Origin of the sequence: uncultured Aliiroseovarius sp., assembly GCF_947497285.1 — a bacterium.
Classification (GTDB): domain Bacteria; phylum Pseudomonadota; class Alphaproteobacteria; order Rhodobacterales; family Rhodobacteraceae; genus Aliiroseovarius.
In genome coordinates this window covers 1-112936 of record NZ_CANMFT010000001.1, presented here as the reverse complement: position 1 = coordinate 112936, position 112936 = coordinate 1, and the positions used below count along the sequence as shown (strand labels likewise).

Genomic DNA, 112936 nt, shown 5'->3' with positions numbered 1-112936 from the left:
GCGCAATGGTATTGCGCCGGAGCTCTTTATTCGGTCCTGAGCAGACCTTGGGCTAAGCGTCCATCTCTGCGACGCAGCTTTCCCAGACTGGTCAATCATCCATCGTGCAGCATTTCCATTGCCAGAATGACGGCAGTGCGGACCAATGGGTCATTCATTCCCATGATCCAGTTGCCAAGGCAAACTGCCTATCTAAGATGCGCTTATGATTGATCTCCTGCTTAGCGCGCTTCCCATTCTGACGTTCACATCAAGCTCCATTCTTTTGGCGCTTGTCACATATCAACTCATCAATCCGAATTTCAGATTTTGGCCGCCTCCTGAAGGCCAACCAAGGAAAAAGACAGTGTTTATGATCCTGTTTCGGATCGTGGTCTACGGATTGATCATTTTCTCGATACTCTATGTTTGGCGCATCGGGTTGCCTGTTTCTGCGCCAGCAAAGGTTCTGGCCATCCTGTTGTTTGCTTGCGGCTTCGCCATTGCATTTGGCGCAACAATAGCGCTTGGTTGGGCTAACGCATTTGGGTCGAAAGAAGGACTGCGCACCGACGGGATATTTCGTTACTCACGTAATCCAATTTACATCGCTACTTGGTTCGGCCTTGCGGGGTGGGCTTTGCTCATCCCTGTTCCATTTGCAATCGCAACGTTGGTCACTTGGGCACTGATCTATTTGGTTGCCATATTCATAGAGGAACGTTGGCTTGCGCAGGAATACGGGGAACAATTCCGCGAATATTGCCAAGCGGTTCGGCGATTCTTCTGACCAAAAAGCAAACACTGCTTCAACCTTTTCAGTTTCACGGCAACATCTGGTTGCTATCCTTCTGCGAATGGCCGTTGACGATGACTGTGAGAACACCCGTCAGGTGGCGTCCGTTTGTTCATCGCGCAGCATCGCCATCTAACGAACGGCGGCGAAGCTCCGAAAGCCGCATGGTCGGAAACACGCCGCTGCCCACCCAGAGGGCTATGGGAGTGAACTCAGGAGAACGTCGTCAAGAGGCGTGACCTGAAAATCGGGCAGCAACTGTTTCAGCCGCTCGTCTGAAAGGGCGTGATCGGTGTTCCAGAGATATTTCATTTCTCTCAACTCCCGGGCAAGCTCCCATACAGGAGATGTCAGCGTCATCAGCCTCCAAGGAAATGGAACAAATTTCAGGTCGCGTTTCGCAAGACGCTCAAGCTCAGCTTTGATCTCCAGCGCTGTGAGCGTATGCCCCTCAAACGGAATATCCTCGAATGCTGCTAATTCGTGTCGCATTTCGGCCAATTCGACCGCAGCGCGCGCCCAATCCGGCACAAAGCACATCGCCTGCCTTATTTCAGCCGGTCCGGGCAAAGTGATCCTGTTGGTTCCGATCCTTCGCAGGTACATCTCTGACATAACGCAGCCCCGCCGATCAGGGTCGATTGAACTGCCCGCGCGCAGCACGATGGTTTGTATATCACTGCTGGCATAGGTGCGCTCCATCAGCAGCCGGATTTGACCCTTGCGACTGACAGGTTTGGGTAGGGTCGTTTCTGACCAGATGCCGCCCTGATCTCCGAAGTGATAGACATTTCCGGGCAGGATCACCGTCGCACCACTGACCTTCGCTGCATGGATCACGTCCCGCGTGATCCGAGGCAAGGTATTTTTCCAGTCGTGGTAGTTTTGTGGGTTCAGCGCGTTGACGATCACATCGCAACCCTTTGCAACTTCCGACATGGTGTCTGAGGCGCGTCGATATCGTTTGACGACCCAGCCCGCGTTTTCAAAGGCTGAAGCGCTGTGTCTGCCAAACCGTCCAGAGGCGCCCAGTATCAACACTGTTCCTGTCATTCCATTGCTCCATTCGAATGTTTGGCAACAGATAAGGCGAATGGATATGAATTGGGATTGCGGAAATACTAATATTGGGTATTCAATATTGAATGTTACTGAATTCAGATAGATTGGACTGGACCTATATTCGCGCCTTCCTCGCTGTGGCCGAAACTGGATCCTTGACCGCAGCTGCCAAGAAAATCGGGCAGAGCCAGCCGACGCTCGGCCGGCATGTCAAAGCCGCCGAAGCTGCGTTGGGCACCCATTTGTTTGTCCGGGTCGCGAGCGGCCTACAGCTGACCGAGGCTGGCCTTCTGTTGTTGGAACCCGCCCGAGACATGGAACGGGCTTATGCGCGGATGGCAACTCTGGCCGCAGGCCATGACGAGCGCCTGTCCGGCACTGTCCGGATCACCGCCAGCGTGGTCATCTCCCACTATCTGCTCCCGCCAATCATTGCAGAGATACGCAGCAGCGAACCTGACATCGAAATCGAACTGGTCCCCTCCGATACGACCGAGAACCTCGTCTTTCGCGAGGCAGACATCGCAATCCGCATGTTCCGCCCTGAGCAGCTTGACACTGTGACCCGAAAACTCGAGGAACAGCCGCTGGCGCTCTACGCCGCCCATGATCTCCTGCTTCAAAGGGGGCAACCAAAAAATCTCAAGGATCTTGCCGCCTTTCCGTTTGTCGGTTTTGACCGATCGGAAATGATCCTGCGCCAGATGCGCAAACTGGGCTTCCAGATCGACAAACACTATTTCGGTGTTCGCTGTGACCAGCAGGCTGTCTTCTGGGAGTTGGTGCGCGCCGGATGCGGCGTTGGTGCGATGCAAACCTGCATCGCGGACGCAGACCCGAAGGTTCGAAAGCTAAGTTTCCAGCCTGATCTGCCAAGTCTGCCCATGTGGCTCGCTGCGCATGAAACTTTACACAAGTCCCCGCGGGTCAAACGAGTGTGGAAATTGCTGATAGACCATCTTGCGCCGGGTTAACTATGGCGGACGCAAATCTTCTATCAATGTCCTGCAACCACTCAAGCGCTGCTCATCCCGAAAAGCATCGCACCAAGGGCAACGAAGTGGATCAGCATGATCGCCCTGTCATTCCACAGCACACCGACTGCAAACCAGCCCAGAACGCCCACAAGAAACAAATATAGGTTCCAAGGTGTCCAGCCGAAGGCCGTCGCCGTATAGCCCATGATCTGGACAATCGACGCTGCCCACTTCACCGTAAAAGCGGTGCGCCCTGTCGTGGGCGCGGCCATTGCGACATCAGACGGCACGGGTCAGCCCACCGTCGATCCGCAGGTTCTGGCCTGTCATGTAAGCACCCTGCTCGGATGCCAGCCAAGAGATCAGCGACGACACCTCGTCCGCTTTGCCATACCGCCCCATGGGAATACGCGCGCGGCGATCCTCGGTTTCAGGCAGGCTGTCGATAAACCCCGGCAGGACATTGTTCGCACGGATATTGTCGGGCGCGTACTTGTCCGCGTATAGCTTGGTGAATGCGGCAAGGCCGGCGCGGAACACGCCCGAGGTCGGGAACAGCGGATCGGGCTCGAAGGCAGCAAAGGTCGAGATGTTGATGATTGCTCCGCCACCCTGCGCCTGCATGACTGGCGTCACCAGTCGCACAGGCCGAACGACGTTCAGCAGATAGACTTCCATGCCCAGGTGCCAATCATCATCCGAGATGTCCAGCACCGGGCCTTTCGGGCCGTGCCCAGCCGAGTTGACCAAAACATCGACCCGACCCCACCGGTCAGTCGCGCCTTCTACCAGTGCGGCAATATCGTCGTTCGAGCGGTTTGACCCGGTGACCCCAAAACCACCCAACTCCTTGCCGAGCGCCTCACCCTTACCGGACGAAGACAAGATCCCGACACGAAAGCCGTCTGCGGCCAGTTTGCGTGCAGCATCAGCGCCCATGCCGCTGCCACCAGCTGTGATAAGTGCGACCTTTTCTACTGACATGGTATTCTCCAACATTGATTCAACCAATTTTTTAAAGGAAGTTGACGAATATTGCGCGTAAGAATTGATGTTGCCTGACAGTAGGAATACTATTGTCAGATGACCCAGGTTCCGTCCCTCAACGGATTGCGCGCATTCGAAGTGGCAGGCCGTCATCTGAACTTCCGTGCTGCGGCCGAAGAATTGGGCGTGACGCAAGGCGCCGTCGCGCAGCAAGTGCGGCAACTCGAAGCTCAGCTGGGAATACCCCTGTTCGAACGGCTGTCCAAAGGGTTGGCATTCACATCATCCGGCCGCAGCTACCATGGGCGTATCGCCACAGCGTTCGAGGAATTGCGTGCGGCCACCGCGACCTTGCGCCCCGAACCGGGTAGGGTTTTGGTAAGTGTCACGCCGACCTTCGCGGCAAAATGGTTGATCCCGAACCTACCAGATTTTTCGGCGACCCATCCACAGATCGACCTGCAGATCCTTGCCACTGAAAAGATCTCGAACTTTCACGGCGACGGGATCGATGTGGCCATCCGACAAGGGAAACCGCCATTCGGCGCGGCGCTGGATGTTGTCCGCCTGTTTCGGCAGGAGATCATCGCAGTTGCAGCCCCTTCACTGGTCGCGCAGCACCGCTTGCCGCTCACCCCGGAAGCCCTGTCACAACTGCCCAAATTGCACGACGCCCACAATCTCTGGCCCGTTTTTCTTAAGAATCTGAAAATCGAGGATCATGGAGGCCACGGACTGCGCCTGAACCAGACCGCTCTCACCATAGACGCCGCGCTTTCAGGCCAGGGCGTAGCCCTTGTCAGCAGTTTTCTCGTAAAGCGTGACATTGCGGCAAATCATCTTGTGCAGGTCATTTCTGAAACGCTTACGGGCGATCAACACTTTTACATGTTGACCATGCGCGGGCCGAAACGCAGTTCATCGTCTCAAGCTGTCGTGGAATGGTTTGCCGCGAAGGCAGAATACCCATAACTGCCTTTGTTGCTCACCTGCAGCGAAGGTCTGCGTCCCGCCCTTTCTCTAACAACCCACTGGACTTCCAGGCATTTGAGAGCGGTGCTTTCGTCACGAAACATCGCCCGGGATCGCCGGGCTTCACTCAATACGGGACGAAGGACTGGCCTTCGCAAATGAGTCGAGGGCGATGATGACGGAAACCGCACAGAAAACCAAAGCCGCGAAAGCAAAAGCCGTAAAGGCGAGGCCAGTGCGACGGGAACAACTGACCAAACTGCTGAACCGCAAGACCAGCGCTTTGATTCCACGAATGGAGAAGGCATTCGGTTGGCAGCCGCATACGGCCCGGGCCACGCTTCTTTGGGGTTCAGTGATGCGACGGATCCGCTGTGCCATCTATACCCGCAAGAGGTCGGAAGACGGGCTGGAGCAGGACTTCAACTCGCTGGATGCACAGCGGGAAGCCTGTAAGGCTTAGATCGCCAGCCAGAAACACGAGGGCTGGGAACTGCTGCCCGAACACTATGACGATGGCGGCATATCGGGCGGACATCTGGAGCGCCCGGCGCTTCAACGACTGATGCAGGCTGTAGACGAGAAACGCGTCGATCAGATTGTGGTCTACAAGATCGACAGGTTGAAGCGTCCTCTGACCGACTTCGCCAAGCTGGTTGACCAGTTGGATGCGGCTGAAACCTCTTTCATATCTGTCACACAAAGCTCTAGCACCGCAACCAGCATGGGGCGCCTGACATTGAACATGCCGCTCAGCTTTGCCCAGTTCGAACGTGAGGTCACGGCGGTACGAATCCGGGACAAGAAACAGGCCTATGAGGGACAACATTCAGCCGTCATCGGCCCGGCAGTGTGGGACAAGGTTCAGGACATGCTGCAGAGCGGGGCAGCGGTTGCTCGCGGTTCCAGACAAAAAAGCGACCAGATCACCTCTGGCGGGCAAGCTCCTTGATGAAACCGGCGATCGTCTGACACCTAGTCACAGCCGCAAGAACGGTAAACGACTTCGCTACTATATCTCCCGCAGGCTGGTCAAAGATCGCAGCCGGAAGCATCCGGATGCGTGGCGGCTGCCCGCACAACAGATAGAGGGCTAGCTGGCTGAACTGGTAGGGCAGCTTCTGACCAGACCCGGCGTAGCGGTGTCAATGACCGAAGGGTTGATTGCCGCCGAACTCGCAGATGTCTCGAAAAGACTTCAGGAAAAGGGCAATGCAACGGAACAAATGAATGTTATGGAATTGACGATCGACGCTCCATTCCAGATGCGCCGGCGAGGCGTGGAATTGAAACTCCATCTCGGCGAGGCACCGGCAGAGATCGACAGAACGCTGGTGCAGAACATCATGGAGGGGCGCAGCTGGCTGGCAATGGTCATCGCAGGAAAAGCCTTCTCTGAGATCACCGAAAATGAAGGGGTATCGAAGCGCCGCGTTCAGGAGGTGACCAACCTGGCAATGCTTGTGCCCGATGTTCTTGACGGCATCGCCGCGGGCGGACAGCCCGATGACCTCACCACGGACTACCTGATCAAGACCCGGTTCTCGGCTGTCTGGACTGAACAGCGCACGCAGTTCGCATCGCTCTAAAACAAAACACCCTGAAATCTGCAAACTCATACCGCCGGAATCGCAAACAGAGATTACGGCGTGTAATCGGCCCGGTTCGTGCTCTTATCTGCGTCTCTGCTGAAATCCCAGTCTGCCAGGCGCCCGAACACACGCGACATTCGCGCGGTAACTGTTCAGCGTCTGAAAACAGGGAAGTTAGTGGCTGGGGTGGTAGGATTCGAACCTACGGTACACTGTACCAAAAACAGTTGCCTTACCACTTGGCTACACCCCAGCAGTGCGCGCTTTCCTAGCCAAAGCCAAACCAAGGCGCAACCCCAAAATGGGGGAATGCGAGTGAATTTCCAGTTGGCCTCGTGACCTTCCACAACGGGGCCTTCGGCCTAATCTGGTTACAAGGTTTGGTCATACGCACCGACCGAAGGTTCTTGTTGCAGCAAGGCGTTGAACCCGTCGAAGATATGGCGCAAATCCTCGGCGCTTTGCATGCTTTCGCAAACGACAACAAGGTTGGGCGTGTTGGACGATGCTCGGATCAAACCCCAAGAGCCATCCTCAAGCTTTACCCGCGCCCCATTCACTGTCAGCATCCCGGCGATCCGTCGTCCAGCGATCTTCTCGCCGGCTTGCTGCATCTGTTCAAGCCGATCCCTCATTCGCGCGACAACCGCGTATTTCTGGTCGTCCGGGCAGGCCGGAGACAAGGTCGCAGAGGTCCAGCACGGTTCCAGTTCGTCTACGAGATCAGATAGCGATTTGAGCGGATGACGGTCCATCAGGCGGCAGATTTCGACCGCGACACGCAAGCCGCAATCATATCCCCGCCCAATCGGCGGGCCAATGAAGTAGTGGCCTGACTTCTCAAACCCAGCCAACGCGCCAGTGTCGCGAAGCCTCCGTTTCATATGGCTGTGTCCGGTCTTCCAGTATTCGACGCATGCGCCGTGCTCGGCCAGCACCGGGTCGGTTGCGAAAAGGCCTGTGGATTTTACATCTGCCAGAAAGTGTGACCCTGGATGCGCGCGCGCCATGTCACGGGCCAAGATCAGACCCATCTTGTCAGCAAACACCTCGTTTCCCTGCGCATCGACAACACCGCAGCGGTCGCCGTCTCCATCAAAGCCAAGGGCAAAGTCGGCACCAGATGCGCGGACGGCCTGCGCCATGTCATGCAGCATCTCAAGCGCTTCGGGGTTTGGATTGTAGTTAGGGAAACTATGGTCCAGTTGGCAGTGCCGTTCGACAACTTCTGCGCCCAGGCGACGCAAGAGGTCGGGGGCAAAGGCACCAGCCGTGCCATTGCCCGTCGCGCAGACGATCTTGAGAGGGCGCGACAGACCCGGCCCGTTTGTCAGGTCGGCCAAATATGCCTCTTTGATACCGTCCACGCGGTCGATCCTGCCACCGCCCTGAACCGTCCAATCGCCGGTTGTCGCTATCTCACGAAGCTCTTCCATGTCCTCCGGCCCATGCGTGCACGGGTGATCAAAACCCATTTTCACGCCCGTCCAGCCATTCGGGTTGTGGCTGGCTGTGACCATGGCGACGGCCGGAATATCGAGATGGGCCTGCGCGAAATACGCCATCGGCGACAGGCTAAGTCCTATGTCGCGCACATGCGCCCCGGCCATCTGCAAGCCTTCGGCCAATGCGTCCTTTACCGACGGGGAATAGCTGCGAAAGTCATGCCCCAAGATGATCTGTGGCCCAATGCGGCGGCGCATCAGCTGCGTGCCCAAAGCAAGCCCGACACTGCGCATTCCGGACAGATCGATGTCTTCAGGAAAGCGCCAGCGCGCGTCGTATTCTCGAAACCCGCTGGGCGAAAGTCGCATGGTCATCGCTGTAGCGGCCGGGTTTTTGCCAAGGCATCGAAAGCGGCGAGGTCATCGACCAGTTGCGCCATCTGCTCAAGCGGAATCATATTCGGGCCATCTGATGGGGCATTGTCGGGATCGGGGTGCGTTTCGATGAACACGCCTGCGATCCCCGTCGAAACCGCTGCGCGCGCCAACACCGGGGCGAATTGCCTTTGCCCACCAGAGGTGCTGCCCTGCCCCCCCGGCATCTGCACCGCATGGGTCGCATCCATCACGACAGGGTGCCCAAGCGCCGCCATCTGCGGCAACGCCCGCATATCCGTCACTAGCGTGTTGTAACCAAACGCGCTTCCCCTCTCGGTCAATATCACCTGATCATTGCCGGACCCGGTCACTTTGCCCACGGCATGCGCCATGTCCCAAGGGGCAAGGAACTGGCCTTTCTTGATGTTGACGGCACGCCCCGTTCGCGCTGCCGCAACCAAAAGGTCGGTTTGGCGACACAAGAAGGCCGGGATTTGCAGGATATCTGCGACTTCGGCCACGGCCGCGCAATGTTCGGGCTGATGCACATCCGTCAGAACGGGCGCGCCTATTTGTGCGCGGACCTCGGCCAACATCCTGAGCCCTGCATCAAGACCCGGACCACGGGGCGCATCAAGCGATGTCCGGTTTGCCTTGTCAAACGACGCTTTGAAGACATAGCCCACACCGGCACGCGCGCAGATCGAGGCCATCTTGTCCGCAATCCGCAGGGCATGATCGCTGCCCTCCAGCTGACACGGGCCTGCGATGATGGTCAACGGCAGATCATTGCCAATCTCAACCGATCCGACAACCACCCGCCCCATATCAGGACGAGACCTGTTCACGCAGGATCGACACCGTAATCGACACCATCAGATAGATGCCCGAAAAGATCAGAAACGCCAGCATGGTATTCTCAAAGGCGCGCGGATACGTGGGTTCATCCGGCGCGACAGGCCGTACGCCAAGCTCTAGATACCGGGTCTGCTTGTTGGCCTCGATCCGTGCTGTTTCCAGCTGTTGAAGGGCCTGCTGCATCAAAAGCGTGCGCGTTTCCAAATTGGTCTGGGCAATGCGCAACTGGCCACTGATTGACGCCAATGATCCGTTTTCGCCACCCGCTTCGGTCAACTTGGCCCGCAACTGGCCGATCAATGTTTCCAGCCGTTCGATATCGCCGCGGACCCCGTCAACACGGGCCTTGTTGGGGCGACTGTTGTCCAGAAGTTGCCGCAAGGCCAAGCGCTTTTCCTGAACCTGAACCTCAAAGGCATTGATTTGGCTCATCAGCGACGACGCATCCGATGCTGCGTCAAAAACGCCCATCTTTTCTTGCAGGCGCAAAACCTCTGCCTGCGCGGCGAACATTTCAAGCTCGGCTTCTTCGTAGCTTTCGCGCGAGCCCTTCATCTGGTCTTCGCGCAAGCGTTGCGTCAGATTGTCCACGCGTTCTTCGGCATAGGCGATCAAACGCTCTGAAAACTGCGCACTGGCCGCTGGCGTTGGCGCCACAATTTCCATTTTGACGATGCCCTCGGTCGGATCGAAGCCGATCTTCACGTTCTTTTTGTAAAGTTTATACGCCGCCTCGTTCGAGGCATTGTCTTCAAGCCGCTGAACCGCGTCGATCTCGGGGTCCGAGAACACGGCCTTGTAGCCGACATCCTGATCCAAACGCAGCATCGCATCGCGCGAGGTCAGGTAGCTTTGAACCGTGGTGCTGTCTTGGGACGTCGCCAGACCTGATCCGGCAAACAAGCTGCCAAGCCCACCGCCACCCGCGCCATCGGCTTTTTGAATGACGAACTCGGTCTTCGTCGCATACATCGGGGTGGCGACATTGTAATAATAGTAACCCGCGATGATCGTGGGCAGAAAAACGAAAAAAGCCAGCCGGACCACAAGCATCCGCAACTTGCGGCGGCGGCGGCGCGCAATGTCTTTCTGAATTTCCAAGACCGACCGCGCACGATCTGCTTCATCATAGACATGATTGGCCGGTAGCTGCGGCGGCACGACGGTCTGGGGAAGGTGAACAGACTGATCCGCATCTCCGGACCCATCGGCGGCCGGTCCGACCAAATCCAACATGTTGGCCCGCTGGAACGGGTCGATTCCGGCACGCCGCAATTGATAAACGGCGTCAAAATCCGAGGTGGTCGCCAACCCGTGCTTTTGGGCGACCCGACGCGCCATGCGCAACTGGCGACCGGTCAGACCCTCCTTGCGGATTGCTTCGACCGCTTGTTCGGGGGTCAGGTCGTCCTCCGCCAGGGTGCCCGCGCCTTGCGTGCCCTTGAAGCCTTCTTTCGGGAACCCATCTTCGTGTGGCGCTTGGGCGGCAGCCTCCAACGGATTGAGCGGTCGCGCGGCTGGCCCTGCCCCGCCCACCTTGGGGGAAGCGCGTGTGCCAGCAGGATCGCCGGACGCATTAGCGATGCTCGCCTGGTCGGGTCCGGTGCGACCCTCGTCTGCCACCGCATCTGGTTGCATCGCATCACCCGTCGCGGGGCGCTCCGTCGCAGCTTGACCGGTCCGGCCGATGCGATACTTCTTAGCCTTGGGTTTGGTAGTCATAAAGCTGTTTCGCTTCTTCCAAAGTGTCAAACATTTTGAACTGACCGTCGCGCAGAACGGCGGCAGAGTGACAGAATTTTTCCAGAGTCTGCGCCTGGTGGGATACGACGATGACAGTAGCGCCCTTTAGCCGTTCCTGAAGCACATCACCGGCCTTGCGGTTGAATTCGACATCCGTGGTCTGCGGCATGCCTTCGTCGATAAGGTAGATATCGAAGTCCAGCGCCAGCAGCAAAGAAAAGGTAAAACGCGACCGCATGCCGCTGCTATAGGTGGCGACCGGGAAATCATAGTATTCCTCAAGCCCGCAGAGCCAGCGGGTAAAAGCCTCGATATAGTCCGGGTCAAGGCCATAAAGCTTGGCGATATACCGCGCGTTTTCTTTCGCGGACAGGCGACCGCTTACACCGCCCATAAACCCCAAAGGGAAAGAAATGCGACAGCTGCGCACAATCTCGCCCTCGTCTGGTTTTTCAAGCCCCGCCATCATGTTGATCAGCGTCGTCTTGCCCGTCCCATTGGGCGCCAGGATGCCCAGCGAATTGCCCAATTCAACGCGAAACGACGCATTGTCCAGAATGACTTTGCGCTGTTTCCCCGTCCAAAAGGACTTGCTGACATTTTTGAACTCGAGCATTCGACGCTCCGGCACTGCTTTCGCCTCTCCGCTCTTATCAGAGCTTCGTTAACGTAGGCCTATAACGTCCCACTTGGGCAGCATTATGTCGGAATTTCACCGAAAATGACAACGTATAACAGTGGCTGACGAACCCTTACGCGCGATTGGCAGGCAATCAGCGACAGGCGCATGGAACTGACACCAGCGCCTTCGGGGCCACATGGAAATCAGCCGTTTTGCTTTTCAACCTTCAGCAACTTACCCGCAGAAACGGACAGGAACACCGCCGCGAAACTGAACAAGGCACCCATCTTGGCCGCATCGAGAACGGGTCCGGGCACAAAGGCCGCCGAGGCTACGAACAGCGAGACGGTAAAGCCGATGGCGGCGACAAAGCCGATGACCACCAAGTCACGCGTGCGCATCCCAGCAGGCAATCCCAGCCCCATGGGATAGGCCGCAAGCCACCCCATTAAAAAGATACCCAGCGGTTTACCGATGATCAGGCCGGCAAAGACAAGCCACGTCGCCTCAGAGATGGCACTGAACTCCACCCCGGCATTCAGAAGGCCGAAGAAGAACAGCACGACATTGACGGGGATCGCCAGGGTATGCTCCATCTGGTTGAGCGTGTCGGTCAGATATTTCTCGGCCTCGGCAAACAAGCCGAAGGCGCGGTCGGCATGAGGGATCGCGGGAATGATCGGCAACAGGCCCAAGGCCGGGTGAATACCGGCTTGTGCAAATCCGAACCAGCTCAGACAGCCCGCGATCGCATATGGCATCCAGCCAAGTTTCTTGCGCACCCATGTTGAACGAGACCGCAATTGGTCACCGCGATCCAGATATCGCGGTAGCCAATTGAACAGCAAAAAGGCCGATGCAGCAGCGACGATCGAGAGCAAAAGCCAGACCGGCGCCAATTCGCCCGAAGGGTAGAAAATCGCAATAATGATCAAACCCACCGCGTCATCCGCAATCGCCAACAGCAAAAGAAAGCGCACTGCAGGGTGGCCTGCCCCAAACACTATTCGGCCCACCAGATAGCTGAACGCAATATCGGTCGCTGTCGGAATGGCCCATCCACGCGACACCGCATCAAAGGTGGTCGATCCGAGGAAATAGGCGATACCCAGATAGACCACGATTGGCCCCAGCATGCCACCAGCCGTCGCCACCAACGGCGTTGCCGCCTTCTTGCCACGCAACGATCCGTTTTCAAGGATCACGGCTTCCCATACCTCTTTGCCCGCAATCGCAAAGAACAACGCCATCAGCATGTCGTTGATAAGATAGTGAAACGTCAAAACCCGTTCGAAATCACCGTATTCAAAGTGATGGGCGGCGTCGCCCAGCGCGCGTTCCCAATGGCCGACATCCACACCGATCCAGCCGTTGAACAACAAGGGATACTCTACGATTAGGTGGTAGGAGTCCGGGTTGGTATTGGCCCAGACCAAGGCAATCACCGCACCGCTGATCAGAAGGATCGAGTAGGCCGTGATGAAATTCCACACGCGATACATGAAATGTCCCGTCTATTTGCCATTGCTGCAAACGGGTCGCGTCCTTGCCCGTAACGACAAGGACGCGGCCAACTGGTTCTTTGAGTGTTGGAGATACTGCAGCCGGGCGCAAACAACAATGGCTAGGCACGAACCTGCGACAGAGCAGGCCTCAGGCGATAGCGCCCCAACTTAGCCCGGCGACAATCGCTCCGATAACGGCCAATCCAAGATAGGCCGCAAACACGCGGGGTTTGACCAAGGCCCAAACCGCGACCGCTGCAGGAATACAGCTGACCCCGCCCGCGATCACAAAGGACATCGCTGCACCGTTCGACATGCCCTGTTCAAGCAAGGCTGCCACCATCGGCACGGCGGCATAGCCGTTCAGATACGCAGGCGCACCGACAATGGCGGCCAACAAGATCGGTCCGATACCGCTGCCGCCCAGAACCTGAGCGACCATATCAGCCGGGATAAACCGCAGCATCAAGGCTTCGATCATATAGGCCAGTAGCAGCCATTTGCCCAAGAACATAAGGTTCTCGAACGCGGTGTCGCGGAATGTCGTGCGACGATCTGCCTGTTGCCAGAACCGCCAATTCACCTCGCCAGCATAAACGTCGGCGGCGGAACCCGCACCACAGCCTGACGATGCGCAGCAGGCCTTGGCCGGCGTATTTTTCAAAGGGTCAGAAAACAGAACTGTTTTTGCCGTCGCTTTTACCGTGAACCCGCCGAACAGGCCAATGGACACCGCGGCAATCGTTTTGGCGACGGCAAAGCCTGTGCCCAATGTGCCCGCGGTGATCGCAAACATGGCAGGGTCCATCAGGGGCGAAGACAACCAGAACGCCATCACAGCCGACAAGGGTGCTCCGACGGCCAGTAAGGCTGCAATGAACGGGATCACCTCGCACGAACAGAACGGCGACAATCCACCCGCGAGCGCCGCCAAAACGATCATCCGCACTTCGCGCCCCGCAAAAGCACGCGCCAAAAGGTTCTCGGCGCCAGTTGATTTCAGATATGCCACGGCAAGGATCGCGAACAAAATGAAGGGTGCCGTGTGCATCAGAGCGGTCAGCGCGAACGTGATCATTGGCCAAACCTCGGCCGGTTCAAAGACCGCAAGCACCAGCGGGATCAGCACAATAGCCACCCAGGCTTTGTCGATCTTCCAACCTTTGGCGGGTGTGGGCGAATGTGTCGTGTCAGCCATGATCGTGGCCCTTTCCTTCCGGGCAATCAGCGCAGCATTCTGACAGAAGATAGTCTGACAGTGCGCGCATGACCTCGTATTCGGCAGCCGCGCAAATGATGCTACGGCCTTGCTTTTCCTGCGTCACCAAACCGGCAGCCGCGAGGATTTTCATATGGTGGGTCAAGGTCGATCCCGTGACGCCACAGCGTTCGCCCAGCGCGCCGATGGACAGCCCTTCTGGCCCGGCACGGACCAATGTGCGCAACACTGACAGGCGGTGTTCAGATCCAAGCGCTGCGAACTGCGAGGCCGCGATATCGACATTGATTGATTCAAGAGATTCGTGTTTCATATTTCTAGTAATATCGAAGAGTTCACGCCACACAAGATATATTTCTACATTCACCGAAATATTGCCCGCTCGATGTCTCCCCCCTAAACTCACTCCATGAAGGAGCTGCAACGCGACATCGCGGCCTGCCGTTTATGCGCGGACAGGTTTGCCAAGACCGAAACCGCCCATACGCCGCGCCCCGTGGTCTGGTTCCAGTCTGACGCACGCATACGCATCATAGGGCAGGCGCCGGGGTTGCGCGTGCATCGGTCCGGCAAGCCTTTCGATGACCCGTCAGGAGATCGGTTGCGTGACTGGATGGGCGTGGAACGATCGATCTTTTATGATCAGACCCATATCGCAATCACCCCCATGGCGTTCTGCTTTCCGGGCTACAACGCCGCCGGGTCGGACCTGCCACCCCCAAAGATTTGCGCCACGACATGGGCGGATCGCGTGGATCGCGCCCTTGCGCAGACACCGCTGACCCTGATCATCGGCGGGCACGCACAGGCCCGCCACCTTGACCGCAAGCAAAGCGTCACAGATGCGGTGAAGGCGTGGCGCGATCATGCGCCGCGCCTGTTTCCCTTGCCTCATCCGTCTTGGCGCAATACGGGATGGTTGAAGAAAAACCCGTGGTTCGAGACCGACCTGCTGCCCACCTTGCGCGCGCGCATCGCCGAGGAACTGGGCCAAGGACCCGCGCCAAAGAACGAACGGCCACAAACAGACAAAGGCACATGATGACCGACACAACACGCCTTGATGACGCGCATGCCGCCATGCAGGACGACCTGACAAGCGACGCTGCCCGACTTCGGTTCTATGAACGGCTCGCTGACGGTGAATTGTTCCTGCTGCTGACCAAAGAGCCCACGGGCGACGATATCGAACCAGATCTGTTCGACCTTGACGACGCCAAATATGTGCTGGTGTTTGACCGCGAGGATCGGCTGGCGGACTTCGTGGGCAGCCCTGCCCCGTATGCCGCTTTGCCCGGACGGGTAATCGCCGGGATGCTGGCCGGACAAGGGATCGGACTTGGCGTGAACCTTGGGGTCGCGCCGTCGTCGATCCTGATCCCGGCCGAGGCTATGGAATGGCTGTCTGACACGCTGAAGACAGGGCCGGAACAGATCGAAGCGCGCATCGCAGAGCTTCATCCCCCTTCTGTTCCCGAAGCGTTGATCACGGCGCTGGATGCGAAGCTGGCGACGGCGGGCGGGCTGGCAAGCCATGCCTGCCTGGCCTGCGTGACCTATTCAGACGGGCGCAAAGGGCACCTTCTGGGCTTCATTGATCCGGTCGAGGGCGCACAAAACGCCCTGGCAGGCGCCGCAAACGAGGCGCTCACGTTCTCGGGTCTTGATGCAGGGCAAATGGATGTGGGGTTCTTCGAAGGAAACGCGCAGGTGGCCGGCAAGCTGGCCGCGATCGGGCTGCGCTTTGACCTGCCCGCGCCTGAGCAACCTCAACGTCTCGCACCCGTTGCGCCTGGCTCTGATCCGCAAAAGCCACCGATCTTGCGATAGGGTCTTTGACAGACCGATCCGCAGCCACCACGGCCCTGTCAAGGCGGGTGCGCCAGACAACGGCCGCACGAGGTCCAACCCCGTGCGCGCCGGGACAGCGGATCAGCTTTTCTTTTTCTTCTCAAGCGCATCCAGTCGAGCTTTCAGCGCCTCATTTTCCTCGCGCGCCTTCTGGGCCATGGCGCGCACGGCGTCAAATTCCTCGCGGGTGACGAAATCGCGGTCCGCCAACCAGCGGTCCATCCAGCTTTTCATCGCGGTTTCAGCTTCGTCCTTAGCCCCCTGAGCCACACCCATGGCGTTGGTCATCAGTTGCGACATATCATCCAAAATCTTGTTGCGCGTCTGCATCGGCATCTCCTCGCTTGCTGGACCCTATATGCGCATTTGAACCCGCAGAGACAAGGTTGACTTGTCCCACCGGACAAGGTCAGGAATGCCCCATGTTTTTGGCGATCCCCTTTCCCGCCATCTCGCCCGAGATCTTCTCGGTCGAGATTGGCAGCTTCACCTTTGCATTGCGCTGGTATGCGCTCGGATATCTTGTCGGCATCGCGGTGGGGTGGTGGGTGATCGCCCGCGCCATTTCCAACGCGGCGTTGTGGCGCGATGAGCCCCCCATGACGCGCGCGCAGTTGGAAGATCTTGCGACCTGGGCGATCATCGGCATCATCGTGGGTGGCCGACTGGGGTATGTGCTGTTCTATGAACCCGCTTATTTCATCGCCAACCCGCTGGATATTCCGAAGGTCTGGATGGGAGGCATGGCCTTTCACGGCGGTTTCTTGGGCATCGTGACCATCACTTGGCTGTTTGCCCGCAAACACCAGATTGCCCTGGCGCAACTGGCTGACCTGCTTGCCATCGCAGCCCCGATCGGTATCGGGCTGGTGCGGCTGACAAATTTCATCAACGCCGAGCTTTGGGGGCGCCCTTCGACGGCACCATGGGCCGTGATCTTCCCCGGTGAGGCCGCGCAGGATTGCCCCCAATGGGATTTCGCACTGGGCGCCTGCGCGCGTCATCCCAGCCAGCTTTACGAGGCCGCACTGGAAGGTTTACTGCTGGCCGCTATCCTGCTCGTGCTTGCCTTCGGGCGCGGCTGGCTGAAGCGCCCCGGTATGCTGACAGGGCTGTTTTTTCTTGGCTACGGGTTGGCGCGGTTCACGGTCGAGTTCTTCCGGCAGGCGGATGCGCAATTTATCACACCCGACAACCCGTGGGGCCACGTCATCAGGTTCGGTGACTGGGGGCTGACCATGGGCCAGACCTTGACGCTGCCGATGATCGCCGTCGGCTTAGTGACCTTGATCTGGGCCGCGCGGCGCGCGCCGAAGGCCTCCACCGGATGACCCCGCTCGCCCAGATATTGGCCCGCCGGATTGCGGCGACCGGCCCGATGTCCGTGGCCGATTATATGGCCGAATGCCTCATGCATCCTGACCACGGCTATTACGCCACCCGCGACCCGCTGGGCGTGGCCGGCGACTTCACCACCGCCCCCGAGATCAGCCAGATGTTCGGCGAGATGCTGGGCCTGGCGCTGGCGCAAGCCTGGATGGATCAAGGCGCACCAGCATCCTTCACGCTGGCAGAGCTTGGCCCCGGTCGCGGCACGCTGATGGCAGATATCCTGCGCGCAACGACCGCCGTGCCCGGGTTTCACACGGCGGCAAACCTGCATTTGGTCGAAACATCACCCGTGCTGCGCAGCCTCCAAAGCAAAGCCCTTGCGCCACGCAAGCTGGTGCACCACGACACCGTCGCGACGCTGCCTGATGCGCCCTTGTTCCTTGTGGCGAACGAGTTTTTTGATGCCTTGCCAATCCGACAATATCAGCGCGATGGCGCGGGCTGGCGCGAACGCCAGATTGGATATCAAGACGACAAGCTGACGATGGGGTTGACCGACCCCATGCCCGTCGATGAGCTGACCTTCAGGTTAGAGGACACCCGCGACGGCGACACCGTCGAACTCTGTCCTGCAGCCACCGGCATCATGGCTTTGCTTGCAGAGCGGATCGACACCCATGGCGGCGCGGCATTGATCGTGGATTATGGTGACTGGCGTTCTGTCGGTGACACGTTGCAGGCAATGGCGTCGCATGAATACGTGGATCCTTTGGCCACCCCCGGTGAGGCTGATCTGACAGCGCATGTGGATTTCGAGGCCTTGGTCCGGGCGGCCGACCCGCTGGTGCCGCACCTGTTGACCCCGCAAGGCCTTTTTCTGGAGCGTCTGGGTATCACCCCGCGTGCTCAAGCCCTTGCCGATCGCCTCAGCGGCGATACGCTGGCGACTCATATCGCTGCGCACAGGCGCTTGACGCATCCCGATGAAATGGGGACGCTCTTCAAAGTGCTGGGCCTGACTCGCGCCGACGCGCCCGATCTGCCCGGTCTGACCCGCAACCTTTCTCACTCCGGCCTCGCATGACCCTTGAAATCATCACCTCTGACGCCCTTGCCCCGCTGATGCATGGCTTTTTCACCCGCAAAGGTGGCGCATCCTCCGGGGTATATGCCGGGTTGAACTGTGGTTCCGGCAGTCAGGACCAGACTGAACTGGTGGCGATCAACCGCGCGCGCGTTGCCGACGCCATGAAGGTGGAACAAACCCATCTTTGCGGTGTCCATCAGGTGCACTCACCCGATGTTTTAACTGTGGATGGACCGATCGAGGGCGACAAACCAATTGCTGACGCAATTGTCACCGCCACGCCGGGGGTCGCGCTGACCATCCTGACCGCAGATTGCCAACCCGTGCTGTTTGCTGACCCCGAAGCCGGCGTCATTGGCGCGGCACATGCAGGTTGGAAAGGTGCACTTGGTGGCGTCCTGGAAGCAACAATCGACGCGATGGAGGCGCTTGGCGCGCAACGCGCGGCAATCACGGCAATCATCGGCCCAACAATCAGCCAACGCGCCTATGAAGTCGGTCCGGAGTTTCTTGAGGACTTCATGGGCCAGAACCCGGATTACAGTCGCTTCTTTGCGCAAGGCAAGGAAGACCGTGCCATGTTCGACCTTCCCGGCTTTGGACTTCACTGTTTGCGCGCGGCAGGTGTTCGGCACGCGGAGTGGGTACGTTACTGCACGTATTCCGACCCGGAGCGATTCTATTCCTATCGCCGAAGCTGTCATGGCAACGAACCTGATTATGGCCGCCTCATTTCAGCGATCCGGCTCTGACCCCAATACCTCGCCACATTCGCGCCGCATTGTGGCGCAGAGGACACCCGCCTCAAGCGCGAAAAAGACTATGAATGACTGGGGAATTCGCCCAAACCACACCCTGAATGTCGGAAACCTGAAGTTTCTTACCAGTGCCAAACCCATGCCCCAATCGCGATCTAGTTTATACCCAGACGAACAAGAATTGGTCTTCAGGACCGCAATCGGACGAGGTTGGCATGTCTATCAAACGCCGCTGGATGAAATGGATCATTGACGCTGAAACAGATGTTTCGGCCCTGCCCCATACCCGCGCAATGCGCCAATCCCGCACCATGCACGTCGCATAATAGTAGAGTTTTATACGGTTCAAGGTAAGTTCCGGGCTTTTCCCTTCCCCCCTTTCCAGCCCTGTAGCCTGCCATGAACCAACGAAAAAGCCGCCTTCGGGCGGCTTTTTTTGTGTCTTGCAAACGGTTTGAAAGGTCGGGTGTTAGGGTGTTTCACCCATTCGGGCTTCCAGCACGTCAAATGGCACGCCCGGTTCGTCTTTTGCACCACGGATAACCAGTGACGTTTTAACAGAGGCTACATTCTCGGCCGCAGTCAATTGTTCGGTCAGGAAGGATTGGAAGGTGGACAGGTCCGGCGCGACGCATTTCAGAATGAAATCCACTTCGCCATTCAGCATGTGACATTCACGAACCAGCGACCAGTTTCGGCACTGCCCCTCAAAGGCGGTCAGGTCGGCCTCGGCTTGGCTGACCAGCCCCACCATGGCAAAGACCTGCACCTCGAACCCAAGCGCGCGCGCGTTGACATCGGCATGATAGCCACGGATCAGGCCTTGCTCTTCCAACGTGCGCACACGTCGCAGGCAGGGCGGGGCGGAAATTCCAACCCGTTTGGCCAATTCCACGTTGGTCATTCGGCCATCTGCCTGAAGCTCGGCAAGAATCATGCGGTCAATCGGGTCAAGTTTGCTTGCGGACATGGATGAACCTTCCAAGGCGTATGATCTGTGACCCCCAATGAGCGAGGAGGCCGATAGCTTTTCAGTGGTTTTCCGATTGGAAATTGCGCAGAGGTTACCCTGAGGCCACCAAATGCGCAACAATATTTCGCGCAGACGCAACATCATTTCAACGTGACCAGACCCCGGACGCCAACACCGCATTGCGAACGTGGCTTGGATGGGCTTTCCACCGGCGTCGGGCGGGCTTATATGCGGTGTGAACCAGTATACTCAAGGAAGTTTCCATGTCCGAGCCACGTCGCACCAAAGTCCTGATCATCGGCTCCGGCCCTGCCGGATACACAGCCGCCGTCTATGCCAGCCGCGCCATGTTGGAGCCCATCCTTGTGCAAGGTATGGAGCCCGGCGGGCAGCTGACCACCACGACCGAGGTCGAAAACTGGCCCGGTGAGACCGAAATCCAAGGCCCCGACCTGATGGTCAAGATGGAGGCCCACGCCAAAGCGGTCGGTACCGAAATCATCGGCGACCTGATCACCGACCTTGACCTGTCCGAACGCCCCTTCACCGCAACCGGTGACAGCGGCACGATCTACAAGGCCGACGCAGTCATCTTGGCCACCGGCGCGCGCGCCAAATGGCTTGGGCTGGACAGCGAAGAGAAATTCAAGGGCTTCGGCGTTTCGGCCTGCGCCACCTGCGACGGATTTTTCTATCGCGGGCAGGAAATCGTCGTCATCGGCGGCGGCAACACCGCGGTCGAAGAGGCCCTGTTTCTGACCAACTTTGCATCGAAAGTGACACTGGTCCATCGCCGCGACGAACTGCGCGCCGAGAAGATCTTGATCAACCGGCTGATGAAGAACGAAAAGATCGTGCCGCTGTGGGATCACACACTCGAAGAGGTCATCGGCGATGAAAATCCGCTGGGTGTCACCGGCGTGCGCGTCAAGCACGTGGCCACGGGTGAGATCACCGAAATTCCGGCCAAAGGCGTCTTTATCGCAATCGGACACGCGCCCGCGAACGAACTGGTGAAAGACGCACTGGAAACGCATATGGGCGGCTACGTTGTAACCAAACCGGACTCGACCGCGACGTCGATCCCCGGGGTGTTTGCGGCAGGTGACCTGACCGACCACAAATATCGACAGGCCGTGACCTCGGCGGGTATGGGCTGCATGGCGGCGCTTGAAGCCGAACATTTCCTCGCCGAACAGGAATGATATCTTACACCGGCAGTGTCTATCGCCTGATCTTCACTGATCAGGATGCGACATCGCCGGTGCAATCCCCCGAAGGGCGTTTTCACCATTCTGGCCAAATGGCCATCTATACATCGCTTTCAGCTGAAGGGTGCGGCGTCGCGATCAAGCGCTATCTGACTCCTGATGACGCGCCGCGCCACATCGTGCCGCTTGAGGTCACACTTGAACGTGTTGTGGACATTCGTGGGCAGTCAGCAGCCTCGGCGGTTTGGCAAGACAGTCGGGCTGCGGGTCATCCCGCGCCGACGTGGGCATTTTCGGATCAAGCCCGCGCAGATGGCGCGCAAGCCTTGATGTATTCCTCGCGGTCCCGCCCGGACTTGACTCATCTGACCCTGTTTACAACCGCCCCGGATGCGGTGCGCTTGGCCGGGCAGTCGATCCCGTTTCCCTAGCCACCCCGCCGCGTTGCTCTTGAGCCACGGTCGGCAATTTCACGTGCATTCGCATGTTTCTGCTTTGCGTTTGCCGTAAACCATGCAAAGCGTTCACGCGTGAACACTCTTTGAGTCGCGGGCTATGACGTCGCACCTGACAAAAACCACTTCTGCCGAGGAAGACCAGATCTTCCGACTTCTGCGCCAGCTTGATCTGGCGCCGGATGCGTCGCAGCGCGTGACCGCGGCAGCGATTGGGATTTCGCTGGGGCGACTGAATGCGCTGTTGCGCAACTGCGCCGAACGCGGGCTGATCAAGGTCAGCGAGCGAGCAGGCCCCGACAAGCGTCCGCGCTTTGCTTATACCATCACCTCTCAGGGTGCTGCCGAAAAGGTGCGCCTGAGAGATACGTTTCTTGCCCGAAAATTTGCTGAATACGATGCGCTGCATGCCGAACTGACCGGCACTTCCAGCGGTCTTTCTCCTCTAAAACACAGGACACATCCAATGCAGAACAATCTCTCACCCATCCCCGAGCTTTATGTCTCGTATGAAAGTGCGCAGAAACTGAAAGTCGAAGCCGGTGATCTGATCAGCCACGATCTGACCCCGCGCCAGACCTGCGATCTGGAGCTTTTGATGAATGGCGGCTTCAACCCGCTGAAAGGGTTCCTGACGGAAGACGATTACAATGGCGTCGTCGAGAACATGCGGCTTGCGGATGGCACGCTGTGGCCAATGCCGATCACGCTGGACGTCTCTGAAGATTTTGCCCAGTCGATCGAGTTGGGACAGGACATCGCCCTGCGCGATCAGGAAGGCGTTATTCTGGCGACGATGACCGTCACCGACCGGTGGGAGCCGAACAAATCCCGCGAGGCCGAGAAGGTGTTTGGCTCAGACGACGAAACGCACCCGGCGGTGAACTATTTGCATAACGTCGCTGGCAAGATCTATCTGGGTGGCCCGATTGTCGGCATTCAGCAGCCCATCCACTACGATTTCCGTGGCCGCCGTGACACGCCGAACGAACTGCGCGCCTATTTCCGCAAGCTGGGCTGGCGTCGCATCGTGGCGTTCCAGACCCGCAACCCCCTGCACCGTGCGCATCAGGAACTGACCTTCCGCGCCGCGAAGGAAGCACAGGCCAACCTGCTAATTCATCCCGTCGTTGGCATGACCAAGCCGGGCGACATCGACCACTTCACCCGCGTGCGCTGCTACGAGGCGGTGCTGGATCAATATCCCGGCGCAACCACGACGATGAGCCTTCTAAACCTTGCGATGCGCATGGCTGGCCCCCGCGAGGCGGTCTGGCACGGACTAATCCGTAAGAACCACGGCTGCACCCATTTCATCGTCGGCCGTGACCACGCTGGCCCTGGCAAGAACGCCGCTGGTGACGATTTCTATGGCCCCTATGACGCCCAGGACCTGTTCCGCGAGCATCAGGAAGAGATGGGCATTGAAATGGTCGACTTCAAACACATGGTTTATGTTCAGGACCGTGCCCAATACGAACCTGCGGATGAAATCATGGATAAGGACGACGTGACGATCCTGAACATCTCGGGCACCGAGTTGCGCCGCCGCCTGTCGGAAGGTCTGGAAATCCCGGAATGGTTCAGCTTTCCCACAGTCGTGGAAGAGCTGCGCAAGACCAAACCGCCACGCGCCGAGCAAGGCTTCACCGTGTTCTTCACCGGCTTCTCAGGCTCGGGCAAATCCACCATCGCCAACGCGCTGATGGTCAAGCTGATGGAAATGGGTGGCCGCCCCGTGACGCTGCTGGATGGCGACATTGTGCGTAAGAACCTGTCGAGCGAGCTGGGCTTCTCGAAAGAGCACCGTGACCTGAACATCCGCCGCATCGGCTATGTTGCGTCTGAAATCACCAAGAACGGCGGCATCGCCATCTGTGCGCCGATCGCGCCCTATGCCACCACGCGCCGTGCCGTGCGCGAAGAAATCGAGCAATATGGCGCCTTTGTCGAGGTGCATGTTGCCACGTCGATCGAAGAATGCGAACGGCGTGACCGCAAGGGGCTTTATAAGCTGGCCCGCGAAGGTAAGATCAAGGAATTCACAGGCATTTCAGACCCCTATGACGTGCCGAAGAACCCTGAACTCAGCGTCGAAACCGAAAACGTGGACGTGGACAACTGCGCCCATCAGGTTCTTCTGAAGCTGGAAAACATGGGCCTGATCAGAGGCTAACATGTTCGGATGCTAAACGAATGGGCCGAGGCAATGCCTCGGCCTTTTTCTTGCGGGGCCAGAGCCCTCAAAAACTGTTAGACAGACACCAGACCAGTTATGCGCACATTGGTCCACCAAGGCTGGATCGCAGTGATACCTGACCACGTCTGGGTCAGGCCGCTGCGGGCGCGGTCCTAGTGGATTGACACCGGCGACAGGTCGTTTTCGCGGGCCAACATGTAAGCAAGCTCGCGGTTCATGACCAAGGCAAGCTGCTCTCCATCCTCGCGGTGGACAGCGTAAAGCGAGTCGGCCCCATCCGCCTGGGCGCGCACTTCTGCGCGGATATCTTCAGGAAGATCATCAATCGCCACGCGCTTCACATAGACAATATTGCTGATCTGATCATGGTTGAACGGAAACTTGGTGTTCATCGGTTCACCCCTTCTTGATTTGGATCGTCTGAACCAGACGCTCCGGTTCGGCCCGCGACAAATCTATGTGCAGCAAGCCATTTTCCGTATTTGCGCCAACTACATCGACCCCGTCGGCCAAAACGAAACTTTTCATGAATTGTCGCGCCGCGATGCCGCGGTGAAGGAACACCCGATCATCTTTCACGTCGCTTTGGGCGCCGCGTATGACCAGCTTGGCGTTTTCAACCGTGATCGACAAATCATCGTCGGCAAACCCCGCCACCGCAAGTGTGATGCGGTAGGCACGGTCGCTGACTTGTTCAATATTGAAGGGGGGATAGCCATCCTTGCCAGACTTTGCAGCCTGTTCAACCATACGCTCAAGTTGTTCAAACCCAAGCAGGAAAGGATGCGTTCCCAAGTTCATTTTTGTCATCGACACGTCCTTGAATAAGCGACACGTTTGTTTGGCCCCAGTATGGCAGCCGTGCCAAAAATATGGGGACTTCGCTGTTGGCTTGCAAGGGGTGGCTTTTGCTTGGCCTTGCGCGGATCATGACGCTAGACTGGCCCGGCAACAAAAAGAACGACTCGCAAAAATGAGCAATGCCAAAGAGATGAAGACCGAAGATGTGCTCCGAGTGGAGCTAGAGGTCTTCCGCGCCGAACACCGCGATCTGGACGACGCCATCCACGCGCTTGAAGAAAGCGGGCGAGCGGATCAGTTGCGTCTACGGCGTTTGAAAAAGCAAAAACTGGCGCTGAAAGACAAGATTGCCCGGATCGAGGACAAACTGACCCCCGATATCATTGCCTGATTGCATCACGGCCCCAGCCCCTTATAAAGCGGGCTTCCAAAACGCGAGCGACGCGAGGTCACCATGACAGATGTGAAAGTTGGGATCATCATGGGCAGCCAGTCCGACTGGCCCACCATGAAAGAGGCTGCAACGGTTCTGGACGAACTGGGAATTTCCTACGAAACCAAGATCGTTTCAGCGCACCGCACCCCGGACCGCTTGTGGGATTATGGCAAAACCGCCGCGACGCGCGGACTGCACGTGATCATCGCAGGGGCGGGTGGGGCAGCCCATCTACCCGGTATGATGGCTTCGAAAACCCGTGTCCCGGTGGTTGGCGTTCCGGTCCAGACGCGTGCGTTGTCCGGTGTGGATAGCCTGTATTCCATCGTTCAGATGCCAAAAGGCTATCCCGTCGCGACCATGGCCATCGGTGCTGCGGGCGCGGCCAATGCGGGTCTGATGGCGGCCGGTATCCTTGCCGTGTCAGATCCAGATCTTGCGCTGCGGCTTGACGCTTGGCGCGACGCGCTCTCTGCTTCGATCCCAGAAGAGCCGTCTGATGTCTGAGCCGCTCAAACCCGGCGCCACCATCGGCATACTTGGTGGCGGTCAACTGGGCCGAATGCTGTCTGTCGCGGCCTCTCGGCTGGGATTCAAAACCCACATTTACGAACCCGGTGCACACCCGCCCGCAGGCCAGGTTGCGGATGCGGTGACGACCGCCGGGTATGATGATGTCGCCGCGCTGAAGGCCTTTGCCGCCGTTGTCGATGTCATCACATTCGAGTTCGAGAACATCCCGACCGACGCGCTGGATGTGCTGGAGCGGTCCCGCCCGATCCGCCCCGGCCGCGAGGCGCTTCGTGTCAGTCAGGACCGTTTGACGGAAAAGGATTTCCTGTCCGGTCTTGGCTTAACGGTCGCGCCTTATGCCAACGTGGAAAGCGCGGGTGACATGACCGCGGCCATTGCGGCGATTGGCACGCCTTCGATCCTGAAAACCCGGCGCTTTGGCTACGATGGTAAGGGCCAGGCCCGGATCAGTCAGCCAAGTGATGCGGACGCCGCATTTGCAGACATGCAAGGCGCGCCTTCGGTGCTTGAAGGGTTCGTAACGTTCAGCCACGAGGTCAGCGTCATCGCAGCACGTGGTGTCAGCGGCGATGTCGCCTGCTTCGACCCCGGCGAGAACGTGCACAAGAACGGCATTCTCGACACGACCACGGTCCCTGCCCGCTTGACCGCCGCCCAGCGCATGGATGCTGTGCTTTTGGCGGCAAAGATCCTCAATGCACTCGACTATGTTGGTGTCATGGGAGTTGAACTTTTCGTAACTAAAAGCGGGTTGATCGTGAATGAGATCGCCCCGCGCGTGCACAATTCAGGCCATTGGACCCAACAAGGCTGCGTTGTGGACCAGTTCGAACAACACATTCGTGCGGTGGCCGGTTGGCCGCTGGGGGACGGCACGCGCTATGCGGATGTGGTGATGGAGAACCTGATTGGTGACGACATCGCCCGCATTCCCGACATCGCGAATGAACGCAACGCATCGATCCACCTATATGGCAAGGCTGAGATGAAACCGGGGCGCAAGATGGGGCATGTCAACCGGGTCACCACGACCGGGGGCTAAGGCAGCTAGACCCTGCGGCGAAACGGACGCATGAACGCGCCCAGTATCAGCGACACCAACAGCCAGCCACCGACAAAGCCGATCCCGGCGCACAGCAACCCGTCTGCCGTCACCGGTATGGCGGGCCGGAAGTCGTCCCAAGTCCGTTTGACCAGATCCGTTTCGCGGAAATGCCAGACCTTGGCCAGTCGCGCCAACGGTTCGGTGCCTTTCAACGCTGTATAAGCAGCATCCAAACGGTCAAATCGCTTGAAGTTCACTTGCATCTGGTCGCGCAGATTGTTCTGGAAATCCGACCCGCCCATTTTCTCAAGCGCCTCGTCGCGCGTGTAGCCGGCCGCCTTGGCGGTCAGGTCGAACCCTGCCGTGACCACTTTCAACTCGGTGCGCGCGCCGGCAAGGCGCTGCATGTATTGCTGCGAAAATTCAGGGAATTGACTGAACGCCACCGCCCCTGAAAGCCCGCCGATCATTGCCAATGCTCGGATCATTTGTGCCACCTGCTCGGTTTTTTCATTGCCGACAGAGTTCCAAACAGGGCGGGCCGGGTCAAGGGGCGCAAATTGGCCAACCCGAAATGAAAACGGCGCGCCCGCCAAGGCACGCCGCATCTTTCTGGTTTACGCTGGCTTAGAGCCCACGGACGTGGTGCGGCTTGAAAATCTCGATCACCTTGGCGATGGCGGCGTCGGGCGTCAGTTCTTCGCTTTCGCCGGTGCGGCGGCTGGTCAGTTCGACCACACCGTTTTTCAACCCGCGCGGCCCAACAGTGATGCGCCATGGCAGCCCGATCAGGTCCATCGTCGCAAATTTGCCGCCCGCCCGTTCGTTTCGGTCGTCGTATAGCGGCTCCAGCCCTGCATTGGTGAGCTGCTCGTACAGCGCCTCGCAGGCCGCGTCGGCCTCGTCGTCGCCCTGCTTCAGGTTGACGATCCCACAGTGGAACGGCGTCACGCCTTCGGGCCAGATGATGCCCTTGTCGTCATGGCTGGCTTCAATGATCGCGCCCAGCAGGCGGCTGACGCCGATCCCGTGCGAGCCCATATGGACGGGCACTTGTTTTTGGTCCTTGTCGACGACCGTCGCGCCCAGCTTGTCCGAATAGGTGGTGCCGAAATAGAAAATCTGACCGACTTCAATTCCGCGCGCCACACGACGACGGTCTTCGGGCACCTTGTCAAATTCTGCCGCATCATGGGTTTCATCCGTGCGGGCATAGCGCGAGGTGAATTCGTCCATCACGCCCTGACACTGCGCGACGTTATCAAAGTCGATATCGCGGTCGCCAAAGGTCAGGTCGGTGACTTCGCTGTCATAGAACACTTCGCTTTCGCCGGTTTCGGCCAGCACAAGGAATTCGTGGGTATAGTCGCCACCGATCGGGCCTGAGTCCGCGCGCATCGGAATGGCTTGCAGCCCCATCCGTTCATAAGTGCGCAGATAGCTGACCAGATGACGATTGTAAGCGTGCAGCGCGTCCTCTTTCGTCAGGTCGAAATTATAGCCGTCCTTCATATAGAATTCGCGGCCTCGCATCACGCCAAAGCGCGGGCGGATTTCGTCGCGGAACTTCCACTGGATTTGATACAGTGTCAGCGGCAGGTCTTTGTAAGAATTCACGTGAGCGCGGAAGATATCGGTGATCATCTCTTCCGCGGTGGGCGAAAACAGCATGTCGCGACCGTGACGGTCCTGCATCCGCAGCATTTCCTCGCCATAGCCGTCATACCGACCGCTTTCACGCCACAAATCAGCCGATTGGATGGTCGGCATTTGCATCGGAATATGACCCGCGCGCATCTGTTCCTCGTGCACGATGTTTTCGATCTTGCGCAGCACTTTGAAGCCCAGCGGTAGCCAGGAATAAATGCCGGCGGATTGCTGCTTGATCATCCCCGCACGCAGCATATAGCGGTGCGAGACGATCTGCGCCTCGGATGGGGTTTCTTTCAGCACGGGCAGGAAATAGCGGGACAGGCGCATGTGGACCTCTGATCAATCGCGAAAACGTCCCATGCGGTCTAAGACATCACGACTGCAGGGGCAATCATACTTTGGCGGCAGGCCCAGCTTTCCGGCGTGAAGGCGGCGCACAGGTTCTGGCAGAACGGCGCCGCGTCATCCACGCTGCGCGTAGAACATTCAACGACGCGCGGGGTGGTCGATCTTCTCAAAACTCAAGCCTAGCTTGTCCGAAAAGGCGTCAGACCAACCTGACGCTCGCCGCAATCCAGATGTTATCAGATGGACCCACCAAGGCTGACGGTAATCTTGGTCTCATTGTGCGGCTGAATTTCTCCGTCACGATAGACAACACCAGCCCCAGCCTCGCCGGAGAAAGAGATGCCGGGTTTGCGCGGTTCATAATCATGTCCCGTGCATCCGGCCAAAGCCGCGGTAAGAAGACCGGTTGCGATGACGATCCGCATGGGCATTTCCCTGATTAACCGAGCCTGAAGCCCGCTTGACGCGTCATGATCGCCCGTCATGTCACTGCGCGCAAGTGCGAAACAGCGCCCGAGCGCTGTGGCGCCCATGCTTCGGAGGCCTTGTAATACAGCCAAAGCTGCGCGACATAGAAGGAAGTCAAACAAGGAAACCCCATGTCGCTACCCGTCCAGACTCAAGCAAAATACTGGTCGATTGCCATTGCCGTATTGGCGTTGGCGCTTTGGTATCTGGGCGATGTGATCCTGCCCTTCGTGCTTGGCGGTGCAATCGCCTATTTCCTTGACCCTGTCGCGGATCGCCTTGAAAGCGCAGGGCTTTCACGAACAGCCGCAACCGTCATCATAACGTTCATCGCTGTGATGGTGTTCGTAATCAGCTTCCTTTTGGTTATCCCGACCCTGATTGAACAAAGCCTGGCCCTTGCCAATGCAGCGCCGGATTTGTTCAGCAAACTCTATACCTTCCTGACGGACCGGTTTCCTTCGCTGCTGGACGCGCAGTCAACGCTGCGCCAGTCGCTGGAGGCCTTGGGCCAGAAGATCCAAGATCGCGGCGGCGAACTGGTCGGAACAGTGCTGAGTTCCGCCATGGGCGTGATCAACATCGTCATCCTTTTGGTGGTAACGCCGGTTGTTGCCTTCTACTTGCTGTTGGATTGGGATCGGATGGTCGCCAAAGTCGACAACATGCTGCCCCGCGATCACGCACCGGCCGTGCGCCAGATTGCCAGCGAAATTGACCGCACTCTTGCCAGCTTCATACGTGGGCAAGGCTCTGTTTGCATCGTCTTGGGCACTTATTACGCTGTGGCGCTGATGCTGGTGGGGCTTCAATTTGGCCTGGTCGTCGGCTTCATCGCTGGCCTGATCACTTTCATTCCCTATGTCGGCGCGCTGGTCGGCGGCACGCTCGCCATCGGGCTGGGTCTATTCCAGTTCTGGGGGGATTGGTGGAGCCTTGGCGCCGTTGCCGCGATCTTCATGCTTGGCCAGTTTCTAGAGGGCAACATTCTTACGCCCAAGCTGGTCGGAAGTTCGGTCGGTCTGCACCCGGTTTGGCTGCTTTTCGCACTGTCCGCTTTTGGGTCTCTTTTCGGCTTCGTCGGAATGCTGATCGCCGTTCCAGTCGCAGCAGCGATCGGCGTAATCGCCCGGTTCTTCATCGCGCGCTATCAGGCCGGTCTGCTGTATCAGGGCCTTAGCGGACGCATCGAGGCTGACCACGGCGACGCGGACTGATGAGCCGACAGCTGACTTTTGACCTGCCCGCCCATCCTGCGCAGGGCTTGGACGACTTCCTTGTCACACCGTCCAATTCAACCGCGATGGCCGCGATCGAGCATTGGCAGAACTGGCCGAACAACAAGCTCGTTCTGGTGGGGGCGTCGGGCACGGGCAAAACCCATCTGGCGCATGTCTGGGCGGCACTGTCCGGGGCCGTGATCCTGAACGCCGATGCTTTGGACGAAACCGACATCTCATCATTGGCCGGGTGCCATGTCGTCGTTGACAATGTGCAAACGATTGCTGGGCGGTCATCCGCAGAGGATGCAATGTTTCACCTGCACAACCTTGTGCTGGCAGAAGGCGGGGCCTTGCTGCTGACCGCCGACACCGCGCCTTCTCGTTGGGGGCTTGTCTTGCCCGACCTGAAAAGCCGGATGGAAGCCACGACCTTGGCGCAGCTGCAAGATCCAGATGACATGCTTCTTTCGGCGGTGCTGGTAAAGCTGTTTGACGACCGCCAGATCACAGTCCCTGCCAACCTCATCGACTATCTGCTGCCGCGCATAGACCGGTCACTGGCCGCAGCGGCATCGCTTGTCGATCGGCTGGACCGCGCGGCGCTTGCAGAGGCACGCCCCCTGACCCGCCGCTTGGCCGCGCGCCTTTTGGATCACCCAAACAACCCCGATCGGCCAGAGGCATAACGTCACCTTCCCGTCACAAGCAGACATGATAGAGTGGCCCCATGAACAACTCTGCGACTCCCATGATTCCATTGGCAGATTTCCTTGCCTCGCCTTTCCCTGCGCCCACAGAATTGCCGACAGACGACTTTGCGGGCTCAAAACGGTTTTACAATCGCGAGCTCAGTTGGCTCGGGTTCAACTGGCGTGTGCTGGAAGAGGCCGAGAATCCCCGCGTGCCCTTGCTTGAGCGGCTAAGGTTTTTGTCAATTTCGGCCACCAACCTTGACGAGTTTTACACCGTGCGCGTCGCAGGTTTGTGCGAACTTGTGCGCGAAGGTGTCACCACCCCTGCCGCAGACGGGCTTACCCCAGCCGAACAGCTTGTCCTGATCCATGCCGATGCGCGCGCGCTGATGGCGCAGCAACAGGTCGTGTTTGAAACGCTGGCTGCTGAAATGGACCAAGAGGGCATCAAGATTGCCCGGCGTGACGACCTAACAGATGCTGACCGTGCCCGTCTGGATCAGGTGTTTCTGTCACAGGTGTTTCCGGTTCTGTCGCCGTTGGCGATTGACCCTGCCCACCCCTTTCCGTTCATTCCAAACACAGGGTTTTCGCTTGCCCTGCAGTTGGAGCGAAAATCCGACAAGCAGAAGCTGAAAGCCTTGCTGCCGATCCCGCAGCAAATCGCGCGTTTTGTGCCGTTGCCCGCGGATGACGGGCAGTTTCGCTTTTTGCCGCTCGAAGATCTATTGCTCGAACATCTTGGGTCACTGTTTCCCGGCTATGTCGAAAAGGGCAGCTGTGCGTTCCGCATTTTGCGCGACAGCGACTTGGAGCTGGAGGACGAGGCCGAAGACCTTGTGCGCGAATTTGAAACCGCCTTGAAACGTCGTCGACGCGGCGAGGTTGTGCGCATGAAGGTTTCTGCCAATGCGCCGTCCGATCTGATGTCGATGATCAAGCGGGAACTGAAAGTCACCGACGAAGAAATCGTCGAAGTTGTCGGAATGATCGGCATGGCTGATCTGGGCGAGCTTGTGCTGAAAGATCGCCCCGACCTTCTTTGGCCCAGCTTCAGCCCGCGGGTGCCAGAACGCGTGCAGGACCACGAAGGCGACATGTTCGCCGCGATCCGGCAGAAAGATATGCTGCTGCACCACCCTTACGAGACCTTCGACACCGTGGTCCGGTTCTTGCAACAAGCGGCCCGTGACCCTGATGTCGTTGCGATCAAGCAGACCCTGTATCGCACCTCGCATGACAGCCCGATTGTATCTGCGTTGTGCGAAGCCGCCGAGGAAGGAAAGTCCGTCACAGCACTTGTCGAGCTGAAAGCCCGTTTTGACGAAGCCGCCAATATCCGGCAGTCCCGCCGATTGGAGCGCGCTGGCGCGCATGTGGTTTATGGCTTCATCAACTACAAAACCCACGCCAAAATCTCGACCGTGGTGCGCCGCGAGGGCGAAGATCTGGTGACCTACACCCACTATGGCACCGGAAATTACCACCCCATCACGGCGCGTATTTATACCGACCTCAGCCTCTTCACCTGTGATCCTGCACTGGGGCGCGACGCCACGCGGGTGTTCAACTATCTTTCCGGCTACGCAGAACCGCAATCGCTTGAAAACCTTGCCATTTCCCCACTGGACCTGAAATCTTCGCTGATCGAACGGATCGACCAAGAGGCGACTTTTGCCGCCGAAGGAAAGCCCGCCGAAATCTGGGCAAAGATGAATTCCCTGGTGGAACCTGACGTCATCGACGCGCTTTACAAAGCCTCGCAGGCGGGTGTGAAGATCAGTCTTGTCGTGCGTGGCATCTGTGGCCTTCGCCCCGGCATCAAAGGCTTGTCCGAAAACATCCGCGTGAAGTCCATTGTTGGCCGGTTTCTGGAACATTCGCGCATCGTCTGCTTCGGCAATGGTCACGGGCTACCGTCCAAAAAGGCACGTGTCTACATGTCCTCGGCCGACTGGATGGGGCGCAACCTTAACCGCCGCGTCGAAACACTTGTCGAAACCAAGAACGCGACGGTGAAGGCACAGATTGTCAGTCAGGTGATGGCTGCCAACCTTGCGGACGTGGCACAAAGCTGGGTCATGCAATCTGATGGGAAATTCGTGCGCGCCGACTTGACCTCGATCGAACGACCCTTCAACTGCCACCGGTTCTTCATGGAAAACCCATCGCTGTCCGGTCGAGGATCGGCAGGCGCATCTGACGTGCCGGAACTTGCCCATTCGCAAGATTGAACACCGGGTCGGGCAACGCTAGTCTAGGGCCACCAAACGAGGGATAATCCATGGATGGACGCGGCGAAACGGGCGACGATTGGGGGCCTTTTGGCCGACCGCTGTTTGAAGACCCCTCGGCCCGCGCGCTCAGTCGTGTTGGTGTGGTTGATGTGGGGTCAAACTCGGTTCGCCTTGTGGTCTTTGACGGCGCTGCCCGCAGTCCGGCCTATTTCTTCAACGAAAAGATCTTGTGCGGATTGGGGACTGGTCTGTCAGATACCGGACACTTGCACCCAGAGGGGCGCAAACGGGCGCTGGCCGCGATCAAACGCTTTCAGCTTTTGGCCGAGGGCATGAACCTGCCGCAACTATCGGCAGTCGCAACCGCCGCTGTTCGCGAAGCCAGCGACGGGGCTGAGTTTTGTTCCGAAGTGCTTCAGCAAACCGGGATAGAGCTTTACGTTATCGACGGCGAAGAAGAGGCTAGGTTCTCGGCGCAGGGTGTTTTGCTGGGCTGGCCTGAAGCCAACGGTCTGATGTGTGATATCGGTGGTTCTTCATTGGAACTTGCCCACATTTCGAAAGGCCAGGTTGGCAAGCGGGTTACGTCTCCGCTTGGGCCATTGAAATTGGTGGACGTGCCGGGCGGCAAAAAGGGGCTTCGGGCCGAGATCGCACGAGTTGTTGATGACTTGGCCGAGCAGATGGGCACTGATCACAAGCGTCTGTTCCTTGTTGGCGGCTCATGGCGGGCCATCGCACGGCTGGACATGGAGCGCCGGGGCTATCCGCTTTCCGTTCTGCATGAATATCGCATGACGCCAAAATCGCTGGCCACCACCCTAAAATGGATTGAAGAGGTTGATCTGGAAGCGGTTCGCCAACGCACGGGCACATCGGCGGCACGCATGGCGCTGGTCCCGATTGCCGCGCAGGTTCTGAAACGTCTGGTGCGCAAATTTCGCCCAAAAGAGATCGCGATCAGCTCTTACGGGATCCGTGAGGGGTTACTCTACGAGCAGATGCCACAACGTCTGCGCAAACGCGACCCGTTGATCGAAGCCTGTTTGTTCGCCGAAAAGAAGGATGCCCGCAATCCAGGATTTGGCAAAGCTCTGTTTGCCTTTCTATCCCCGTTGTTCAAATCCGCACGCTCTGCCGACCTTAGGTTGATCAAGGCCGCCTGCCTTCTGCACGATGTCAGTTGGCGCGCGCATCCCGATTACCGCCACGAGGTCTGCTTTGACAACGCCACCCGCGCCAACCTTGGTGGCCTGACGCATGAGGAACGTATTTTTCTGGGGCTGGCTCTGCTGCACCGTTACAAAAACAACCGCGACGGATCGCGGTTCGAACCGCTCTTTGACATTCTGCCAGAACAAACGCTGGCAAAGGCGGAAGTTCTGGGTAAAGCAATGCGCTTTGGTGCCATGTTCACCGTAAGCGACCCGACCAAATTGGCCACGCTGAAATGGTATCCTAAAAAACGCGAGATCGTTTTGTCGCTGAAACCGGGCGCGAACGATCTGTTCGGAGAAGTCGCCGAAGCCCGGTTCTTGGCGCTCGCCCAAGCTCTGGATGCCGTGCCCGCCGTGAAAAATGGCCGCCAAACACCCAAAGCGCTTTAACGCCCGCCGCGGTCCAGTCTAAAGATCGGTCTCGCTTGGTTCCGTGTCTTCTGGCTCAAGCGGCACCCGCCTGCGAATGATGATGTCACCATTGGGCAAGGTTTCAGGCGGATGATAAACGCTCATATCGCCCATGCGATCGACCAGATCAGCCCAGTTCTTCGCCCAGTTTTCCGCCATAGGCTCTACTTCGTTTGCCAAACCTTCAAGCAACAGTTTGAAGCCCCGGTTCAGAAGCTCAGCCCCTTCCGACAACTGGGGGTTTGCGGGCCCGTCGGGCGACGCATCTTCGGCAACAATCGGCTGGGCCAACCCGATCCCGGCGACCAGCGCAACGGCAGAGAGTTTCGCAATCTGTTTCATATATCTGATGTAAGCGTGATCGGCGCGAATAAAAGACCTAAATCTCCAGATCTATCGAAACCGGAAAGTGGTCTGATGCGGTCAACAAGGCCTCACACAGTTCTTGCGACCCGTAGCAGTCCGGGTCATCGAACGGATGCCAAATCCGCCAGCTCGGAGAGGTTGCAGCCAGATCAGGCGACACCATCACATAGTCCAACAAAGCCTGTAGGTATCTTTTTTCCTTGGCAATATAGAACCGGGACGACGCCGGGCGCGCACCCGATCGCTGGGTTAATACCATTCGCGCATGAGGGTCGAACATCTGCGCGTCATCGTTTTCGCCCATGACGATTTCGACGCCGGACCTTCCGAATAACTTTTCGTATTCATCCAACCCCGGACCATCGTTGAAGTCCCCAAGCACGATCAGCGGATCACCCGCAGCCAGATGTTCGTCGACACGTTGGCGGATCCAGACACATTGGGCCATCTGCTTGCGCCGGTTTTCAATCGCGACACGCATCACTTCGGCCCTGCCGCGCGCGCCATGCGGCGCCTTGGACTTTGCGTGCACGCCGATCAACCGCAGCTTCTTGCCAGTCTGCCGGTGGGTCAGATCGACCTCTAGGGGAGGTTTGGAAAACACGATCGGTTCGGGTGCGGCATCGGTGTCCAGATCCATCTGGAAGGTGCTGTCGAAACGCGGCCCAATGCTGCCACCCAGATCACCACGCGGATCGTGACGCGCGGAAAAAACATAGGGATCGTAGAGCAGCGCGATTTCCTGTTGCGTATCGTTGGCGAAACCGATCATGGCTTTGTTCGCCCGCAGACCAAAGACCTTGGCAAAGGTCTCAAGCGCGCGAACGGTATCGCGCCGCCGGTTCTGATCCGGCGCTTCAATCACCATGATTGCATCGGCATCCAACACTTTGAAAACGACACCAACAGCCTTGAACTGAGCGCGACGGGTGACATCTTGGCGGCCGGACCATTCGTTGTCCACCAACGGGCGCCCTTCGTCATCAAAGAGGTTGTTGAACCATTCAACATTATAGGTCGCGATGCGTATCAAGCGCGCTCCTTGTTTATCTCTTCCCACGCGTGATTGACGGCGATCAGGCGCTTTTCGGCCAGCTTAACGGCCTCTTTCGGGACCCCGCGCGCATACATTCGATCTGGGTGGCAATTGCGCACTTCACGGCGCCACGCCGCGCGAATTTCTTTGATTGGCGTATCAGGATTGACCCCCAACACCTGATACGGATCGGGATGTGCATCTGGCACGAACCGCGACCGCAACGCCTTGAACTTGCCCGGTTTCATCCCGAAAATCTCAGAGACCTGCATCAGGAATTCATTTTCCGACGGATGGTATTCGCCATCAGCCACCGCGATGTGAAACAGACCCTCTAGCAGATCGCTCAGCGCGGGATCATCCGGGCCGAACATCGCAGCAACCTTTTGGGCATAAAGCTCGAACCCGGCGACATCGGTGCGGGCAAGGTTGAACAATCTGGCAGCGTTTTTTTCTTCGCTTTGCGGGATTGTGAACACTTCGCGAAAGGCGGACACCTCGTCGCGGGTGACTTGTCCATCAGCCTTCGCCATCTTGGCACCCAGAGCGATCACAGCAATTGCAAAACCCGCCGACCGCTCAGGCGGCGTGCGCAAATGTGTAAACACATCTGCAAGGCTTTCACCCTTCGCAAGCGCGGACAGCGCATCTGATATGCGGGACCAGATCGACATAGCTTCCTGTTACACGCTCCAATTCTTAATAACGAGCGAAAACAAGATCACCGCGCCAATTACATCCGACTGCTATCCAAGCAGTTTTTCAAAGGAAACGCACATTCAAAGCCGCTTCTGCATCAGGATCAGATCGTGCCAGCGCCCAAATTTGCGCCCGGCTTCTGGCACGATCCCGACTTGGGCGAATCCCAACGCCACATGAAACGCAGTGCTATCCGGGTTCGATCCTGAAACGCTTGCGATAAGGGAATGAACACCTTGGGCGCGGCCTTCATCCTCCAGCGCGCGCATCAAAGCACGACCTATACCGCGCCCGCGCGCGTCGGGTGCCAGCATGATCGAATGCTCTTTCGTGTGGGCATAGCCGGCACCTGCCCGAAATGGCCCAAACGCGGCATAGCCCAGCACCACGCCGTCGCTTTCGGCCACCACAAAAGCATCATAATCGTGGATCGCGCCGCGCACCTCATCCAGTGATTTTTCAACGCTGTTGAAAGTGATCAATGTGTCGCGGATGGCGAGGTTCCATAACGCCCGGATGTCACGGGCGTCGGCATCCTTGGCTGGCCGGATCATCGTAGGTTGACCAAACCGTTTGGCGTGTCGATCCACGCGGACAATCCGGGGTCGCCAGCATGCACCGAAAGGCGACTATCGCTTACCAATGGGGCCATCGCCACGGACAACGCCTCGGCTTCCGGGTGCGAGACCTCAAGGGCGGTCAGACGCACCCCTTGGTCGGGCAGGTTTGGTGCGGGTTGGGCGCCTCTCCAGTGCAGCAACCCCGGCATGCATCCCGAAAAAGGCAGCCGCCCGTCATCTGGAACAGCCATGTCCCACTGATAGATCCCGCGCTCCAGCGTCAGGATATCGCCCATACCTTCGGGCGCACGGTGCATGGCATCGACCAAGTCTTGCACCCGTAGCGCCCAATTGGTCAGCCGTGCGGGACCGGTGAAATAGTCCAGATCAAACCATCGGGGACGGGTGGGTGCGGCTGCATCGGGGTTGATCGCAATGACTTCCAGATACGCCAACGGCCCCAGCGATAACAGCGCATTGTGGGTGCCCATAAGGGGGTGGTCTCCGCCCCTTGTCATGGGCACGCCAAGCAGCTTCTCGATGAACGCGACGCCTTCCGCAAGGGTCGCGGAGGACACCACAAGGTGATCTAGTTCTCCCAGCGCCAAATGTATCTCCTTTTGGTCTGGGATGAGGCTGGCGGGAAAAGCCGCCAGCCGCAAGTGTCTTGTCAGTTAGTCTCGCGCCGTGCGCACCAGTTTCAGGATATCTTGCGCGGCTTCGGGGATGTTTGTGCCCGGCCCAAAGATCGCCTTCACACCGTTTTTGTAAAGGAAGTCATAGTCCTGCTGCGGAATGACCCCACCGCAAATGACGATGATATCTTCGGCGCCCTGCTCTTTCAGCGCGTTCACCAATTGCGGGGCCAACGTCTTGTGACCGGCAGCTTGCGAGCTGATGCCCACGATATGCACATCGTTGTCGATGGCATCCTGTGCAGCCTCTTCCGGCGTTTGGAACAGCGGGCCAACGTCCACGTCAAAACCGATATCGGCAAAAGCCGTGGCGATCACCTTGGCGCCCCGGTCGTGGCCGTCCTGGCCCATCTTCACCACCAACATACGCGGGCGACGGCCTTCGGCGTCGGCGAAGTCTTCGACCGACTTCTGGATCGCGGCAAAGCCTTCGTCGCCTTCGTAAGCGGCGCCATAGACACCGGCCAGCGTTTTCACTTCGGCGCGGTGGCGGCCGAATTCTTTTTCCATAGCCATAGAAATCTCTCCGACAGTTGCGCGCGCGCGCGCGGCTTCAACGGCAGCATCCAACAGGTTGCCGCCTTCCATCGCGCGACGGGTCAGTTCGGCCAAAGCAGCCTCGCAGGCCGCGCTGTCCCGTGTTGCGCGGATCTTTTCAAGGCGTGCAATCTGGCTTTCGCGCACGGCCACGTTGTCCACGTCCAGAATGTCAATCGGGTCTTCTTTTTCCAATCTGTGCTTGTTCACACCGACGATGGTTTCTTCGCCGCGGTCGATCATAGCCTGACGCTTGGCGGCCGATTCCTCGATCCGCAGCTTGGGCATTCCGCTGGCCACGGCCTTGGTCATGCCGCCCATCTCTTCGACCTCTTCCATCAAGGTCCACGCTTTGGTGATCAGCTCGTCGGTCAGCGCCTCGACGTAATATGACCCCGCCAGCGGATCGACCACGTTCGTCACGCCGGTTTCTTCTTGCAAGATGATCTGCGTGTTGCGCGCGATCCGGGCTGAAAAGTCAGTGGGCAGCGCAATCGCTTCGTCCAGCGCATTGGTGTGCAGCGACTGCGTGCCGCCAAGGGCTGCTGACATGGCTTCGTATGCCGTGCGGATCACGTTGTTATAGGGGTCTTGCTCCTGCAAGCTCACGCCCGAGGTCTGGCAGTGCGTGCGCAGCATTTTTGAGCGGTCGGACTTCGCATCAAACTCGGTCATCACACGGTGCCAAAGCGTCCGGGCGGCGCGCAGTTTCGCGGCCTCCATGAAGAAATTCATGCCGATGGCGAAGAAGAAGGACAGCCGGCCCGCGAATTTGTCGACGTCCATGCCAGCCTCGATCGCTGCACGCACATACTCACGACCGTCAGCCAACGTATAGGCCAGCTCCTGCACCAAGTTCGCGCCCGCTTCCTGCATGTGGTAGCCGGAGATCGAGATCGAGTTGAATTTCGGCATCTCGTTCGACGTGTATTCAATGATGTCCGAGATGATCCGCATCGACGGTTCCGGCGGATAAATATACGTATTGCGCACCATGAACTCTTTCAGAATGTCGTTCTGAATGGTGCCCGACAGAAGCGCTTTGTCATGGCCCTGCTCTTCGCCCGCCACGATGAAGTTCGCAAGGATCGGGATCACCGCCCCGTTCATCGTCATCGAAACCGACACCTTATCGAGTGGGATGCCGTCAAACAGGATTTTCATATCCTCGATCGAGTCGATCGCCACGCCTGCTTTGCCCACATCGCCCACCACACGAGGGTGATCGCTGTCGTAGCCCCGGTGCGTGGCCAGATCGAAGGCGACGGACACGCCCTGCTGACCGGCGGCCAGATTGCGGCGATAGAAAGCGTTTGATTCCTCGGCGGTCGAGAAGCCCGCATATTGCCGGATCGTCCAAGGTCGCCCTGCATACATCGTGGCCTTCACACCACGGGTGAACGGGCCGAAACCGGGCAGCGTGCCCATGTGGTCCAGATCCCGCGTGTCGTCCGCTGTGTAAAGCGGCTTCACGTCAATCCCTTCCAGCGTGTTCCACGTCAGGTCATCAAGCGCACGGCCACGAAGTTCCTTCTCGGCCAGTTCTTTCCACTTGGCTGTATCGCTCATCACATATTCCCTTTCGGTCTGTCGGCCCAATATCTGGAATGGGCATATCCGGGTCTACACCCACCTAGGCGGGCATGGTTGTTTTAGTCGGCAGAGGCATATTCGAACCGCGCGCCTTGAGGGAGCGTCGGCACAAAAGCCTCGAGCTTTTCGGTCAGGTCTGCCTGCGCCTCTGGGCGCGTTGCGTAAAAAGTCACAGGATCAAAGATCAAATCACCCATGGGCTGCGAGATTTCCAAAGACCCAAGGCGCACCCAGTTCGCAGCGACCGCATCGGCAAGCCACGAATCGTATATCATGACAAGGTCAACCTGCGCGCGTTCAACAAGGGCCTGTCCCCAGCCCGGCTTGGGCCTGCTGCGGCGGGTCTGCAACGCCTCGCTTGAGGCAAGCCCCCAAAGATCCAGCACATAGTTCTGGTTGCGCCAAGCCACCAAGCCAAGGTCATTCACCGCCACAGGCGCCTGCACATATTCTTTGGCAAACCGGGACATCTGTTGATGCTGCAATGAAATACCACGGGGGGCGTAGACCCATGATCTTGTTGTATTCGACACATACTGGGCGGCACAGATCGCCATCGCGGCAACAAGACCCACCAGCAGCATTTGCCGCCGAGCACTTTCAAGCCGCCCGGCGGCAACAACAAGCATCGATGCCAGAAACACCAGAATGTAGATTTCGTACCGGTCCATCCAACCAAACTGCCCGAACGCAAGGTGTCCAATCCCTGCAAAGCTGGCTGCGGCCAGAACCAGCACAAGACGCCGGTCGATACCTGCGCGGGCGTTCAACAGATTGACCACCGCCAAGAACAGAAGAAGAAGAAACCCAATTGGCGCCAACCCCCTGAGCTTGAAGGCAATCTTCGCAACGAGGGCTTCGACGGCACCTGCATCGACAGTCGGCCCAGCCCCAAGTTTGGTAAGCACAGAGTTTGGCAAAGCGTCCAACCCCAGTGTCGCCAGAAAAAACATAAAGCCAGCCACTGGTAAAACAGATGCAACGCCAAGCAGAACCCCAAGACGTCGTCGTCCATCAAAGATCACAAACAGCGCTGCTGCGACCGAAATGGCCAGCGCTTCGAAGCGGATGATCGGCCCTAGGATCGTTCCGGCAATCAGCAAAACCGATACTTGATCCCGGTCGCCCAGCAGCTGTATGCCCCGCACCACCGCCAGTGTGGCAAGGATATGCAAGGTATGCTCCATCCCCGTGATCGCCAACTGCGGCAGGTTCAGCGCGATCAATCCGAGCACGGCAACGACAAAACCCGCGCCCGTGCGGCCAAGGGCATCCACAACGATCCGCGCCCACAACACCGCTGACGCCACCAGCGCCAGAGTATTGATCAACAGCGGGATATAGCGCTGGACCTCAAACCCGGAAAACGGTGCCAGCAAAAAGGGATAAAGTGGCGAAGACGCGGCCGAGGCAAATTCGCCCGCGTTCACGCCGTAGCCACCAGCAGCGATGCCATCCGCCATAGCGAGGTGGATATAGACATCGTCCATCGGGTATTCAAACCGCCCTGCGATGACAAAAGCCCAGTATTGAAGTGCAGAAAACACGACCAGCGCCGCGAGGGCGGCCATCAACGGAACCGAATGGCTCCGGTCAGACACGGCGCTGGTCGCTATCGTCATCTTTATTCGAATTCCATAATCACTTCGTCGACCGCGAGGCTATCACCCGCAGACGCATTGATCTTGGTCACGACACCCTTCTTTTCAGCACGTAGAATGTTCTCCATCTTCATGGCTTCGATGGTGCACAGGGATTGTCCCTCTTGCACTTCTTCGCCCACCTCAACGGCAAGCTTCACGATCAGGCCCGGCATCGGGCATAGCAACATCTTCGACGTGTCTGGGGCAATCTTTTCAGGCATCAACCGGGCCAGTTCCGCCTGGCGGATGGTGCGCACATGAACCGCCAGGTCCGCACCCCGGCTCCGCATGCGGAAACCCGAAGTGATCTTGTCCACCTTAAGCACCAAGGGTTCGTCGTTGACCTTGAGGCGGGCAAGGCTGTCACCGGGCGTCCAGTCCGACGCAACGCGCAGCTTTGTGCCGTCTTCGAACTTGACCGTGGACCCCTTTTTGTCCGCCTTGATTTTCAGTGCAAAATCCTCGCCTTGCAGCGAAACCACCCAGCGTTTGCCAACCTTGCGTTCGTGATTGTCCATCCGGCCAGTGATGCGGGTGCGCCGGATTTCTGCAACCCGATACATCGCGGCAGCAGAGGCCGCGATTTTCTTCAACGCGTCTTTCGGCAAGGCCACGCCTTCGAACCCGTCGGGATATTGTTCCTCGATGAATGCGGTGGTCATGTCGCCCTTGATAAAGACCGGGTGATCCATCACCGCAGACAGGAACGGAAGGTTGTGGCCAATGCCTTCAACCTCGAAGCTGTCCAGTGCGACGCGCATCGCTTCGATGGCTTCATCACGGGTCGGGGCCCACGTGCAAAGCTTGGCGATCATCGGGTCATAATACATCGAGATCTCGCCGCCTTCGAATACGCCTGTGTCATTGCGCACAGCGACGGTCTTGCCTTTCGGCGCATCCCCCTGCCACTTGTCGTTCTCAAGCAGCGGCCCGGCGGCCTGTTCAGCAGGTGGTCGATACGCCGTCAACCGACCGATCGAAGGCAAGAAGCCGCGATAGGGGTCTTCCGCATATAGACGGTTTTCAATCGCCCAGCCGTTCAGGGTCACATCTTTCTGGCTGATCGACAATTTCTCGCCGGCCGCCACGCGGATCATTTGTTCGACCAGATCGACGCCGGTGATCAGCTCGGTCACCGGGTGTTCCACCTGCAACCGCGTGTTCATCTCAAGGAAGTAGAAGTTCTTGTCGCCATCGACGATGAACTCCACCGTGCCGGCACTGGCATAATCCACTGCCTGCGCAAGCGCGACGGCCTGCTCGCCCATCGCCTTGCGGGTTGCTTCGTCCAAGAACGGGCTTGGCGCTTCTTCGACAACTTTTTGCTGGCGACGCTGGATCGAGCATTCACGCTCGCCCAGATAAATCCCATTGCCGTGGCTGTCGCACAGAACCTGAATCTCGATGTGGCGCGGTTGGGTGATGAACTTCTCGATAAAGATGCGGTCATCACCGAAGGACGAAGCAGCCTCGTTCTTGGACGACTGGAACCCCTCGCGGGCTTCATCGTCATTCCACGCGATCCGCATCCCCTTACCGCCGCCACCAGCGGAGGCTTTGATCATCACCGGATAGCCGATCTGGTTCGAAATCTTGACCGCCTCTTCGGCGTCTTCAATCAAGCCCATATAGCCCGGCACCGTGGACACATCCGCGTCCTGAGCGATCTTTTTCGAGGTGATCTTGTCCCCCATCGCTTCGATCGCACCGACCGGCGGGCCGATGAACGCAACATTCTGCGCCGCCAATGCCTCGGCAAACTTGGAGTTCTCGGACAGAAAGCCATAACCGGGGTGAACGGCCTCGGCGCCGGTCTCCTTGACCGCCTTCATGACTTTGTCGATGACGATATAGGATTGGTTGGCAGGCGGTGGACCGATGTGAACGGCCTCGTCCGCCATCTTCACATGAAGCGCATGCTTGTCGGCATCCGAATAGATGGCCACCGTCTGAATACCCATCTTTCGGGCGGTCTTGATCACGCGGCAAGCGATTTCGCCCCGGTTTGCAATCAGGATCTTTTTGAACATGTCCTGTCCCTTTCCGTTCATGTGTGGGCGCGGTGGACAGAACCACCACGCGAATAGGCATGGAAAAGCCCACCGGAACGCATCCCGGCGGGCTTGTCACAATGTGTGGCGCCGCGCTGAGCGGCCCCGGTGTCAGTTACAGATTCTAAGCCCAACATCGTCGCAAAGCGCACCCGCGCCCGCGCCGATGACCGCGCCGGTAAGAAGGTTGCCGCTGGTTGCTTTCGCGACCACGGCGCCCGTTGCCGCGCCGACACCGGCGCGTTGCATGTCGTTCCACTGGCACCCGGCCAGCAGTGCAAGGATGATGGCCCCTGCGGAAATTTTGCTGATCTGCATCTTAGACTGCCTCTGGTTGTATTATTGTTCACACCCATTTTGCAGTCGAATGCCGAAAAACCAAAGCGGAATTTTTGCCCTGCGCGGTCTAACGCCCAGTTTTTTTGGGAAAAAGGACCCGGTTCTGATGCTTTCGCATAGAACCGGGCAGAAGAAGGGGAAGGGTAATGGTTTCGACAAACCATAACAGGAAACGGGGATTTGTTTCCTGTGTGGAAACAACATCGCAATGCCTTTCCCGTCATGCAAGAGCGGCCCAAAGCCACCCGAGCGATTTGGGCTGGAATCTGCCACTTCATTCCCGCAACGGGCGAATTCATGCCGATTACCCCTCGAATACATCCGGAAATGCTGCGCGCGCACGGTCCACATCGATCCGAAGCAACGCTTCATAGCTCTCTGGATCGAATGGGTCTTCGGCGGCCACCACCTCGCGGCCAAACAACCAGGACAGACGTCCTGCATCCAGATTTCCGCGCTCAAACGGCTGATCGCCGAAATATTCCCACAGGCATTTCATAAACCCCACATCCGCGCGCCGGTCCGCTGGCCTACGATCGGCATAGCGTTCGCGCGCAATCAGGGGCGTCGCGCCGGACTTGTTAGGTCGACGTATAGTGAACTGGAAATCGGTGCTTGGCAGGCGTCCGGGAAAACCCTTGTGCTTGGTCATAAATGGCAAGGCCATTAGAACCCCTCCCAAATGCAGCTATCGTCTTCTGGACGGTAGGCTTCAAAGAATTGCGTGGCGTCCGGGTCCGCGATGCCAAATTCCACCGGTCTGTCAGACAACACGACGATGATCTGCGCAGGCATTTCGGCGCCTGTTTCGATCAACTTCGGCAAGATGAAGTCCTGACACAGCGCTGCCATATCCTCTTCGGCCTGCACGAACGCGATGCTGCCTGCATCGCGCGCAATGCCCGGGGCAAGAAACCGATACCTGAAGGCTTCGCCAACACCGCTTTGCACATCATAGATCACGTCCATGAATGTGATATCTTGCCCGGATGGAACGGCAATCGCACTGCCTGACGGCCACGGCGCATCAGCTGCGGCACCATCAGCCGGTGCAGTCTGCGCCACAGCCACGACCACCGCCGCCGCTTTGACCAGCCCTGCTGGCATACGATATGTGCGCCCGCCAAGCATACCTAGAGCGGAATGTTGTCGTGTTTTTTCCACGGGTTCTGCACTTTCTTATTGCGCAAGGACGCAAAGGCGCGGCTGATCCGCAGGCGCGACGACCGTGGCTGGATCACTTCGTCGATAAAGCCCCGCTCTGCTGCGACAAAGGGGTTTGCGAACCGATCTTCATAGTCTTGTGTGTGCTGCGTGATCTTTTCGGCATCGCCCAGATCGGCCCGATGCAGGATTTCAACTGCGCCTTTCGCGCCCATCACGGCGATCTCGGCAGTCGGCCACGCATAGTTGAAATCCCCCCGCAGGTGTTTGGAGGCCATCACATCATAAGCACCGCCATAGGCTTTGCGGGTGATCAACGTCACCTTCGGCACTGTCGCCTCGCCATAGGCAAAGAGCAGCTTGGCACCATGCTTGATAACCCCGCCATATTCCTGGCTGGTCCCCGGCAGAAAGCCCGGCACATCAACAAGCGTCAGGATCGGGATTTCAAAGGCGTCACAGAACCGCACGAAACGGGCCGCCTTGCGCGAACTGTCGATGTCGAGACAACCCGCCAATACCATCGGCTGGTTGGCCACGACACCAACGGTTTGACCTTCAAGTCTGATAAAACCGGTGATGATGTTCTTGGCGTAATCTTCCTGGATCTCGTAAAAGTCGCCTTCATCGGCAAGCTTCGTGATCAGCTCTTTCATGTCATAAGGCGTATTGGCGTTGTCGGGCACCAAGGTGTCCAGACTTTCGTCAATCCGGGCAGGATCGTCGAAGAAGGGGCGCGTTGGGGCCTTGTCACGGTTGTTGAGCGGCAGGAAATCGACAAGGCGGCGAATTTCGGACAGGGCTTCGACATCGTTTTCAAACGCACCATCGGCGACCGAGGATTTGCGGGTGTGGGTCGATGCGCCGCCCAGCTCTTCGGCCGTGACGACCTCGTTCGTAACGGTTTTCACCACATCCGGACCCGTCACAAACATGTAGGACGTGTCTTTCACCATGAAAATGAAATCCGTCATGGCCGGCGAATACACGGCCCCCCCTGCGCATGGCCCCATGATCACCGAGATCTGCGGCACCACGCCCGAGGCCATGATGTTGCGCTGGAACACTTCGGCATAGCCCGCAAGCGACGCGACACCTTCCTGAATACGGGCCCCACCGGAATCGTTGATACCGATCACTGGCGCACCGTTTTGCACGGCCATGTCCATGACCTTGCAGATCTTTTCAGCGTTGGTTTCGGAAAGAGAGCCACCAAACACCGTGAAGTCCTGACTAAACACGTAAACCAGTCGCCCGTTGATCGTGCCCCAGCCCGTGATGACACCATCGCCAGCGGGTTTGTCGGCTTCCATGCCAAATTCCGTGCAGCGGTGGGCCTTGAACATATCAAATTCTTCGAACGAGCCTTCGTCCAACAAAAGCTCGACCCGCTCGCGCGCGGTCAGCTTGCCTTTCTTGTGCTGGCTGTCGATTCGCCGTTGACCGCCCCCAAGGCGAGCTTTTTCACGGCGGTCTTCAAGTTGCTGAAGAATATCTTTCATCTGGCGGCACTCCTTGATTTGCGGGCAAACTAGCCTTGTGTGGCGCAAGCTGAAAGCAAAATAGGGCGAATTTGCAAATTTGTTGCAATGCCAATTTTGCAAAATGAATAGTTGCGAAGCCCTGCGGTCACCAATGGACAGTTTGAAGTCGCAGGACTAGCCATGAGAGATGAGCCCCCTGCCCGCCCCCAGATTTCTTGACGCAACCACGCCTCCGCACGTGTTCACGCTGACATTCGTGGCGGCGGCGGCGACGCTGTCGATGAACGTGTTTCTGCCGTCGCTTCCCGGAATGGCTTTGTATTTCGAGGTCGACTACCGCGTCGTGCAGTTGTCGGTGGCGCTGTATCTTTGCATGAATGCCCTGATGCAAATCGTCGTGGGCCCGATCTCTGATCGGTTTGGCCGCCGTCGGGTCATTCTGGCAGGCTTTGCGATCTATATACTGGCGACACTCGGTTGCATTGCGGCCCCCAGCATCGAGGTCTTTCTAAGCTTTCGCATGCTGCAGGCGGCCGTCGTTGTTGGGGTGGTGCTATCGCGCGCCGCGATCCGCGACATGGTGCCGGGGGATCGCGCGGCCTCGATGATTGGCTATGTCACGATGGGAATGTCCATCATCCCGATGATCGGCCCCTCAATCGGCGGCATCTTGGACCAAAGCTTCGGGTGGAAGGCGAATTTCTGGCTGCAAGCCGGAGCAGGACTGGCGGCGATGCTGCTGACCTGGCGCGATTTGGGTGAAACCGTTACCCCAAGACCCGGCGGCTTTCGCGCCCAGTTTCAGGCCTATCCGTCACTTCTGACCTCGCCACGGTTTTGGGGATATTGCCTGTCTGCCGCTTTAACGTCTGGCGCTTTCTTTGCCTATCTGGGCGGCGCGCCATTTGTGGGCAGCATGATCTATGACATGAGCCCCGCCCGTCTTGGTTTGTTCTTTGGCGCGCCGGCCGCCGGGTATCTTGTCGGCAATTTCATCTCGGGCCGCTTCTCGACCCGCATCGGAATGACCCGAATGGTGCTCTGGGGGGCGATCATCACAGCGGCTGGTTTGCTGATGTCGGTTGCACTTTTCCTGCTCGGCTTGGGATCGGAATATGTGTTCTTCGGCTTCATGACATGGGTCGGGATGGGCAACGGCATGACGCTGCCCAATGCCACCGCCGGCATGATGAGCGTGCGCCCGGAACTGGCAGGCAGCGCATCCGGCCTTGGCGGCGCGCTGAACATCGGCGGTGGCGCGGCTTTGTCGGCCTTTGCCGGTTGGCTATTGGTGCCGGGATCAACCGCCTTGCCCCTGCTGCTGCTGATGCTGGCGTCGTCACTTCTGGCGGTCGTTTCGATCCTCTTCGTTATTCTGCGCGAACGACGATTGGGGCTTTGACGCCGCGCATTTGCAAATGATACGCTGCGCCTTAAGGAAGTTTGCAAACCACGCAAGGGAGCGCACGCCATGGCCACTCAGAAGCTCTATGCCGGTGTTAAGCTGCGCGAAATTCGAACCCGCCTTGGCCTGACACAGAAAGCTTTTGCCGAAAAGCTGGGTGTTAGCCTGCCCTATCTAAACCAGATGGAGAACAACAACCGCCCGGTGTCCACCGGCGTGGTTCTGGCCTTGGCGCAGGAATTTGGCTTTGATGTTGCCGAACTATCGACCGGCGACGCAGAACGCCTGGTCAGCGACATGCGCGAAGCCTTCGCTGATCCGGTCTTTTCCGATGTTCCTCCGTTGGCCGACCTTAGACTGGCGGCGTCAAACGCGCCGGCATTGGCTCATGCGCTTCTGGAACTGCACCGCGCCTATCGCCTGGGCCACGAACGGCTTGCATCGCTAGATGAAAACATGGGCGCAGGGGACAAACGCACGCAGGCCAGCCCATGGGACGAGGTTCGCGATTTCTTTCACTATTGCGACAATTACATCGATGCTGTGGACCGCGCCGCCGAGCATTTCGTGAACACAGGAAAATCGCGCGGCCTGTCCCCGGCCGGCATGGCCCAATCTGTCCTGTCAGACCGCGGGATCAGCGTTGTGCACGCTGATCAAGACCCGATGCGCAGCTTTGACCCGGACACGCGCACCCTTACCCTGTCCACCCGCCCACCTCGCGCCACGCAGGAATTCCAGCTTCTGATGCAAGTCGCACTGCTGACGCAAGACGCGCTGCTGGAAGCCACCTTGGATTTTGCGCGATTCCAGACCGAAGAAGCCCGCGCCATCGCCAAGTTGGGCCTTGCGAACTATTTTGCAGGTGCGGCGCTGCTGCCCTATGAGCAGTTTCTCGCCGCCGCTCATGAGACCCGCCACGATCTGGAGCGGCTTGCTGATCGGTTCGGCGCGTCGATCGAACAGGTCGCGCATCGCCTCTCCACCTTGCAGCGCCCCGGTGCAAAGGGCATCCCATTTTTCTTCGTGCGCGTCGATCAGGCGGGAACGATCACCAAGCGACATTCGGCAACACGCCTTCAATTTGCCCGTTTTGGCGGGGCCTGCCCTTTATGGAACGTCCACCAAGCCTTTGAAACACCTGGACGTTTCCTGCGCCAATTGGCCCAGACACCGGACGGCATGCGGTATTTTTGTCTGGCGCGAAACGTGTCGAAATCAGGTGGCAGCTTTGACGCCCCCGTGCGCCGCTATGCCATCGGGTTGGGGTGCGAGGTAAAACATGCAGGCGCTTTGGTGTATGCTGATGACCTCGACACCTCGAACGATGCAGCATTTGAGCCCATTGGCGTATCGTGTCGCATCTGCGAACGCCAGTATTGTCACCAACGATCAGTCCCTCCCCTTGAACGCAAGTTGCAAGTCGACCCATATTCACGAGGAACCCTTCCGTACGAGATCAAACGATGAAACGACATCTGCTTTCGATTGCCATGGCCCTGATGACCTTGTGCGTGCTCACGGCGCTGCCCGCGACCGCCCAATCGCTTGAGCAGCGCGTTTTCTATCAGTTCAATCCGAAACGCGAAAACCCCAAACAAGTCAGCGACAAACGGCTGGATGAAGTGATCTACAAGGGTTTGGTGCTCTGGGTCAGCAAGCCCAAGCCCGGAAAACCGACTGTGTTCTACCTTCACGGTTCTGGTGGAAACCTCGCGCTGCGGGCCAAGAAATTCCCTTGGTTTCTGGAACGCGGCTACGGGCTTGTGGCCATGGCCTATCCCGGCTCGTCCGGTAGCGCCGGCACCCCCGAGCGTTACCGCATTCAGAAGCTGGCGACAGAGCTATATCAGGACTTGCCGAAGTTTGTCGGCGACAGCCGGATCATCTTGCTGGGCGAAAGCCTTGGCACCGGGGTTGCGATCGAACTGGCTGCCCATCCGGTTGCAAAACGCAATCCCCCCTTGGGGATAGTGCTGCAAAGTCCCTATACCTCGCTTCTGGATCTTGTGCGCTACAAAAACCCCGCCATGCTGCCGCTGTTCATGGCGCGCACTGACCTGTGGCCGTCAAAACGCGTGATCGGTCGGGTCAAGACGCCGCTGTTCATTATGCATGGCGCAAAGGACACCACCGTTCCGGTGTCGATGGGCCGCGAGCTGTATCGCCGCTCAGCAAGCGCAAACAAGAAGCTGGTCGTTTTTCCCAGTGCCGACCATGGCTCAATCTGGCGTGTCGAGACACGCCGGAAACTTCGGGCTTGGATCGAAAAACTCTACTGAGAGTGCTAAAAAGAACGCCCCGAAACCTGTTCGGGGCGCATTTTTTTGATCGACGTGGCAGCCTTCTCAGGCGGCGGTCAGCATCCGGTAAATCTCGTCTTTGAGTATGGCGCGTTTCTTGCGCATCTCTTCTTCGTTAAACTGATCTGTCGGTTCGACATTCGTTTCTGCGCGATGAACGGCTCGGTTCAACTCGTGATACTCTTCAGCCAACTTGGCGAAATGCGGGTCTGATACCTTCAGTTCAGTCATCTTCGCGGCCAATTCGGGAAATTCTTCATGCAACTCATGAGGGGTGTGGGACATTCGCGATTTCTCCTCTTTTCAATGTTCAGATAGATAGTGCGCGTGATCCCGCATGGGCTGCTTTGACAGGGATCAAACAACGATGCTCAGCGCTGTTTATTTTGCCAGTCCGGATGAATCCACGGCGCATCGTTCGATGCGGCCAAGCGGCGCCCAAGGATGTGATCCGCGGTTTTTTCCCCCACCATGATCGATGGCGCATTGAGGTTGCCATTGGTGATACGTGGAAAGACCGAGCTGTCGGCGACACGCAATCCCTGAACGCCGATCACCCGCATGTCGGAGTCAACCACGGCCATCGGATCATCGGCGCGACCGATGCGACACGTGCCGCAGGGGTGATAGGCGCTTTCGGCGTGTTCGCGAATGAAGCTGTCAATCTCGTCATCGGTTTGCAGCGCATTGCCCGGTTGGATTTCGTGCTTCACATGGTCATTGAACGCGTCTTGCGAAAATATTTCGCGGGTCAGGCGGATGCAGGTGCGGAAGTCTTCCCAGTCCTGATCGGTGGACATGTAATTGAAGAAAATGCGAGGCGCCTCGTTCGGGTCGGCACTTTTCAGGGTGATTTCCCCGCGTGACGACGACCGCATCGGTCCGGTATGGGCTTGGAACCCATGCCCTTCGGCAGCGGCCTTCCCGTCATAGCGCACCGCCATTGGCAGAAAATGATACTGGATATCCGGGTATTCAACACCCGCGCGCGAGCGGATGAAGGCGGCGCTTTCAAACTGGTTCGACGCGCCCAGGCCCGTTTTGGTGAACAGCCATTGCGTGCCCAGAATACCCTTCCAGACAAGGTTCCAATACCGATACAGTGTGATCGGTTTTTTCGCGGCATACTGCATATAGACCTCAAGGTGGTCCTGCAGGTTTTGCCCGACACCGGGGCGATCTGCGATAACCTCAATCCCGTGCTCGGCCAGATGCGACGCGGGGCCGATGCCCGACAGCATCAAGAGCTTCGGCGAGTTGATCGAGCTTGCGGCGATGATCACCTCGGCCTCGGCGCGGATCACCTCGATTTTTCCCGCGCGCTCGACCTCGACCCCGATGGCGCGGCCATCTTCGATCACCACTTTGCGCACAAACGCCCGGATCAGCTCGCAATTTTCGCGCTTGAGCGCCGGGCGAAGATAGGCGTTCGCCGCCGACCAGCGTCGTCCCCGCCAAACCGTCTGCTCCATCGGGCCGAAGCCCTCTTGCTGTTGGCCGTTATAGTCACCGGTGACCGGGTATCCGGCCTGCTTTCCGGCCTCGACAAAGGCATGAAACAAGGGGTTTGCCCGCGGCCCGCGCGTGACGTGGAGCGGCCCTTCTGTGCCGCGCCAGTCGCTGTCACCACCGTGACCACCGTCATGCCAATGCTCCATCCGTTTGAAATAGGGCAGCACATCCGCATAGGCCCAGCCATCCGCCCCCATCTCGGCCCAGTGATCGAAATCGCGCGCATGACCGCGCACATAGACCATCCCGTTGATCGAGCTTGATCCGCCAATCACCTTGCCGCGCGGCGTTACCAATGTGCGCCCGCCCAGATGCGGTTCAGGGTCGGTTTTGAACCCCCAGTCATACAAGCCCATATTCATGGGATAGCTCAGGGCGGCGGGCATCTGGATGAACGGACCCGCGTCCGAGCCACCATGCTCGATGACCAGCACCCGTTTTCCGGCCTCGGCCAGTCGATATGCCATGGCGCAGCCCGCGCTGCCCGCGCCCACAATGATGTATTCCGCTTGCATGTTCATATGTCCGATCGTCGGCCGCTTATTCCCCACGCGGGAAACGCTGACCTTCTTCAAGAGTGTCCAAATTCATGTGATTGCGCATGTAGCGTTCAGAAGCTTTTTGCAGCGGCTGATAGTCCCAAGGGAAATACGCCCCATTGCGCAGCGCCTCGTAAACCACCCAGCGGCGCGCCTGACTTTCGCGCACTTCGGCATCAAAAGCAGCCAGATCCCAGCGGGCTTCTGATTTGGCGCGCAGGCTGGTCAAAGTGCCTTGATGCGCCGGGTCGTTCGCAAGGTTGGTCAATTCGTGCGGATCGTCGTCAATGTTGAAAAGCTGATCGGGATCAAGCGCACAGCGGTTATATTTCCACGGTCCATATCGTAAAGAGACAAGCGGCGCATAAGACCCTTCGGCCGCATATTCCATCGCAACCGGGCTTTCACGTGTGCCTCCCGTCGCCACCGGCAACAGGCTTTCGCCATCCACCCACGGCATCACCTCGTCCAGCGATACCCCTGCCAGATCGGCCAGTGTCGGCGTCACATCCAGCGTCGAGACCGGCGCTTGTACCAACCCCGGCTCCAGCCCCGGCGCCGAGATCATCAGGGGAACGCGCGCGGACCCCTCGTAGAAGTTCATTTTGAACCACAGCCCGCGTTCACCCAGCATATCACCGTGATCCGAGACAAAAACGATGATCGCCTCCTGCCGGGTCTGCTCCATCACGTCCAGCATCTCGCCCACCTTGTCATCCAGATACGAGATGTTGGCGAAATAGGCGCGGCGCGAGCGGCGGATATCCTCGTCCGTGATATCGAAATTGCGCCAGTCATTGGCGTCGAATATCCGCTGCGCGTGGGGGTCATGGTCGTCGTAATCCATCGCGGGGACGTTGGGCAGAAGGTGCTCGCAATCCTCGTAGAGATCCCAGTATTTGCGCCGTGCCACATAGGGGTCATGCGGATGCGTGAAGCTGACGGTCAGGCACCAGGGGCGGTCGTCGTGACCCCGCGCCAGATCATAAAGCTTGGCGCAGGCGTGATAAGCAACTTCGTCGTCATACTCCATCTGGTTGGAAATCTCGGCCACGCCGGACCCAGTGACGGAGCCCATATTGTGATACCACCACTCAATCCGTTCGCCGGGTTTGCGATAGTCCGGCGTCCAGCCGAAATCGGCGGGGTAGATATCGGTCGTCAGCCGTTCCTCGAACCCATGCATCTGGTCGGGGCCGACAAAGTGCATCTTGCCAGACAGCGCTGTCTGATAGCCCGCACGGCGCAGATGATGGGCATAGGTCGGAATGTCGGACGCAAACTCAGCCGCGTTGTCATAGACCCGCGTGCGCTTGGGCAATTGGCCCGACATGAAGCTGGCCCGGCCGGGCGCACACAAGGGGCTGGCCGTATAAGTGTTGGCGAACCGCACCGACCGTGCCGCCAGCTTTTTCAGGTTGGGCGCGTGCAGCCAATCGGCAGGCCCGTCTGGAAACAGGGTGCCGTTCAACTGGTCAACCATGATGATCAGGATATTCGGGTTGGTCATTGGTTGGCCTCCAGCAGCACATCAAGGCAGGCCAATACGCGCTCGCAGGCGTGCCCGGCACTTGGGATTTCTTCGCGCAGGGCACGGCGGATATAAAGCCCGTCGATCATCGAGGCGATCGTGTCGGCCACATCATGTGCCGCGTCCCCTACAAGCGGGCGCAGATCGTGGACAAGGTTGGAATGCAGCCGGTGCTGATAGACACGCAACAGCCGCCGCGCGCCGTCATTGCTTTGCGACATCACATAAAAATTCAGCCAGGCCGAAACGACCTCGGGGCGGAAATTCCCGGCTTCAAAATTTGCGCGGATGATCGCCTCGACCCGGTCGCGGGGGGCCGTAGCACCCAGCAGCGCGGCCCGCACCTGCGCGCTATAGACTGACAGAATATGGCGCATCGCCGCCAAGAAAATCTGGTCCTTGCCACCGAAATAGTGGTGGGCCAAGGCACTGGACATGCCAGCCCGTTTGGCGATCTGGGTCACGGTGACATCCAAGCTGCCGGCACGCCCGATCTCGTGGATCGTGGCCTGCACCAACGCTCCGCGTCGGATCGGTTCCATTCCAAGTTTCGGCATGACGTCTCCTGACCAGATGCTGGCGCAGGGTTGCGGTTTTTAATTGACTCGTCAATCAATAAAAAGCAGCGTCTGTAATCAATGAAGCTGGTTTCGCCCCCGCGTGTGCTGCGTTAGGGTTCGTGCGAGCGGTCCGCGTATACCACCGGACCACCGCCAAATAAGAAACCGCACCAATAAACAGGGAGCGACAAATGAACCTCAGAACAACACTATCCGCCATTGCCCTTTCGGCCGCCGCAACGACCGCCTTCGCGGACGGCCATTGCAAAGAGATCGTATTCTCAGACGTTGGCTGGACAGACATCACCGCGACAACCGCCGCGACAACCGTTGTGCTTGACGCACTGGGCTATGAGACCGACATCAAGGTGCTGTCCGTGCCGGTGACCTATACGTCAATGGCCGAAGGGGACATCGACGTGTTCCTGGGCAACTGGATGCCCACAATGGAAGCCGACATCGCGCCCTATCGCGAAGCTGGCACCGTGGACACCGTGCGCATGAACCTTGATGGCGCCAAATACACGCTGGCTGTCAACAAAGCGGCCATGGATATGGGCATCAAGGATTTTGCCGACATCGCCGCCAACAGCGACGCGCTGGAAGGCAAGATTTATGGAATCGAGCCCGGCAATGACGGCAACCGCCTTATCCAATCAATGATTGACGACAACGCCTTCGGCCTTGAAGGGTTCGAGGTCGTCGAAAGCTCGGAGCAGGGTATGCTGGCGCAGGTTGCGCGGGCCGACAAGAAAGGCGAGCCGGTTGTCTTCCTTGGCTGGGAGCCGCACCCGATGAACGCCAATTTCGACATGGGTTATCTGACCGGAGGCGACGATTTCTTCGGCCCCAACCTTGGCGGCGCACAGGTCATGACCAACACCCGCAAGGGCTATGTCGAAGACTGCCCCAATGTCGGTAAGCTGCTGAACAACCTCGAGTTCACGCTGGCCATGGAAAACGAGATCATGGCTGCGATCCTGGACGGTGGTGAAGACGCCGCAGATGCCGCCAGCGCTTGGCTGAAAGCCAATCCCGATGCGTTCATGGCGTGGCTTGACGGCGTGACCACCTTGGATGGTGGCGACAGCGTTGCCGCCGTGAAGGGCGCGCTGGGTCTCTGATCCAATCCAACCCAACACCGCGCCGGGGTTTCTCCCCGGCGCGTTTCTTTGACAGATCAATATCTGGGGATGTATGATCATGGAGTGGCTGACGGACACGAAGATCCCGGTGGGCAAAACCGCCAAACGGCTTTTCGACTGGCTTCAGGAAACCGGCGAGCCCTTTTTCGACTGGCTCAGCTGGTTGATGGAGCTGTTGATTGACGCAATCCTTTGGGTGCTTCAAACGCCACATCCCCTGCTGATCACCGCTGTTTTCGTCGCCATCACCTGGATCTTGCAGCGCAACTGGAAAACCTGCGCGCTGGTGTTCTTCGGCTTCCTGTTCATCCTTAACCAAGGGTATTGGGAGGAAACGACCGAAAGCCTGACGCTGGTCCTTTCGGCCTGCGTCGTGTGCATGGCCGTCGGCACCCCCATCGGTATTGCAGCCGCTCATCGTCCAAGGCTCTTTCGCGCCATGCGGCCTGTTCTGGACCTGATGCAGACCCTGCCGACCTTCGTTTACCTGATCCCTGCGATCGTCTTTTTCGGCATTGGCATGGTGCCGGGTTTGATCGCCACTGTGATCTTCGTGTTGCCCGCTCCGATCCGCCTGACCCATCTTGGGGTCAGCTCGACCCCGCCTGACCTGCTTGAGGCTGCACAAGCCTTTGGGGCGACCCCGCGGCAGACCCTTTGGAAGGTCGAACTTCCCTATGCGCTGCCGCAAATCATGGCTGGCCTGAACCAAACTATCATGTTGTCGCTGTCCATGGTGGTGATCGCGGCCCTTGTGGGCGCAGATGGTCTGGGCGTGCCCGTCGTGCGTGCCCTGAACCAAGTGAACACCGCGCTTGGCTTTGAGAGCGGCATCATCATCGTGGTCGTTGCCATCATGCTCGACCGTATCCTGCGGGTGGAGCGCTGAGATGACACAAGCAACGAACCCATCCGAAGCCACAGGCGTGGCGGTCAAATTCGACAACGTCTCGATCGTATTTGGTGACAATCCTCAAGCGGCGCTTCCGATGATGGACGAAGGGAAAACCCGCGCCGAGGTGCAGCAAGACACCGGTCAGGTGCTGGGCGTCCACAATTGTTCGCTGGATGTGCAGCAAGGCGAGATTTTGGTGCTGATGGGCCTGTCCGGCTCGGGCAAATCCACCCTGCTGCGGGCGGTAAACGGGCTGAACCCCGTGGTGCGCGGCGCGGCGCATGTGTCCGATGGCGATACGCTGGTCGATGTCACCAACGCAGACAAAGCCACGCTTCGCCGCATCCGTGCGCGCCACGTGGCCATGGTTTTTCAACAATTCGGCCTGCTGCCGTGGCGCACTGTGCACCAGAATGTGGGGCTGGGGCTGGAGCTTGACGGCGTCTCGCTCGCCGATCGCAAAGACCGCGTTGACGCGCAGCTAGAGCTGGTGGGCTTGTCCGACTGGGCCGACCGCAAAGTCGGAGACTTGTCAGGCGGGATGCAGCAACGCGTCGGGCTTGCACGCGCCTTCGTCACAGAAGCCCCGATCCTTTTGATGGACGAGCCGTTTTCGGCGCTTGATCCATTGATCCGCACGCGCCTGCAAGACGAGTTGATGGAGCTACAGCAAACCCTGCAACGCACCATCATTTTCGTCAGCCATGACTTGGACGAGGCGTTCAAGCTGGGCGACCGGATCGCCATCATGAAAGGCGGGCGGATCGTGCAATGCGGCACACCGCGCGATATCTTCACGGCGCCAGCGGACGATTATGTCGCGGATTTCGTGGCACATATGAACCCACTGGGTGTTCTGACGGCACGCGATGTGATGATCTCAGGCGACAGCACTGCCAGCGTTCAGATCGAAGCGCGTGACCGTGTCGTAAAGGTGATGCGCGCCCTGAAAGGGCAGCCAGAGGTGGCAGTCGTGGACGGCGGCCGCGTGGTGGGCCGGATCACGTCCGATCACGTGATGGAGCGCCTGCTGGACCCGCGCAACACGGACTAGGGCGCTGCGATACAGTAGCTCTGCCCGTTTTTCTTGCCAGCGGCTTTGCGCGGGCAGTCTTGTGTAGCAAGCGCCGACGGCCCCTCGGCCCCTTCACTGCGGATCGCAATGATTTCGTGCGCATAGCTGAATGGTCGCGCCTGAAGCGTCCACCCCGCAAGGCGCGGTGGGGTGCCTTCTGCGTCTGTCTGCAAATGCGGATCATCTGACCGCAGCAGGACAAAGAACTGCCGGCCACCCAGTCTTGTATGAACCTGCGGCACCTTTATCCAAACATCCTGTCCCGAAGGCTTTGCACAAATCTCGGGTCGGATCACGGCGCGCTCTGCCTGACCATCTGCACCAACGGGGTCCCATCGGATAACCCTGTCACAAAAGGTCGCGGCCCCACGCGAGGCCGCAGTGTCCTGCGTCGACTGGCAGCCCGTCAGTGTCGTCAGTGATGCAAGAAGTGCTGGAATGGCGAAAAGGCGCATGTGGACCCTCTGATTGATTGGAAAAACCTACAACAAACCTGTAATTGGTCAAGCAAGCATGTCAGCGCGCCGCCATCCTTGCACTTTTGCGCGCATCGCGCGCCAATCAACAATTGCCAAACCTTCCCGCCGTGCCCATTGTCGCGAAAACAATAAAGCCCGAACCCTGATGCCGAAATTTGCCGCCAATCTGACCCTTCTGTTCAAGGAATTGCCATTTCTGGACCGCTTCGAAGCTGCGGCTACAGCGGGTTTTGCGGCCGTTGAAGTGCTGTTCCCCTATGACGATGCCGCGTCCGAGATCACAAGGCGGCTGACGGCCAACAACCTGAAGATGGTGCTGATCAATACGCCGCCGCCAAACTGGGCAGGTGGGGATCGTGGATTTGGCGCCATTGCCGGTGGACAAGCCAGATTTCAACATGATTTCAGGCGTGCGGTTCGCTTTGCCCAAGCGTTCGACGCCACGCATCTGCACATCATGGCGGGCAAGGCGCAGGGTCAGGTCGCACATCAGACGTTTGTGGAAAACCTGCGATGGGCCGCCAAGCAAGCGCCCGCGCAAAGCCTGACCATCGAGCCCATCAATGCGCAGGATATGCCGGGGTATTTTCTGAACGATTTCGATCAGGCCGCCGCCATCATTGCCGAAGTCGGCGCACCGAACCTGGGGCTGCAATTCGACGCCTACCATGCCGAGAAAATCACCGGCGATCTGTGGTCAACCTGGGACACGCACAAAGCCATCACGCGCCACATTCAGGTCGGTGGCCTTCCGGACCGGCGCGAACCCATTCGCGGTGATGTCGACTTCCCTGCCTGGTTTCGCAAAGTTGATGCAGACGGCTACGCCGGCTGGGTCAGCGGTGAATACCACCCCACCGCCCAGACCGAAGCCGGGCTGATTTGGATGAGGGGCTAGGCGCGCTGATTGCGCACAGGTCTCATGCTGCAGGTCTTAATGCGCTTCGGCCCAAGTCATCCCGGTGCCCGCGTCCACAACCAAGGGCACGTCGAGCTTGACCGCGGGTTCAGCCGCGCTTTCCATGACACCGCGGACCGCTTCGATCACCTCATTCACGGCACCCTCCTCCACCTCGAAGATCAATTCGTCATGGACCTGTAACAGCATCTTGGCGGGCAGTTTCGCAATGGCGTCAGGCATGCGCACCATCGCTCGGCGGATGATGTCAGCCGCCGTGCCCTGAATGGGGGCGTTGATCGCTGCGCGCTTGGCAAAGCCGGCTTGCGGACCTTTGGCGCCGATTTCGGGGGTGTGGATACGCCGGCCAAACAGGGTCTCGACACGCTTGTGTTCTTTCGCAAACGCAACAGTTTCATCCATATACTGGCGAATGCCGGGGAACCGTTCAAAGTAGCGGTCGATGAAGCCCTGTGCCTCGGACCGAGGAATGCGCAGATTGCGGGCCAGTCCGAAGCCTGAAATGCCGTAGATCACCCCGAAATTAATCGCCTTGGCCTGTCGGCGGATGTCTGGCGTCATCTCGTCCAGCGGCACGTCAAACATTTCAGAGGCCGTCATGGCGTGAATGTCCTGCCCCTCGCGGAACGCTTGTTTGAGCGCGTCAATCCCGGCGACATGGGCTAGAATACGCAGTTCGATCTGGCTGTAATCGAGGCTGATCAGCTTGGTGCCTTCGGGCGCGACGAAGGCTTCGCGGATGCGGCGGCCTTCTTCCGAGCGCACCGGGATATTTTGCAGGTTCGGGTCCGTCGATGCCAGCCGTCCAGTGTTGGCCCCAGCAATCGAATAGGAGGTATGAACGCGGCCTGTGTCAGGGTGAATGTGATCCTGCAGCGCGTCCGTATAAGTCGATTTCAGCTTTTGCAGCTGGCGATAGTCCAGAACCCGCGCGGCAAAATCGTGTTCCGTGGCAAGGTCTTCCAGCACATCGGCGGGGGTGGACCACTGCCCCGATTTCGTGCGCTTGCCGCCTTCCAACCCCATCTGGTCAAACAGAATTTCACCCACTTGCGCAGGGCTTTGCACGTTGAAATCCCGACCTGCAATCTGGTGCAGTTCGACCTCGAACCCGGCCATTTTTTGCGCGAAAGCATTGGACATGCGCGACAGGACTTCGCGGTCCACCTTGATGCCCGTCATCTCCATTTGTGCCAGCACCGGGACCAAGGGGCGTTCAAGCCGCTCGTAGACACGGGTCACTTGTGCGGTGTGCAGGCGCGGCTTCAGGACATGCCACAGGCGCAGCGTTATATCCGCGTCCTCGGCGGCATATTTTACCGCGTCCTCGATCGGAACACGGTCAAAGGTGATCGCGGCCTTGCCAGCCCCAAGCAGCGACTTGATAGGGATCGGGCTATGGTTCAGATAGCGTTCGGACAGCGCGTCCATCCCGTGGCCATGCAGCCCCGCATTCTGCGCATAGGAAATCAGCATCGTGTCATCAATCGGCCCGACCGCTACACCTTGTCGGGCGAAAATCTTGGCATCGAATTTCATGTTCTGACCGATCTTCAGGATCGCAGGATCCTCCAGAACCGGCTTCAGAATGGCCAGCACTTCGTCCAGCCCCATCTGCCCATCGGCCAGATCGGTGCCGCCAAACAGATCATCGGACTGGCTGGTCTTGTGGATCAGCGGGATATAGCATGCATTGCCCGGCTCTACCGCCAGCGAGATGCCGACAAGATCCGCGCGCATTTCGTCAAGCCCGGTTGTTTCGGTATCGACGGCGACATATCCACGCTCGGTAATGCGCCTGACCCAGGCGGCCAAGGCGGTGGCGTCCTTCACCCACTCATAGCGGCTGGGATCAATCGGGGGCATCTCTGGTGCGGTGGTCACCCCGGCGCCGTCTGCCTCTACGATCTTGATCTCGGGACTGTCCACACCAAGCTTCTTGGCCACCCGATTGGTCAGCGTGCGAAACTCCATCTCGGCCAGAAAGGACAACAGGTCTTCGGCATCGGGGTCTCTTAGTTCCAGATCTTCAAACGGGATGTCCAGATCCATGTCATCATCCAGCTTCACAAGATCGCGGCTGATGCGGATTTGTTCGATGTTGTCGATCAGGGACTGGCGGCGCTTGGGCTGTTTGATCTCGTCGGCGCGCGCCAAAAGCGTGTCCAGGTCTCCGTATTCGTTGATCAAAAGCGCTGCGGTCTTGATCCCGATCCCAGGTGCGCCGGGCACGTTGTCCACGCTGTCACCCGCAAGTGCCTGCACATCCACGACACGGTCCGGCCCGACGCCAAACTTTTCTTCGACCCCTTCCACACCGATGCGCTTGTTCTTCATCGGGTCCAACATCTCGACCCCGCCGCCAACAAGCTGCATCAAGTCCTTGTCCGAAGACAGGATCGTGACCCGCGCCCCGGCGGCGTTGGCGCGTTTTGCAAAGGTGGCGATGATGTCGTCGGCCTCGAACCCTTCTTTCTCGATACAGGCGATGTTGAAGGCGCGCGTCGCGTCGCGGGTCAGCGGGAATTGCGGCACAAGGTCTTCGGGCGCGGGCGGGCGGTTGGCTTTGTAGAGCGGATACATATCGTTGCGAAAGCTTTTGCCCGAATGGTCAAAGATCACCGCCACATGGGTCGGTGCATCCGCCCCTTCATTGTCTTCGACAAACTTGAACAGCATGTTGCAAAATCCGGCAACAGCCCCGATGGGAAGGCCGTCGGATTTGCGCGTCAGGGGTGGCAACGCATGATAAGCGCGGAAGATGAAAGCCGACCCGTCGACCAAGTGCAGATGACATCCCTTACCGAAGCTCATCACTCTCTCCCTTTATTTATCATACGCGCAGGGTCGGCAAAGGCCGCGCAGCGCCTGCCCGCGGCCTTGTCAGGTCCCGTCAGTCTGTCGTCCGTTCAAAGCGTCAAGCCGCCTGAGGGCCCCCGGCCTTTGCGACTGTGTCTGCAAAATCCTTATGGACAAATTTGCAGTCACAATAGGGGCATTCGACCCAGCCATGTTCCTGCGGCATCTGCAAATAGACACGGGGATGGCCAAGGGCGCCTTCGCCCCCGTCACAGGACACTTTGTAGCTGTCCACGATCTTGGTTTCGGGCGGGGACTGGGTCATGTCGGACACCTTCTTCTTTCGTTTCGCGCCATGATACCAGTGACGCGGGCCATCGCAAGCCAGAACCGGTCAGTCATCAAAGCGTTTCAACATCCGGCCCAGCATGCGCCCCCCCAGAATATGGGTGTGCAGGTGCGGCACCTCCTGCACGCCGGCCTCGCCTGTATTGGCGATCATCCGGTAGCCTTGCCCGCCTGCACCGGGGTCAACGCCAAGCACGGCGCAAACCTTGCCGATGGCACGCGAATAGCCGACGATTTCAGCGTCAGTCGCCCGAGAGGCAAAGTGGTCATAATTCACATACGGCCCTTTGGGGATGACCAGCACATGCACCGGGGCTTGCGGCTGGATGTCACGAAATGCCAGTGCAAATTCATCTTCATAAACTGTGTCGCTCGGGATCTCTCCCCGCAGGATCTTTGCAAAGATGTTCTGATCGTCATAGGCATAAGTCATCTGATGTTTCCTTCATCGGTCGTATCTTCAACGTCCGGTCTGAGCGTGTCTCGTCAATCCGAAAAGAGGTGGTCCATTGCCGCGATTTCTTGCGCGCGGTCGGGAGAAATCGACAAAAAACGCGACAAGAGAAGCGCATTGGCTTCGGCATCGGCCGTTTCGCTGATCCGATAATACTCCTCAAAGCCCGCGTCGCGGATGCAGTCGCTTTCAAAGGCGACATCGGCCCGGATGGTTGGCAGCAAGCGATCAATTGATTCTTTCGAGGTATTTTCTCCGGCAAGACCGACTCGTTTGGCATGCCCCAAAAGGTAATCGTCCGAGAATTCGCTGTCGACTTCAAGCAAACGGGTGGTGGATCGGTCCGAAAAGAAATCCTGTAACAAATCCAGGTTGTTTGGGTCCATGCACACAACCAAACGGTTGGTATCATAGTAATCAAACAGCATCCGCATCAGCGCCCGTCTGTGACGTGTGCGCTTGCCCAGCCGGGTTTGAATGCCGCCAAGGTCCGGCATCGGGCAGCTTTCTTCATCAAACAAATACTCGATCGTCGGAATGTCCGTGACCTGCCCGATCTTGTGCAACAGCCGCTTTCCGACATGCCACTTCTTGGCGACAACAATCAAAAGCTCACGATCCCGGCCCAGACTGCTTTCCGCCTCCCAAAAACGCGGCGCGAAACGTTGTCCGATCCTGCCGCGCCCGGTCAGAAATTTGAACAGGCTGCGCCCTTCGTTCGAGATGTGGAACTCGATCCCTTCATCAGCATAAAGATCGCCCAGCCTGCGCTTCAGCTCTCGCGCTTCTGGGCTGATTTTGCGGGCAAACAGAAAGTCCTGACTGAGCAGCAGGTCATAGTGATCATCATAGAAGGTCACCGGCATTCCGTAGTCGGTGAACATCAGAAATGTCAGCGTGCGCGAGCGGATTTCGTGCTCTGGCACCAAATGGCGGATCAAGGTCTGAAAGAAGGTTTCATCCGGAATCCATGTGGTGCGAAAGAACCGCATCACATCTTTCCGTTTGCGGGTGAATTCGACGATCCATTCAACCGAACGTCGCCTCAGGCACCACCACTGGCTGCCGATCATCACCTGAATATCTTGCGGAATCTCGCGGGTCAGCCCCAGCTTTCTTTGCAGATTGAAACTGGTATAGAAACGGCGTTTCTGGGTGCGCTCGTTGAAGAAATGGCGATAGATCAGCCGCTCTTCTTTCATACCGGTCTTGATCCAGTCGCTTTCGAAATAGTCGAAGCTTTCGATGTAATCCGCGTCAGACGCATCCAGTAATGCATGGGTGTATTCGGCGGACTTGATCGCCATGCAATCGCCCGAGACCATATAAAAATGGGTCGCGCGCGGAAACGCCTCCAGCGCGGCTTCGACCGCGTTCAGCGTGGCTTGCACCAGCGACCATTCCCCCCACCCGCATTTGATCCGCTTGCGCGCGAAGGTCACATTGGGATTGTCGGCCAGCGCCGCACGAATGCGCCGATAGTGTTCAGGGTTGGAGCGCGCATCGAAATGAATCGACATGTAATCGCCGGCTGCCGTCAGTCGCGTCGCCTGACTGATAATGGCGTCGGGGTCTTTGTGGCAAAGCAAAATGAAAGCAATTTTAGCCATAGGCGCGCGACGAAACCTCTGAAACACTGGTATTGTCGCATAGATAGCGTGAACACCCATTGAAAAAACAGTGTTTCTTTGCTTTTTTCTTCGTAATCATGCAGTGGGTGCAGGTATTGACGAGTAAGGGCGCCAAGGAGGCAGCAGGTATATGGGATTTCCGGGCACGTGGATGACCGAAAGTGAAAGCGTCGTGTATCGGGTTGTCCCGAAATGCGCCTGCTCGACCATTGGTCAGATTATGTATTACTCTGACCATGGCGAATTCTTCGACGGCGACATCCACGACAGCAAGGATCGGCTGCACAAATGGTCGCAAGACGGCTCGCAAAAACTGATCGAGCAGAATGTTCTTGGCCACAAAAGCTATGCCTTCACCTGTGTCCGCAACCCATACACGCGTATCCTGTCGAGCTTTTTTGACAAGATCTGCGGCATTCAGCGTAACGGAAAGCGGTATCGCGGCAATCTGGTGCCGCTGCTGATCCAGAAATACGGCATCGAGGTCGGAGACCCAGAAAACGGGTTCGAGTTCGATCAGGTCGAAAGCTTCCGCCGCTTTTTGCTGTTCGCACGGGACACCATTCGGTGGCGACGCCCGATGGACCCAGACATCCACTGGTCAGCAATGTCCGGGCATGTCTCGACCTTCATCGTAAACGGTGGACAATACGACAACATCTTCTGGACCGAGAAATTCAACGACGGCATGCAAAAGGTACTTGATGCGATCGAGACGCCACACACTGTGCATCTGGACAAGATTCCGCGCTTCAATGAAAGCGAAGGGCACGGACCCAAACGTCTGCACCCGGTCGAGGATTACTTCGATGACCTGTCAATGCACCTTGTCTATGAAATCTTCAAACGCGATTTCAACCTGTTCAAATATGATTTTGAGAATCCGGTCAACAAGATGCCCATAGGCGAGATCGACTTGGACGAGGTGCACGCCAAGCTCGGTGACTGAGCCCAGCAGCTACTCTCTCAGACCAGGTTTTTGTCCCGCAGCAACGCCAACAGGTTTCTTTCCGCGCGCGGACCAACGTGACGGATCACTTCGCCTGCGATGGTGCACCCCATTTCCCCGCAGGTTCGGATATCAGCACCCGTTGCCATGCCATAGATGAACCCCGCCGCAAAGCCGTCCCCGGCCCCGGTGGCATCCACAGGCACAATGCGTTCGACAGGCACATCGACCCGCTCACCGTCTGCCACGATGGTCACGCCATCGCCCGAACGGGTGCAGGCAACCAAGGGGCAAATCGCAGCCGTTTTGGCCAGCGCTTCTTCCATGTCAGTCGCTTCAAACAGCGACCTGATTTCGTCTTCATTGCCGATCACATAATCAAGTTCGTGTTCGATCAGTGTCAGGAAGTCGTCGCGGTGACGTTCAACGCAGAAAGGGTCGGAAATGGCGATGCCAGCCTTGCCGCCCGCCGCACGGCACGCGCGCGCCATGTCGATAAACGCCTCTTTGCCCTTGTCCTTGTCAAACAAATAGCCCTCAAGAAACACGATCTCGGCATCGGCGGCGACGTCGGGGTCCACATCAGCCGATCCAAGTTCAGCCGAGATCCCCAGATAGGTGTTCATCGACCGTTCGCCATCCGGTGACACGAAGATCATCGAGCGCGAGGTCGGCAGTTCGCCCCCCGGCACAGGTGGGTTCACAAAACGGGTTCCGTCCATCTCCATCGCTTCGGCATAGAAGCGACCCAGCGCATCATCATGCACGCGCCCGACGAAACCGGTCGACAGGCCCAGTTTGCCGATCCCCGCCAGCGTGTTGGCGACAGATCCACCCGCCGCCTGTTTGCGGTCCTTCATCGAGCCATACAACACCTCGGCCCGCTCCCGTTCGACCAGTTGCATGATGCCTTTTTCAATGCCCATCATCTCAAGAAAGCTGTCATCGGCCATGGTCAACACGTCCACCACCGCGTTGCCGATCCCGACAACCTTATACTTTTTCGTCATAAGTTCTTTTCCTCGAAGGGGCACAAGTCCCGAATAATACAATTTGCGCACATTGGCTTGCGCGCCTTGCAGGTATAGCGGCCGTGCAGGATCAGCCAGTGATGTGCATGGTTTTGATAGTCGGCAGGGATGTTGTCTTCGATCGCGCGCTCGACCGCAGTCACATCTTTTCCCACGGCGATCCCGGTGCGGTTTCCGACGCGAAAGATATGCGTGTCGACCGCTTGTGCCGGCACGCCCCACCACATGTTCAAAACCACATTGGCGGTCTTGCGACCGACACCCGGAAGCGCCTGCAGCGCCGCGCGTGAATTGGGCACCTCGCCGCCATACTCCTCGACCAGAATGCGGCTCAGCTTGATGACGTTCTTCGCTTTCTGGCGAAACAGCCCGATGGTTTTGATGTGTTCGGTCAAGCCCTCTTCACCAAGGGCCAGCATTTTTTCAGGCGAATCTGCAATCTTGAACAATGCGCGCGTGGCTTTGTTTACGCCGACATCCGTGGCCTGCGCCGACAAGGCCACCGCCACCACCAGCGTGTAGGCATTCACATGCTCAAGCTCGCCCTTCGGTTCGGGTTCCGCCGCGTGAAAGCGGTCGAAGATCTCGCGGATCTTGTGATATCCCAATTGCTTTGCCATGATTTTCTATGCCCTTTTCTGTGTGGCGTCACAAGTCGAGGATCCTGCGCAATTTTGCAGATGCGCACATTCCGGGTCGCTTTGACAACAGGTTCTGCGGCAATCTGATGGCACAAAAGGAAAGTAGACCGCCATGAGTGTTCACCACGACAGCTACCACTACAACGTCATCCGCCGCGCAATGGAGGAGATCGACGCAGCCGGCGGCGACCCCCTGTCGCTTGAGGCGCTGGCCGCACGCATGGATATGTCACCTGCCCATTTCCAACGGGTCTTTTCGCGCTGGGTCGGGGTGTCGCCGAAACGCTATCAACAGTTTCTGGCGCTTGGCCACGCAAAGACACTGCTGCAGGACCGGTTTTCAACCATGGACACGGCCCATTCGGTCGGCTTGTCGGGCCAAGGCCGGCTTCACGATCTGTTCCTGCGGTGGGAAGCGATGAGCCCTGGAACCTATGCGAAAGGCGGCGAAGGGCTGACCATCAATTGGGGGTGGTTCGACAGCCCGTTTGGCCCCGCGCTGGTCATGGGCACGGACAGGGGCATTTGCGGGCTGGGGTTTGCCGCCGAAACCGGCGAGGCGATCGCCATGTCCGATCTGCGGTCACGATGGCCAAATGCAACCTTCCGCGAAGACCCGGCAGCGCTTGCCGCGTGGGTAAACCAGGCTTTCAGCAGGCGTGGCATGACGCCTTTGCACCTGATCGGCGCGCCCTTCCAGATCAAGGTCTGGGAGGCCCTGTTGGCCATTCCGTCTGGTCACGTCACCAGCTACTCCCAAATCGCCCAGAAGGTTGGCTCCCCACGCGCGGTGCGCGCAGTCGGAACCGCCGTCGGCCGCAACCCGGTCAGTTGGCTGATCCCATGCCACAGGGCCTTGCGAAAATCGGGTGCGCTTGGCGGCTATCACTGGGGGCTTGGGGTCAAGCGCGCTCTGCTGGCTTGGGAAAGCGCCGAAATCGAAGAGGCAGAACGAGCCTGACACATCCCATTGCCGCCTCCATTAGGGCTTGTTATTCGATATCAAAGCGCTTTCATGTAAAGAAAGCAAAGAACAAACCTGAGGATAGCAGCATGCACCTGAAACACTCTGTCTTGACGCTTGGCGTCGTGGCGGCGCTGGCGACCACCGCCTGCACGACACCTATGCAAAGCCCGACCAGCAACATGGGGCCGCGCACCCAAAATGGCGCCGCCATTGGCGCGATCGCCGGGGGCCTCTTGGGCGCGACGCGCAAGGGCGATGGCAAACTGGGCAAAGCCGCCGTAGGCGCCGTGATCGGTGGCGTGGTTGGCGGCATGATCGGCCAACAGTTGGACAAACAGGCTGGCGATCTGCGTCAAGCCATCGGCAATGATCAGGTCAGCATCGTCAACACCGGCAACGAATTGATCGTGACAATGCCGCAAGACATCCTGTTTGCCACCGACAGCGCACAGGTCGGGTCCGCTTTGCAAGGCGACCTTGCCGCACTGGCCAACAACCTGTTGCAATACCCGGATTCGGTGGTCGAGGTTGTAGGCCACACCGATAACGTCGGAGACGCGGATTATAACCTGTCGCTGTCGCGCCGCCGTGCGGCTGCGGTCGCGTCGGTTCTGGTATCAAACCGCGTCCCAAGCTCGCGCGTGGTAACCATTGGTTACGGCGAAGATCGCCCGATCGCATCAAATCTGGATGCCGCCGGGCGCATGCAAAACCGCCGGGTCGAGATCATCATCCGCCCCATTCGCAACTGATGCGTATGGTACGAAATTAGGGAAAGAGCCGGGTCCTGCCCGGCTTTTTTCATTGAGGCACCCCGCGGGATGTGGTCATATTATATGACCAATTTGCGCGAGACCCGATATGCCCTTTCAGAAGATTTCCGCAGGCAAGCTTGCACAGTCCGTTGTCGAACAGATCGAGTTGTTGATCCTGCGCGGCATATTGCGACCGGGCGAACGCCTGCCCTCGGAACGTGACCTGTCAGAGCGCATGGGTGTTTCGCGCCCCTCACTTCGCGATGCCATTGCAGAGCTAGAGGCGAAAAAGCTCCTGTCACGACGGGCTGGGGCCGGCATCTATATCAGCGAGAGCCTGGACAGTTCGTTCCCGCCCGCACTGATCAGTCTTTTCTCGCGTCACGACGAAGCCGTGTATGACTATATCGCCTTTCGGCGCGATATGGAGGGGTTGGCGGCCGAACGGGCCGCAAAGTTCGGATCTGACACGGATCTGGCGGTGATTAACGAGCTTTTCCAAAAGATGGAAAAAGCGCCCGAGGGACAAGGCGCTGATTTGGACAGTGACTTTCACATGGCCATCATCGAAGCCAGCCACAATGTCGTAATGGTGCACATGATGCGCGCCCTTTACGACCTGCTGAAGCAAGGCGTGTTCTACAGCCGCAAGGTGGTCATCCAGATCACCAACACGCGGTCGGATTTGCTGGAACAGCACCGTGCCATCAACACAGCTTTGCAAGCCCGAGATCCAATCGCGGCGCGCAATGCCGTCGAATCGCACATGGATTTTGTAACGCAGGCCTATGGCGACCTGCGCCAATCTGCGCGCAACGAGGAAGTGGCGCGGCAGAGGCTGGACTATGAGATATCTCGCTAGCGGGCGTGCACGAAGCTTTCCCTCGCACCAAAGAAAAAACCCGACCAGTGGCCGGGTTCTTCTTAGTCAGTTTTTCTAACCAGCTTAGTGCAGCTTGGCTTCAACCGTCTTTATAGCATCGTCGATCAGCGAATTGCCGTCCGTCGCTGTCATCTGCTTGGCGATCACGTCGCGCGCCGCAGCAACAGCAACCTGAACGGCACTGTCGCGCACTTCTTTCACTGCAGCCGTTTGCGCAGATACGATCTGGTCCTCGGCCGCAGCCAAACGGCGCGCGATCGAGGCTTGCAGGTCTGCCTTGGCAGCAACCGCCGCATTGGCAGCTTCGTCTTTTGCGTGCGCAACGATACGCTCGGCCTGCTGGGCAACTTCCTTTTGCTTACGCTCATAAGTTGCCAAAATGGTCTGCGCTTCTTCACGCAAAGCGCGCGCTTCGTCGAGTTCGGACTTGATACCGACTGCGCGTTTGTCCAACTGCGCACCGAGCATCTTGTGAACGCCCATGTAGCCCAGGAAGGTCACGAACAGCAAAAACGCCAGCGTCACAACCATGTTGGTGTTGGACAGGTCTGTCCAACCTGCGTCACCGGCAGCAAATGCCGGTGCAGCGGCCATCACGGCAAGAGGGGTAAGAACGAGTTTCTTCATTTTCTTCACCCTTTCATCCGCGAAGTCACCGCAGCAGTGACGGACTTGGCGTCAGCCTTGTAACCCATGGACGCAAGGATTTCCTTGGCGGCATCCTTGGCAACGGTCTTTACGCTGTCGATCGCGCCGGCGCGGATTTCAGCAATCGCGGCTTCGCTTTCGGCAGCCTTGGCTGCGATTTCCGCGTCTGCCTTGGCAGCTGCGACATCAACGTCGGCCTGAATTTCAGCACGGGCTTCAGCGACAATCTTGTTCGCTTCGGCACGGGCGTCGGCCAGCGCTTTGTTGTAAGCTTCTTCAGCCTCGACAGCTTTCTGCTTCAGCTCTTCGGCGGCGGTCAGATCATTGGTGATCGTGCCCTGACGTTCGGACAGCACGGCCTCGATACGGGGCAGCGCGACCTTGGTCAGCACGAAATAGATCACGACCAGCGTGACCACGAGCCAGAAAATCTGGTTCCCGAAGGTCGAGAAATCCAGCTGCGGCATGCCTGCGGCTTCTGCGCCGCCATGTGCCGCATCCGCGGTCTGTTGCGTATTACTTGCCATGTCTTATCTCCCGGAACCGGATTACATCGGGCGGCGGATCAAACCCCCGCCCGCGCGTAAGGATGGTTCAGGTCTTAGACAGCAAACATCAGCAGAAGTGCGACCAGGAACGAGAAGATGCCCAGTGCTTCTGCAAATGCGATACCGATGAACAGGGTCGCGGTTTGTGCGGCAGCTGCCGACGGGTTGCGCAGGGCACCGGCCAGGAAGTTACCAGCAACGTGGCCCACACCGATAGCGGCGGCACCAGAACCGATAGCTGCCAGACCTGCACCGATGAATTGACCCATTTGAGCGATATTGCCTTCCATTGTGATTTCTCCTTACGTTGGAATGCTTGAATTAGATGGATGAGCGGGCTGCAACCGTCAGTGTGACGGATGCAGGGCGTCTTTCAGATACACGCAGGTCAGGATCGTAAACACGTAGGCCTGAATGAAGGCCACCAGAACCTCCAGCGCGTAGACGGCCGAGATGGCCAAGATTGGCAGGAAGCTGAACATGCCCAAGGCAGCAGCAAAGCCGGCGAAAACTTTGATCACAGCGTGGCCAGCCATCACGTTACCAGCCAAACGAATGGAGTGGCTGACGGGGCGCACGAAGTACGAGATCAACTCGATGATGGCCAGAACCGGGCGCAGCGCCAGCGGTGCCGCCGAAACCCAGAAGAGACCAAGGAACCCCATGCCGTTCTTCACGAAGCCCAGCACGGTCACGAAGACGAACACGATCAAGGCCAGCACAGCCGTGACGGCGATGTGGCTGGTGGGCGTGAAGCTTGTTGGGATCAGGCCTAGGAAGTTGGCGAACAGAATGAACATGAACAGCGTCATGATGCCGGGGAAATATTTGACGGCGTCTTTGCCGGCCACATCTTCGACCATCTTATAGACAAAGCCATACGCCATTTCGGCAACCGACTGACCACGTGTCGGCACGATTGCGCGACCGCGAGACCCGACGACCAACAGAAGCACGATACCGATGATGGCCAAAACCATCCAAAGCGTTTGATTGGTCGGCGTGAAGGTGCCAAGCTCGGCGCCGCCAAACAACGGCTTGATCTCGAACTGGTCCATCGGGTGGATTGCCAGACCTGGATGCTCAGGCGCGAAGATCAGGCCCGAAATAAGGACCAGCGCCAGCACGACAAAGAAAGCGATCTTGATGATCGGGCCAGCGCCCTGTTTTTCGCTTTGGTCAGCCACGTCTCTATCCCTCTTCTTCTGCGGCGGTCTGCGCGTCTTGCGCTTCTTCCGCTTTCTTCTGCATCTGGGCCGCGGTCGACAGCATGACTTTCATGCCCGCAGCGAAGCCCAACATTATGAACAGCACCATGAAGATGGGTTTTGTGCCAAACAGCGCGTCCAACCCGTATCCGATGCCGAAGCCGATCAACAGACCGACCGTAAGCTCTATGACCATCTGCCAAGCGAAGGATGCCTGGTTATAGGCCGCATCACTGGTGTCGTCTTCTTTGACCTCTCCCTTCGCCTGTTTCAGGCGCATCTCGAGCTCTCTCAGGCGCTCGGGATCGGGTTTGTTGGACAAGGAATTGCCTCCGGTGACGGTTGCGCCTTTGCTAAGGCCAAGGCGGCAGTGAGTCAACGGCATTTAGCGCCAACAGCGCGACCTGTAACCATCTGTTCTAATTTGATTTTCCACAGCAAGCCGATTCACTCATCGTATCAACAACAGCCTTGGGCTACCTTTCGCACCCAAACCGTTCATTTAACCATTTGGTTGACGATTGGGACGCTCGGACCTAACCCATAGGCATGGATACCCGTCTTGACCTTGCCTTTGCTGCCCTGTCCGACCCGACACGACGTGCCATCCTGACCATGCTTCTGGAAGATGACATGGCCGTCACTGACGTGGCCGAACCGTTCGAGATGTCGCTGGCCGCCATATCGAAGCATCTGACGATCCTGTCGCGGGCCGGGTTGATCAGTCAGGAAAAGCGCGGGCGGGTCAAATGGTGCAAGCTAGAGCCCAACGCCCTGCGCGATGCCTCGGTCTGGATGCAGGGATTTGGCCAGTTTGAACCGGTAAACCTGGATGCGTTCGAACGGTTTCTTGAAGCCGAACTGGAAAGCTAGTGCGAATTAGGGAAGCGAAAAGCCCGGCTCTGTCGCAACCCAGTGCTCTGCAGCACGTTTGAGCTGAGCCAAGATGGCCTGCACCTTGGCCGTTCGGTGCAAATCGACATGTGTGACAAGCCAGAACCGAGAGGACCAGTCGGACCGCGCGGGCAACACTTCGATCAAACCGTCTTCGGCCCCGCGCGCAGAGAAGCCCAACCCCGCCCCCGCGATCAATGCTGCGTGCATGGCTGCATCATCCGAGGCCTGAAACCAAATGTTTTCAGCCGGGATATGTTGCGTCATCCATTGCATCACAGGCGCGCGCGATTTCAACTCCGAAAACCCGATGAAGCGATGGGTGTGCAGCGTGTCCTCGGTCGGCATGCCGTAACGGTCCACATAGCTTTGCGCCGCATAAAGGCCGAAAGACAGGTCCAGAAAGGGCTGGGCGACATTGTCAGGTTCCGTAGGGGCTTGGCCTGCCCGCAAAGCGACATGCGCTTCCCCATATTCAAGCTTGAAAACGCGCGCATCAGTCAACAGGCGCACTGCGATGCCGGGGTGGTCCACCTGAAAGGCAGCCAGCACTGGGGCAAGTCGCGCTGAAAAAGAAGGCAACGCGGTGATCACCAATGCCCCGGTTACATCATCACCCTGCCCGGTCAAACGCCCGGCCAGTTGCGAAAACTGTTCTTCGGTCGTTTGGGCAATTTGGGCAAGATCGGCCCCGGCTTCGGTCAGCGCATAACCGCGCGCGTGGCGCTGGAACAGCTTCACCCCCAAGCGCGCCTCAAGCGCGTCGATGTGGCGGATCACGGTCGCATGATGAATGCCTAAGGCCTCGGCTGCCCCGCTGACCGTGCCAGCGCGCGCAACGTGATAGGCGGTTCGAATTTCATCCCAGTGGTCCATGGCAGCTTTCTGTGCATTTTCAAACAGACACCGTTAGATTACGCAGATTGCGTTTGATTTTGCAATGTCGCATCTGTGGTTCAACGAACACAGGAGCACAAGACATGACACACATCCTTCGCATCGACAGTTCGGCCCGCACAGAAGGGTCGATTTCCCGCAGCCTCGCGGACACCGTTATCGCCCGCCACAAAGACGCGACCGTCACCACGCGTGATCTTGCGGACGGCATTCCGCATCTGGACGCCGCGTGGACCCGCGCCACGTTCACCCCCGCCGACGCGCGCAGCTCGCAAGACACCGCAGCCTTGGCCTTGTCGGACCAGATCGTGGCTGAAGTGCAGGCCGCCGACCTGATTGTTATTTCCGCCGCGACCTACAACTTCTCGATCCCCTCGTCGCTGAAGGCGTGGATCGACCATCTGGCGCGTGCAGGCGTGACCTTCCGCTATCGCGACGACGGCACGCCAGAGGGGCTTTTGACCGGCAAGAGCGTTATTTTCGTCAACGCATCCGGTGGAACGCCGGCAGGCGCGCCGCATGACTTTTCAACGCCCTATCTGAAATTTGTGTTAGGGTTCATGGGTATAACCGACGTCAAAGTGATCGCGGCCGCAGGGGCAGATGGCATCGCATCGGCAGAGCAGCAGATCGAAACATTGGCAGCCTAGGCCCACCACGCGACAAGAGCGCGCGGATGCGTGCGCTCTTTTCCCTTCTACGCTCACCGTGACCACGTTAGGTTGAGGCATACACTCTACCAAACGGACATTCATCTCACCCGATGCGCATCGCGACCAACACCAAAGACCAATTGATACTGGATCATGCGCCATGGCTGATTGGTGCGTTCCTGATCTTGATGGTGGTCGCTTTTCTGGCCATCGGCATCAGGCTTAGCGCGATAGGCCAGTGGATCGCCGCCTTGGCCTTTATTTGCGGGGCAGGATTGCCGGGCCTGACGCTATATCTGGTGGTTGCACGCGTGCAGGTGGTGTTTGATCGCAACTCGGGCGTGGTGGAGCTTCGGCGGCGCAGCTATCAGGGGTTTGAGACGCGCCAACTGCCGCTTGGACAAATCCAGCGCGCCGACTTGGAAACCAGCACCTTCAAGGATCGCGACCAGAAAGTCAGCAGAACCCACCGACCAGTGCTTGTGCTGGCGGATGGAACGACGCAGCCTTTGCTGCTTGCGTATTCGAATGCCAGCGATCAGAGCGAACTGGTTGATGCGGTGAACGATTGGCTAAGCCCACCCCCCGGCGCTAGCGGATCAGGATCGCGCGAAAGTCATTGACGTTGGTCCCGGTCGGGCCGGGAGAAAACAGATCCCCCAGCGCCTCGAACGCCCCCCACGCATCGTTGTTGGACAAGTGAGCCATCGGGTCCCGGCCAAGCGCACGCAACCGCGCGGCTGTTTGCCCGTCAACGAATGCCCCCGCATTCGCTTCGGACCCGTCGATCCCGTCCGTGTCAGCAGCCAAAGCGGCGAAACGGTCAAGCCCATCACAGGTCAATGCCAGAGACAGCAGAAACTCCGTGTTGCGCCCGCCCCGACCTTTGCCGCGCAATGTGACCGTGGTTTCCCCCCCTGAAAGCAGGACGCAAGGAGCCGCGAAGGGGCGGTTACGCACAACGACTTCGCGCGTTATCGCCCCGTGCATGCGGGCAATGTCGCGCGCCTCGCCTTCGATCGCGTCCGACAGGATGGTCGCCGGAATACCCAGCGCGTCGGCCCGCGCCGCTGCGGCCTCAAGGCTCAGCCGAGCTGACGCGATGACATGCACCTCATTGCCGGCAAAGGTGGGGGCGTCCGGGCTTGGGGCTGAATGGGCGCGGATATGGGCAAAGATGGGATCCGGCAGGTTGATCCCCCAGGCTTCCGCCAAAGCCAGCGCATCGGTCTGCGATGTGGCATCCGGGACCGTGGGGCCAGAGGCGACCTGTGCGGGGTCATCCCCGGGCACATCGGACACAACAAGGCTGACCACTTTGGCGGGATACGCCGCTGCCGCCAGTCGCCCGCCTTTGATGCCAGACACATGTTTACGGATCGCATTCATCACCGAAATCGGCGCCCCGGAGGCCAGCAGCGTCTGATTGAGCGCCTGTTCGCCTGCCAGCGTCAGCCCGACAGGGGGCGCCGGTAGAAGCGCAGAGCCGCCGCCGCAAATCAGCGCCACAACCAGATCGTCCTCGGTCAGGCCCGACACCGCATTGAACATGGCTTGCGTCGCGGCCAGCCCCGCTTCGTCAGGCACCGGGTGAGATGCTTCGATCACCTTTATGTGCCGGCAGGGTGCACCAAATCCGTATCGCGTGACGACAGCACCTTCCAGCGGACCATCCCACAGCTGCTCAAACGCCGCAGCCATCTGCGCGGCCCCTTTGCCCGCGCCGACCACCACCGTTTTGCCGGCCGCTCTGCGCGGTAAATGAGCGGCAAGCGCGGCCTTGGGATCAGCCGCAACAATCGCCGCTTCAAACAACTGGGTCAGCAATTCGGTGTCGGATTTGTTCATCATGTCCGCGAGCATAGGACGCCCCCGATCAGGCGCAAGCCCCGACAAACGCGGTGCTGCACACAGTCAAGCCATGCGCGATCAGGTCAAAACAAGTTGGGGAAGGCCCGAGCCAGTTTATGGTGCGGTCGGTGGGACTCGAACCCACACGAGTGTTACCTCACAGCGACCTCAACGCTGCGCGTCTACCAATTCCGCCACGACCGCAAGTCTGGGCTAGGTGACGCGCTTCATAGCGAAGGGGTTTGGGGATGTGAAGTCCAAAATCACGCGGTCCAGTCATTTCCGATCGCTTTTTGACAAAGCCGTCATAGGGTGCCAATGAACGCCTATGAAAGCCTTGCCTGATATGCCCCCCGTCACGTGGGAAACCGCTGACACGCTTGTCGAATACGAAACCGCCGTTGCGCGGATGGAGGCCCATGTCGACGCGATGGCGCGGGGCGAGGCGGGCGAAATGGTGTGGCTTCTGGAACACCCCCCGCTTTACACGGCGGGCACGTCCGCCAACCCCAAGGATCTGGTCGCACCCGACCGCTTCCCGGTCCACACCTCGAAACGCGGTGGTCAGTATACCTATCACGGCCCCGGCCAGCGCGTCGCCTATGTGATGTTGGATGTCGGCGCAAGGGGCCGGGATGTGCGCGCCTTCGTGTCCGCGCTAGAGGATTGGGTTATTCGCACCCTTTCGGACTTCAACGTCAAAGGAGAGAAGCGTGATGGACGTGTCGGTGTTTGGGTCGTGCGCGACGACAAACCCCTGACCGCCACAGGACACCCAACCGAGGACAAAATCGCCGCAATCGGTGTGCGCCTCAGAAAATGGGTCAGCTTTCACGGTATTTCGATCAACGTCGAACCGGATCTGGATCACTTTTCAGGAATTGTGCCCTGCGGCATCACAGAATTCGGCGTGACAAGCCTTGTGGACCTAGGACTTCCGGTTACAATGGCCGATGTTGACACCGCGTTAAGACGCAATTTCGATCAAGTTTTCGGGCTATCCACCTGAAGCGAGCGAGAAATTGCGCGGTAAAGGGATGCGACAGGTCGCCCCCTTACAATCCGTGCGGATTTATCGCAGTGTCCGCGCGTCCACGACGCATCTATGCGTTCAAAGCTCTAGCATGAGGAATAACATGAAGACGATTCTCTCTTCCGCCGCCATGATGATTGCCCTGTCGGGAACCGCGTTCGCTGAAGGCGACGCCGCTGCCGGTGAAAAAGACTTCAAAAAATGCAAGGCGTGTCACGCGATTATCTCGCCCGAGGGTGAAGCCCTCTTCAAAGGCGGGAAAACCGGCCCCAACCTTTATGGGATCGTCGGCCGCGCTGCTGCATCCGTCGAAGATTTCAAATACGGCGATTCGATTTTGGCCCTTGGTGAAAGCGGCCTTGTCTGGAACGAAGAGCTTTTGGCCGAATACATCAAGGATCCGAAAGGGTTCTTGAAAGAGCAAACCGGCGATTCAGCCGCCAAGTCGAAGATGACCTTCAAATGGGGCAAGCCTGACGACATCGTGGCCTTCCTTGCCACCTTCTCGGCCGAGATGCCGGCTGATGACGCGGCCGCGGAAGAAGCGCCCGCCGAAGGCGAAGCTGCCGAAAGCGATTCGACCGCAACAAACTGATCTGCCAAACCTTTCAGGTCGCAAATCGAAGCAATTCAGGCGTCCTGCCCCGGAAAAACCGGGGCAGGACGCATTTTTTTGTGCTCCGTAGCGATTGCGACATTGCCCGACCCCACCCAGCATATTAAACACGTTAAAAAGCCGGGTGGCATTCTGAGCCGCCCCGGCCAGTTTAACCCCAAAGGGAGGGATACATGGCGGACGCAGCCATTCACGACCATGACCACCACGACGAGCGCGGGTTCTTTACCCGGTGGTTTATGTCGACCAACCACAAAGACATCGGGATCCTCTACCTGTTTCTGGCCGGTCTGACGGGATTCATTTCCGTCTGTTTCACCGTCTACATGCGGCTTGAGCTGATGGACCCCGGCGTCCAGTACATGTGCCTCGAGGGCGCGCGCTTCATCGCTGATGCGTCGGCAGAATGCACACCCAACGGCCACCTCTGGAACGTGATGATCACCTATCACGGTGTCCTGATGATGTTCTTCGTGGTCATCCCGGCCCTGTTTGGCGGATTTGGTAACTATTTCATGCCGCTGCAAATTGGTGCACCGGACATGTCCTTCCCTCGGATGAACAACCTATCCTTCTGGCTTTACGCCACGGGTGTGGCGCTTGGCGTCGCTTCGTTGCTGGCGCCTGGTGGCAATGACCAGCTTGGGTCGGGCGTTGGTTGGGTTCTGTATCCGCCGCTGTCCACGACCGAAGGCGGCTATTCCATGGACCTTGCGATCTTCGCGGTCCACGTATCGGGTGCCTCTTCGATCCTTGGCGCGATCAACATCATCACCACCTTCCTGAACATGCGTGCCCCCGGCATGACGCTGTTCAAGGTGCCGCTGTTTGCGTGGTCCATCTTCGTGACGGCTTGGCTGATCCTGCTGTCGCTGCCGGTTCTGGCAGGCGCGATCACCATGCTGCTGATCGACCGTAACTTCGGCGGAACGTTCTTTGATCCGTCAGGCGGCGGCGACCCGGTTCTGTATCAGCACATCCTGTGGTTCTTCGGCCACCCGGAAGTGTATATCGTGATCCTGCCCGGCTTCGGCCTGATCAGCCACGTGATCGGCACCTTCGCCCGCAAACCTATCTTCGGCTACCTGCCGATGGTCTGGGCGCTGATCGCCATCGGCTTCATCGGCTTCGTCGTGTGGGCACACCACATGTATACCGTCGGCATGTCGCTGACCCAGCAGTCCTATTTCATGCTGGCGACGATGGTCATTGCGGTCCCAACAGGCGTCAAGATCTTCTCGTGGATCGCGACGCTTTGGGGTGGCTCGATCGAGTTCAAAACGCCGATGCTGTTTGCCTTTGGCTTCCTGTTCCTGTTCACCGTTGGTGGTGTCACTGGCGTTGTGCTGTCGCAGGCTGGTGTGGACCGCGTCTATCACGACACCTACTATGTCGTGGCGCACTTCCACTATGTCATGTCGATCGGCGCGGTGATGTGTATCTTCGCAGGCATCTATTACTGGATCGGCAAGATGTCCGGTCGTCAGTATCCTGAGCTTGCAGGCAAGATCCACTTCTGGACCTTCTTCATCGGCGTGAACCTGACCTTCTTCCCGCAGCACTTCCTGGGCCGCCAAGGCATGCCCCGTCGCTACATCGACTATCCGGAAGCGTTCGCCTACTGGAACAAGATCAGCTCCTACGGTGCGTTCCTGTCCTTCGCGTCATTCGTGTTCTTCATCGGCATCGTGTTCTACACGCTGATGAAAGGCAAACGCGTGACCGAAAACAACTACTGGAACGAATACGCGGATACGCTGGAATGGACCCTGCCCAGCCCGCCGCCAGAGCATACCTTTGAAATCCTGCCCAAGCAGGAAGACTGGGACAAAGGTCATTCGCACTAAGCGGATCAGACCTGACAAACAAAGAAGGCCCGGGCAATCGTCCGGGCCTTTTGCATGAAGGGGTGGTGAGGCAAGCCCCCTGCCTAATGGGTGATCGGTGATAGCCTACTCCGACGGCAGTTCCAGTTGGAACCGCGCCTGGGCCCACCCTTCAACGCTGGTGCGGGCGCGCAGCCAAAGGGTCTGCACCCCATCCGGCACCGCAACCCCGGACAAGCTGCGGGTAAAGGGCTGTTCATCCACATGCGGGTGATGCAGCACGCGGGTGCCTAGAATATCGCCCGCGTCGGTTTCCACCCGCCAGCCATCGGCATAGTCCTCCCACCCGACCTCTGCATGAGACAGCGTTACCGAAACGCTCCATCCTGTGCCGGATTTGGTCGCGGTTGCGCCTTCGATCACCGCCTCATGCGCGAAAGCAGGTGAGGTCGCACAAAGAAGCCCAAGCCAGATGTATCGCATCACGCACTCCACGAATTGAATGGCATCAGTGTGCCGCGTGCGCCCGCGTTTCGCCAATCACGTCTCAGCGAGCCTGCGCGTGTCCAACCTACGCGCCACGCGGCGAAACTTTGCACTTGCCTCGCAACGCCAGTCCGGTTTTTTTAGGTCGTCCCTTTCCCAATGGAAGCGCGCCCGATGCCTTACGAATGGATGCCCACAGATACCCCCGGCGCGCCTAAAGCCGAATTGCACCTGTGGCCCTTCCGATCCCTGCCGCGCCGCGGCTTTGTCTGGATCATGGGAATGGGGTTTGCGATGATGCTTGTTCCACTGCTTGCGTTTGTCGGGTCGGTCACGCTGTGGTGGTTGCTGCCGTTTGCCTTGGGCGCCCTAGGGGCTTTGTGGTTCTTCATTGAGAAAAGCTATAAGGACGGCGAAATTCTGGAGGAACTGGTTATCCGGCAAGACCAGATGACCCTGACCCGGCACGGCCCCCGCGGCGCTTTTCACGAATGGACCGCCAACCCGTATTGGGTGACAGTCGAAATCCACAGATCAAAAGGCCCTGTGCCCAACTACGTCACGCTGAAAGGCAATGGACGAGAGGTGGAGATAGGCGCATTCCTGTCGGAAAAGGAACGCCCAAAGCTGTATCAGGAGCTAACCGAGACGCTGTTGCGGGTGAAATCGCACCAATAGCCACGCGCAGAACACGATTGGTGGCAGGTGGTGGGAAACAAGAACGCCCGCTATCCAATCAACCCAGCTTGTCTTTCACCAAGGGGCCGACTTTTCCGAAATCCATCTGACCGGTGTATTTCGCTTTCAGAATGCCCATCACCTTGCCCATATCACGAATGCTATCTGCCCCCACTTCGGCAATGGCTTCAGTGACGGCGGATTCGGCCTGGGCTTTTGACAGCTGCTTGGGCAGAAACTCTTCGATCACCTCGACTTCGGACAGTTCTTTTTCTGCCAGTTCCAAGCGTCCGCCTTCTTCATAAGCGCGTGCGCTTTCCTGACGTTGCTTCACCATTTTTCCGAGAATGGCCAAAACATCGGCGTCTGTCACCTCGACGTCTTCGCCCGTTCCGCGCATCGCGATGTCTCGATCCTTGATCGCGGCATTGATCAGCCTCAGCGTGGATAGGCGCGCGGCTTCCTTGTTCTTCATGGCGGTTTTCAGGGCGTCATTTACCCGGCTTCGCATGTCCATCGGTCTGTTCGTTCCCTTAACCTAGATGAACCTAGGAATTTAACGAAAAGGCAGGGGGCATACAACTGCGTAGAAACAAATCTAAGTCATTGAAAAATCAGCATATGTCAAAATAGGTCGTTTTACCACGCCCCCTTGACCCTAGGGGCCGGCACCACTAGTTTCGCGACAATTTGACGATCGGGAGTCGCCTAATGTCCGCTGCCACCGCTGCCACAGCTGCCACCGCCTCACACACCGGCAAACCCACCGCCTGCCTTGCATTGGCAGATGGCACCATCTTTTATGGTCAAGGTTTCGGGGCCACAGGAACAACCACCGCCGAGCTGTGTTTCAACACCGCCATGACGGGGTATCAGGAAATCATGACCGACCCGTCCTATGCCGGGCAGGTCGTCACCTTCACCTTCCCGCACATCGGCAATGTTGGCGTAAACGCGGAAGATGACGAAACCAGCGCGCCAGTGGCCGCTGGGATGGTGGTCAAATGGGATCCGACCGAGCCGTCAAACTGGCGGTCAACAGGACATCTGGTGACATGGTTGTCCCAGCAGGGCCGCATTGGCATGGGCGGTGTCGATACCCGCCGCCTGACCCGCGCCATTCGCCATCAGGGCGCACCTCATGTTGCGATTGCGCATGATCCGGAAGGCAATTTCGACATTGAGGCGTTGATCGCCCAAGCGCGGGCCTTTTCCGGACTTGAGGGTCTGGACCTTGCCAAAGACGTAACTTGCGACAAGAGCTATCGCTGGGACGAGATGCGTTGGGCGTGGCCCGACGGCTATCCCAAGCAAACCAGCCCGCGCCACAAGGTTGTGGCACTGGACTATGGCGCAAAACGCAACATTCTGCGCTGCTTGGCTTCGGCCGGTTGCGACGTGACGGTGTTGCCCGCGACCGCCACTGCGCAAGAGGTGCTGTCGCATGCCCCAGACGGCATTTTTCTGTCCAATGGTCCGGGCGACCCTGCGGCGACCGGCCAGTATGCAGTGCCGATGATCAAAGAGATCCTCGACACCACCGACCTACCAATCTTCGGGATTTGCCTAGGCCACCAGATGCTGGCGCTGGCGTTGGGCGCACGCACCATCAAGATGAACCACGGCCACCACGGCGCAAACCACCCGGTGAAGGACAACGAAACCGGCAAGGTCGAAATCACGTCGATGAACCACGGTTTTGCGGTCGATGCAGCCAGCCTTCCGGACGGTGTGATCGAAACGCATGTGTCGCTTTTCGACGGGTCGAACTGTGGTATTCGCATGGACGATCGGGCTGTTTTTTCGGTGCAGTATCACCCGGAAGCCAGCCCCGGCCCAATGGACAGCTACTATCTGTTTGAACGCTTCTCGGACGCAATGGCGGCGCGTGGCTAAATAGCCATAAAATTTGCGTAAAATTCTGGTGGCGGCTGTTTGGTTAACCAGCTGTTAACGTATCGTGCCTCATGCTCGGTCGGTCTGACTGATCAAAGAGCCCTTCGTATGTCCGCACCCTACCTGCGACTCCTCCATTCAAGCCCGAAAGGCACTGCGCGCGCGGCCCATGCGCCGCAAGTCGGACAGACCTCTGCGCTTCCAAAGACGGTCGCACAACCCGCGACACGGCGCCCGGGGCGCAAGCCGCTTGGTCAGCTGTTGGTCGAAATGGGCGCGCTTTCCCCCGAACACCTTGCGATGGCCGTGTCCTTGTCCGTGCGCGAAGATGCTCGGTTTGGTGACATCTTGCTGACCAATGGGTGGGTGCGCAAAGCCGACCTTTATGCCGCGCTGGCCTTGCAGTTCAATTGTCAGATTGCGGACTTGCGCACTGAACCGCCAGATGTGCGCCTGATCGACCGGCTGGGGGCGACCTTTTGCATCCGCAATGGGGTGGTCCCGTGGAAACAGGTCGGCGGGGCCACCATCATTATTTGTGCGCGCCCCGACGACTTCTCGCGTCTGGCAAAGGATTTTCCACCCGATTGGGGGCGCTGCTTTCTGGCCGTCGCCTCTGAGGACGACATACAGACCACGCTGGTATCGCTGCGGCACAGATCATTGGCGATGCGCGCCGAAACCCGTGTCAGCGACGCGGAAAGCTGCAGGGGTTGGCGCCGCGGATCAGTCGCGCGTTACGCTGCTGCGCTGCTTCTTAGTTTGATGGCGTTGTTCGTCGTGTCGACATTTGCGGGCTTCGTCGCGCTGACGGTCTGGGCGGTTTTGACCCTGGTGCTCAATTCCACCCTGAAAGCCGTTGCCGCCGTGCACTTCTGGCGCAAGCAAAAGACGGCGCACGTTGATTTCACCTCGGCTCGCGGCGCGCATGGGTTTTTGAAACTTCCCACCGTGTCCATTCTGGTCCCGCTTTACAAAGAGCGAGAGATCGCCGGGCGCTTGGTAAAACGGTTGGAAAAGCTTTCCTATCCGCGCGAGCTTTTGGACATCTGCCTTGTGGTCGAAGAAGACGACGTGTTGACCCAGAACACTCTGGCAAACGCGGAACTGCCGCGCTGGATGCGTCAGATCATCGTGCCACGCGGAGGGGTCAAGACCAAACCGCGCGCGATGAACTTCGCAATGGATTTCTGCCGCGGCTCGATCATCGGCGTCTATGACGCAGAAGACGCCCCAGCCCCGGACCAAATCCATAAGATCGTGCGCCGCTTTTCCGAACGCGGCCCCGACGTGGCCTGCTTGCAGGGCAAGCTCGATTTCTACAACGCGCGCAGCAACTGGTTAAGTCGTTGTTTTACTGTCGAATATGCCACTTGGTGGGGGATCGTTTTGCCGGGTGTCGCACGGGCGGGCTTTGCCATTCCGCTGGGCGGCACAACGTTGTTCTTCCGACGCGACGCGCTCGAGAAGTTGGGACGTTGGGACGCTCACAACGTGACCGAAGATGCAGACCTTGGCATCCGCCTCGCCCGCCATGGCTATCGCACCGAACTGGTCGATACGGTGACAGAAGAAGAAGCCAATTGCCGTGTCTGGCCCTGGATCAAACAGCGGTCACGCTGGATCAAGGGCTATGCCATGACCTATGGCGTGCATATGCGCCAGCCGCGCCAATTGTTGCGGGATCTGGGATGGTGGAAGTTCACCGGCTTTCAGATTCTGTTTCTGGGCAGCCTCTCGCAATTCCTGCTCGCGCCTATCCTGTGGACCTTTTGGGCGTTCCCGCTGGGCCTGCCCCACCCGCTGCGAGGGGTCGTTCCCAACGAATTGCTGATCGTGCTGGGCACGGTATTCATGGCAACTGAATTGCTGACCATCACGGTCGGCATTCAAGCGGTCAGTAACGCAAAACATCGCTGGCTCAGGTTCTGGGTGCCGACGCTCCATTTCTATTACCCACTGGCGTCATTGGCGGCGATGAAGGGATTTGTCGAGATTGTGACCAAGCCGTTTTACTGGGACAAGACCCAGCATGGGGAATTTGACGACGCGCCGCAGGTGCCGGTCATTCACCCGCCATCGAATCCAGCTTGATCCGCGTCTCAAACGCTTTTGAGATATGCGCCTTGAGCGCGTCGTGGGCAGCGACCTTATCGCGCGCCTCGATCGCGGCAACGATGGCATCATGTTCAGCGATGGCTTTTTCGCTGCGTCCTTCAGCGGCCAGCGACGTCGTGGCAAGCAGCGCCATGGTCCTATGAACCAGATCAAGCTGCTGCACCAGATAGCGATTGTGCGATGCAAGGTGCAATTGCTTGTGAAAGCGGCGGTTTGAACGCGACAAAGCGGCGGGGTCCGACAGGCGGGTGCGGTCCTCTTCCACCATCTCGCGCAGGACCCGGATTTCCTCGGGCGCGGCGTGTTGAGCGGCAAGCGATGCTGCAAGCCCTTCCAGTTCGGCGCGCACGACATAAAGCTCTGCCAGTTGGTTGTGACTGAGCGATGCGACGATCAGACTACGTCCATCGCGCGCCAAAAGAGACTGCGTCTCAAGCCGCTGCAGGGCTTCACGGATAGGGGTGCGCGACACTCCGAAACGGTCAGCCAGTTCGCTTTCTACCAACCTGTCTCCGGGCTTGTAGGTGCCCATGTCTATCGCGTCCAGGATCAGCTCGTAGGCGTCCTTTTGTCCCTGTTTGACCTCTGCCACCGTTCCCTCGTCCTTTGTTGGCTTTTTGATCCGCTATCCTAAGCACGCAAGCGCTTGCAAGGCAAACCGGAAGCCCGTGCCTTGGTGTCGCACAACGGCGGCAGATGCATTTCCACACTTTCTTCCCACCGCCAAGAAGAGTAGCGTCGCGCCATGGTTGCCGATCGCTTTTCCCATGTCAGCGCCTGGGTCTTTGACCTGGACAACACGCTTTACCCGCCACATGCGCGCCTGTTCGATCAGATCGAAATTCGCATGACCAACTGGGTCATGCAGGCGCTTGGCGTTGACCGCCACCAAGCGGATCGCTTGCGCCTGCATTACTGGAAGACCTACGGCACGACACTTGCGGGATTGATGCGTGAACATGGGGTCGACCCCGGCCCCTATCTAACCGATGTTCATGACATCTCGATGGACCATCTGGAGGTTGACGCGGCGCTGGCTGACCACATCCGGTCCTTGCCCGGTCGCAAGATCGTCTACACCAACGGCTCGGCGCCTTATGCTGAACGCGTTTTGGCCGCGCGCGGCCTGTCCGGGCTGTTTGACGCGGTCTATGGCGTCGAACACGCCGATTTCCATCCCAAACCCGATCGGGCGGCTTTCGACAAGGTATTTGCGCGCGATGGTCTGACACCGCAATTGGCCGCCATGTTCGAAGATGATCCGCGTAATCTGTCGGTGCCACATGCGCTTGGCATGCGCACCGTGCATGTCGCGCCGGACCCTGACCCGGCCGCACATATTCATCACCACACCGCTGACCTGACTGACTTTCTACGCCAGCTTGTTGACGCCGCCTGCCCTGATACGGAAGATTGACCCATGACGGACTACACCGCTGACATTTTCATCTCGGGTGGCGGCATCGCAGGTCAGGTGACTGCGGCCGCCTTCGCCGAGGCCGGGTTCACGGTCGTGATGGCAGACCCATTTGTCCCGGTCACCCGCGCAACAGATGACGCATCCGATCTGCGGTCGACTGCTTTTCTAAGGCCCGCACGGCAGCTTTTTGACCGGATTGGGCTGTGGCCGCTTCTGGCCCCTCATGCCAAACCGCTCGACCAGCTTGCGGTGATTGACACGACCGGCTGGCCCCCCGAAATTCGCGACCGCCGCGTGTTCCAGTCCGACGACATGGGCGACGAACCCTTCGGCTGGAACTTGATGAATTGGGTGGTCCGACGCGAGATCTGGAGCTACCTCCAACAGCAAGACCGGATCGAAGCGCTTTACGGTGCGGGCTTTCGTAGCATCGTGCAGCGCACCAGCGAAATTTTCGTGACACTGACCAATGGTGACCGCGTTCGCGCGCGTATGGGGATCGCCGCTGATGGCAAGTTCTCGCCGCTGCGCGAGGCTGCAGGGATCACGGTTTCCACCACCCGCTATGGTCAGAAGTCTCTGGCCTTCACGGTGACCCATGACCTGCCACACGACAATATCTCGACCGAGATTTACAACGCTGGTGGCCCATTCACCATTGTCCCCCTGCCCGATATCGACGGCATGAACGCTTCGGCCATTGTTTGGATGAACGAAGGGCCGCGCGCGGTTGAACTGATGCAGATGGACATTGCAGCGTTCGAGGACGCGATGTTTACCCGCTCGACCGGGCTGTTGGGGCGCATGCACCTGAAAGGCAATCGGTCGATTTGGCCGATCATCACCCAGACCGCAGATGCGCTGGTCGCGGGTCGTATCGCCGTTGTCGCCGAGGCCGCCCACGCGCTGCCTCCGATCGGCGCGCAGGGGCTGAACACCTCGCTGAACGACGTCATCGCCCTGCTTGAAATCGCAGAACGCTCAGGCCAAGCCCTTGGCGACCCGGCCATGATGCGCGCCTATGAACAGGCGCGCGCAAGCGACATCTCACGCAGGGCGCGCGTGATTGACCTGTTCAACCGGGTCACCCGGTCCAGCGATGGCGTTATGCAAGCCGTGCGTCTGATCGGTCTGAAAACAGTGCATGACGTATCACCGATGCGGCGCAAGGTGATGCGGGCAGGGTTGGGTCCAAACTGACACGACCCTGCGACATGCTGACGCTATGCCGGGATGTCGCATTCCGCCCAGCCTGCTCTTGACGATAAAGCGCCTTACGCTGCGAATAGGAGAAACGCGACATGGCAAGTGAACAGACCCCCGAAATGAAAGCTGCGGAAGCCCGCGGTGAACGCAACGCCTTCATCATCTTTGGCGTGATCATTGCCGCCCTGTTGGGTGGTTTTCTAACCTTGGGCGTGTTGGGCGTCGGGCTTGTAGCGCTGGCGACCGTCCCGGTGATCTATCTGCTTTTGGTGCTGATGGCCGGCGGCAAAGGCTGACCCAGCCTGTCAAAGACGGCGCGCAGGGTATCCCCGCGCGCCTTCTGATCAAAGCACTTTCGACAGAACGGCATCCAGACGCGCGACACTAGCGTCCACGTCATACAGCTTGTCGAGGCCGAACAGCCCCAGCCGGAAGCTGGAATAATCGTCCCCTTCGTCGCACATCAGCGGCACACCGGCGGCGATTTGAACCCCTTCGGCGGCAAAGGGTTTGCCTGCTTTGATATCCGGGTCGGACGTATAGGCCACAACGACCCCTGGTGCCGTGAACCCATCCGCTGCGACGGATTTCACGCCTTTCGACGCCAGCAATTCGCGCACCCGGCGACCCTGTTCCCATTGCGCATCGCGAAGCTTGTCAAAGCCGTATTCCTTGGTCTCCAGCATCGTGTCGCGGAAGGCGCGCAGGGCATCCGTGGGCATCGTCGCGTGGTAGGCATGGCCTCCGCCCTCATACGCCTCCATGATGGATAGCCATTTGCCCAGGTCCACCGCGAACGAGGTCGAGGTCGCCTGTTTCGCCAGATCGCGGGCGGTTTCGTTCATCATCACCAGCCCGGCAGAGGGCTGCGCCGACCACCCCTTTTGCGGAGCCGAGATCAGCACATCGACGCCGGTCGCCTTCATATCGACCCACGCACAGCCGGATGCGATGCAATCCAGAACGAAGATACCGCCTACTGCATGCACGGCGTCCGCGACGGCTTTCAGATAATCATCCGGCAGGATCATACCGCTTGCAGTTTCCACATGCGGGGCGAAGACCACGTCGGGGCGTTCGTCCTTGATACGCGCGACAACCTCGTCAATCGGGGCGGGGGCGAAGGGGGCATCAGGCGCATTGCCGACGCGGCGGGCCTTCATCACGGTTTCGTCTGACGGGATCGCGCCCATCTCGAAAATCTGGCTCCATCGGAAGGAAAAGAAGCCGTTGCGGATAACCATCGCACGCTTGCCGGTGGCAAACTGGCGCGCGACGGCTTCCATCGCGTAGGTGCCGCCACCGGGCACGACGGCCACGGCGTCTGCGTTGTAAACCTCTTTCAAGATGGACGAGATGTCGTTCATCACGCCCTGAAAAGCCGCCGACATGTGATTCAGCGACCGATCGGTGAACACCACCGAGAATTCCAGCATTCCATCCGGGTCAATATCAGGCAAAAGGGCTTTCATGGCAGGCTCCGTTCAATGGTTCCACGTTGGACGCAGCGTGGCCCAAATCGGTCCGGTTTGGAAGGTATCAAATCGGACCCATCCGACGTTCTTCGGACAAAAGCACATTGGCCTCGACATCCCCCACACCGGGCAGAGTCATGATCCGGCGTCTGAGCACCCGTTCGAAATCGGCAATGTCGCGGGCCACCACGCGCAGGCGATAATCATACATGCCCAGCACGTGTTCGACGGTCTGCACTTCGGGAATGGCGGACACCGCGCGTTCGAAATCCTCAAGACTGACGCGGCCCTTGGTGGCCAGTTTCACGCCCAGAAAAACCGCCACTCCAAAGCCCAAAGCCTCGCGGTCCAGATCCAGCCGTCGCCCGGCAAGGACCCCGTGATCGGTCAACCGCTTGATCCGGCGCCATGTCGCGGGTTGGCTAAGCCCAACATCACGCCCCAACGCGCCTGCCGATTGCGTGGCATCCTCAGACAAGGCCCGCAAAAGGGCGCGGTCGGTGTCATCAAGGTCGATCATAGCGGCAAAGCCTCGTCTGATTTGATCCGGGCCACGTGCATCAGGGCTTCGATATCGGCGATATGTGGCAAGGCAAGCAACTGGTCGCGATAGATCGCCTGATAATCCGCCATGTCGCGCGCGATCACCGACAGGCGCACGTCGACGCGACCCAGAAAGGTCTGGATCTCGATCACTTCGCGAATGTCACGCGCGGCCTCGATGAACTCGTCAAATGCCCGCGCCTGTGTTTTGTCCAGCGTGATGCGCAGGCTGACCTCAACCGTGTAGCCCAAGGCGCGCCAGTTGATGACGGCGCGCGGGCCGCGCAGGATGTTCTGGTCGCGCAATCGTTCAATTCGACGCGTCAGGCGCGCTGGGGACATACCGGTAAGGCTTGCCAGGTCTGGCACGGCCATCATCGGATCGGCCTGCATCTGTCTAAGAATGCGTCTATCGGTGTCATCAAGCATGATTTTCTCACTATCACCCATATTGGCGAATTAAAACGATCAATATTGGTGTGAATTTCATGCTATCCGATCTCGTCACCATGGACGGCTCCCCTATGATGCCCGGCAGAACGAAACTCATGCAAGGAGCGCCCGATATGCGCGTCTATTACGATCGCGATTGCGACATCAACCTGATCAAAGACAAAAAAGTAGCCATTCTGGGCTATGGCAGCCAAGGCCACGCGCACGCGCTCAACCTGCGCGACTCCGGCGCCAAGAACCTCGTGGTTGCCCTGCGTGAAGGCTCTGCCTCGGCCAAAAAAGCCGCCGCTGAAGGCCTTGAAGTCATGGACATCGCCGAAGCAGCCGCTTGGTGCGACCTGATCATGTTCACCATGCCCGACGAACTTCAGGCCGAGACCTATAAGAAATACGTTCACGACAACATCAAGCCGGGTGCGGCAATTGCATTTGCCCACGGCCTGAACGTGCATTTCGGTTTGATCGAGCCGAAAGAAGGCATCGACGTCATCATGATGGCCCCCAAAGGCCCCGGTCATACCGTGCGCGGCGAATACCAAAAAGGCGGCGGCGTGCCCTGCCTTGTGGCTGTGAACACGGACGCCACCGGCAAAGCGCTGGAAATCGGCCTGTCCTATTGCTCGGCCATCGGTGGCGGGCGTTCGGGCATCATCGAAACCAACTTCCGCGAAGAATGCGAAACTGACCTGTTTGGCGAACAAGCCGTTCTGTGCGGTGGTATCGTTGAACTGATCCGTTGCGGTTTCGAGACTCTCGTCGAAGCTGGCTACGCGCCTGAAATGGCGTATTTTGAGTGTCTGCACGAAACCAAGCTGATCGTGGACCTGATCTATGAAGGCGGCATCGCGAACATGGATTACTCGATCTCGAACACCGCAGAATACGGCCAATATGTCACCGGCCCACGCATTCTGCCGTATGAAGCCACCAAGAAGGCCATGAAAGAAAGCCTTGCCGACATCCAAAGCGGCAAATTTGTGCGCGACTTCATGTTGGAAAACGCTGTTGGTCAACCGACCATCAAGGCCTCGCGTCGTGCCAATGACGAGCATGAGATCGAGGTTGTCGGCAAGAAGCTGCGCGACATGATGCCTTGGATCTCGGCCGGCAAGATGGTCGACAAAGAAAAGAACTGATCTTTGATCAACAGGCGCGGTGGGTTGCAATCCTATTGCGCATAAGATCAGGTGGGGCGTCGAATTACGGCGCCCCTTCTTTTTTCGCTGCACGAGCGTTGACATGACTGACCAACCAACCCGCCGTGACTGGGGCGGCGTGATATCTCTTGGCCTGATTTGGGGCGCGACCTTCATGGTCGTGTCCATCGCACTTGAGGGTTATGGCCCTCTAACCGTCGCTGCCGCTCGCACGGCATTGGGGGCGGCGGCATTGTTGGTGGCAATGATGGCAACTGGGCGCAGCATTCCGCGGTTTGACCGCGCGCTTTGGTCGTCGGTCATTTGGGTCGGCGTTCTGTCCACCGCCTTGCCCTTCACGTTGCTTAGTTGGGGCCAGCAATATGTCCCGTCCGCGTTCGCTGGGCTGTCGATGGCGGCGTTGCCTTTGATGGTGCTGCCGCTGGCGCATTTCTTCTCTGACGAAAAGCTGAATGGGCGCAAGTTCTTGGGGGTTCTTATTGGCTTCACCGGCGCGCTGGTGTTGATCGGGCCGGGGCTTGCAGCGCTTGGTCAGGGCAAAGAGCCACTGGCGCAGCTTGCCTGCCTTGCCGCCTCGTTCAGCTATGCGGTCTCATCCGTGCAAACCCGCCGTTGCCCGCCAATTGATCCTTTGACCCTTGCCGCTCTGACCCTTGCGGTGGGCGCAGTCATCTTGTTGCCTGCCATGCTGGTGGTCGAAGGGATTCCCCGCTGGGAGGGCGCGCGATCCGGCTTTGCCATCATCGCGCTGGGTCTAGTGCCAACCGCCTTGGCGGCGCTGCTGCGTGTGGCGACGATCCGGTCGGCGGGCTCGGTCTTTATGACGCTGGTGAATTACCAGGTGCCGGTCTGGTCGATGGTCTTCGGCGCATGGGTTCTGAGCGAAGCCCTGCCTTTGCGGTTCTTCTTCGCGCTCGCATTGATCCTGACCGGGCTGGCCATCAGCCAGTGGGTAAGCTTGCGCAAGTTGCTTCCGTGGAAATCTGCACGCGCCTAGCGCGCGGCCGCTTCAACCTCTGCAACAATACCGTCGACGACCTGCGTCAGCAGCACATCATCTTCGCTTTCCGCCATCACGCGGATCAGGGGTTCTGTGCCAGATTTTCGAATCAACAGACGACCCTGCCCATCGAGTTTGCGTTCTGCGTCGGCAATCGCGGCCTTGACGTTGTCATCCTCCAACGGAGCTTGCCCTTCGCCATAGCGTACGTTCTTCAACAGCTGTGGCACGGTGTCGAACACCTTGCACAACTCTGACGCTGGTTTGCCGGTTTCAACCATGCAAGCCAGAAATTGCAAGCCAGCCAACAACCCATCGCCGGTCGTGGCATAATCGGTCATCACGATATGGCCTGATTGCTCTCCTCCCAGATTGAAGCCGCCGCCTCGCATGGCCTCGACCACGTGGCGATCGCCAACCTTGGTGCGCACAAGGTCCAACCCCTTGGCGGCCATGTGTCGTTCCAGTCCGAGGTTTGACATCACCGTGGCAACCAGAGCGCCACCCTTCAGGCGACCTTCATCCGCCCAATGGCTGGCAAACAGCGCCATGATCTGATCCCCGTCGGCCACCTGACCCTTTTCGTCAATGACCATGATCCGATCCGCATCACCGTCAAGGCAGATGCCCAAATCCGCCCCGGTTTCAACCACAGTTCTTGCGGCAAGGGCGGTGTCGGTGGACCCGCACCCTTTGTTGATATTGGTGCCATCAGGGCTGACCCCAACCGGCACGATATCGGCCCCCAGTTCCCACAGGGTTTCTGGCGCAGTGCGATAGGCCGCCCCGTTGGCACAATCGATCACCACTTTGATGCCCGTAAGCCGTCGGTTTTCCGGGAATGTGGTTTTCAGGTATTCGGTATAGCGCATCCGCCCTTCGTCGATCCGTTTCGCGCGCCCGATATTGTGGGCCTGAACGGGTGTCACACCGTCATGGACCAAGCGTTCAATCTCAGCTTCGGCTTCATCTGAAAGCTTGAACCCGTCGGGGCCGAAAAACTTGATGCCATTGTCATGGAACGGGTTGTGAGAGGCCGAGATCATGATCCCCAAATCCGCCCGCATCGAATGCGTCAGTCGCCCCACCGCAGGGGTCGGAACCGGTCCCAGCAACAGCACGTTCATACCTGTCGAGGTCAATCCCGCCGTCAGGGCATTTTCCAGCATATAGCCCGACAGGCGCGTGTCCTTGCCGATCACCACGCGGTGCCCGTTCGATCCATCGCGGCGAAAGTGTCGGCCCGCTGCCGCACCCAGTTTCAGTGCCATCTCGGCTGTCATCGGCCATTTGTTGGCCAAGCCGCGCACGCCATCTGTTCCGAAGAGTTTCTTTACCACCGCTCAATCACCTTTTTCCATAATCGCCTGTTGCAAGCGAATTGCCTGCCGGGTCTCGACTGTGTCGTGGACCCTTAGGATATGTGCGCCCTGCTCGATCCCATGAAGCGCGACGGCCAGCGAGCCGGCCATCCGATCCTTGGCGTCTTCTGCCTGCCCAATTGTGCCGATGAACCGCTTGCGCGAAACGCCCAGCAGGACAGGCAGACCGAGGTCGTGTAACAGCGACAGGTTCCTGAGCAAAGTCACATTGTGTTCCAAAGTCTTACCAAACCCAATGCCCGGGTCTAAGATAATACGTTCCAGGTTGACCCCGCACTGGGTTGCAAACGCAATGCGGTCTTCCAAAAAGGTCAACACATCAAACAACACGTCATCATAGCGCGGATTGTCCTGCATCGTGTCGGGCTGCCCCTGCGCATGCATCAGGCACACCGGCACATCGCGTTCGGCCACAAGGTCGGCCAGTTCGGGGTCAAAAGTGAAGGCCGCGACGTCGTTAACCATGTCCGCACCTGCATCCAGAGCGGCTTCGGCCACCCGAGCTTTGCGCGTATCGATCGAGATTGGGGTCGTGATCCCCTCTGCCCGGATCGCCTCGATCACCAGGGCTGTGCGGCGGATTTCTTCTTTGATGGGCACCTCTTGCGCGCCCGGGCGGGTGCTTTCTCCGCCGATATCAAGGATATCTGCATCTTGCGCCATCGCGCGGGCCCGCGCGACCGCAGCGGCAAGTGTGGCATGGTCCCCACCATCTGAAAAACTGTCGGGCGTGACGTTCAACACACCCATCACGCGCGGCCGGTCCAGCCCCAATCCGCACACGTCGGCACGGGGCGCGGACAGTCGTTTAATGGTGGCATGCGGGCAGTCGGACAGAGCGACCCGCCGAGGCGCAGTCGAGCGTTCACGCAGCAAAACCTCGTCAAACCAAATCTGACCAGATCCCGCCAACGCACAGCCCGCATAGGGCAGGCCATGACGCGGCAGGGGGTGCGTGCGCGCCGTCACGGTGCATCCACCAACTGGCGCGACATGACCGGAATAGGCGACAAGGCGGGGGCGTCGTGACCAATCACGATCAGCATCTCGGCCTGCATATGGGCTGCAAACCAGACCGCCAGTTCCAAAGGCGCCGCGCTTGCAGGGCCTTCAACGGCGTCCAGCACCAGTTTTGACGGCGCCCAAACGCTGATCTGACCGTTGTTCATACCCCAGTCAAGTTCGGTCCGGGTTTCGACGACAACGCATCGCGCGTCGCGCGCCGCCAGTCGCCACGCCATCTGTTCGGTCGACAGAAGATCTATACGCGCTGCCGGCCCGGAAAGCGGCGTGGTAGCTGTTGGCGGCTCAGCCCCTTCGACGCATAATATGGCGGGGCGCGCGCCCTGTTCGAGCCGGTCCAAAAACCCGCCCAAATCGGGGCTGTTCACCGCCGCCCTGTCCAAAAGCACCACCATGGGGTGCTTCACCTCGTCCGCCTGATCTGTGGCAGTGCCTGCCACGGCACGGTGACGCACGATCTCGACCCCTAATGTGCCGGACCCCCGGTCCAGCTTCTCAATCCGCACAAACACCCGCAGGGGCTGAGGTTCACGTAAAATGCGGTCGGCAATTCGTTCCGCCAGCGTTTCCAGAAGGTTCAACCGTTCGGCAGCCAATTCGGCGGCTATGGCATCGGTGATCGTATCATAGGAAAGGATATCATCGACATCATCTGTCGCGGCTCCATCACTTGGGGCGACCTCGACGACGACGCTGAAACGCACCCGCTGGGTTGTATCCCGCTCGGACTGAAACGCGCCGATTTCGACCTCGACAACGTGATCGCGCACCGAAATGCGGTCAGGCGGATTGGTCGCGTCAACCTCGGCCGCGGCGCGCTGTGCCAGTGGCGCGAAGGCTATGGCGGTTTCGTCGCTCATCGGTGGCCCTCATACAGAATGACAGCACAATGCCCCGCCGCACGCAGGCTTGACCAGCGCAAAGCGACATCACCGAGGCAATGGCGGCTAAGTTTAGCCGGGGAAGCGATAGAAACGGTGAACACCGATATTGGCCGTCTTAGTCAGGCGATTGGCCCAATTCGGCAGAACAGCCGTCGTGTGATAGTGGGTCGCACCGGCGGTCAGCTGCCGTGTCGCGCCGTCGATCATGGCGCGTGCGATCTTTCCGACACGCGCAAAAGCGCGCGGTTCGTGAATGGCCTCTTCGCGCCCGTCACAGGTATAGGTGAACTGGCAGGCGTATTTGCGCCCCGTGCCCTGGTTGATGACACCGCAGACAGAATTCGGGAATCGAGGATGATCGACACGGTTCAGGATGACTTCGGCCACAGCAAACTGCCCTTTGACAGTTTCGCCACGCGCTTCGAAATACAGCGCCTCTGCAAGGCAGCTCCATTCGGGATCGCGTTCAGGCGCCGGTTGCGACGCCAACCATTCCAAAGAATAGTTGATCGCATTGGCTTGGTCTGACGTCGTAGGAAGCTTGGCCATCGAGGCAAGACGCGCGCCCGGCATCGCCCCAAACCCCGCACGGTCTTGAAGTAAAAGCGCTCCGAACGGGTTGGCATTCCCTTCGGCCGAAGCTGGAAGCCCTGCAAGGCCAACGCCCAGCGTGACAAGAGCCGGCGCAAGCAGGCGCAGCAATTCTCGTTTCATCAAAACAACCCCCAGTCCCGAAAACAATCGGTTTACAAGGCGTCGGAATACGAAAAATTTGCCTCTGCGTCCAGACCAGCGGGCTGGGCGATGTGGTTCAAAACGCCGCATCTTGCCAGAATTCGCGCAGCGGAAACTGAAAAACCCTTTTGGATCAATCGTCTTGCGGGCTTTCAGCGCCTTGTGCCTCGATCGCCAGCTGGGCGGCGGCGAGACGCGCAATCGGCACCCTGAAGGGCGAGCAAGAGACATAGTCATACCCTGCATCGCGACAGAATCGGATCGATTCCGGGTTGCCGCCATGTTCGCCACAAATCGAAAGCGTCAGGTTCGGATTTTCGGCGCGCCCACGTGTGGCGCCCATTTCTAACAACTCACCCACGCCATCGGTATCCAGCATGTGAAACGGGTCTTCCTTGTAGACGCCCTGCGCCACGTATTCCCCCATGAAACGGCCCGCGTCATCACGCGACAGGCCATAGGTCATTTGGGTCAGGTCATTGGTGCCAAACGACATGAAAGAGGCATGCTGCGCAATTTCGGCAGCCCTGAGCGCCGCGCGAGGTGTTTCCACCATGACCCCAAGGCGGTAGGTGAAATTGGACCCATGCTCAATACGCACCTCGGCGGCGACGGCGTCAATCCGGGCTTTCACGATCTCGACCTCGCGCTTGGCGGAAACCAGCGGGATCATGATCTCGGGCACGACGGGATCGCCGGATATCGAGGCTTCAATGGTGGCCTCGAAGATTGCGCGGGCCTGCATGTCATAGATTTCGGGCACAGTCACGCCAAGGCGCACCCCGCGCATACCCAGCATCGGATTGAACTCGCGCAGGCCCGACACCCGGCGTTCGACATCGCGCAGCGGCAGATCAAGGGCCTCTGCTAGCTCTCGCAATCCTTCGCGCCCATGCGGCAAAAACTCGTGCAAAGGCGGGTCGAACAAGCGAATGCAAACCGGCAACCCCTGCATGATCTTGAAAAGCTCGGTAAAGTCATCACGCTGCATTGGCAGCAGGCGGTCCAGCGCGGCGCGGCGGTCTTTGGAATGGTCCGCAAAGATCATTTCGCGCATCGCCAGAAGGCGGTCGTCGTCGATGAACATATGCTCGGTCCGGCACAGGCCGATCCCTTCGGCAGCGAACATTCGCGCGTTGCGGGCGTCTGGTGGGCTGTCTGCATTGGCGCGCACACCCATGTCGCGGAACTCATCCGCCCATGCCATAAGCGTTTGAAACCCTTCACCCAATTCAGGCGGAAGCATTTCGACCTCGCCGACAAGCGCTTCGCCCAAAGTGCCATCGATGCTGATCACGTCGCCGTCTTCGAACACCCGACCTTCGGCTGTTTCAAGTCGTCCCTTCCGTTCATCCACAGTCAGATTCTGCGCGCCGACAACGCATGGCAACCCAAGGCCACGCGCGATCACTGCGGCGTGGCTGGTGATCCCGCCGCGAACGGTCAGAATGCCCTTGGCGGCGTGCATCCCGCGGATATCCTCGGGACTGGTTTCGCGCCGAACGAGGATACAGTTTTCCCCCTGCGCCGCCATCGCCTGAGCCGCCCGTGCGTTGAAGACAATCTTGCCGGTGGCTGCGCCGGGACTGGCTGCAATCCCCTGCGCAAAGCGATCGCGTTTGCCATTGGGGTTGATCTGGCTGTGCAGCAGTTCAGTCAAGGCGCGCGGCGGGATACGCATCACCGCGTCTGCACGCGAAATGAACCCATCCTCTGCCAGCGAAACGGCAATGCGAACATTCGCCCGTTCGCTACGCGCGACCCGCACAGCATCAAGAATAAAAAGCTGTTCGTTGTCGATGGCAAACTCGATCTCCATCTCTTCGCGGAGCCGCGCGCGGCACAGATCGCCATATTGCAACAGCGCCGCAAAGCTTTCCGGCAACACCTCTTCGATCGACCTGCCGCGTGCATCTTTCGTCAGATACATGACATCGCGATCCTCGGCGCTTGCAATGGCGTCACGCCCCTGACTTTTACACAGGTATCGCCCGCGAATTTCGCGCCGTCCGGTTTGCCCATTGACGAATTGGATCACGCCAGAGCCGCAGATCCCCTGCCCCACACCAAGCGCCATCTTCTGCACCACAAGACCCAACCCGGCATCGGCTGGCGCTCCCTTGGCTTCACGCAGCAGACGTGCCGTTGTGCCTTCCCACGCGCGCGCCATCGAGCGCAGAATCTCGGCCAGTTGTTCCTTGGGATCTTGCGGAAAATAGTCGTCGGTTTCTTCTTCATAGAGCTCAAGTGCAGCGCGCAACGCATCCGCAGATGGGGTCGAGAACGTCTCGAACTCATCCGGGTCCAGCCGCCCCACATGCACCGCGTAGGATTGAATAAACCGCAAATACAGCGCGTTGGCCGCCGCTTCGCCATGCGATTTCACCAGCTTGGCGTGCACGGCATCATTCATGCCAATGTTCAGAATGGCCCCCGGCCCGCCCCAATCCGGGTCTTCCGACGATGGGCGCACCGACACCAGCGGATCAGGACCAAACAGCGCCAACATGGCATCAAGGTCGGGCATATCCCCGGCCGAAACACCGTGCACCGCATCGAAGCCAAGCGCGACTGTGCGCGGCACGGGCATATCGAGCCGGATCAGCCGCTGCAGGCATTTCGCCCGCCCCCCGTGGCGCGCGTTTTCGATCACCGCTGTGGGTGTGATTTCCGTGAACGCCATTGCACCTGGTTTCTGCACTGCAGCACCGCCTTTCGTCCCACACAATACCGCGCAAACCGTATCGCACAAGGTTTACATGGCGAACGGTCACACGTTCTGTCTGTGGTCTGTGGCAGCGCAGTCGTCACGACACAAGCGCGCCGGCCGCCCTTGGTTTTCAGCCTTCGATGCGGGAAAGATCCGCGACACCTGCCGACACCGCACGAATGCGGGCCAGAAGGTTCAGGCGATTGCGCCGCACAACCTGATTGTCGGTGTTGATCTGCACGGCCTCGAAAAACGAATCGATGGGCCCGCGCAAGCTGGCCATTGCAGCCATTGCCGCCGCGAAATCTTCGGCCTCCATGGCAGGGGTGATTGCAGCTTGGGCGGCGTCAAGGGCAGCAAACAGCGCCTTTTCCTCATCCGCCTCGGCAAATTTCACATCCGCTCCATAGGAGTATTCGACCCCATCCTTTTCTTCGGCCTGCGCCAGAATATTCGTCGACCGCTTGACCCCTTGCAGCAGGTTCTCGCCGTCTTCGGTGGCCAGAAACGCCGACAGAGCCTCGGCGCGTTTCACCAAAAGCGTCAGGTCGTCATTGCCCGGCATATGCAAACACGCGTCGATGACATCGTGACGGATGCCCTTGTCGCGCAGATAAACTTTCAGCCGATCATGGAAGAAGGCCAACAGATCGTCAGAGGTGTCCGGAAGGCTTTCCTTCACACCCTCAAGATGCTTGGACAAATCACCATCGAAATGGTCCAGAACGGTGCGGATCGCAGCCCCGAACACGCCGTGATCGGCAATCTCTGCGTCCAAATCGTGCAGAAGGGCGGCGCGCACTTCACCGTTTTCGTTCTGCTCGATCTCGTGGCGCAGAAGCTGGGCGTCAAACAAAGCGTCCAGATTTATCCGCAACCTGTTGTCCAAGATCAGGCGGATCACGCCCAGCGCTGCACGACGCAGCGCAAACGGGTCTTTCGACCCCGTTGGCTTTTCGTCGATGGCCCAGAACCCGGCCAATGTATCCAGCTTGTCAGCCAAAGCGACCGCCACGGAAACAGGCGCCGAAGGCACGTCATCGGATGGTCCAAGCGGTGAATAATGTTCCAACGCGGCAGCCGCAACTTCGGCAGGATGCCCCGCGACACCGGCATAGTATTTGCCCATAAGCCCTTGAAGTTCAGGAAATTCATACACCATTTCCGAGCTAAGATCCGCCTTGGCCCAGCGCGCGGCAAGCACCGCCAAATCGACATCCGCCCCCACCGCAGGCGCTACGGCCCGCGCCATAGCCGTGATGCGGACAATGCGATCCCCTTGCGATCCAAGCTTGTTGTGGAATGTCACGTTATCAAGGCTTTCCAGCCACGCAGCACCACCCGCTTCGGCAACACGCAGGTCATTTTCCCAAAAGAACTTTGCATCCGCCAGCCTTGCATACAAAACCTTCTGGTTTCCGGCCAGAATGGTTGCCCCGTGGTCGGCAGTCTCGCGGTTGGCCACGGTGACGAACTTCTCGATCAACCCGGATTTCGGGTTCCTCACCGAGAAAAACTTCTGATGCTCTTTCATCGAGGTTTGCAGCACCTCAGGCGGCAGGGGGATGAAGTCCTTGGCAATATCGCCCATCAGCACCACCGGCCATTCGACCAGACCGGCAACTTCGGCCAGCAGCGCTTTGTCCTCGACAATCTCCAGCCCTTGGGCGAAGGCAGCGTTCTGCGCTTCGGCCCAGATATGGTCGGCACGTTCCGCGGGTGACAAGATAACCTTGGCGGCTTTCAACTTGGCTTCGTAGTCGGCAAAGCTGGACACAGAGAAACGACCGGGGGCCATGAAGCGGTGACCTTCCGTGCTGTCGCCGGCTTTGATCCCGTCAATCTCAAGCGGCACGACGTTTGCGCCAGCCTCGTCGGACAAGATGCAAAGGATCGAATGCAACGGGCGCACCCAGCGCAGGCTGCCCGCCCCCCATCGCATCGACTTGGGCCATGGGAAGTTGCGGATCGTGGCGTCCAGAACGTCGGCAACGATCTCGGCTGCGGGGCGACCTTTCTTTTCGATCAGCGCGAAATAGACCGGTCCTTTCGGGGTGTCGCGCTCCTCAAGCTGATCGCGGGTCAGGCCTGCGCCGCGCAGGAAGCCCTCGATGGCCTTGTCGGGCGCACCCACTTTCGGCCCCTTGCGTTCTTCGCGCGTGTCGGGCGACGTGGCCAATAGCCCGTCAACTGCCAGCGTCAAACGGCGCGGCGTGGAAAACGCAGCAGCCCCTGCATAGGTCAGCCCGGCGTCAACCAGTCCATCTGTGACAAGCTTTTTCAGGTCTTCAGCCGCGCGCAGCTGCATCCGTGCAGGGATTTCTTCGGAAAAGAGCTCAATAAGCAGGTCGGGCATATCGTTCACTCGCTGTATTTTTCGTTCAGCTGATGCCAGGCAAAGCCCCGGCCATCGGGAAAGATCGCGACCACGCGGTCAACCCCGTCCTGAATGTTTCGTTCACCCAAAAAGGCAATGGCACCGCCGGTTTCCAAGGCAGCGCCGATTTGATCTGCGTCGAAGCAATCGAACCAACCCGGTGCGGTCAAGGGCGTTGCGCCTTCATAGGTTTCGTAGGTTTCCGTCAGCATCGCAAGGCTCATCGTCGTGGTGAAGCACCCGCGGAAGCGAAGCGGAGAGCTGTCGGCATCGATCCCGTCGAAACTGTCATAAAGCACCAATTCCGGCTCGCCGGTCACAACGTTGGTCATGCGCAATTGCGCGTCTGCCGAAACGTCCTCGTAAAAAGCATAAAGTTGCAACCAATAGATTGCGACGCCCGAAATGATTGCTGTCAGCACAATGAATATCGCCAGTATTTTTCCGGTCACGCTGCATCCCCCGCCCAGCCACCTGCACGGGTTTGGACGAAGGCGTCAGCGCATTGCTTGGCCAGTGCACGGACGCGGCCGATATAGGCCTGTCGCTCGGTCACCGAAATCACGCCGCGCGCATCCAGAAGGTTGAAGATGTGGCTGGCCTTGATGCATTGATCATAGGCCGGGTGCGCCATGACGATACGCTTGCCGGTTTTAGGGTCATGGTGGTCGTGATCAAGGATCGCGCGGCATTCGGCCTCGGCCTCTTCGAAATGGCGCAACAACACCTCGGTATCCGCCACATCGAAATTCCAGCGCGCGTATTCTTCCTCGGTCTGCTTGAAGACATCGCCGTAGGTCAGCGGTATGCGGGCGTCGGGGGCGTTGAACGGCATATCCATGACATGATCAATGCCCAGAATATACATCGCCAGACGTTCCAACCCATATGTCAGTTCGCCCGAGACAGGCTTGCAGTCATACCCGCCAACCTGCTGGAAATAGGTGAACTGGCTGACTTCCATCCCATCGCACCAGACCTCCCATCCCAGACCCCATGCGCCCAGCGTGGGGCTTTCCCAGTCATCTTCAACGAACCGGATGTCGTGCAGGTCCATGTCGATGCCAATGGCTTCGAGCGACCCAAGATAAAGCGCTTGCAGGTCAGGTGGGCTGGGTTTGATCAGCACCTGAAACTGGTAATAATGCTGCAGCCGGTTCGGGTTCTCGCCATAGCGCCCATCGGTAGGGCGGCGCGACGGCTGCACATAGGCTGCTGCCCATGGTTGCGCACCTAAGGAGCGAAGGGTTGTCGCCGGGTGAAAGGTGCCTGCGCCGACCTCCATGTCATACGGTTGCAACACCGCACAGCCTTGCGCCGCCCAATAGGCTTGAAGGCGCAGGATGATGTCCTGAAAACTTTGCGGTCGCGTGTCGCTGTTGGCCATGGAGTTGCCCATCTGGTGATTGCCGGAATGTGTGCCCTCAATACGGCCTGCCCCCCAAAGGGTCAACGCGTGAAACAGGCGCAAGCACCGCCCAGCGCCCACGTTGGCCACATGCGCGCAAGTCACGCCGCAAAGTTTCCCATACCAAACACGTGAAGGTGCTGGACCCGGCGCACGAAACTGTCATATTGCGCCCGTTATATTGACCAGATCCGGGCAGAATGTGCTATTTGCCTGACCAGAATTGAAAAACGAACCCGAGGCTTCGAGGATTTATGACCAAACGCCTAGCCGCCACCACCGCCGCAGCCGCCCTTGCCACCGGACTTTCCATCAGTTTGGCAGGCCTGCCTGCAATGGCGCAGCAGGGTTCCTCTGACCGCCTGTCGCCGTCTCAAACTCAGGATCTGCTCTGGATCCAGATCGAAGCCCAACCCACCTTGCGTGAAGCAGAGGACCGCGTGCGCGACTACGCCACCCGGCTTGAGGGCGTGAACGGGTTTCGTGTTGGCGGCAACTGGTATGGCATCGTGCTTGGCCCCTATACCGAACGCGCAGCCACAATCCAGCTTCAATCACTGAAGAACGCGGGCCTGATCCCGCGCGACAGCTTCATTACCTATTCACGCCAACTGCGGCAGCAGTTCTGGCCGGTCGGCGCAAACGCCTTGGCGACGACGCCCCTGACTGCGTCGGAAGCGGTCCAGTTGCCCGCGGCCAGTGAAGACACCGCGCCACAGGGCGATCAGGTGGCATCGGTGGAACAGCCCGTTGATAGCCCAGCCGTTCTTGCCCAACCCGAAGCTCCGGTTGAAGAAACGCGTCGCGAGGCATTGCAGGGCGAACGGTTGCTGGATCGCGAGGCGCGGATGGGCTTGCAGGTCGCGCTACAATGGGGCGGGTATTACACTTCGGCCATTGATGGCGCGTTTGGGGCGGGCACACGCCGGTCCATGGCGGCATGGCAAACCGATCGCGGCTACGATCCGACCGGTGTCCTGACGACCCGTCAACGCGCCGAGCTTTTGGCAAGCTACCAATCCGTGATCTCGTCGCTTGGCATGACCACCTATCTGGACGAAGACGCCGGTCTTTCGGTTGCCGTTCCGGGCGCGATGGTTGCCTTCGATCGTTACGAGGCGCCCTTCGTGCATTTCGCCACCAAGGACGACAGCGGTGTGGGCGTGGTGCTGATCAGCCAATCCGGCGACCAAGACACGCTTTACGGGCTTTACGATATCCTTCAGTCGCTAGCAATCGTGCCGCTGGATGGCCCGCGCGAGCGCAAGAAATCCTCCTTCACCATCGAAGGTGCGGATGACAAGATCACCTCGTATACGCAGGCAGAACTGGTTGATGGCACCGTGAAAGGGTTCACCCTGATCTGGCCGAAAGGGGACGACAAACGTCGCGACCTTGCCCTGCGCGACATGAAGGCCAGCTTTGCGTCGCTGGGACCGGCAGCGTTGGCGGATACGGCCGGGCTGGACACCACAACGCAAAGCCTTGATCTGCTGTCGGGTTTGGAAATCCGTAGCCCCAAAATGTCGCGGTCCGGCTTCTATGTGGATGCGAATGGCACCATCCTGACGACAGCTGAGGCGGTTGAGCAATGTGGCCGGATATCCATCAACGACGACTACGACGCCGAAGTCACCGCTGTCGACACGACCCATGGTTTGGCGCTTTTGACCGCCAAGGACGCGCTGGCCCCGATCGCCTATGCGTCGTTCCAATCGGTCAAGCCGCGGTTGAAATCCGATGTGGCAGTCGCTGGCTATTCCTATGAGGGGCGCCTGACCGCGCCGAGCCTGACCTTTGGCACGCTGGCTGAACTCAGAGGCCTGAATGGCGAACCCGATCTGGCGCGGCTGACCCTTGCTGCCCTTCCAGGCGACGCTGGCGGCCCTGTTCTGGATGTCGGTGGCGCAGTCATGGGCATGCTTCTGCCAGCCCAGTCGACCCAAGGGCGCACCCTGCCCGATGGTGTCAGCTTCGCGCTGGACGCTGCAACGGTGACCGAGTTCCTGACCGACAACGGTGTCTCAACCAAGGTCGCGGACAAGATCGCCTCGATGGATCCCGTTGACCTTAGCGCCATGGCCGCAGACATGACCGTTCTGGTCAGCTGCTGGGACTAAGCGGCCGCAAACGAATGGGCGCGGCGCTGGAACGGAAAGGCACCCGCTCTATCAGCCCTGCCAGAACTTCACGGTGAACAGAACATAGACGGCCAGCAGCTCCAGTCGGCCGATCAGCATGGTGATCGCCAAGATCCACTTGGCGGTGTCGCTAAGGCTTCCGAAGTTTCCCGCAGGACCGATGATATCACCCAAACCGGGACCGATATTGGCCACGGCCGCCGCCGCCCCGGAAACCGAGGTGGTAAAATCCAGCCCGGTCATCCCCAAAAGGACGGACACCACGCCAAGGGTGACGATAAAAAACACAAAGAAGCTCATCACCGACGACAGGACATCTTCGTCCACGCGCCGACCGGCATAGCGCGGCGTGAACAGGCCGTGCGGTGAATGGATGGCGCGGATTTGTGCCTTGATGGACGAAAACAGCAACTGATAGCGGAACACCTTGATCGAACAAGCCGTCGATCCAGCACAGCCTCCGATCAGACCGATAAAGAAGAACACGACCACGGGAAATGCGCCCCAAAGCTGATAGTCCACACTGGCATAGCCTGTGCCGCTGATAATCGAGGTCACGTTGAACAAGACTTCGCCGAACCCGCGCCCCACATGGTCACCATTGGCCAGCAACCGATACAGGGTCATCATCAATGTGATCACCAGAATGGTCAGCAGGTAGGCGCGCACCTGCGGGTCGACAAGAATGGGGCGCGCTGTGCCAGTCAACAGTTGGATATATCTGACGAACGGCAGACTTGCCAAAATCATGAAGAAGGCCGCGACATATTCCGGTGCACCGCGGAACGCTCCGAAAGAGGCATCCGTCGATGAGAACCCGCCCGTCGCGATGGTGGTCATGGCGTGATACAGCGCCTCGAACGGCGGCAGTCCAACCGCATAATAGGTCGCGGCACAGACCAGCGTCAGAAACAGGTAAATCTGGCTGATGCGTCCGGCAATCTCGGCGGCACGTGGCAACACCTTTCCCATCGTGTCAAACGCTTCTGACCGGAAGATTTGCATACCCCCGACGCGCAGTTCGGGCAGAAACACCATCGCCACAACAATGATCCCGATCCCGCCATACCATTGCAACAATGCCCGCCAGAACAACAGACCCTTGGGCATGTCATCCAGACCCGACAGAACCGTGGCCCCTGTGGTGGTCAGGCCTGACATTGCCTCGAAAAAGGCGTCCACCAGACTCGCATCAATCTCTGAAAAGAGGAAAGGCAGCGCCGCGAAAACGGGCAGAGCCAACCAGACACCCGTGGTCAGCAAAAAGGTTTGCTGGATCGACAGCCCTTTGCCCACGCCATTGGCCGTGGACAGTGCCATCGACCCCCCGACCAGTGTGGTGATCACCGCGCTTTCCAGAAAAACGGCCCAATCAGGGCTGCCATAAGCCAGATCAATCCCCATCGGGATCAGCATCGTGACCCCTAAGGCGGCAACCAGAAGGCCAATGACATAAACGACAGGTCGCAGATCGAACATGGGCGAAGGGTTGGCCGCCCGCACACGAACTGTCAAGGATCAGATGGCGTTGAAGCCACGCAACCCCTGGGCCTGTGTCCCATTCGCAGAGCGCCCGCGACAGGCGCACACCCCGCGCGGCCTAGCCCACATGAAACAGCGTCGAGAACAGCTTGGGGTCAAGGCTTTCCGCCTCGAACGTTTCGCCTTCGGTCAGGATCGATACGGCATCATGGCTGTGCAGGCTTTCCTGATGGCTGGCCACCACGCGGAAATCTCCGATCCGGTCATCTTGTTGCAAATGCTCGCAAAACAGGCGGGCGGCATCCTCGACGAAGATCGGGTTGGCGGCGTTTAGTTCGGCAAAGGCTTGTTCGTCTTCGCGTTTGACCATGACCTGAGTCTCTGTCGGCACCGCCGCGCGGCAAATATCTATCAGGTCTTCGAACCAGAATGTCTGCGGCTGCTTGACCTTCTCAACCGAGATTCGCGCGACCGAGCGCTGCGAATGCGGCGTCGCAAGCTGGCCGCGCATCTGGCGCGCGTGCTCAGACAATTCCAGCGAACAGGGGCAGGTCGAGGAGTAGACATAGTCCAGATGCATGAATTTGCGCCGTTTGCCGCGATGTTCGACCAGTTCCAGCGCAATGTCGTAAAACTGATAGCCAGACAGGCCAGATCGCAGGCTTTGCACCCGCGCGGGGTAGGAAAAGCGCATTTCGATCCGGGCATCGAGGCTTTCAAGATCGGTCTTGTAGTCGTCCAGCGCGGCTTCGATCACGTCAAAGCTGAAGGTCTTTTCGGCATGGGCATAAAAGCTGCGCATGATGCGCGACATGTTGATGCCCTTCTTGCCCGCCTCAAGACTGACCGTCCCGGTGACCGAAGTTTCCAGCGTCACGTCTTCGCCGTCGCGGGTGTGATAACGGATCGGCAGGCGGAAGTTGGAAATCCCCACATGCTGAATATGCCGCTTGGCCCCTTGGATCAGGCTTGCCGGTCCGTTTTGCAGGTCCGGCATTGACGCCTTATAGGCCGCGTCTGGAGTAAAATCTGACGGGTAGTCCCGGTTCAGATCCGGGTAATTCGGAAGCTCCGCACCCGGCAAAAGCCGCGCAATGGCTGGGTCAAGTCTCGCTACCTCGACAGGGTCCGCCTTTGCGGCCCAGTCGCGCAAGACATCAAGCGCATCACGCGCGGCGTCCTCAGTTGGCGTTGCGCCACCCTTGCGCTTCATTTGGTTCATCGCGGACCTCCCGATCCTGTCACACCCCACTAACATAGGAGTGTGACAGAGATTCTCCAAACACGATGAGAAAGAAGCGACAGATCAGGCAGCGTTCAAGGCTCGTGTCAGGTCTGCAATCAAATCTTGCGTGTCCTCAAGCCCAATGGACAGGCGCAGAAGACCGGGCGCGATCCCCAATTGGGCCTTCTGATCATCGGGCAAACGCTGGTGCGTCGTCGTCGCCGGATGGGTCACGATGGATTTCGCATCGCCAAGGTTGTTGGAAATCAGCACAATCTCAAGCGCATTCAGGAACCGGAACGCGGCTTCTTTGCCGCCTGAAAGCTCCAACGAAAGGACCGTGCCGGCCCCGCCAATCATCTGGCGTTCAGCAAGCGCTTTGTCCGGGTGGCTGTCCAAAAGCGGATGTATGACGCGGGCGAGTTTCTGGTGGCCTTCCAATGCGCGCGCAATTTCCAGCGCCGAATTGGCTTGCGCCTTCACGCGCAGGTCCATCGTCTCCAACCCTTTCAGCATGACCCACGCATTAAACGGGCTCATCGCGCCGCCGGTGTGCTTCAGATAGGGTTCCAGCGTCTTGCGGATATAGTCTTGCGGGCCTAGCACGACGCCGCCAAGGCACCGCCCCTGCCCGTCCACATGCTTGGTTGTCGAATACACGACCACATCGGCACCTTGCTCGATGGCTCGGCTGAACACAGGCGTGGCGAACACGTTATCCACAACGACCACCGCGCCAACCGCATGGGCAATCTTTGCGACACCTTCGATGTCGATCACCTCGAGCGTGGGGTTGGACACGCTCTCAAAGAAACAGACAGCAGTGTCCGGGCGCACGGCTGCGCGCCAAGCGTCAAGGTCGGTGCCATCCACCAGCGTTACCTCGACCCCGAACCGGGCGAGGATATCTTCGAGCACATAGAGGCAGGACCCGAACAGCGCGCGCCCGGCGACAACGTGATCACCAGCCTTCAGAAGGGACATCATCGCGCCGTTGACAGCCGCCATGCCCGAAGCGGTCGCAAACGCATCTTCGGCCCCTTCAAGGGCCGCCATACGGTCTTCGAACATTGCGACGGTCGGATTGCCGTAGCGGGCGTAAATGAACTCGTCCCGGCTGCTTTCGATAAAGCGTGCCTCGGCCTGTTCGGCACTTTCATAGACAAAGCCCTGGGTCAGGAAGATCGCTTCGCTGACCTCGTTATACTGACTGCGACGCGTGCCGCCATGCACCGCTGTGGTCCGTTTCGACCAACCCGATTTTGCCTCTGTCATCGCGCGTTCCTTTCGCACAAAAAAACCCCCACCGCATTACGAGCGCCGGGGGTGAATTTGCGGGGCATGTCGCCCGCAAGGTCCCTGACCTCTTTAGCAGAATATTTTACGTGGCCCGCAATCCGGTAAACAAATCGCCACGCAGCAAGCCCTAGCGCCTGATGAAAACTGCGTCAAGTGTGCACGCCCGGCACGCTCGCCGGATCGTGAACAACGGGCGGCGCGCATGCCCTTGCCAATTGGCACTCGCCTGTCATCCTGCAGACCACTGAAGGAGAGACATCATGCCCACCCCGATAGAGCTTTATTATTGGCCCACACCGAACGGTTGGAAAATCTCGATCGCGCTTGAGGAAATGGCGCTGCCTTACGAGGTCAAGCTGGTGAACATCGGCGCGGGCGACCAGTTCGAACCCGACTTCCTGAAGATCGCTCCAAACAACCGGATGCCCGCCATCATCGACCCGGACGGGCCGGATGGCGCGCCGATCTCGATCTTTGAAAGCGGCGCGATCTTGCAGTATCTGGCGCGTAAAACGGGGCTTTTCTGCGGAAAGACGGAACGCGAGCGTGTGGCCGTGGATCAATGGCTCATGTGGCAGATGGGGGGCTTGGGTCCGATGGCCGGTCAGGCGCATCACTTCCTGAAATACGCACCTGCGATGGAGCCGCCCAATGACTTGCCCTATGCCAAGGACCGCTACCGCGCGGAAACCGCTCGGCTTTACGGCGTGATGGATCGCCAGCTTGCCAACAACCGCTATTTGGCGGGCGACACCTATTCCATTGCTGACATGGCATCTTGGGGGTGGGCCTCACTTTGGGAAGGGCAAGAGCAGACGTTGGATGACAAACCCAACCTGGCCCGTTGGCTGGATGAGGTCGGCGCACGTCCGGCAGTGCAACGCGGACGTGCCGTCGCCGCAGATCAGCGCAGCAATCTGCAGTCTGACAAGAAAGCCCAGGACGTTTTGTTCAAGCGGTAGCCAGCTTCGCCGGACGCCTCTGCCATTCGAGTGGGGGCGCATCGCAGAAAAACGGGCGATCTAGCGGCTCAGATCAGCTGTTTTCGGGGTCTTCTTCGATCCCGAAGCGCTTGAACAATCCGGCCTGAGACATGAAAAACGCGAAGGTCGCCAGTGGCAGACCGAAAGTCTTGAAGTTCACCCAGGCATCGGTGGACAGACTGCGCCAGATCGCCTCGTTCGCGATGGCGAGGGCCAGAAAAAACAGCGCCAACCGCTTGGTCAGGATCATCCAGCCTTGGCGCTCTAATGGCAGGGCGCGGTCCATCACGGCCTCAAGATAGCTTTCGCCGCGCAACAATCCGAACCCCAGCAGCCCGGCAAACAGCAGGTAGATCATCGTCGGCTTCATCTTGAAGAAGCGTTCGTCGTTGAACCAGATCGACAACCCGCCAAACCCGATGACCAGCACAAGCGTCACGATCTGCATCTTCGACAGATGCCCGGTGATCCGCCAGAGCGCGAGCGTGGCCAGAACCAGAACCGGTATGAACATTGCCGTTACCGCCACGAACCCCGAATAGTCGGTGCCTGCGAGGGTGAAGGTGCGATCCTTCAATAAGGTGTAGGCCACAAAAAAAAGGATGATTGGTCCGTATTCCAGCGCAATCCTTAGCATCGGGTAGTCCTGCTTTTCGGTCATGGTGCCTCCTTATCCGCCCATTTCGACTATCACGGCGCCAACTGCGATCAAAGCCATCATCGTCAGGCGACGCGGCCCGACGCGTTCTTTCAGCACAAGCCAGCCGATCAGGGCAGCAAACACGGTCGAGGTTTCGCGCAAAACGGCGGCTTCGCCAACACTATCTAGCCGTGTGGCCAACATGATCGAGCCGAAGCTGAAATAGGCGACGAATGCACCAAGAACGCCACGCCCCAACAGCGGGGCAAGTGCAGGACGCTCTGGCATATTCCACCAGCGCAAGCCCGCGATGATCGGCATGAAAAACCCATCGATGAAGAAAAACCACGCCAGGAATGTAAAGGGGTCGGCGGTCGCGCGGATGCCATAAGCGTCGTAAGTGGTATACGCCGCAACGAAAAGCCCCGTCACAACGGCCATCGCCAAAGCGGGCTTCAGAAGCTCGCGCCCCATCTGCCAGTGGCGCAGGTTATAGGCGGCAAGGGCGAAAATGCCCGCCACCAGCGTCGCAACCCCCACCCACTGTATCGCGGTGAACGTCTCGCCAAACAGAATGCCCGCCCCGATCACCGTGAACAGCGGCCCGGTGCCACGCACCACCGGGTAGACGACCGTATAGGACCCCAGCGCATAGGTGTAGCTTTGCGCGATTTTGTATCCAACATGGATCACAAAAACGACCGCGAAGATGGGCCACATGTGAGGCTCGGGCCATGGGACGACGAACAGGGCGAAGGGCGCGGCGATCACTCCGTAGGACAGATCAATCGCGCCGCGCGACAACCACGGATCGTGGCGTCCCTTTTGAAGCGCGCCAAAAAACGCGTGCAGAAACGCCGCGAACAAGGCCAGCATCAAGGCGACCTGATGGCCAGCCTCGGTGCCTTCCAGCGATATGAGCCAGTCGCTCATGCCCCACGCTTATTCGGTGATGCCGATCAGGGCGCGGGCAAATTCCTCGGGGTCGAAGGGGGCAAGATCGTCGATCTGTTCGCCAACGCCAATGGCGTGGATCGGCAAGGCGAACCTGTCGGCCAACGCCACCAGAACGCCGCCTTTTGCCGTGCCATCAAGCTTGGTCATCACCAGACCGGAGACGTCAGCCAGCTTCTGAAAGGTTTCGACCTGACGAAGGGCATTCTGACCCGTGGTCGCATCCAGCACCAGCAAGGTATTATGCGGCGCGGTCTCGTCTTTCTTCTTGATAACACGCACGATCTTGGCCAGCTCTTCCATCAAATCAGCGCGATTTTGCAAACGCCCGGCGGTGTCGATCATCAAAAGATCAGCGCCGTCCGCCTCGGCTTGGGTCATCGCATCGAAGGCGAGCGAGGCTGGGTCCGACCCTTCGGGCGCGGTCAGGACAGGCACGCCCGCGCGATCCCCCCAGACCTGCAGCTGCTCAACCGCGGCCGCGCGGAAAGTGTCGCCGGCGGCGATCACGACCTTTTTGCCAGCGGCGGTGAACTGGCTGGCCAGCTTGCCGATCGTGGTCGTCTTGCCTGCGCCATTCACGCCGACGATCAACACCACCTGAGGGCGTTTGGGATAGATCGGCATGGGCAGGGCCACAGGCTCCATAATCCGCGCGACTTCAGAAGCCAGCACGGATTTGATCTCAGCCACAGACAATTTTTTGCCTAAATGCCGCTCCGAGATATTGGCGGTTACGCGCATTGCGGTGTCCACGCCCATATCGGACGTGATCATCAGATCTTCGAGGCTTTCAAGCATGTCGTCATCGACGGTCCGGCGGACGACGGTTTTGGCCTCGCGCCGCCCGAACATACGGCCCAGCAGGCCGGGTTTGGCGGCGGTGGTGGGTGCGACGTCAGCGGCGATATCCAGCGGCGCGGGATCGACCAGCTTGGCTGGCTGAGGCTCGGGTTCGGGTTCGGGTTCGGGTTCGGGTTCGGGTTCGGGTTCGGGTTCGGGTTCGGGTTCGGGTTCGGGTTCGGGTTCGGG

At 58.8% G+C, this 112936-nt stretch carries 115 protein-coding genes, 2 tRNA genes and 1 riboswitch; of the genes, 48 read left to right on the top strand and 69 right to left on the bottom strand.

All coding sequences use genetic code 11. From position 1 onward, the window contains the following. Positions 1 to 205: 205 nt before the first annotated feature. Complete coding sequence (locus Q0864_RS00585; RefSeq protein ID WP_298565083.1) at positions 206 to 769, top strand: isoprenylcysteine carboxylmethyltransferase family protein; 564 nt, start codon at positions 206 to 208, stop codon at positions 767 to 769. Between the two features lie 204 nt (positions 770 to 973). Here the strand turns inward: Q0864_RS00585 and Q0864_RS00580 are convergent, their stop codons facing one another. Continuing rightward, positions 974 to 1687 (bottom strand): epimerase, encoded by a 714-nt coding sequence (locus Q0864_RS00580; protein WP_298565081.1) that lies wholly within the window; start codon positions 1685 to 1687, stop codon positions 974 to 976. Between the two features lie 233 nt (positions 1688 to 1920). On the opposite strand from Q0864_RS00580, the gene Q0864_RS00575 reads away from it, so the two are divergent. Then, positions 1921 to 2811, top strand: a complete 891-nt coding sequence (locus tag Q0864_RS00575) for a LysR family transcriptional regulator (protein ID WP_298565079.1) — start codon at positions 1921 to 1923, stop codon at positions 2809 to 2811. A gap of 41 nt (positions 2812 to 2852) precedes the next feature. On the opposite strand, the gene Q0864_RS00570 is transcribed toward Q0864_RS00575, so the two are convergent. After that, positions 2853 to 3086, bottom strand: a complete 234-nt coding sequence (locus Q0864_RS00570) for a DUF6552 family protein (RefSeq protein ID WP_298565076.1) — start codon at positions 3084 to 3086, stop codon at positions 2853 to 2855. A gap of 7 nt (positions 3087 to 3093) precedes the next feature. Further along, the gene (locus Q0864_RS00565) at positions 3094 to 3798 is read right to left on the bottom strand and encodes an SDR family oxidoreductase (RefSeq protein WP_298565073.1); all 705 of its coding nucleotides are present in this window, start codon (positions 3796 to 3798) and stop codon (positions 3094 to 3096) included. A 99-nt stretch (positions 3799 to 3897) separates the two neighbouring features. Here Q0864_RS00565 and Q0864_RS00560 point away from each other — a divergent pair, with 99 nt between their 5' ends. From Q0864_RS00560 to Q0864_RS00545, 4 genes are all read left to right on the top strand, one after another. After that, positions 3898 to 4773: a LysR substrate-binding domain-containing protein gene (locus tag Q0864_RS00560; RefSeq protein WP_298565070.1), complete on the top strand. Its 876-nt coding sequence runs from the start codon at positions 3898 to 3900 to the stop codon at positions 4771 to 4773. Positions 4774 to 4945: 172 nt separating this feature from the next. Next, positions 4946 to 5236 carry a DUF3489 domain-containing protein gene (locus tag Q0864_RS00555; RefSeq protein ID WP_298565067.1) on the top strand — a complete coding sequence of 97 codons (291 nt, stop codon included), beginning with the start codon at positions 4946 to 4948 and terminating at the stop codon, positions 5234 to 5236. Then, positions 5237 to 5725, top strand: coding sequence for a recombinase family protein (locus Q0864_RS00550; RefSeq protein ID WP_363317598.1), 489 nt, complete (start codon positions 5237 to 5239; stop codon positions 5723 to 5725). A gap of 196 nt (positions 5726 to 5921) precedes the next feature. Beyond that, on the top strand, positions 5922 to 6362 hold the full coding sequence (locus Q0864_RS00545; protein ID WP_298565064.1) for a hypothetical protein: 441 nt from the start codon (positions 5922 to 5924) through the stop codon (positions 6360 to 6362). A gap of 181 nt (positions 6363 to 6543) precedes the next feature. On the opposite strand, the gene Q0864_RS00540 is transcribed toward Q0864_RS00545, so the two are convergent. The 8 genes from Q0864_RS00540 to Q0864_RS00505 form a co-directional block, all read right to left on the bottom strand. Further along, positions 6544 to 6618: transfer RNA gene (locus tag Q0864_RS00540), tRNA-Gln, on the bottom strand. Positions 6619 to 6736: 118 nt separating this feature from the next. Next, positions 6737 to 8179, bottom strand: coding sequence for a phosphomannomutase/phosphoglucomutase (locus Q0864_RS00535; RefSeq protein ID WP_298565061.1), 1443 nt, complete (start codon positions 8177 to 8179; stop codon positions 6737 to 6739). Positions 8180 to 8181: 2 nt separating this feature from the next. Beyond that, positions 8182 to 9015, bottom strand: coding sequence for a 3-deoxy-8-phosphooctulonate synthase (gene kdsA / locus Q0864_RS00530; RefSeq protein WP_298566137.1), 834 nt, complete (start codon positions 9013 to 9015; stop codon positions 8182 to 8184). Position 9016: 1 nt separating this feature from the next. Further along, positions 9017 to 10768: a capsule biosynthesis protein gene (locus Q0864_RS00525; RefSeq protein ID WP_298565058.1), complete on the bottom strand. Its 1752-nt coding sequence runs from the start codon at positions 10766 to 10768 to the stop codon at positions 9017 to 9019. Then, positions 10746 to 11405: an ATP-binding cassette domain-containing protein gene (locus tag Q0864_RS00520; RefSeq protein WP_298565055.1), complete on the bottom strand. Its 660-nt coding sequence runs from the start codon at positions 11403 to 11405 to the stop codon at positions 10746 to 10748. Before Q0864_RS00520 ends, Q0864_RS00525 begins: the two co-directional genes overlap by 23 nt. Positions 11406 to 11614: 209 nt before the next feature. Continuing rightward, entirely contained in the window at positions 11615 to 12913 is a 1299-nt protein-coding gene (locus Q0864_RS00515; protein ID WP_298565052.1) for a Na+/H+ antiporter NhaA, read from the bottom strand. A 151-nt stretch (positions 12914 to 13064) separates the two neighbouring features. Continuing rightward, the gene (locus tag Q0864_RS00510; protein WP_298565049.1) at positions 13065 to 14114 is read right to left on the bottom strand and encodes a permease; all 1050 of its coding nucleotides are present in this window, start codon (positions 14112 to 14114) and stop codon (positions 13065 to 13067) included. Continuing rightward, positions 14107 to 14448 (bottom strand): metalloregulator ArsR/SmtB family transcription factor, encoded by a 342-nt coding sequence (locus tag Q0864_RS00505; protein WP_298565046.1) that lies wholly within the window; start codon positions 14446 to 14448, stop codon positions 14107 to 14109. Before Q0864_RS00505 ends, Q0864_RS00510 begins: the two co-directional genes overlap by 8 nt. Before the next feature lie 96 nt (positions 14449 to 14544). On the opposite strand from Q0864_RS00505, the gene Q0864_RS00500 reads away from it, so the two are divergent. Beyond that, positions 14545 to 15177 carry a uracil-DNA glycosylase family protein gene (locus Q0864_RS00500; RefSeq protein WP_298565043.1) on the top strand — a complete coding sequence of 211 codons (633 nt, stop codon included), beginning with the start codon at positions 14545 to 14547 and terminating at the stop codon, positions 15175 to 15177. After that, on the top strand, positions 15177 to 15965 hold the full coding sequence (locus Q0864_RS00495) for an SseB family protein (RefSeq protein WP_298565040.1): 789 nt from the start codon (positions 15177 to 15179) through the stop codon (positions 15963 to 15965). The genes Q0864_RS00500 and Q0864_RS00495 overlap by 1 nt, the downstream gene beginning before the upstream one ends. A gap of 102 nt (positions 15966 to 16067) precedes the next feature. Here Q0864_RS00495 and Q0864_RS00490 read toward each other — a convergent pair whose 3' ends face one another. Continuing rightward, positions 16068 to 16316 (bottom strand): accessory factor UbiK family protein, encoded by a 249-nt coding sequence (locus tag Q0864_RS00490; protein WP_298565037.1) that lies wholly within the window; start codon positions 16314 to 16316, stop codon positions 16068 to 16070. A gap of 92 nt (positions 16317 to 16408) precedes the next feature. Between Q0864_RS00490 and lgt the strand changes: the two genes are divergently transcribed. Genes lgt through pgeF form a run of 3 tightly spaced genes read left to right on the top strand, consistent with a single transcriptional unit; the run spans position 16409 to position 19157 of the window. Further along, positions 16409 to 17317, top strand: a complete 909-nt coding sequence (lgt, locus tag Q0864_RS00485) for a prolipoprotein diacylglyceryl transferase (protein ID WP_298565034.1) — start codon at positions 16409 to 16411, stop codon at positions 17315 to 17317. Then, positions 17314 to 18402: an SAM-dependent methyltransferase gene (locus Q0864_RS00480; protein ID WP_298565031.1), complete on the top strand. Its 1089-nt coding sequence runs from the start codon at positions 17314 to 17316 to the stop codon at positions 18400 to 18402. The genes lgt and Q0864_RS00480 overlap by 4 nt, the downstream gene beginning before the upstream one ends. Next, positions 18399 to 19157: a peptidoglycan editing factor PgeF gene (gene pgeF, locus Q0864_RS00475; protein WP_298565028.1), complete on the top strand. Its 759-nt coding sequence runs from the start codon at positions 18399 to 18401 to the stop codon at positions 19155 to 19157. Before Q0864_RS00480 ends, pgeF begins: the two co-directional genes overlap by 4 nt. Positions 19158 to 19632: 475 nt before the next feature. On the opposite strand, the gene Q0864_RS00470 is transcribed toward pgeF, so the two are convergent. Continuing rightward, complete coding sequence (locus Q0864_RS00470) at positions 19633 to 20133, bottom strand: Lrp/AsnC family transcriptional regulator (protein WP_298565026.1); 501 nt, start codon at positions 20131 to 20133, stop codon at positions 19633 to 19635. Positions 20134 to 20399: 266 nt separating this feature from the next. On the opposite strand from Q0864_RS00470, the gene trxB reads away from it, so the two are divergent. From trxB to Q0864_RS00455, 3 genes are all read left to right on the top strand, one after another. Continuing rightward, positions 20400 to 21341, top strand: a complete 942-nt coding sequence (gene trxB / locus Q0864_RS00465) for a thioredoxin-disulfide reductase (RefSeq protein WP_298565024.1) — start codon at positions 20400 to 20402, stop codon at positions 21339 to 21341. Continuing rightward, positions 21338 to 21778: an RES family NAD+ phosphorylase gene (locus tag Q0864_RS00460; protein ID WP_298565021.1), complete on the top strand. Its 441-nt coding sequence runs from the start codon at positions 21338 to 21340 to the stop codon at positions 21776 to 21778. The genes trxB and Q0864_RS00460 overlap by 4 nt, the downstream gene beginning before the upstream one ends. A gap of 124 nt (positions 21779 to 21902) precedes the next feature. After that, on the top strand, positions 21903 to 23978 hold the full coding sequence (locus Q0864_RS00455) for a bifunctional sulfate adenylyltransferase/adenylylsulfate kinase (RefSeq protein ID WP_298565018.1): 2076 nt from the start codon (positions 21903 to 21905) through the stop codon (positions 23976 to 23978). Between the two features lie 176 nt (positions 23979 to 24154). On the opposite strand, the gene Q0864_RS00450 is transcribed toward Q0864_RS00455, so the two are convergent. Together Q0864_RS00450 and Q0864_RS00445 are read right to left on the bottom strand one after the other, a co-directional pair. Then, a complete protein-coding gene (locus Q0864_RS00450) occupies positions 24155 to 24394 on the bottom strand; it encodes a DUF1150 family protein (protein ID WP_298565015.1) in 240 nt (79 codons plus the stop codon). A 4-nt stretch (positions 24395 to 24398) separates the two neighbouring features. Further along, complete coding sequence (locus Q0864_RS00445) at positions 24399 to 24812, bottom strand: Hsp20 family protein (RefSeq protein WP_298565012.1); 414 nt, start codon at positions 24810 to 24812, stop codon at positions 24399 to 24401. Between the two features lie 163 nt (positions 24813 to 24975). Between Q0864_RS00445 and Q0864_RS00440 the strand changes: the two genes are divergently transcribed. From Q0864_RS00440 to Q0864_RS00430, 3 genes are all read left to right on the top strand, one after another. Next, on the top strand, positions 24976 to 25194 hold the full coding sequence (locus Q0864_RS00440) for a DUF465 domain-containing protein (protein ID WP_298565008.1): 219 nt from the start codon (positions 24976 to 24978) through the stop codon (positions 25192 to 25194). A 63-nt stretch (positions 25195 to 25257) separates the two neighbouring features. Then, on the top strand, positions 25258 to 25746 hold the full coding sequence (purE, locus tag Q0864_RS00435; RefSeq protein ID WP_298565005.1) for a 5-(carboxyamino)imidazole ribonucleotide mutase: 489 nt from the start codon (positions 25258 to 25260) through the stop codon (positions 25744 to 25746). After that, positions 25739 to 26815 carry a 5-(carboxyamino)imidazole ribonucleotide synthase gene (locus Q0864_RS00430; RefSeq protein ID WP_298565003.1) on the top strand — a complete coding sequence of 359 codons (1077 nt, stop codon included), beginning with the start codon at positions 25739 to 25741 and terminating at the stop codon, positions 26813 to 26815. The genes purE and Q0864_RS00430 overlap by 8 nt, the downstream gene beginning before the upstream one ends. 5 nt (positions 26816 to 26820) lie before the next feature. On the opposite strand, the gene Q0864_RS00425 is transcribed toward Q0864_RS00430, so the two are convergent. The 3 genes from Q0864_RS00425 to Q0864_RS00415 all read right to left on the bottom strand — a co-directional run bounded on the left by Q0864_RS00425 (position 26821) and on the right by Q0864_RS00415 (position 29244). After that, positions 26821 to 27306 (bottom strand): DUF2937 family protein, encoded by a 486-nt coding sequence (locus tag Q0864_RS00425; protein WP_298565002.1) that lies wholly within the window; start codon positions 27304 to 27306, stop codon positions 26821 to 26823. Between the two features lie 139 nt (positions 27307 to 27445). Continuing rightward, on the bottom strand, positions 27446 to 28798 hold the full coding sequence (proS, locus tag Q0864_RS00420) for a proline--tRNA ligase (RefSeq protein ID WP_298565001.1): 1353 nt from the start codon (positions 28796 to 28798) through the stop codon (positions 27446 to 27448). 257 nt (positions 28799 to 29055) lie between these two features. Beyond that, positions 29056 to 29244, bottom strand: coding sequence for a hypothetical protein (locus Q0864_RS00415; protein WP_298564999.1), 189 nt, complete (start codon positions 29242 to 29244; stop codon positions 29056 to 29058). A 174-nt stretch (positions 29245 to 29418) separates the two neighbouring features. Between Q0864_RS00415 and Q0864_RS00410 the strand changes: the two genes are divergently transcribed. The 4 genes from Q0864_RS00410 to Q0864_RS00395 are packed head-to-tail and all read left to right on the top strand — an operon-like array spanning position 29419 to position 35046. Further along, positions 29419 to 30504: an AI-2E family transporter gene (locus Q0864_RS00410; RefSeq protein ID WP_298564997.1), complete on the top strand. Its 1086-nt coding sequence runs from the start codon at positions 29419 to 29421 to the stop codon at positions 30502 to 30504. After that, positions 30504 to 31196: a DnaA/Hda family protein gene (locus Q0864_RS00405; protein ID WP_298564995.1), complete on the top strand. Its 693-nt coding sequence runs from the start codon at positions 30504 to 30506 to the stop codon at positions 31194 to 31196. Before Q0864_RS00410 ends, Q0864_RS00405 begins: the two co-directional genes overlap by 1 nt. Before the next feature lie 41 nt (positions 31197 to 31237). After that, complete coding sequence (locus tag Q0864_RS00400; RefSeq protein ID WP_298564993.1) at positions 31238 to 33436, top strand: RNA degradosome polyphosphate kinase; 2199 nt, start codon at positions 31238 to 31240, stop codon at positions 33434 to 33436. Between the two features lie 50 nt (positions 33437 to 33486). Next, on the top strand, positions 33487 to 35046 hold the full coding sequence (locus tag Q0864_RS00395) for a Ppx/GppA family phosphatase (RefSeq protein ID WP_298564991.1): 1560 nt from the start codon (positions 33487 to 33489) through the stop codon (positions 35044 to 35046). A gap of 18 nt (positions 35047 to 35064) precedes the next feature. On the opposite strand, the gene Q0864_RS00390 is transcribed toward Q0864_RS00395, so the two are convergent. The 12 genes from Q0864_RS00390 to Q0864_RS00335 form a co-directional block, all read right to left on the bottom strand. Continuing rightward, a complete protein-coding gene (locus Q0864_RS00390; RefSeq protein WP_298564989.1) occupies positions 35065 to 35409 on the bottom strand; it encodes a hypothetical protein in 345 nt (114 codons plus the stop codon). Positions 35410 to 35446: 37 nt separating this feature from the next. Continuing rightward, positions 35447 to 36463 (bottom strand): endonuclease/exonuclease/phosphatase family protein, encoded by a 1017-nt coding sequence (locus Q0864_RS00385; RefSeq protein WP_298566135.1) that lies wholly within the window; start codon positions 36461 to 36463, stop codon positions 35447 to 35449. Beyond that, positions 36463 to 37143: a molecular chaperone DjiA gene (locus Q0864_RS00380; protein WP_298564987.1), complete on the bottom strand. Its 681-nt coding sequence runs from the start codon at positions 37141 to 37143 to the stop codon at positions 36463 to 36465. Before Q0864_RS00380 ends, Q0864_RS00385 begins: the two co-directional genes overlap by 1 nt. Before the next feature lie 105 nt (positions 37144 to 37248). Next, positions 37249 to 37722, bottom strand: coding sequence for a GNAT family N-acetyltransferase (locus Q0864_RS00375; RefSeq protein WP_298564982.1), 474 nt, complete (start codon positions 37720 to 37722; stop codon positions 37249 to 37251). Then, positions 37719 to 38336, bottom strand: coding sequence for a VOC family protein (locus Q0864_RS00370; protein ID WP_298564981.1), 618 nt, complete (start codon positions 38334 to 38336; stop codon positions 37719 to 37721). The genes Q0864_RS00375 and Q0864_RS00370 overlap by 4 nt, the downstream gene beginning before the upstream one ends. Positions 38337 to 38402: 66 nt before the next feature. Further along, the gene (gene scpA / locus Q0864_RS00365; protein ID WP_298564979.1) at positions 38403 to 40529 is read right to left on the bottom strand and encodes a methylmalonyl-CoA mutase; all 2127 of its coding nucleotides are present in this window, start codon (positions 40527 to 40529) and stop codon (positions 38403 to 38405) included. Between the two features lie 83 nt (positions 40530 to 40612). Next, entirely contained in the window at positions 40613 to 42175 is a 1563-nt protein-coding gene (locus tag Q0864_RS00360; protein ID WP_298564978.1) for a hypothetical protein, read from the bottom strand. Between the two features lie 2 nt (positions 42176 to 42177). Beyond that, complete coding sequence (locus Q0864_RS00355; protein WP_298564976.1) at positions 42178 to 44226, bottom strand: acetyl/propionyl/methylcrotonyl-CoA carboxylase subunit alpha; 2049 nt, start codon at positions 44224 to 44226, stop codon at positions 42178 to 42180. 132 nt (positions 44227 to 44358) lie between these two features. Beyond that, positions 44359 to 44565 (bottom strand): hypothetical protein, encoded by a 207-nt coding sequence (locus Q0864_RS00350; protein WP_298564973.1) that lies wholly within the window; start codon positions 44563 to 44565, stop codon positions 44359 to 44361. A gap of 325 nt (positions 44566 to 44890) precedes the next feature. Beyond that, on the bottom strand, positions 44891 to 45238 hold the full coding sequence (locus Q0864_RS00345) for a hypothetical protein (protein WP_298566134.1): 348 nt from the start codon (positions 45236 to 45238) through the stop codon (positions 44891 to 44893). A gap of 14 nt (positions 45239 to 45252) precedes the next feature. Next, on the bottom strand, positions 45253 to 45693 hold the full coding sequence (locus Q0864_RS00340; protein ID WP_298564971.1) for a DUF6497 family protein: 441 nt from the start codon (positions 45691 to 45693) through the stop codon (positions 45253 to 45255). Between the two features lie 26 nt (positions 45694 to 45719). After that, complete coding sequence (locus Q0864_RS00335) at positions 45720 to 47252, bottom strand: acyl-CoA carboxylase subunit beta (RefSeq protein WP_298564968.1); 1533 nt, start codon at positions 47250 to 47252, stop codon at positions 45720 to 45722. 169 nt (positions 47253 to 47421) lie between these two features. On the opposite strand from Q0864_RS00335, the gene Q0864_RS00330 reads away from it, so the two are divergent. The 3 genes from Q0864_RS00330 (at position 47422) to Q0864_RS00320 (ending at position 50921) form a co-directional block, all read left to right on the top strand. Beyond that, the gene (locus Q0864_RS00330; protein ID WP_298564965.1) at positions 47422 to 48636 is read left to right on the top strand and encodes a multidrug effflux MFS transporter; all 1215 of its coding nucleotides are present in this window, start codon (positions 47422 to 47424) and stop codon (positions 48634 to 48636) included. Positions 48637 to 48705: 69 nt separating this feature from the next. Next, positions 48706 to 50109 carry a helix-turn-helix transcriptional regulator gene (locus Q0864_RS00325; protein ID WP_298564963.1) on the top strand — a complete coding sequence of 468 codons (1404 nt, stop codon included), beginning with the start codon at positions 48706 to 48708 and terminating at the stop codon, positions 50107 to 50109. Beyond that, positions 50106 to 50921 (top strand): alpha/beta hydrolase, encoded by an 816-nt coding sequence (locus Q0864_RS00320; RefSeq protein ID WP_298564960.1) that lies wholly within the window; start codon positions 50106 to 50108, stop codon positions 50919 to 50921. The genes Q0864_RS00325 and Q0864_RS00320 overlap by 4 nt, the downstream gene beginning before the upstream one ends. 66 nt (positions 50922 to 50987) lie before the next feature. Here the strand turns inward: Q0864_RS00320 and Q0864_RS00315 are convergent, their stop codons facing one another. The 4 genes from Q0864_RS00315 to betI all read right to left on the bottom strand — a co-directional run bounded on the left by Q0864_RS00315 (position 50988) and on the right by betI (position 55081). Further along, complete coding sequence (locus Q0864_RS00315; RefSeq protein WP_298564957.1) at positions 50988 to 51227, bottom strand: DUF465 domain-containing protein; 240 nt, start codon at positions 51225 to 51227, stop codon at positions 50988 to 50990. Positions 51228 to 51313: 86 nt separating this feature from the next. Next, positions 51314 to 52969, bottom strand: coding sequence for a choline dehydrogenase (gene betA, locus Q0864_RS00310; RefSeq protein WP_298566132.1), 1656 nt, complete (start codon positions 52967 to 52969; stop codon positions 51314 to 51316). A gap of 25 nt (positions 52970 to 52994) precedes the next feature. Beyond that, positions 52995 to 54503 carry a choline-sulfatase gene (betC, locus tag Q0864_RS00305; RefSeq protein WP_298564954.1) on the bottom strand — a complete coding sequence of 503 codons (1509 nt, stop codon included), beginning with the start codon at positions 54501 to 54503 and terminating at the stop codon, positions 52995 to 52997. Continuing rightward, positions 54500 to 55081, bottom strand: coding sequence for a transcriptional regulator BetI (gene betI / locus Q0864_RS00300; protein WP_248370077.1), 582 nt, complete (start codon positions 55079 to 55081; stop codon positions 54500 to 54502). The genes betC and betI overlap by 4 nt, the downstream gene beginning before the upstream one ends. Positions 55082 to 55275: 194 nt before the next feature. On the opposite strand from betI, the gene Q0864_RS00295 reads away from it, so the two are divergent. The 3 genes from Q0864_RS00295 (at position 55276) to choV (ending at position 58178) form a co-directional block, all read left to right on the top strand. Further along, positions 55276 to 56208, top strand: coding sequence for a choline ABC transporter substrate-binding protein (locus Q0864_RS00295; RefSeq protein ID WP_298564950.1), 933 nt, complete (start codon positions 55276 to 55278; stop codon positions 56206 to 56208). 79 nt (positions 56209 to 56287) lie between these two features. Continuing rightward, the gene (gene choW / locus Q0864_RS00290) at positions 56288 to 57118 is read left to right on the top strand and encodes a choline ABC transporter permease subunit (RefSeq protein ID WP_298564948.1); all 831 of its coding nucleotides are present in this window, start codon (positions 56288 to 56290) and stop codon (positions 57116 to 57118) included. A 1-nt stretch (position 57119) separates the two neighbouring features. Further along, entirely contained in the window at positions 57120 to 58178 is a 1059-nt protein-coding gene (gene choV, locus Q0864_RS00285; protein ID WP_298564945.1) for a choline ABC transporter ATP-binding protein, read from the top strand. Here choV and Q0864_RS00280 read toward each other — a convergent pair. Then, positions 58175 to 58654 carry a hypothetical protein gene (locus Q0864_RS00280; RefSeq protein ID WP_298564942.1) on the bottom strand — a complete coding sequence of 160 codons (480 nt, stop codon included), beginning with the start codon at positions 58652 to 58654 and terminating at the stop codon, positions 58175 to 58177. The two genes, choV and Q0864_RS00280, sit on opposite strands and share 4 nt — an antisense overlap. A gap of 169 nt (positions 58655 to 58823) precedes the next feature. Here Q0864_RS00280 and Q0864_RS00275 point away from each other — a divergent pair, with 169 nt between their 5' ends. Then, the gene (locus tag Q0864_RS00275; RefSeq protein ID WP_298564939.1) at positions 58824 to 59576 is read left to right on the top strand and encodes a TIM barrel protein; all 753 of its coding nucleotides are present in this window, start codon (positions 58824 to 58826) and stop codon (positions 59574 to 59576) included. 36 nt (positions 59577 to 59612) lie between these two features. On the opposite strand, the gene polA is transcribed toward Q0864_RS00275, so the two are convergent. From polA to Q0864_RS00255, 4 genes are all read right to left on the bottom strand, one after another. Further along, a complete protein-coding gene (polA, locus tag Q0864_RS00270; protein WP_298564937.1) occupies positions 59613 to 62411 on the bottom strand; it encodes a DNA polymerase I in 2799 nt (932 codons plus the stop codon). Positions 62412 to 62514: 103 nt separating this feature from the next. After that, positions 62515 to 62721, bottom strand: a complete 207-nt coding sequence (locus tag Q0864_RS00265; protein WP_298564933.1) for a zinc-finger domain-containing protein — start codon at positions 62719 to 62721, stop codon at positions 62515 to 62517. 69 nt (positions 62722 to 62790) lie between these two features. After that, entirely contained in the window at positions 62791 to 63177 is a 387-nt protein-coding gene (locus tag Q0864_RS00260; RefSeq protein WP_298564930.1) for a histidine triad nucleotide-binding protein, read from the bottom strand. 53 nt (positions 63178 to 63230) lie between these two features. Next, a complete protein-coding gene (locus Q0864_RS00255) occupies positions 63231 to 64808 on the bottom strand; it encodes a DUF5928 domain-containing protein (protein ID WP_298564926.1) in 1578 nt (525 codons plus the stop codon). A 151-nt stretch (positions 64809 to 64959) separates the two neighbouring features. Here Q0864_RS00255 and Q0864_RS00250 point away from each other — a divergent pair, with 151 nt between their 5' ends. Then, positions 64960 to 65778, top strand: a complete 819-nt coding sequence (locus Q0864_RS00250; RefSeq protein ID WP_298564924.1) for a sulfotransferase family protein — start codon at positions 64960 to 64962, stop codon at positions 65776 to 65778. A 17-nt stretch (positions 65779 to 65795) separates the two neighbouring features. On the opposite strand, the gene Q0864_RS00245 is transcribed toward Q0864_RS00250, so the two are convergent. Both Q0864_RS00245 and nth read right to left on the bottom strand, forming a co-directional pair. Next, positions 65796 to 66788, bottom strand: coding sequence for an adenosine kinase (locus Q0864_RS00245; RefSeq protein WP_298564922.1), 993 nt, complete (start codon positions 66786 to 66788; stop codon positions 65796 to 65798). Further along, a complete protein-coding gene (gene nth, locus Q0864_RS00240; RefSeq protein WP_298564920.1) occupies positions 66785 to 67429 on the bottom strand; it encodes an endonuclease III in 645 nt (214 codons plus the stop codon). Before nth ends, Q0864_RS00245 begins: the two co-directional genes overlap by 4 nt. Positions 67430 to 67562: 133 nt before the next feature. Here nth and Q0864_RS00235 point away from each other — a divergent pair, with 133 nt between their 5' ends. The 3 genes from Q0864_RS00235 to Q0864_RS00225 all read left to right on the top strand — a co-directional run bounded on the left by Q0864_RS00235 (position 67563) and on the right by Q0864_RS00225 (position 70034). Beyond that, the gene (locus tag Q0864_RS00235) at positions 67563 to 68411 is read left to right on the top strand and encodes a methylated-DNA--[protein]-cysteine S-methyltransferase (protein WP_298564918.1); all 849 of its coding nucleotides are present in this window, start codon (positions 67563 to 67565) and stop codon (positions 68409 to 68411) included. A 164-nt stretch (positions 68412 to 68575) separates the two neighbouring features. Further along, positions 68576 to 69169: an OmpA family protein gene (locus tag Q0864_RS00230; RefSeq protein WP_298566130.1), complete on the top strand. Its 594-nt coding sequence runs from the start codon at positions 68576 to 68578 to the stop codon at positions 69167 to 69169. A gap of 109 nt (positions 69170 to 69278) precedes the next feature. Beyond that, complete coding sequence (locus Q0864_RS00225; protein WP_298564916.1) at positions 69279 to 70034, top strand: FCD domain-containing protein; 756 nt, start codon at positions 69279 to 69281, stop codon at positions 70032 to 70034. 84 nt (positions 70035 to 70118) lie between these two features. On the opposite strand, the gene Q0864_RS00220 is transcribed toward Q0864_RS00225, so the two are convergent. From Q0864_RS00220 to Q0864_RS00200, 5 genes are all read right to left on the bottom strand, one after another. Beyond that, the gene (locus Q0864_RS00220; RefSeq protein ID WP_298564914.1) at positions 70119 to 70691 is read right to left on the bottom strand and encodes a F0F1 ATP synthase subunit B; all 573 of its coding nucleotides are present in this window, start codon (positions 70689 to 70691) and stop codon (positions 70119 to 70121) included. Further along, positions 70688 to 71230: a F0F1 ATP synthase subunit B' gene (locus Q0864_RS00215; protein WP_298564912.1), complete on the bottom strand. Its 543-nt coding sequence runs from the start codon at positions 71228 to 71230 to the stop codon at positions 70688 to 70690. The genes Q0864_RS00220 and Q0864_RS00215 overlap by 4 nt, the downstream gene beginning before the upstream one ends. Before the next feature lie 74 nt (positions 71231 to 71304). Beyond that, on the bottom strand, positions 71305 to 71541 hold the full coding sequence (locus Q0864_RS00210) for a F0F1 ATP synthase subunit C (protein ID WP_055188564.1): 237 nt from the start codon (positions 71539 to 71541) through the stop codon (positions 71305 to 71307). Between the two features lie 57 nt (positions 71542 to 71598). Further along, a complete protein-coding gene (locus Q0864_RS00205) occupies positions 71599 to 72402 on the bottom strand; it encodes a F0F1 ATP synthase subunit A (RefSeq protein ID WP_298566128.1) in 804 nt (267 codons plus the stop codon). A 40-nt stretch (positions 72403 to 72442) separates the two neighbouring features. Next, the gene (locus Q0864_RS00200; protein ID WP_298564910.1) at positions 72443 to 72781 is read right to left on the bottom strand and encodes an AtpZ/AtpI family protein; all 339 of its coding nucleotides are present in this window, start codon (positions 72779 to 72781) and stop codon (positions 72443 to 72445) included. A gap of 227 nt (positions 72782 to 73008) precedes the next feature. On the opposite strand from Q0864_RS00200, the gene Q0864_RS00195 reads away from it, so the two are divergent. Continuing rightward, positions 73009 to 73332, top strand: a complete 324-nt coding sequence (locus Q0864_RS00195) for a metalloregulator ArsR/SmtB family transcription factor (RefSeq protein ID WP_298564908.1) — start codon at positions 73009 to 73011, stop codon at positions 73330 to 73332. Positions 73333 to 73338: 6 nt separating this feature from the next. On the opposite strand, the gene Q0864_RS00190 is transcribed toward Q0864_RS00195, so the two are convergent. Further along, positions 73339 to 74229: a LysR family transcriptional regulator gene (locus tag Q0864_RS00190; RefSeq protein ID WP_298564906.1), complete on the bottom strand. Its 891-nt coding sequence runs from the start codon at positions 74227 to 74229 to the stop codon at positions 73339 to 73341. 104 nt (positions 74230 to 74333) lie between these two features. Between Q0864_RS00190 and Q0864_RS00185 the strand changes: the two genes are divergently transcribed. Beyond that, entirely contained in the window at positions 74334 to 74900 is a 567-nt protein-coding gene (locus tag Q0864_RS00185; protein ID WP_298564904.1) for an NAD(P)H-dependent oxidoreductase, read from the top strand. A 113-nt stretch (positions 74901 to 75013) separates the two neighbouring features. Next, the gene (locus Q0864_RS00180; RefSeq protein WP_298564902.1) at positions 75014 to 75526 is read left to right on the top strand and encodes a hypothetical protein; all 513 of its coding nucleotides are present in this window, start codon (positions 75014 to 75016) and stop codon (positions 75524 to 75526) included. Here Q0864_RS00180 and Q0864_RS00175 read toward each other — a convergent pair. After that, positions 75495 to 76766 carry a glycerate kinase gene (locus Q0864_RS00175; RefSeq protein ID WP_298564900.1) on the bottom strand — a complete coding sequence of 424 codons (1272 nt, stop codon included), beginning with the start codon at positions 76764 to 76766 and terminating at the stop codon, positions 75495 to 75497. The two genes, Q0864_RS00180 and Q0864_RS00175, sit on opposite strands and share 32 nt — an antisense overlap. A gap of 105 nt (positions 76767 to 76871) precedes the next feature. After that, positions 76872 to 76958, bottom strand: a tRNA-Leu gene (locus tag Q0864_RS00170). A 124-nt stretch (positions 76959 to 77082) separates the two neighbouring features. On the opposite strand from Q0864_RS00170, the gene lipB reads away from it, so the two are divergent. The 3 genes from lipB (at position 77083) to Q0864_RS00155 (ending at position 80250) form a co-directional block, all read left to right on the top strand. Beyond that, complete coding sequence (gene lipB, locus Q0864_RS00165; protein WP_298564898.1) at positions 77083 to 77763, top strand: lipoyl(octanoyl) transferase LipB; 681 nt, start codon at positions 77083 to 77085, stop codon at positions 77761 to 77763. Positions 77764 to 77890: 127 nt separating this feature from the next. Beyond that, a complete protein-coding gene (locus tag Q0864_RS00160; protein ID WP_298564896.1) occupies positions 77891 to 78382 on the top strand; it encodes a cytochrome C in 492 nt (163 codons plus the stop codon). 194 nt (positions 78383 to 78576) lie between these two features. After that, positions 78577 to 80250 carry a cytochrome c oxidase subunit 1 gene (locus tag Q0864_RS00155; protein WP_298564895.1) on the top strand — a complete coding sequence of 558 codons (1674 nt, stop codon included), beginning with the start codon at positions 78577 to 78579 and terminating at the stop codon, positions 80248 to 80250. A 105-nt stretch (positions 80251 to 80355) separates the two neighbouring features. Here the strand turns inward: Q0864_RS00155 and Q0864_RS00150 are convergent, their stop codons facing one another. Then, positions 80356 to 80712, bottom strand: coding sequence for a hypothetical protein (locus Q0864_RS00150; RefSeq protein WP_298564892.1), 357 nt, complete (start codon positions 80710 to 80712; stop codon positions 80356 to 80358). A gap of 177 nt (positions 80713 to 80889) precedes the next feature. Between Q0864_RS00150 and Q0864_RS00145 the strand changes: the two genes are divergently transcribed. After that, positions 80890 to 81393 carry a DUF2244 domain-containing protein gene (locus Q0864_RS00145; RefSeq protein WP_298564890.1) on the top strand — a complete coding sequence of 168 codons (504 nt, stop codon included), beginning with the start codon at positions 80890 to 80892 and terminating at the stop codon, positions 81391 to 81393. 58 nt (positions 81394 to 81451) lie between these two features. On the opposite strand, the gene Q0864_RS00140 is transcribed toward Q0864_RS00145, so the two are convergent. Then, complete coding sequence (locus Q0864_RS00140) at positions 81452 to 81910, bottom strand: GatB/YqeY domain-containing protein (protein WP_298564887.1); 459 nt, start codon at positions 81908 to 81910, stop codon at positions 81452 to 81454. Between the two features lie 194 nt (positions 81911 to 82104). Between Q0864_RS00140 and carA the strand changes: the two genes are divergently transcribed. Together carA and Q0864_RS00130 are read left to right on the top strand one after the other, a co-directional pair. Beyond that, positions 82105 to 83289 carry a glutamine-hydrolyzing carbamoyl-phosphate synthase small subunit gene (carA, locus tag Q0864_RS00135; RefSeq protein ID WP_298564884.1) on the top strand — a complete coding sequence of 395 codons (1185 nt, stop codon included), beginning with the start codon at positions 82105 to 82107 and terminating at the stop codon, positions 83287 to 83289. Between the two features lie 108 nt (positions 83290 to 83397). Then, positions 83398 to 85383, top strand: a complete 1986-nt coding sequence (locus Q0864_RS00130) for a glycosyltransferase family 2 protein (protein ID WP_298564881.1) — start codon at positions 83398 to 83400, stop codon at positions 85381 to 85383. Here Q0864_RS00130 and Q0864_RS00125 read toward each other — a convergent pair. Further along, the gene (locus tag Q0864_RS00125; RefSeq protein WP_298564879.1) at positions 85355 to 85999 is read right to left on the bottom strand and encodes a GntR family transcriptional regulator; all 645 of its coding nucleotides are present in this window, start codon (positions 85997 to 85999) and stop codon (positions 85355 to 85357) included. The two genes, Q0864_RS00130 and Q0864_RS00125, sit on opposite strands and share 29 nt — an antisense overlap. A 153-nt stretch (positions 86000 to 86152) precedes the next feature. Between Q0864_RS00125 and Q0864_RS00120 the strand changes: the two genes are divergently transcribed. The 3 genes from Q0864_RS00120 (at position 86153) to Q0864_RS00110 (ending at position 88329) form a co-directional block, all read left to right on the top strand. Further along, positions 86153 to 86824, top strand: coding sequence for a pyrimidine 5'-nucleotidase (locus Q0864_RS00120; protein ID WP_298564876.1), 672 nt, complete (start codon positions 86153 to 86155; stop codon positions 86822 to 86824). 3 nt (positions 86825 to 86827) lie between these two features. Next, the gene (locus Q0864_RS00115; RefSeq protein ID WP_298564874.1) at positions 86828 to 88027 is read left to right on the top strand and encodes an FAD-dependent monooxygenase; all 1200 of its coding nucleotides are present in this window, start codon (positions 86828 to 86830) and stop codon (positions 88025 to 88027) included. Positions 88028 to 88128: 101 nt separating this feature from the next. Continuing rightward, entirely contained in the window at positions 88129 to 88329 is a 201-nt protein-coding gene (locus Q0864_RS00110; protein ID WP_298564872.1) for a hypothetical protein, read from the top strand. 48 nt (positions 88330 to 88377) lie between these two features. Here the strand turns inward: Q0864_RS00110 and Q0864_RS00105 are convergent, their stop codons facing one another. The 3 genes from Q0864_RS00105 to Q0864_RS00095 form a co-directional block, all read right to left on the bottom strand. After that, positions 88378 to 89505 carry an aminotransferase class V-fold PLP-dependent enzyme gene (locus tag Q0864_RS00105; protein ID WP_298564870.1) on the bottom strand — a complete coding sequence of 376 codons (1128 nt, stop codon included), beginning with the start codon at positions 89503 to 89505 and terminating at the stop codon, positions 88378 to 88380. Between the two features lie 67 nt (positions 89506 to 89572). Then, complete coding sequence (locus Q0864_RS00100) at positions 89573 to 90028, bottom strand: Lrp/AsnC family transcriptional regulator (RefSeq protein WP_298564868.1); 456 nt, start codon at positions 90026 to 90028, stop codon at positions 89573 to 89575. Continuing rightward, positions 90025 to 90480 (bottom strand): Lrp/AsnC family transcriptional regulator, encoded by a 456-nt coding sequence (locus Q0864_RS00095; protein ID WP_298564865.1) that lies wholly within the window; start codon positions 90478 to 90480, stop codon positions 90025 to 90027. The genes Q0864_RS00100 and Q0864_RS00095 overlap by 4 nt, the downstream gene beginning before the upstream one ends. A gap of 137 nt (positions 90481 to 90617) precedes the next feature. Here Q0864_RS00095 and ilvC point away from each other — a divergent pair, with 137 nt between their 5' ends. Then, positions 90618 to 91640, top strand: coding sequence for a ketol-acid reductoisomerase (gene ilvC, locus Q0864_RS00090; RefSeq protein WP_298564863.1), 1023 nt, complete (start codon positions 90618 to 90620; stop codon positions 91638 to 91640). A gap of 103 nt (positions 91641 to 91743) precedes the next feature. After that, a complete protein-coding gene (locus Q0864_RS00085) occupies positions 91744 to 92658 on the top strand; it encodes a DMT family transporter (RefSeq protein WP_298564860.1) in 915 nt (304 codons plus the stop codon). Here the strand turns inward: Q0864_RS00085 and glmM are convergent. The 8 genes from glmM to Q0864_RS00045 form a co-directional block, all read right to left on the bottom strand. Continuing rightward, positions 92655 to 94001: a phosphoglucosamine mutase gene (gene glmM / locus Q0864_RS00080; RefSeq protein WP_298564857.1), complete on the bottom strand. Its 1347-nt coding sequence runs from the start codon at positions 93999 to 94001 to the stop codon at positions 92655 to 92657. The two genes, Q0864_RS00085 and glmM, sit on opposite strands and share 4 nt — an antisense overlap. 3 nt (positions 94002 to 94004) lie before the next feature. Then, positions 94005 to 95012, bottom strand: coding sequence for a dihydropteroate synthase (folP, locus tag Q0864_RS00075; protein ID WP_298564854.1), 1008 nt, complete (start codon positions 95010 to 95012; stop codon positions 94005 to 94007). Further along, the gene (locus Q0864_RS00070) at positions 95009 to 95926 is read right to left on the bottom strand and encodes a dihydroneopterin aldolase (RefSeq protein WP_298564851.1); all 918 of its coding nucleotides are present in this window, start codon (positions 95924 to 95926) and stop codon (positions 95009 to 95011) included. Before Q0864_RS00070 ends, folP begins: the two co-directional genes overlap by 4 nt. A 93-nt stretch (positions 95927 to 96019) precedes the next feature. Continuing rightward, the gene (locus tag Q0864_RS00065) at positions 96020 to 96664 is read right to left on the bottom strand and encodes a cell wall hydrolase (RefSeq protein ID WP_298564849.1); all 645 of its coding nucleotides are present in this window, start codon (positions 96662 to 96664) and stop codon (positions 96020 to 96022) included. 154 nt (positions 96665 to 96818) lie between these two features. Continuing rightward, on the bottom strand, positions 96819 to 99368 hold the full coding sequence (gene ppdK / locus Q0864_RS00060; protein WP_298566127.1) for a pyruvate, phosphate dikinase: 2550 nt from the start codon (positions 99366 to 99368) through the stop codon (positions 96819 to 96821). Between the two features lie 157 nt (positions 99369 to 99525). Next, a complete protein-coding gene (gene glyS / locus Q0864_RS00055) occupies positions 99526 to 101751 on the bottom strand; it encodes a glycine--tRNA ligase subunit beta (RefSeq protein ID WP_298564847.1) in 2226 nt (741 codons plus the stop codon). A 5-nt stretch (positions 101752 to 101756) separates the two neighbouring features. Continuing rightward, complete coding sequence (locus Q0864_RS00050) at positions 101757 to 102224, bottom strand: DUF6446 family protein (RefSeq protein ID WP_298564846.1); 468 nt, start codon at positions 102222 to 102224, stop codon at positions 101757 to 101759. Further along, positions 102221 to 103159, bottom strand: a complete 939-nt coding sequence (locus Q0864_RS00045) for a glycine--tRNA ligase subunit alpha (protein ID WP_298564844.1) — start codon at positions 103157 to 103159, stop codon at positions 102221 to 102223. The genes Q0864_RS00050 and Q0864_RS00045 overlap by 4 nt, the downstream gene beginning before the upstream one ends. Positions 103160 to 103434: 275 nt before the next feature. Between Q0864_RS00045 and Q0864_RS00040 the strand changes: the two genes are divergently transcribed. Continuing rightward, complete coding sequence (locus tag Q0864_RS00040) at positions 103435 to 105300, top strand: serine protease (protein ID WP_298564842.1); 1866 nt, start codon at positions 103435 to 103437, stop codon at positions 105298 to 105300. A 51-nt stretch (positions 105301 to 105351) separates the two neighbouring features. Here the strand turns inward: Q0864_RS00040 and Q0864_RS00035 are convergent, their stop codons facing one another. The 3 genes from Q0864_RS00035 to metZ form a co-directional block, all read right to left on the bottom strand. Next, the gene (locus tag Q0864_RS00035) at positions 105352 to 106800 is read right to left on the bottom strand and encodes a TrkH family potassium uptake protein (RefSeq protein WP_298566125.1); all 1449 of its coding nucleotides are present in this window, start codon (positions 106798 to 106800) and stop codon (positions 105352 to 105354) included. Between the two features lie 121 nt (positions 106801 to 106921). Further along, a complete protein-coding gene (gene folE2, locus Q0864_RS00030; protein ID WP_298564840.1) occupies positions 106922 to 108025 on the bottom strand; it encodes a GTP cyclohydrolase FolE2 in 1104 nt (367 codons plus the stop codon). An 84-nt stretch (positions 108026 to 108109) separates the two neighbouring features. Next, positions 108110 to 109303 carry an O-succinylhomoserine sulfhydrylase gene (gene metZ / locus Q0864_RS00025; RefSeq protein ID WP_298564838.1) on the bottom strand — a complete coding sequence of 398 codons (1194 nt, stop codon included), beginning with the start codon at positions 109301 to 109303 and terminating at the stop codon, positions 108110 to 108112. A 72-nt stretch (positions 109304 to 109375) separates the two neighbouring features. Beyond that, a riboswitch (SAM riboswitch) is annotated at positions 109376 to 109454 on the bottom strand. Positions 109455 to 109587: 133 nt separating this feature from the next. Between metZ and Q0864_RS00020 the strand changes: the two genes are divergently transcribed. Continuing rightward, a complete protein-coding gene (locus tag Q0864_RS00020) occupies positions 109588 to 110289 on the top strand; it encodes a glutathione S-transferase N-terminal domain-containing protein (protein WP_298564835.1) in 702 nt (233 codons plus the stop codon). 73 nt (positions 110290 to 110362) lie between these two features. Here the strand turns inward: Q0864_RS00020 and Q0864_RS00015 are convergent, their stop codons facing one another. From Q0864_RS00015 to ftsY, 3 genes are all read right to left on the bottom strand, one after another. After that, the gene (locus tag Q0864_RS00015) at positions 110363 to 110971 is read right to left on the bottom strand and encodes an inner membrane-spanning protein YciB (protein ID WP_298564832.1); all 609 of its coding nucleotides are present in this window, start codon (positions 110969 to 110971) and stop codon (positions 110363 to 110365) included. 9 nt (positions 110972 to 110980) lie between these two features. Beyond that, positions 110981 to 111883, bottom strand: a complete 903-nt coding sequence (locus Q0864_RS00010; protein ID WP_298564829.1) for an EamA family transporter — start codon at positions 111881 to 111883, stop codon at positions 110981 to 110983. A 9-nt stretch (positions 111884 to 111892) separates the two neighbouring features. Next, the coding region (ftsY, locus tag Q0864_RS00005) for a signal recognition particle-docking protein FtsY (protein WP_298564826.1) at positions 111893 to 112936 on the bottom strand (1044 nt) is incomplete at its 5' end.

Coding starts and splice junctions, on each gene's coding strand:
- Q0864_RS00395 (WP_298564991.1), top strand. CDS start 33,487: ATGGATGGACGCGGCGAAACGGGCGACGATTGGGGGCCTTTTGGCCGA.
- Q0864_RS00445 (WP_298565012.1), bottom strand. CDS start 24,812: ATGACAAAAATGAACTTGGGAACGCATCCTTTCCTGCTTGGGTTTGAA.
- Q0864_RS00105 (WP_298564870.1), bottom strand. CDS start 89,505: ATGAAAGCCCTTTTGCCTGATATTGACCCGGATGGAATGCTGGAATTC.
- Q0864_RS00010 (WP_298564829.1), bottom strand. CDS start 111,883: ATGAGCGACTGGCTCATATCGCTGGAAGGCACCGAGGCTGGCCATCAG.
- trxB (WP_298565024.1), top strand. CDS start 20,400: ATGTCCGAGCCACGTCGCACCAAAGTCCTGATCATCGGCTCCGGCCCT.
- folE2 (WP_298564840.1), bottom strand. CDS start 108,025: ATGAACCAAATGAAGCGCAAGGGTGGCGCAACGCCAACTGAGGACGCC.
- Q0864_RS00020 (WP_298564835.1), top strand. CDS start 109,588: ATGCCCACCCCGATAGAGCTTTATTATTGGCCCACACCGAACGGTTGG.
- Q0864_RS00500 (WP_298565043.1), top strand. CDS start 14,545: ATGAAGGAGCTGCAACGCGACATCGCGGCCTGCCGTTTATGCGCGGAC.
- Q0864_RS00335 (WP_298564968.1), bottom strand. CDS start 47,252: ATGAAAGATATTCTTCAGCAACTTGAAGACCGCCGTGAAAAAGCTCGC.
- Q0864_RS00415 (WP_298564999.1), bottom strand. CDS start 29,244: ATGCGGATCGTCATCGCAACCGGTCTTCTTACCGCGGCTTTGGCCGGA.
- Q0864_RS00260 (WP_298564930.1), bottom strand. CDS start 63,177: ATGACTTATGCCTATGACGATCAGAACATCTTTGCAAAGATCCTGCGG.
- Q0864_RS00070 (WP_298564851.1), bottom strand. CDS start 95,926: ATGAGCGACGAAACCGCCATAGCCTTCGCGCCACTGGCACAGCGCGCC.
- Q0864_RS00565 (WP_298565073.1), bottom strand. CDS start 3,798: ATGTCAGTAGAAAAGGTCGCACTTATCACAGCTGGTGGCAGCGGCATG.
- purE (WP_298565005.1), top strand. CDS start 25,258: ATGACAGATGTGAAAGTTGGGATCATCATGGGCAGCCAGTCCGACTGG.
- Q0864_RS00350 (WP_298564973.1), bottom strand. CDS start 44,565: ATGCAGATCAGCAAAATTTCCGCAGGGGCCATCATCCTTGCACTGCTG.
- Q0864_RS00555 (WP_298565067.1), top strand. CDS start 4,946: ATGATGACGGAAACCGCACAGAAAACCAAAGCCGCGAAAGCAAAAGCC.
- Q0864_RS00280 (WP_298564942.1), bottom strand. CDS start 58,654: ATGCGCCTTTTCGCCATTCCAGCACTTCTTGCATCACTGACGACACTG.
- carA (WP_298564884.1), top strand. CDS start 82,105: ATGTCCGCTGCCACCGCTGCCACAGCTGCCACCGCCTCACACACCGGC.
- Q0864_RS00035 (WP_298566125.1), bottom strand. CDS start 106,800: ATGTTCGATCTGCGACCTGTCGTTTATGTCATTGGCCTTCTGGTTGCC.
- Q0864_RS00085 (WP_298564860.1), top strand. CDS start 91,744: ATGACTGACCAACCAACCCGCCGTGACTGGGGCGGCGTGATATCTCTT.
- kdsA (WP_298566137.1), bottom strand. CDS start 9,015: ATGGGGCGGGTGGTTGTCGGATCGGTTGAGATTGGCAATGATCTGCCG.
- Q0864_RS00175 (WP_298564900.1), bottom strand. CDS start 76,766: ATGCTCGCGGACATGATGAACAAATCCGACACCGAATTGCTGACCCAG.
- Q0864_RS00100 (WP_298564868.1), bottom strand. CDS start 90,028: ATGATCGACCTTGATGACACCGACCGCGCCCTTTTGCGGGCCTTGTCT.
- Q0864_RS00480 (WP_298565031.1), top strand. CDS start 17,314: ATGACCCCGCTCGCCCAGATATTGGCCCGCCGGATTGCGGCGACCGGC.
- Q0864_RS00095 (WP_298564865.1), bottom strand. CDS start 90,480: ATGCTTGATGACACCGATAGACGCATTCTTAGACAGATGCAGGCCGAT.
- Q0864_RS00520 (WP_298565055.1), bottom strand. CDS start 11,405: ATGCTCGAGTTCAAAAATGTCAGCAAGTCCTTTTGGACGGGGAAACAG.
- Q0864_RS00130 (WP_298564881.1), top strand. CDS start 83,398: ATGTCCGCACCCTACCTGCGACTCCTCCATTCAAGCCCGAAAGGCACT.
- Q0864_RS00330 (WP_298564965.1), top strand. CDS start 47,422: ATGAGCCCCCTGCCCGCCCCCAGATTTCTTGACGCAACCACGCCTCCG.
- Q0864_RS00315 (WP_298564957.1), bottom strand. CDS start 51,227: ATGTCCCACACCCCTCATGAGTTGCATGAAGAATTTCCCGAATTGGCC.
- glyS (WP_298564847.1), bottom strand. CDS start 101,751: ATGCCCGACCTGCTTATTGAGCTCTTTTCCGAAGAAATCCCTGCACGG.
- Q0864_RS00245 (WP_298564922.1), bottom strand. CDS start 66,788: ATGACGAAAAAGTATAAGGTTGTCGGGATCGGCAACGCGGTGGTGGAC.
- Q0864_RS00510 (WP_298565049.1), bottom strand. CDS start 14,114: ATGGCTGACACGACACATTCGCCCACACCCGCCAAAGGTTGGAAGATC.
- betA (WP_298566132.1), bottom strand. CDS start 52,969: ATGCAAGCGGAATACATCATTGTGGGCGCGGGCAGCGCGGGCTGCGCC.
- Q0864_RS00575 (WP_298565079.1), top strand. CDS start 1,921: ATGTTACTGAATTCAGATAGATTGGACTGGACCTATATTCGCGCCTTC.
- Q0864_RS00515 (WP_298565052.1), bottom strand. CDS start 12,913: ATGTATCGCGTGTGGAATTTCATCACGGCCTACTCGATCCTTCTGATC.
- pgeF (WP_298565028.1), top strand. CDS start 18,399: ATGACCCTTGAAATCATCACCTCTGACGCCCTTGCCCCGCTGATGCAT.
- Q0864_RS00405 (WP_298564995.1), top strand. CDS start 30,504: ATGAGCCGACAGCTGACTTTTGACCTGCCCGCCCATCCTGCGCAGGGC.
- ppdK (WP_298566127.1), bottom strand. CDS start 99,368: ATGGCGTTCACGGAAATCACACCCACAGCGGTGATCGAAAACGCGCGC.
- Q0864_RS00250 (WP_298564924.1), top strand. CDS start 64,960: ATGGGATTTCCGGGCACGTGGATGACCGAAAGTGAAAGCGTCGTGTAT.
- Q0864_RS00235 (WP_298564918.1), top strand. CDS start 67,563: ATGAGTGTTCACCACGACAGCTACCACTACAACGTCATCCGCCGCGCA.
- metZ (WP_298564838.1), bottom strand. CDS start 109,303: ATGACAGAGGCAAAATCGGGTTGGTCGAAACGGACCACAGCGGTGCAT.
- Q0864_RS00505 (WP_298565046.1), bottom strand. CDS start 14,448: ATGAAACACGAATCTCTTGAATCAATCAATGTCGATATCGCGGCCTCG.
- Q0864_RS00040 (WP_298564842.1), top strand. CDS start 103,435: ATGACCAAACGCCTAGCCGCCACCACCGCCGCAGCCGCCCTTGCCACC.
- Q0864_RS00215 (WP_298564912.1), bottom strand. CDS start 71,230: ATGGCAAGTAATACGCAACAGACCGCGGATGCGGCACATGGCGGCGCA.
- Q0864_RS00400 (WP_298564993.1), top strand. CDS start 31,238: ATGAACAACTCTGCGACTCCCATGATTCCATTGGCAGATTTCCTTGCC.
- Q0864_RS00115 (WP_298564874.1), top strand. CDS start 86,828: ATGACGGACTACACCGCTGACATTTTCATCTCGGGTGGCGGCATCGCA.
- lgt (WP_298565034.1), top strand. CDS start 16,409: ATGTTTTTGGCGATCCCCTTTCCCGCCATCTCGCCCGAGATCTTCTCG.
- Q0864_RS00210 (WP_055188564.1), bottom strand. CDS start 71,541: ATGGAAGGCAATATCGCTCAAATGGGTCAATTCATCGGTGCAGGTCTG.
- Q0864_RS00140 (WP_298564887.1), bottom strand. CDS start 81,910: ATGGACATGCGAAGCCGGGTAAATGACGCCCTGAAAACCGCCATGAAG.
- Q0864_RS00375 (WP_298564982.1), bottom strand. CDS start 37,722: ATGATCCGGCCAGCCAAGGATGCCGACGCCCGTGACATCCGGGCGTTA.
- Q0864_RS00410 (WP_298564997.1), top strand. CDS start 29,419: ATGTCGCTACCCGTCCAGACTCAAGCAAAATACTGGTCGATTGCCATT.
- proS (WP_298565001.1), bottom strand. CDS start 28,798: ATGCGCCTGTCCCGCTATTTCCTGCCCGTGCTGAAAGAAACCCCATCC.
- Q0864_RS00470 (WP_298565026.1), bottom strand. CDS start 20,133: ATGTCCGCAAGCAAACTTGACCCGATTGACCGCATGATTCTTGCCGAG.
- Q0864_RS00320 (WP_298564960.1), top strand. CDS start 50,106: ATGAAACGACATCTGCTTTCGATTGCCATGGCCCTGATGACCTTGTGC.
- lipB (WP_298564898.1), top strand. CDS start 77,083: ATGAAAGCCTTGCCTGATATGCCCCCCGTCACGTGGGAAACCGCTGAC.
- nth (WP_298564920.1), bottom strand. CDS start 67,429: ATGGCAAAGCAATTGGGATATCACAAGATCCGCGAGATCTTCGACCGC.
- ilvC (WP_298564863.1), top strand. CDS start 90,618: ATGCGCGTCTATTACGATCGCGATTGCGACATCAACCTGATCAAAGAC.
- Q0864_RS00160 (WP_298564896.1), top strand. CDS start 77,891: ATGAAGACGATTCTCTCTTCCGCCGCCATGATGATTGCCCTGTCGGGA.
- Q0864_RS00390 (WP_298564989.1), bottom strand. CDS start 35,409: ATGAAACAGATTGCGAAACTCTCTGCCGTTGCGCTGGTCGCCGGGATC.
- Q0864_RS00180 (WP_298564902.1), top strand. CDS start 75,014: ATGCGCATCGCGACCAACACCAAAGACCAATTGATACTGGATCATGCG.
- Q0864_RS00360 (WP_298564978.1), bottom strand. CDS start 42,175: ATGACGATAGCGACCAGCGCCGTGTCTGACCGGAGCCATTCGGTTCCG.
- Q0864_RS00045 (WP_298564844.1), bottom strand. CDS start 103,159: ATGGCCAACAGCGACACGCGACCGCAAAGTTTTCAGGACATCATCCTG.
- Q0864_RS00190 (WP_298564906.1), bottom strand. CDS start 74,229: ATGGACCACTGGGATGAAATTCGAACCGCCTATCACGTTGCGCGCGCT.
- Q0864_RS00525 (WP_298565058.1), bottom strand. CDS start 10,768: ATGACTACCAAACCCAAGGCTAAGAAGTATCGCATCGGCCGGACCGGT.
- Q0864_RS00325 (WP_298564963.1), top strand. CDS start 48,706: ATGGCCACTCAGAAGCTCTATGCCGGTGTTAAGCTGCGCGAAATTCGA.
- Q0864_RS00380 (WP_298564987.1), bottom strand. CDS start 37,143: ATGTCGATCTGGTCCCGCATATCAGATGCGCTGTCCGCGCTTGCGAAG.
- Q0864_RS00535 (WP_298565061.1), bottom strand. CDS start 8,179: ATGCGACTTTCGCCCAGCGGGTTTCGAGAATACGACGCGCGCTGGCGC.
- polA (WP_298564937.1), bottom strand. CDS start 62,411: ATGAGCTTCGGTAAGGGATGTCATCTGCACTTGGTCGACGGGTCGGCT.
- Q0864_RS00440 (WP_298565008.1), top strand. CDS start 24,976: ATGAGCAATGCCAAAGAGATGAAGACCGAAGATGTGCTCCGAGTGGAG.
- Q0864_RS00185 (WP_298564904.1), top strand. CDS start 74,334: ATGACACACATCCTTCGCATCGACAGTTCGGCCCGCACAGAAGGGTCG.
- betI (WP_248370077.1), bottom strand. CDS start 55,081: ATGCCGAAACTTGGAATGGAACCGATCCGACGCGGAGCGTTGGTGCAG.
- Q0864_RS00545 (WP_298565064.1), top strand. CDS start 5,922: ATGACCGAAGGGTTGATTGCCGCCGAACTCGCAGATGTCTCGAAAAGA.
- Q0864_RS00150 (WP_298564892.1), bottom strand. CDS start 80,712: ATGCGATACATCTGGCTTGGGCTTCTTTGTGCGACCTCACCTGCTTTC.
- choW (WP_298564948.1), top strand. CDS start 56,288: ATGGAGTGGCTGACGGACACGAAGATCCCGGTGGGCAAAACCGCCAAA.
- Q0864_RS00065 (WP_298564849.1), bottom strand. CDS start 96,664: ATGAAACGAGAATTGCTGCGCCTGCTTGCGCCGGCTCTTGTCACGCTG.
- Q0864_RS00155 (WP_298564895.1), top strand. CDS start 78,577: ATGGCGGACGCAGCCATTCACGACCATGACCACCACGACGAGCGCGGG.
- Q0864_RS00265 (WP_298564933.1), bottom strand. CDS start 62,721: ATGACCCAGTCCCCGCCCGAAACCAAGATCGTGGACAGCTACAAAGTG.
- Q0864_RS00145 (WP_298564890.1), top strand. CDS start 80,890: ATGCCTTACGAATGGATGCCCACAGATACCCCCGGCGCGCCTAAAGCC.
- Q0864_RS00120 (WP_298564876.1), top strand. CDS start 86,153: ATGGTTGCCGATCGCTTTTCCCATGTCAGCGCCTGGGTCTTTGACCTG.
- Q0864_RS00455 (WP_298565018.1), top strand. CDS start 21,903: ATGACGTCGCACCTGACAAAAACCACTTCTGCCGAGGAAGACCAGATC.
- Q0864_RS00195 (WP_298564908.1), top strand. CDS start 73,009: ATGGATACCCGTCTTGACCTTGCCTTTGCTGCCCTGTCCGACCCGACA.
- Q0864_RS00015 (WP_298564832.1), bottom strand. CDS start 110,971: ATGACCGAAAAGCAGGACTACCCGATGCTAAGGATTGCGCTGGAATAC.
- Q0864_RS00560 (WP_298565070.1), top strand. CDS start 3,898: ATGACCCAGGTTCCGTCCCTCAACGGATTGCGCGCATTCGAAGTGGCA.
- Q0864_RS00295 (WP_298564950.1), top strand. CDS start 55,276: ATGAACCTCAGAACAACACTATCCGCCATTGCCCTTTCGGCCGCCGCA.
- Q0864_RS00110 (WP_298564872.1), top strand. CDS start 88,129: ATGGCAAGTGAACAGACCCCCGAAATGAAAGCTGCGGAAGCCCGCGGT.
- Q0864_RS00355 (WP_298564976.1), bottom strand. CDS start 44,226: ATGTTCAAAAAGATCCTGATTGCAAACCGGGGCGAAATCGCTTGCCGC.
- Q0864_RS00430 (WP_298565003.1), top strand. CDS start 25,739: ATGTCTGAGCCGCTCAAACCCGGCGCCACCATCGGCATACTTGGTGGC.
- Q0864_RS00495 (WP_298565040.1), top strand. CDS start 15,177: ATGACCGACACAACACGCCTTGATGACGCGCATGCCGCCATGCAGGAC.
- Q0864_RS00340 (WP_298564971.1), bottom strand. CDS start 45,693: ATGCCAGCAGGGCTGGTCAAAGCGGCGGCGGTGGTCGTGGCTGTGGCG.
- Q0864_RS00255 (WP_298564926.1), bottom strand. CDS start 64,808: ATGGCTAAAATTGCTTTCATTTTGCTTTGCCACAAAGACCCCGACGCC.
- Q0864_RS00460 (WP_298565021.1), top strand. CDS start 21,338: ATGATATCTTACACCGGCAGTGTCTATCGCCTGATCTTCACTGATCAG.
- choV (WP_298564945.1), top strand. CDS start 57,120: ATGACACAAGCAACGAACCCATCCGAAGCCACAGGCGTGGCGGTCAAA.
- Q0864_RS00345 (WP_298566134.1), bottom strand. CDS start 45,238: ATGACCAAGCACAAGGGTTTTCCCGGACGCCTGCCAAGCACCGATTTC.
- Q0864_RS00570 (WP_298565076.1), bottom strand. CDS start 3,086: ATGGCCGCGCCCACGACAGGGCGCACCGCTTTTACGGTGAAGTGGGCA.
- Q0864_RS00225 (WP_298564916.1), top strand. CDS start 69,279: ATGCCCTTTCAGAAGATTTCCGCAGGCAAGCTTGCACAGTCCGTTGTC.
- Q0864_RS00585 (WP_298565083.1), top strand. CDS start 206: ATGATTGATCTCCTGCTTAGCGCGCTTCCCATTCTGACGTTCACATCA.
- Q0864_RS00275 (WP_298564939.1), top strand. CDS start 58,824: ATGCCGAAATTTGCCGCCAATCTGACCCTTCTGTTCAAGGAATTGCCA.
- Q0864_RS00490 (WP_298565037.1), bottom strand. CDS start 16,316: ATGCAGACGCGCAACAAGATTTTGGATGATATGTCGCAACTGATGACC.
- Q0864_RS00230 (WP_298566130.1), top strand. CDS start 68,576: ATGCAAAGCCCGACCAGCAACATGGGGCCGCGCACCCAAAATGGCGCC.
- Q0864_RS00450 (WP_298565015.1), bottom strand. CDS start 24,394: ATGAACACCAAGTTTCCGTTCAACCATGATCAGATCAGCAATATTGTC.
- betC (WP_298564954.1), bottom strand. CDS start 54,503: ATGACCAACCCGAATATCCTGATCATCATGGTTGACCAGTTGAACGGC.
- scpA (WP_298564979.1), bottom strand. CDS start 40,529: ATGAGCGATACAGCCAAGTGGAAAGAACTGGCCGAGAAGGAACTTCGT.
- Q0864_RS00425 (WP_298565002.1), bottom strand. CDS start 27,306: ATGATCCGAGCATTGGCAATGATCGGCGGGCTTTCAGGGGCGGTGGCG.